This window comes from Burkholderia sp. Bp8992, from assembly GCF_003853705.1.
In the GTDB taxonomy this organism is placed as follows: domain Bacteria; phylum Pseudomonadota; class Gammaproteobacteria; order Burkholderiales; family Burkholderiaceae; genus Burkholderia.
Genome location: NZ_QTQI01000013.1, coordinates 55,285 through 165,065, shown reverse-complemented (window position 1 = coordinate 165,065; position 109,781 = coordinate 55,285). Strand labels below are relative to the sequence as shown.

Sequence of the window (109,781 nt, the reverse complement as noted above, 5' to 3'; positions counted from 1 at the left end):
ATCGGCGGCCTCGAGCGCGCGGGCTACGGCACGCGGCTGTTCGTGCGCCTCGTGCTGGAATTCTTCCCGCTGCTGCGCCGGCCGCGGCTGGTCACGAAGCAGATCCACTTCCTCGGCAACTATTCGTTCGTGATCATTGCCGTGTCGGGGCTGTTCGTCGGCTTCGTGCTCGGCCTGCAGGGGTATTACACGCTGAACCGCTACGGTTCCGAGCAGGCGCTCGGCCTGCTGGTCGCGCTGTCGCTCGTGCGCGAGCTGGGGCCGGTCGTCACCGCGCTGCTGTTCGCGGGGCGCGCGGGCACGTCGCTCACGGCCGAGATCGGCCTGATGAAAGCCGGCGAACAGCTCACCGCGCTCGAAATGATGGCGGTCGACCCGATCAAGACGGTGATCGCGCCGCGCCTTTGGGCCGGCATCATCGCGATGCCGCTGCTCGCCGCGATCTTCAACGCGGTCGGCGTGCTCGGCGGCTACTTCGTCGGCGTCGTGCTGATCGGCGTCGATCCGGGCGCGTTCTGGTCGCAGATGCAGGGCGGGGTCCAGGTCTGGGCCGACGTCGGCAACGGCGTGATCAAGAGCATCGTGTTCGGGTTCGCCGTGACTTTCATTGCGCTGTTTCAAGGGTATGAAGCGAAGCCCACGCCCGAAGGCGTGTCGCGCGCGACCACCAAGACGGTCGTGTTCGCGTCGCTCGCCGTACTCGGCCTCGATTTCCTGCTGACCGCGCTGATGTTCAGCTAAGCCTCAGCCAAGCCAAATTTTGGGATGACGATGAAAAAGACTGCTCTCGACTTCTGGGTCGGCCTGTTCGTGGTGGTGGGCTTCCTTGCGGTGCTGTTCCTGGCGCTCAAGGTCGGCAACATGAGTTCGCTGTCGTTTCAGCCGACCTATGCAGTGAGGATGAAATTCGACAATATCGGCGGGTTGAAGCCGCGCGCGGCCGTGAAGAGCGCGGGCGTCGTGGTCGGCCGCGTGAAGTCGATCGGGTTCGACACGAACACGTACCAGGCGCTGGTCACGATCGACGTCGACGGCCAGTACCAGTTCCCGAAGGATTCGTCGGCGAAGATCCTGACGTCGGGCCTGCTCGGCGAGCAATATATCGGCCTCGATCCGGGCGGCGACACCGAAATGCTGAAGGCCGGCGATACGATCACGATGACGCAGTCGGCGATCGTGCTCGAGAACCTGATCGGCCAGTTCCTGTACAGCAAGGCCGCCGATGCGGGCGGCGCGAAGCCGGCAGCAGGCGCATCGGCGGCACCCGCCGCGCCCGCACCGGTGGCGGTGCCGGCGTCCGCGGTGTCCGGCTCGGCAGCCCAATAACCACACGAGAGAAAACAAGAGGGTAATGACCATGCACACGATCCGCATCAGGCACGCCGCGCTGGCGCTGGCGGCAGTCGCCGCGTTGAGCGGCTGCGCGACCGTGCAGACGCCGACCAAGGGCGATCCGCTCGAAGGCTTCAACCGGACGATGTACAAGTTCAACGACACGGTCGACACGTACGCGCTGAAGCCGGTCGCGAAGGGCTACCAGTACGTGGTGCCGCAGCCGGTGCGCGACAGCGTGACGAACTTCTTCTCGAACATCGGCGATGTCTACATCGCGGCGAACAACATCGTGCAGCTGCGGATCGCGGACGGTGTCGGCGACATCATGCGCGTCGTGATCAATACGGTGTTCGGCGTCGGCGGCCTGTTCGACGTCGCGACGATCGCGAAGCTGCCGAAGCACACGGCCGACTTCGGGATCACGATGGGCCGCTACGGCATGCCGTCGGGTCCGTACCTCGTGCTGCCGCTGCTCGGGCCGAGCACGCTGCGCGACACGGCCGGCCTCGGTGTCGACTACGTCGGCAACCCGCTGACCTACGTGAAGCCGGATGGCCTGAGCTGGGGCCTGTTCGGCGTCAACCTCGTCAACACGCGTTCGAACCTGCTCGGCGCCGGCGACGTGCTGGATGCCGCGGCGCTCGACAAATACTCGTTCGTGCGCAATGCGTACCTGCAGCGCCGCCAGATGCTGATCAGCAACGCGCGCGGCGAAGCGGCCGCGACGTCGAGCAACGACGCGCTGCCGAAGTACGACCTGCCGGAAGACGGCGCGGCACCGGCGGCAGCCGGCGCGGCCGGTACGGCGGGTGCGGCAGCGGTGGGCGGGGCGACGGCGCCGGCAGGCGCATCGGGCGCGGCGGTTGCTGCACCGGCGTCGGGCACGGCCGAATCGCCGAATCCGGCCAGCGAAACGAACGTGCCGGCCATGCAGGTGGCGCCGCCGTCGCCGGGCGGGTTCCGCTTCCCGAGCATCCGGCTGCACTGACGGATTTACATTCGTTACAGCCGGAAACGATTCAGTCGGTAGCGTATGCGAACTTGCGCGTAAGCTACCTGCTCCAACCTTTGCATCGACTCATTCATGCAGGTCACTATGATGAAAAAACTGTTCCTGATCCCTGTTTTCGCGGCGCTGTTCTCGTTCGGCAGCGCAGCTCACGCGCAAGTCGACCAATCGAACCCGCAGGCGCTGATCAAGACTGCGACGCAGCAGGTGCTCGACGAAGTCAAGCAGCAGACGATCAAGCAAGGTGATACCAACCGCATCATCACGATCGTCAACAAGGACATCCTGCCGTACACCGATTTCCGCCGCACCACGCAGCTCGCGATGGGCCGCAACTGGCGCACGGCAACGGCCGAGCAGCAGCAGCAGGTTCAGGAGCAGTTCAAGCTGCTGCTGATCCGCACGTACTCGGGCGCGCTGGCGCAGCTGAAGCCGGACCAGCAGATCCAGTACCCGCCGTTCCGCGCCGATCCGGCCGATACCGATGTCGTGGTCAAGACGGTCGCGATGAACAACGGCCAGCCGGTCCAGATCGATTACCGCCTGTACAAGACGGCGAACGGCTGGAAAGTGTATGACCTGAACGTGCTCGGCGCGTGGCTGATCCAGACGTACCAGCAGCAGTTCAACGAGAAGATCCAGCAAAGCGGCGTCGACGGCCTGATCCAGTTCCTGACGCAGCGCAACCAGCAGCTTGCCGCCGGCAAGCAAGCGTCGTGAGCGGCTTCGAAGCCGGTTCCTCGCTGACCGTCGCGAGCGCGAAGTCCGCGCTCGCGGACGGTCTTGCGCGCATCGGCGCCGGCGCGACCGCCGTCGATTGCGCGGCGCTGACGCAGTTCGACTCGTCCGCGCTCGCCGTGCTGCTCGCATGGCAACGTGCCGCCAAGTCGCGCGGCGCGACCCTCGACATCCTCAATCTCCCTCCGAAGCTCGCCAGCCTCGCGCGCGCCTACGGCGTCGACGCGCTCATCGACGGCACCGGGCGACATTGACGCTCTCCGACCGGAGCCTGCCGCGCCAGCCGGCGCGCGCAAGCTTCAGGCCGCGCGTCTCCGGCGCCGGCTCCACCTGCCGGTTTGCCCTATAATCAAGCGTTTTGCGGGGCAGCCAATCGGCGTCCGGCCCCCATTTTCATTCGCAGCAAGCACAGAATAGGCGTCGCGGCCCTGGCGTCGCGCACAGTCATGTCAGCCATAGAAATCCGTCACGTCAAGAAGCGCTACAAGTCGCTTCAGGCGCTCAAGGGCGTCAGCCTGTCGGTCGAGGAAGGCGAGTTTTTCGGTCTGCTCGGCCCCAACGGCGCAGGCAAGACCACGCTCATCAGTATTCTCGCCGGGCTCGCCCGGGCCGACGAAGGCAGTATCTCGGTGCGCGGCCACGACGTCGTCAAGGACTTCCGTGGTGCGCGCCGGGCGCTCGGCGTCGTGCCGCAGGAACTCGTCTTCGACCCGTTCTTCACCGTGCGCGAGACGCTGCGGATCCAGTCCGGTTATTTCGGGCTGCGCCGCAACGACGACTGGATCGACGAAGTGATGGCCAATCTCGATCTCACCGAGAAGGCCGACGCGAACATGCGCGCGCTGTCGGGCGGGATGAAGCGCCGCGTGCTTGTCGCGCAGGCGCTGGTGCACCGGCCGCCCGTGATCGTGCTCGACGAGCCGACCGCCGGCGTCGACGTCGAATTGCGCCAGACGCTGTGGAAATTCATCTCGCGCCTGAACCGCGAGGGTCACACGATCGTGCTGACCACCCATTACCTCGAGGAAGCCGAGTCGCTGTGCGACCGCATCGCGATGCTGCGCCGCGGCGAAGTGGTCGCGCTCGAGCGCACCGACGCGCTGCTGCGCCGCTTCGCGGGGCTGCAGCTGTACCTGCGCTTCGCGACGGGCGCGCTGCCGGCCGAGCTGCGCGGGCTGGAGTCCGACCCGGCCGCGCGTGCGCCGGGCGAGCACCTGCTGCGCCTCGCGAACTACGACGATGTCGAACGCATCCTCGCGCAATGCCGCGCGGCGGGCTGCACGTTCGACGAGATCGAGGTCCGCAAGGCCGACCTCGAGGATGTGTTCGTCCAGGTGATGAACGGGGCAGAAGTCGTCGAGGGGCTGGCATGAGCGGTTTCCAAACACTGTTCTACAAGGAACTGCTGCGTTTCTGGAAGGTGTCGTTCCAGACGGTGCTCGCACCGATCGTCACGGCGCTGCTTTACCTGACGATCTTCGGCCATGCGCTGTCGGGCCGCGTCGAGGTATATCCGGGCGTCGAGTACGTGAGCTTTCTCGTGCCGGGCCTCGTGATGATGAGCGTGCTGCAGAACGCGTTCGCGAACAGCTCGTCGTCGCTGATCCAGTCGAAGATCACCGGCAACCTCGTGTTCATGCTGCTGCCGCCGCTGTCGTACCGCGACATCTTCGGCGCGTACGTGTTCGCATCGGTCGTGCGCGGGCTCGCGGTCGGCACCGGCGTGTTCGTCGTGACGATCTGGTTTATCCCGATGCATTTCGCGGCGCCGCTGTTCATCATTGCGTTCGCGCTGCTCGGCTCGGCGATCCTCGGTACGCTCGGCCTGATCGCCGGGATCTGGGCCGAGAAGTTCGACCAGCTCGCCGCGTTCCAGAACTTCCTGATCATGCCGCTGACGTTCCTGTCCGGCGTGTTCTATTCGACGCACTCGCTGCCGCCCGTGTGGCGCGAGATTTCGCGTCTCAATCCGTTTTTCTACATGATCGACGGCTTCCGTTTCGGGTTCTTCGGCGCGTCCGACATCAACCCGCTCGCGAGCCTCGCGATCGTCACCGGTTTCTTCGTGCTGCTCGCGCTGATCGCGATGCGGCTGCTCGCGACCGGCTACAAACTGCGTCATTGATATCGACAGGCTGCGGCCGCCCCCGGGGCGGTGCGCGCCGACAGGAGCCTTACACCATGTTGCCGACTCCCGAACAGGTCAAGCAATACATCGCCGGCGGTCTCGCCTGCACGCATCTGGAAGTCGAAGGCGACGGCCAGCATTTCTTCGCGACGATCGTGTCGGCGGCCTTCGAAGGCAAGCGGCCGATCCAGCGGCACCAGCTCGTCTATGCGGCGCTCGGCGATCGCATGAAGCAGGAAATTCACGCGCTCAGCATGAAGACGCTGACGCCCGCCGAATGGCAGAACGCATAACCGGAAATCACTGAGTGCAAGTCACCGTCAACGAGCGCGACGCCGTCAAGAGCGTCGCCACGGCACACCCGGCCGCCAACGGGGAATCGCAGGGACAGGGGATGGACAAGCTCGTGATCGAAGGCGGCAAGCGCCTGTCCGGCGAGATCGTCGTGTCGGGCGCGAAGAACGCCGCACTGCCGATCCTGTGCGCGGGGCTGCTCACCGCCGACCCGGTCGACCTCGACAACGTGCCGAACCTGAAGGACGTGCGCACCACGCTGAAGGTGCTGAACCAGATGGGCGTGAAGAGCGAGACCGACGGCTGCCGCGTGCAGCTCGACGCGTCGCGCGTCGACAACCTCGTCGCGCCGTACGAGCTCGTGAAGACGATGCGCGCGTCGATCCTCGTGCTCGGGCCGCTGCTCGCGCGCTTCGGCGAAGCGAAGGTGTCGCTGCCGGGCGGCTGCGCGATCGGCGCGCGTCCGGTCGACCAGCACATCAAGGGCCTGCAGGCGATGGGCGCCGAGATCAGCATCGAGCACGGCTTCATCGAAGCGCGCGCGAAGCGCCTGAAGGGCGCACGCATCGTGACCGACATGATTACGGTGACGGGCACGGAAAACCTGCTGATGGCCGCGACGCTGGCGGACGGCGAGACGGTGATCGAAAACGCCGCGCGTGAACCGGAAGTGAGCGATCTCGCGCACCTGCTGGTCGCGATGGGCGCGAAAATCGACGGTATCGGCACCGATCGCCTCGTGATCCAGGGCGTCGAGCGGCTGCACGGCGCGCGCCATTCGGTGATCCCCGACCGCATCGAGGCCGGCACGTTCCTGTGCGCGGTCGCGGCGGCCGGCGGCGACGTGATGCTGACGGGCGTGCGCCCGCACATCCTCGACGCGGTGATCGACAAGCTGCGCGAAGCCGGCGTGTCGATCGAGGAAGGCGACAGCTGGCTGCGCGTGAAGATGGACCGCCGGCCGTCCGCGGTGACGATCCGCACGTCGGAATACCCGGCGTTCCCGACCGACATGCAGGCGCAGTTCATGGCCCTCAATACGGTCGCGACGGGCACCGCGCAGGTCGTCGAAACCATTTTCGAGAACCGCTTCATGCACGTGCAGGAGCTGAACCGGCTCGGCGCGAACATCACGATCGATGGCAATACCGCGCTCGTGACGGGCGTCGAGAAGCTGTCGGGCGCGAACGTGATGGCGACCGACCTGCGTGCGTCCGCGAGCCTCGTGATCGCCGGGCTGCGCGCCGACGGCGAAACGCTCGTCGACCGCATCTATCACCTGGACCGCGGCTACGACCGCATGGAAGCCAAACTGACCGCCGTCGGCGCGAACGTGCGTCGCCTTTCCGGGAGCCAAGCATGACCGCGCCGCTGACCCTCGCCCTGTCGAAGGGCCGGATTTTCGAGGAAACCCTGCCGTTGCTGGCCGCGGCCGGCGTGCAGGTCACCGAGGATCCGGAAACATCGCGCAAGCTGATCCTGCCGACGACGAACCCCGACCTGCGCGTGATCATCGTGCGCGCGAGCGACGTGCCGACCTACGTCGAATACGGCGCGGCCGATTTCGGCGTGGCCGGCAAGGACGTGCTGGTCGAGCACGGCGGCTCGGGCCTGTACCAGCCGATCGATCTGAACATTGCGCGCTGCCGGATGTCGGTGGCCGTCTCGGCCGGTTTCGACTATGCGAGCGCCGTGCGCCAGGGCGCGCGGCTGCGCGTCGCGACGAAGTACGTCGAAACGGCACGCGAACACTTTGCCGCGAAGGGCGTGCACGTCGACCTGATCAAGCTGTACGGTTCGATGGAGCTCGCGCCGCTGGTCGGGCTGGCCGACGCGATCGTCGACCTCGTCAGCTCGGGCGGCACGCTGAAGGCGAACAATCTGGTCGAGGTCGAGGAGATCATGGCGATCTCGTCGCGCCTCGTCGTGAACCAGGCCGCGCTGAAGTTGAAGCGCGCGGCGCTCAAGCCGATCCTCGACGCGTTCGAACGCGCGTCGCAGAATGGCGGTTGAGCGCATCACCGTAACGGAACTCCCATGTCCATCACCATCCGCAAGCTCGATTCGACGAACGAAGGCTTCGGCGCCGCGCTGCGCGCGCTGCTCGCGTTCGAGGCGAGCGAAGACGCAGCGATCGAGCAATCGGTCGCGCAGATCCTCGCCGACGTGAAGTCGCGCGGCGACGCCGCGGTGCTCGAGTACACCAACCGCTTCGACCGGCTGAGCGCGGACAGCGTCGCCGCGCTCGAACTGCCGCAGGACGCGCTGCAGACGGCGCTCGACGGTCTCGCGCCGAAGGCGCGCGCGGCGCTGGAAGCGGCCGCGGCGCGGGTCCGCGCGTACCACGAGAAGCAGAAGATCGAGTGCGGCACGCATAGCTGGCAGTACACGGAGGCGGACGGCACGGTGCTCGGCCAGAAGGTCACGCCGCTCGACCGCGTCGGCCTGTACGTGCCGGGCGGCAAGGCCGCGTATCCGTCGTCGGTGCTGATGAACGCGATTCCCGCGCGTGTCGCGGGGGTCGGCGAGATCGTGATGGTCGTGCCGACGCCGGACGGCGTGAAGAACGACCTCGTGCTGGCTGCGGCCCTGCTCGGCGGCGTCGATCGCGTGTTCACGATCGGCGGTGCGCAGGCGGTCGGTGCGCTCGCGTACGGCACCGCGACGGTGCCGGCCGTCGACAAGATCTGCGGCCCGGGCAATGCGTACGTCGCATCGGCGAAGCGCCGCGTGTTCGGCACGGTCGGCATCGACATGATCGCCGGCCCGTCGGAAATCCTCGTACTGTGCGACGGCACGACCGATCCGAACTGGGTCGCGATGGACCTGTTCTCGCAGGCCGAGCACGACGAGCTTGCGCAGTCGATCCTGCTGTGCCCGGACGGCGCGTTCCTCGACCGCGTCGAGAAGGCGATCGCCGAGCTGCTGCCGTCGATGCCGCGCCAGGACGTGATCCGCGCATCGCTCGAAGGGCGTGGTGCGCTGATCAAGGTGCGCGACATGGCCGAAGCGTGCCGGATCGCGAACGACATCGCGCCCGAGCACCTCGAAATCTCGGCGCTGGAACCGCAGCAATGGGGCCAGCAGATCCGCCACGCAGGCGCGATCTTCCTCGGCCGCTACACGAGCGAAAGCCTCGGCGACTACTGCGCGGGCCCGAACCACGTGCTGCCGACGTCGCGCACCGCGCGCTTCTCGTCGCCGCTCGGCGTGTACGACTTCATCAAGCGTTCGAGCCTGATCGAAGTCAGCGCGGAAGGTGCCCAGACGCTCGGCGAGATCGCGTCCGAGCTCGCGTACGGCGAAGGGCTGCAGGCGCATGCGAAGAGCGCCGAGTTCCGGATGAAGGGCTGACCACGCACTGCGCGGGGCCGGGGGCGGGCGCGGATGCGCCGGCGCCGGCCGGTACCGCGAACCGGGGCTGGAGACGAGTGCAGGGCGGCAGCCGCCGCCTTGCCGACCTATTTGATGCCGGCGCGACGCACGCCGGCTTGAGACCATGACGACGCCACAAGACATCATCCGCCGCGACGTGCTCGCGATGACGAGCTACCCGGTGCCCGACGCGAGCGGGTTCGTGAAGCTCGACGCGATGGAGAATCCGTACCCGCTGCCCGAGCCGCTCGCCGCGGCGCTGGGCGAGCGTCTCGCGCAGGTCGCGCTGAACCGCTATCCTGCGCCGCGCCCGGCCGCACTGCTCGACAAGCTGCGCCACGCGATGGGCGTGCCGGCCGGTTGCGACGTGCTGCTCGGCAACGGCTCCGACGAAATCATCAGCATGATCTCGGTCGCGTGCGCGCAGCCGGGCGCGAAGGTGCTCGCGCCGGTGCCGGGCTTCGTGATGTACGAGCTGTCGGCGAAGCTCGCGCAGCTCGAATTCGTCGGCGTGCCGCTGCAGGCCGACCTGACGCTCGACGTCGACGCGATGCTCGCGGCGATCGCCGAGCACCGGCCCGCGATCGTCTATCTCGCGTACCCGAACAACCCGACCGGCACGCTGTACGACGATGCCGACGTCGAACGGATCATTGCCGCCGCGCGGCACAGCCTGATCGTGATCGACGAGGCGTACCAGCCGTTCGCCGAGCGTTCGTGGCTGCCGCGCGCCGCCGAGTTCGACAACGTCGTCGTGATGCGTACGGTGTCGAAGCTCGGCCTTGCCGGCATCCGCCTCGGCTATCTCGTCGGGCGGCACGCGTGGCTGACCGAATTCGACAAGGTGCGCCCGCCGTACAACATCAACGTGCTGACCCAGGCGACCGCCGATTTCCTGCTCGACCACCTCGACGTGCTCGATGCGCAGGCGGCCGAGCTGCGCGCGGAACGCGCGCGCCTCGCGCAGGCCGTGGCCGCGCTGCCGGGCGCGATGGTGTTCCCGAGCGCCGGCAATTTCCTGCTGGTGCGCGTGCCGGACGCGGCTGCCGTGTTCGATGCGCTGCTCACTGAGCGGGTGCTGGTCAAAAACGTGAGTAAAATGCATCCATTACTGGCCGAATGCGTGCGGCTGACCGTCGGTTCTCCCGACGAAAACGCCCGCCTGCTGGCCGCCTTGAAACTCGCGCTGCCCGGTTGAGCCCAGGGCGCGGCGGCGCGCGACGATCAATCCCCATTTACTACAGACTCAATCAAGGAATTGCCATGCGTGTGGCGGAAGTCGTTCGCAATACCAGCGAAACGCAGATCCGTGTGAAGCTCGATCTCGACGGCACCGGCCAGCAGAAGCTGGCCACCGGCGTGCCGTTTCTCGACCATATGCTCGACCAGATCGCGCGGCACGGTCTGTTCGATCTCGAGGTCGAAGCGCACGGCGACACGCATATCGACGACCACCACACGGTCGAGGATGTCGGCATCACGCTCGGTCAGGCCGTCGCGAAGGCGATCGGCGACCGCAAGGGCATCCGCCGCTACGGCCATTCGTACGTGCCGCTCGACGAGGCGCTGTCGCGCGTCGTGATCGACTTCTCGGGCCGGCCGGGCCTCGAATTCCACGTGCCGTTCACGCGTGCGCGGATCGGCACGTTCGACGTCGACCTGTCGATCGAGTTCTTCCGCGGTTTCGTGAACCACGCGGGCGTCACGCTGCACATCGACAACCTGCGCGGGATCAACGCGCACCATCAGCTCGAAACCGTGTTCAAGGCCTTCGGCCGTGCGCTGCGCGCGGCCGTGGAGTTCGACGAGCGGGCGGCGGGGCAGATTCCGTCGACGAAAGGCAGCCTCTGATCGTCCGGATGGACGGACGCCAAGGACAAACCTCACGGCTTCGGCGCGCGGCGCCGGCTTGCGATGGATCTGCTCAAATCGTTCATTTCGCTGCTGGCGCTGATCAATCCGGTCGGCGCGGTGCCGTTCTTCCTGAGCCTGACGGCGCAGCAGACGGACGACGAGCGGCGGCGCACGATCCGGATCGCATCGGTGTCCGTGTTCTGCGTGATGACGGTGACCGCGCTGCTCGGGCAGCAGATCATCAACTTCTTCGGCATTTCGGTCGGGTCGCTCGAAGTGGGCGGCGGGATCATCATGCTGCTGATGGCGATCAACATGCTGAACGCGCAGATCGGCAACACGCGATCGACGCCGGAGGAGCGCCACGAGGCCGAGCTGAAGGACAACATCGCGGTCGTGCCGCTGGCGATTCCGCTGCTCACGGGCCCCGGCTCGATCAGCACGGTGATCATCTACGCGGCGAACGCGCATCACTGGTATGAACGGGTCGGGCTGGTCGCGATCGGCGCGGCCCTGGCTTTTCTGTGTTTCGTCGCGATGCGGCTCGCCGAGCCGATCGCGAACTGGATCGGCCGCACGGGCATCAACATCGCCACGCGGCTGATGGGTCTGATGCTGTCGGCGCTGGCGGTGGAATTCATCGTCAATGGACTGAGGGCGCTACTGCCTGCACTGAGATGAAAACTTCGATTGCGATTGTGGATTATGGGATGGGCAACCTGCGCTCGGTCGCGCAGGCGCTCAAGAAGGCCGAACCGGCCGCCGACGTGGCGATCGTCGACACGCCGGCCGCGATTCGCGCGGCCGACCGCGTCGTGCTGCCCGGCCAGGGCGCGATGCCCGACTGCATGCGCTGCCTCGGCGAATCCGGCCTGCAGGAGGCCGTGATCGAGGCGTCGCGCACGAAGCCGCTGCTCGGCGTATGCGTCGGCGAGCAGATGCTGTTCGACTGGAGCGCGGAAGGCGACACGAAGGGCCTCGGCCTGTTGCCCGGCAAGGTCGTGCGTTTCGAGCTCGGCGGCCGCGTGCAGGACGACGGCTCGCGCTTCAAGGTGCCGCAAATGGGCTGGAACCGCGTGCGCCAGTCGCAGCCGCACCCGCTGTGGGACGGCGTGCCCGACGATGCGTATTTCTACTTCGTGCACAGCTATTACGTGACGCCGGACAACCCGGCGCATACGGTTGGCGAAACGGCATACGGCGCGCCGTTTACGTCCGCGGTCGCGCGGGATAATCTCTTCGCGACCCAATTCCACCCCGAGAAAAGCGCGGAAGTCGGGTTGCGTCTGTATCGCAACTTCGTACACTGGAAACCGTGAACGTGGTGCGCGAGCCACAGTCGGCGGCCCGGAAAGGCCTGTCGCACGGGGTTCGCAAGCGAAAGCGCCGAAAGAGTTGTACTAAACTAGCGAGACGGCGCGGTACCGGATTGGCCGGTACGCGCCGGATTCTTTTCTTTTTCCACGACGACACCCGATTGCTATGTTGCTGATTCCGGCCATCGACCTCAAAGACGGTCAGTGTGTGCGCCTCAAACAGGGCGATATGGACCAGGCCACGATTTTTTCCGAGGACCCGGCGGCGATGGCCCGCAAGTGGGTCGATCTCGGCGCCCGGCGGCTCCATCTCGTCGACCTGAACGGCGCATTCGCCGGCAAGCCGAAGAATCTCGAGGCGATCGAAGCGATCCTCGACGAAGTCGGCGATGAAATCCCCGTCCAGCTCGGCGGCGGCATCCGCAGCCTCGAGACGATCGAGAAGTATCTCGACGCCGGCCTGTCCTACGTGATCATCGGTACCGCCGCCGTGAAGAACCCGGGCTTCCTGCAGGACGCGTGCACCGCGTTCGCGGGCAGCATCATCGTCGGCCTCGACGCGAAGGACGGCAAGGTCGCGACCGACGGCTGGAGCAAGCTGACCGGCCACGAAGTGATCGACCTCGCGAAGAAGTTCGAGGACTACGGCGTCGAATCGATCGTCTACACGGACATCGGCCGCGACGGGATGCTGCAGGGCATCAACATCGAGGCGACCGTGAAGCTCGCGCAGGCGGTCGGCATCCCGGTGATCGCCAGCGGCGGCCTGTCGAACCTCACGGACATCGAGAACCTGTGCGAAGCGGAAGAGCACGGCGTCGAAGGCGTGATCTGCGGCCGTGCGATCTACTCCGGCGATCTCGATTTCGCGGCCGCGCAAAAGCGCGCGGACGAACTGAACGGCGAACTCGACAACGCGTAACGCGGCTGTCGCGTTCGCCGGGGCTGCCCGCAGGCGGCCCCGACCGGAAGCCTCGCGCGAGGCTTCCGCAACCGGCCGTCCCAGCGCGGCATTTGGCGCAACATCATGGCTCTAGCTAAACGCATCATCCCCTGCCTGGACGTGACTGCCGGGCGTGTCGTCAAGGGCGTCAACTTCGTCGAGCTGCGCGACGCCGGCGATCCCGTCGAAATCGCCCGCCGCTACGACGACCAGGGCGCCGACGAACTGACGTTCCTCGACATCACCGCGACGTCCGACCAGCGCGACCTGATCCTGCCGATCATCGAAGCCGTCGCGTCGCAGGTGTTCATTCCGCTGACCGTCGGCGGCGGCGTGCGTGCCGTCGAGGACGTGCGGCGCCTGCTGAACGCGGGCGCGGACAAGGTCAGCATGAATTCGTCGGCGGTCGCGAACCCGCAACTCGTGCGCGACGCGGCCGACAAGTACGGCTCGCAGTGCATCGTGGTCGCGATCGACGCGAAGCGCGTGTCGGCCGACGGCGAGACGCCGCGCTGGGAAGTCTTCACGCACGGCGGCCGCAAGAACACGGGCCTCGATGCGATCGAATGGGCGCGCAAGATGGCCGAGCTCGGCGCGGGCGAGATCCTGCTCACGAGCATGGACCGCGACGGCACGAAGTCGGGCTTCGACCTCGCGCTCACGCGCGGCGTGTCGGACGCGGTGCCGGTGCCGGTGATCGCATCGGGCGGCGTCGGTTCGCTGCAGCATCTGGCAGACGGCATCAAGGACGGCCGCGCCGACGCGGTGCTGGCCGCGAGCATCTTCCACTATGGCGAGCACACGGTCGGCGAGGCGAAGCGCTTCATGGCCGACCAGGGCATCCCGGTGAGGCTGTGATGAATACGGAAACGAAATCCCTGCCCGCGTGGCTCGACAAGGTCCGCTGGGACGACAACGGCCTCGTGCCGGTGATCGCGCAGGAAGCGTCGACGAACGACGTGCTGATGTTCGCGTGGATGAATCGCGAGGCGCTGGCGAAGACGATCGAGACGCAGCGCGCGGTCTACTATTCGCGCTCGCGCAAGCGCCTGTGGTTCAAGGGCGAGGAGTCGGGCCACGTGCAGCACGTGCACGAGGTGCGGCTCGACTGCGACGAGGACGTCGTGCTGCTGAAGGTCGAGCAGGTGTCGGGCATCGCGTGCCACACCGGCCGGCATTCGTGCTTCTTCCAGAAATTCGAAGGTACGGTGGACAGCGGCGACTGGGTCGCGGTCGAGCCGGTGCTGAAAGATCCCGAACACATCTACAAATGACGCAATCGACCGAAGACACGCTGCTGCGCCTCGCGGCCGTGATCGATAGCCGCAAGGGCGGCGATCCCGATCAATCGTACGTATCGCGCCTGTTTCACAAGGGCGACGACGCGGTGCTGAAGAAGATCGGCGAAGAGGCGACGGAAGTCGTGCTGGCCGCGAAGGACGTGCGCCAGGGCGGCGCGCCGACCGCACTCGTCGGCGAAGTGGCCGACCTGTGGTTCCACTGCCTCGTGATGCTGTCGCATTTCGACCTGAGCCCGGCCGACGTGATCGCCGAACTCGAGCGCCGCGAAGGACTGTCGGGCATCGAGGAAAAGGCGCTGCGCAAGCGTCGCGAGCGCGAGGAAAACGGCGGCTGACGCGCATCGTCCCGCCGCGGTGGCAGCAGTGCGGTAAGCTGTAAGAATTGTCATCTGACGGGGGTAGCATCATGAACGATACGCCGAACCAGTTTCCGACGCCTGCAGTGCCGGGGGCAGCGGATGCCGAACGCCTGAACGGGTTGCGCACGCTGACTCACGTGCTCTACGGCCTTTATGCATTTCACTGGCTGACGGGCGGCGTCACGGGCATCATCGCGATCATCATCAACTACGTGAAGCGCGGCGATGTGGCCGGCACGCCGTACGCTGATCACTTCGAGTGGCAGATCCGCACGTTCTGGCGCGCGTTGATCGCGTACGTGATCGGGTTCGCGCTGGCATTCGTCGTGATCGGATTCGCAGTGATGTTTGTCACATGGATCTGGACGCTGTACCGTATCATCAAGGGCTGGCTGTACCTGAACGACAACAAGACGCTCGATCCGCAGGCGTGGTTCTGACCGGCCACGCGCGGGCGTTTGCAGGAGCAACATGAGTCACGATCCGAATTGCCTGTTCTGCAAGATCGCGGCAGGCGAGATCCCGAGCACGAAGGTGCACGAGGACGATGAATTCGTCGCGTTCCGCGACATCCGCCCGGCGGCCGAGACGCACGTGCTCGTGATTCCGCGTCAGCACCTGCCGACGCTGTCGGCGGCGAGTGCGGCCGATGCGCCGATGCTCGGCCGGCTGATGCTGCTCGTCGCGCGCCTGGCCGACCAGCTCGGCGTCGCGTACACGGGCGGCGAAACCGGTTTCCGCACGGTGATCAATACGGGCCCGGGCGGCGGGCAGGAGGTCTACCACCTGCACGCGCATATCCTGGCCGGTCCGCGCCCCTGGCAGCGGATGGGTTGACGGCGCGGGGCGTTTCCCCGCATCGATAGTCGAAGCCGGCGCGTCGCCGGCGATTTGCGCCGCACGGCGGCGTGGTTGAGGAGAGGTTTCATCATGGGTGGATTGAGCATTTGGCACTGGCTGATCGTGCTGCTGATCGTCGCGCTGGTTTTCGGTACGAAGAAACTGCGCAACATCGGTAACGATCTCGGCAGCGCCGTGAAGGGTTTCAAGGACGGCATGAAGGAAGGTGAAACGCCGGCCGATGCGCAGCAACTGCCGCGCACGGGCTCGGTCGACGTCAACGCGAAGGAAACGACGCGTTCCGATTCGAACAAGGCGTAACGCCGGCACGCTGACAGGCATTCGCGATGCTGGATCTCGGTCTTTCCAAGATGGCGCTGATCGGCGTCGTCGCGCTCGTGGTGCTCGGCCCCGAGCGCCTGCCGCGCGTCGCGCGTACGGCAGGCGCGCTGTTCGGCCGTGCGCAGCGGTACATCAACGACGTGAAGGCCGAGGTCTCGCGCGAAATCGAACTCGACGCGTTGCGGACGATGAAAACCGATTTCGAATCGGCCGCACGCAACGTCGAGACGACGATTCACGACAACCTGCGCGAGCACGAGAAGGACCTGAACGACACGTGGCATTCCGCGGTCGGCGGTCTTGACGGCGCTTCCGGCGATGCCGGTTCGTACGGTTCCGATGCGCCCGCGGCGCCGTCGTGGCGCGGCAGTTCGGCCGCGCTTGCGCCGAAGCGCCGCAACTGGCGCGTGAAGCAGGCGGCGACGCCTGTCTGGTACAAGCGCGCGACCACCCGCCGCACGCACGTGCAGTCGGGCGCCGCGCGTGTCGCGCGCCACCAGCCGGCCAGCCTGCGCCGGCCGACGCGCTTCTTCTGAGCCGAGCGCATGCTCGCTCGTCAATCCTACCGAGGGCCGGTGTGAGCGACCCCCAGCAGAACCCGGGCGACGCCCCGGAAGAAACTTTCATTTCCCATCTCGTCGAGCTTCGCGATCGCATCATTCGCGCGGGCCTGGCCGTGATCGTCGTGTTCCTCGGGCTCGTCTACTGGGCGCCCGACATCTTCCGGCTGCTCGCGCGGCCGCTGATGGAGAACCTGCCGAAGGACGGCAAGATGATCGTCACCGACGTCACCGGCTCGTTCTTCGTGCCGATGAAGGTCACGATGCTCGTCGCGCTCGTGATCGCGCTGCCGATCGTGCTGTACCAGATCTGGGCGTTCGTCGCGCCGGGGCTGTACCAGCACGAGAAGAAGCTCGTCACGCCGCTCGTCGGCAGCAGCTACGTGCTGTTCCTGTGCGGGATGGCATTCGCATACTTCCTCGTGTTTCCGACGATCTTCCGCGTGATGGCGCACTACAACGCGCCGCTCGGGGCCGAGATGACGACCGACATCGACAATTACCTGAGCTTCGTGCTCGGGATGTTCATCGCATTCGGCGTGACGTTCGAGGTGCCGATCGTCGTCGTGCTGCTCGTGCGGATGGGCGTGCTGTCCCTGAAGAAACTGAAGGAGATGCGGCCCTACGTGATCGTCGGCGCATTCGTGGTCGCGGCGGTCGTCACGCCGCCGGACGTGTTCTCGCAACTGATGCTCGCGCTGCCGCTGATCGTGCTGTTCGAGATCGGGCTGCTGGCCGCTCGATTCTTCGTGCCGAAGAAGCCGGCCGAAGAGAACGAAGCGGGGAACGGCGAAGCCGCGAGCTGACGGCGGTGCGCCAGGTGATGGGCCGGCCTTCCGGCCAGATCTGAGCAGCCCGGTGGCGCAGCTGTCCGGCAAGCGTGCGGCGAGGCCGCCTTCCCGGCAAGACGGGATCGATCGAAGCAAAGCAAAAGGGCAGCCGACCGGCTGCCCTTTATCGTTTCCGCCGGCGGCGCGGCGCGTGGTGTCGCGCCGCCAGCCCGCCGAACCTCATTCGGTATCGCCGTCCTGCTCGTCGAGCGCCTGCTTCGGCGGCGGCGGGCGCTTGCCGATCACGACGTTCACGTCGAACTCCTTGCCCTTGCGCACGACGTGCACCTTGGTCGGCGTGCCCGGCTTGATCTGCGCGACGACGTTCAGCAGCTTCGTCGTGTCGGTGATGTCCTCGCCATTGACCGTGACCAGGATATCGCCCGGCTTGATGCCGGCCTTGTCGGCCGGGCCGCCCTGCAGCACGCCCGCGACGATCGCGCCCGATTTCTGCTGGAGCCCGAACGACTCGGCGATCTCCGGTGTGACGTCCTGCGGCTCGACGCCGATCCAGCCGCGCGTGACCGAGCCCGTCGTGATGATGCTTTCGAGCACCGTGCGCGCGGTCGACACGGGAATCGCGAAGCCGATGCCGAGCGAGCCGCCCGAGCGCGAGTAGATCGCCGTGTTGATGCCGAGCAGGTTGCCGTTCACGTCGACCAGTGCGCCGCCCGAGTTGCCGGGGTTGATCGGCGCGTCGGTCTGGATGAAGTTCTCGAACGTGTTGATGCCGAGGTGATTGCGGCCGAGCGCGCTGATGATCCCCATCGTGACCGTCTGGCCGACGCCGAACGGGTTGCCGATCGCGAGCACGACGTCGCCGACCCGCGACTGGTCGGAGCGGCCGAGCGTGATCGTCGGCAGGTTCGTCATGTTGATCTTCAGCACGGCCAGGTCGGTCTCGGGATCGCTGCCGATCACCTTTGCGGTGGCCGTGCGGCCGTCGGCGAGCGCGACTTCGATCTGGTCGGCGCCGTCCACGACGTGCTGGTTCGTTAGAATGTAACCTTCAGGGCTCACGATAACGCCCGAGCCAAGGTTGGCTGCCGGTTCGTCCTGCTGCTTGCGGGCGTTGCGGTCGCCGAAGAAGTAGCGGAACAGCGGATCTTTCGCGCGCGGGTCGGGCGGCAGCGAGCCGTCCTTGCTGGAGAACACGTTGACGACGGCCGGCATCGCCTTCTGCGCGGCTTCGGCGTACGACGTGGTCGCCGGTGCGCCGCCGATGCCGGGCGCGACTTCCCGCAGCGCAACGATCGGCGTGGCGAGCTGCTTGCCGAGCTGTCCTTGCCGTTGCAGCCATTGCGGCTTGAGCGTCACGACGATGAACATCAGCGCGAGCAGCACGGTAACCGCCTGCGCGAAGAACAGCCAGAAGCGTCTAAGCATCTGAATGGATTAGAGGTTTATATGGATCGGATCGAACTTGAATTGTACTTGAACAATACCCTTGAAACCGCGCGCTTCAAGGACTATTGCCCGAACGGCCTCCAGGTCGAGGGGCGTCGCAAGATCGAGAAGATCGCCACCGGCGTGACGGCGTCGGTCGCGTTCCTCGAAGCCGCGCTCGAATGGGGGGCGGATGCCGTGCTCGTTCATCACGGCTATTTCTGGCGCAACGAGACGCCGCAGATCACGGGCCGCAAGTACCAGCGCCTGAAGCTGCTGCTCGCGAACGACCTGAACCTGTTTGCATTCCACCTGCCGCTCGACGCGCATCCCGAGTTCGGCAACAACGCGCAGCTCGGCGAGAAGCTCGGGCTCATCGGCGAGCAGCGCTTCGGCGAAGGCGACCTCGGCTGGATGGCGACGCTGCCGATGCCCGTCACGCTCGAACACTTCGTCGCGAAGGTCGAGCGCACGCTCGGCCGCACGCCGCTCGTACTCGGTGAGCCGGAGATGCAGCTGCGCCGCATCGCATGGTGCACGGGCGCCGCGCAGAGCTATTTCGACGCGGCGATCGATGCCGGCGCGGACGTGTTCCTCACCGGCGAGGTGTCCGAGTCGACCACGCACACGGCGGCCGAGAGCGGCGTCGCGTTCGTTGCGGCGGGGCACCATGCGACCGAGCGCTACGGAATCCAGGCACTTGGGCGCCACTTGTCCGAAGAATTCGATATCGAACACCTTTTTATCGATATTCATAATCCGGTCTGACGCGCGGATTTGCGGCGGCGCATCGAAATTCCGCAATGTAGCGGACGCTTAAAAGAGAAATGATTTAATCGCTCCGATAGTGGGGGATAACCCTTAACTATCAATCACTTCGAAGGGATTTTCATCTCCGGGCCTTGTAAATGGCGACTCCATTCGAGCAAACTAGCGGCGGAATGGAAAGTCGTGACGGAAAATCCAACTCAGAAGTGGGGCGTGTGATGCGAGACAAGGAAGAGAAACGCGTCGACAGCGGCCGCCGTACCTGGCTGATTGCGACATCCGTAGCAGGTGGCGTGGGAGGCGTAGCCACCGTCATACCTTTCGCGGCGTCGCTGGCGCCGTCCGCGAAAGCGAAAGCGGCCGGTGCACCGGTCGAGGTCGATATCAGCAGCCTGAAGCCTGGCGAAATGGTCACCGTGCCGTGGCGCGGCAAGCCTGTCTGGATCCTGAACCGCACCGATTCGATGCTGGCCGACGTGGTCAAGGCCGACAAGGAAGTGGCCGATCCGACCTCGAAATCGCCGTATTCGATGCCGTTGCCCGCGTATTGCGCCAACGAATATCGCGCGCGGGCCGACCGCAAGAACATTCTCGTCGTGATGGCCGTGTGTACGCACCTCGGCTGCACGCCTAGCCAACGCTTCACGCCGGGTCCGCAGCCGAACCTGCCGGATGACTGGCCGGGTGGTTTCCTGTGCCCGTGCCACGGTTCGACCTACGACCTCGCCGGCCGTGTGTTCAAGAACAAGCCGGCGCCTCAGAATCTCGACATCCCGCCCTACATGTTCACGTCGGCGACGACCCTCGTGATCGGCAAGGACGAGAAAGGAGAAGCGTGATGGCCGCCGACAACAAAGAAGTCTCCACGACAGGTCTCACCGGCTGGATCGACCAGCGCTTCCCGCTCACGTCCACCTGGAAGAAGCACGTTTCCGAGTACTACGCACCGAAGAACTTCAACTTCTGGTACTTCTTCGGCTCCCTCGCGCTGCTGGTGCTGGTCAACCAGATCGTCACGGGCATCTTCCTGACGATGAACTACAAGCCCGACTCGGTGCTCGCGTTCGCGTCGGTCGAGTACATCATGCGCGAGGTGCCGTGGGGCTGGCTGATCCGCTACATGCACTCGACCGGTGCATCGATGTTCTTCGTGGTCGTGTACCTCCACATGTTCCGCGGGCTGCTGTACGGGTCGTACCGCAAGCCGCGCGAGCTCGTGTGGATCTTCGGCTGCGCGATTTTCCTGTGCCTGATGGCCGAGGCGTTCTTCGGCTACCTGCTGCCGTGGGGCCAGATGTCGTTCTGGGGCGCGCAGGTGATCGTGAACCTGTTCTCGGCGATTCCGTTCGTCGGCCCGGACCTGTCGCTGTGGATTCGCGGCGACTACGTCGTGTCCGACGTCACGCTGAACCGCTTCTTCGCGTTCCACGTGATCGCGATTCCGCTCGTGCTGGTCGGCCTCGTCGTCGCGCACCTCGTCGCGCTGCACGAAGTGGGGTCAAATAATCCGGACGGGATCGAGATCAAGGCGAAGAAGGACGAGAACGGCATCCCGCTCGACGGCATCCCGTTCCACCCGTACTACTCGGTGCACGATTTCCTCGGCGTGTGCGTGTTCCTGATGGTGTTCGCGCTGATCGTGTTCTTCTCGCCGGAGATGGGCGGCTATTTCCTCGAGGCGAACAACTTCGTCCCGGCGAACCCGCTGCAGACGCCGCCCGAGATCGCGCCGGTCTGGTACTTCACCGCGTTCTACGCGATGCTGCGTGCAACCACCGACCCGTTCAAGATCGTGCTGATGATCGTGATCGCGCTGCTTGGCGTGCTCGCGCTGATCCGTGCGCGCGGCAAGTGGAAGGCCGGGCTGCCGGTGCTGGCCGCGGCGATCGTCGTGTTCATGTACCTGACGGAGTCGAAGTTCTGGGGTGTCGTCGTGATGGGTTCGGCGGTGATCACGCTGTTCTTCCTGCCGTGGCTCGACCGCAGCCCGGTGAAGTCGATCCGCTACCGGCCGCTGTTCCACAAGGTGTTTCTCGGGATCTTCGTCGCGGCGTTCCTGACCCTCGCGTTCCTCGGCACGCGGCCGCCATCGCCGGCGGCGACACTGATCGCGCAGGCCTGCGCGCTGATCTACTTCGCGTTCTTCCTCGGCATGCCCGTCTGGACGCCGCTTGGCACGTTCAAGCAGCCGCCGGAGCGGGTGCGCTTCAAGCCCCATTAATGTGAGCGAGGAGAGAACGACATGAAGAAACTGCTTTCGACACTCGCGCTGATCGGGGCGACCGCCTGTGCGCTGCTGGCGGCGCCGGCCGTGCGGGCGGAAGGTAATTTTCCGCTCGACCGGGCGCCCGATAACACGGAAAATCTCGTTTCGCTTCAGCACGGCGCGCAATTATTTGTAAACTATTGCCTGAACTGCCACAGCGCGAACCTGATGCGCTACAACCGTCTGACGGATCTGGGCATATCCCAGAAGGAGATCGAAACGAATCTCCTGTTCACGACCGACAAGGTCGGGAACACGATGTCCGTCGCGATGCGGCCCGAAGACGCGAAGAACTGGCTCGGCACCACGCCGCCCGACCTGTCGGTGGAGGAACGCGCGCGCGGCCGCGACTGGCTGTATACGTACCTGCGGAGTTTCTACCGCGACGATACGCGGCCGACCGGCTGGAACAACGCGGTGTTCGAGAACGTCGGCATGCCCCATGTGTTGTGGCAGCTGCAGGGGCAGCGCATTGCCAAATTCGAAGACAAGACGGACGAGGAGACGGGCGAGAAGGTCCACACGCTCGTCGGCTTCCAGCAGGTCACGCCGGGCACGTTGTCGTCGCCCGACTATGATGCTGCGGTCGCCGACCTGGTGGCCTATATGACATGGATGTCCGAGCCGGCCCAGCAGACCCGCAAACGCCTCGGCGTGTGGGTGCTGATCTTTCTCGGTGTCCTGACTTTCCTGGCCTGGCGGCTCAATGCCGCGTACTGGAAAGATATCAAGTAAACACGCCTGACCGGCGTGGGGCCGGCGCAAGGAGGAACCCGTGAAAGGGGTTCCGCCGCGTGCCGGCCCTCGGCTTTTTTGAGGAAACGCAAATATGATGGTTCTGTATTCCGGCACAACTTGCCCGTTCTCCCAGCGTTGCCGGCTGGTGCTGTTCGAGAAGGGCATGGACTTCGAAATCCGCGACGTCGACCTGTTCAACAAGCCGGAAGACATTTCGGTGATGAACCCGTACGGTCAGGTGCCGATCCTGGTCGAGCGCGATCTGATCCTGTACGAATCGAACATCATCAACGAGTACATCGACGAGCGCTTCCCGCATCCGCAGCTGATGCCGGCCGACCCGGTGCAACGCGCACGTGCGCGCCTGTTCCTGCTCAACTTCGAGAAGGAGCTGTTCGTCCACGTCAGCACGCTCGAGAACGAGAAGGGCAAGGCAGCGGAAAAGAATCACGAGAAGGCACGCCTCGCGATCCGCGATCGCCTGACGCAGCTCGCGCCGATCTTCGTGAAGAACAAGTACATGCTCGGCGAAGAGTTCTCGATGCTCGACGTCGCGATCGCTCCGCTGCTGTGGCGCCTGGATCACTACGGCATCGAGCTGTCGAAGAACGCCGCGCCGCTGATGAAGTACGCCGAACGGATCTTCAGCCGTCCGGCCTACATCGAAGCACTGACGCCGTCCGAAAAGGTCATGCGTCGTTAATGTCGCAATGAAGGCATGACGGAGCGGGTGGCGCGGCGTGCCGCACGCCTGCTCCGGGTTCGAGGATTGTGATGCAAGAGATTTCAACGAAGCCTTATCTGCTGCGCGCGTTGTACGAGTGGTGCACCGATAACGGTTACACGCCGCATATCGCGGTGAGAGTCGACAACTCGACGCGCGTGCCGCGTCAGTTCGTGCGTGACGGCGAGATCGTGCTCAACATCAGCTTCGAGGCGACGAGCCAGTTGCAGATGGGCAACGAGTGGATCGAGTTCACGGCCCGGTTCTCCGGGAAGGCGCACAAGATCGAGATTCCGGTGGCCAACGTTCTCGCGATCTACGCGCGCGAGAACGGGCAGGGCATGGCGTTCCAGGTCGATGCGGTCGCTGGCGAAGGCACGGATTCGGGTGCGTTCGACGACGACGCTGCGCAAGCGGAAGACGTGCAGCGCGACGAGCCTTCGACGACGTTGACGCCGGTCGCCGACAGCGGCGCGAACGAGGAACCGTCCGAAGGTGCCGACGAACCGCCGAAAACCGACGGTGATGGCACGAAAGGCGGCAGCAGACCTCGCCTCAAGATCGTGAAATGAGGTAGAATCTCGCGCTTACGCCGGCTTAGCTCATCTGGTAGAGCAGTTGATTTGTAATCATCAGGTGGCGGGTTCGAGTCCTGCAGCCGGCACCATATCCAGCAAGGGGTTACGCGATGTTTGCGTAGCCCCTTCGCGTTTCCAATACCCCCCTCACGTTTCCAATGCGCGTCAGCGAGACGGTTTAACCGGCCGTGCGCCTCGCACGTAACGCGCTGTCATGCCCGGTCCACTGTGACCCGCCAGGCGCTGTCCGGCCTCCAATCCTTCGTCGATCGTCTTGTGCGTCACGCCGCGCGCGCGGAGATCGCGGAACTGAAACTTCGCTTTGTCGATACCGGCCCGCTCGCGTGCCTTGTCGAAGCGCGACCGCAGCTTGCCCTTGGTGAGCGGATAGCCTTCCTCGTCGCGCAGCAGGTAGGGAGAGACGTCGACCTTCGAACCACGCCAGGCCAGCAAGCGTTCGATCAGTGCCGCGAGCTCGCCGGTGATTTGTACCGTAACGAATGCGCCCGTCTTCTGCGTGCGGAAGATGAGGTTGCCGCGCACGATGTTGGAGCGCTGCACGCGCAGGACGTCCGAAGGGCGTTGTGCGCAGAGATCGGCCAGGTCCATCGCGTTGCGTAGCGGCTGGTCGGCCACCGTGTAGACGGCTGCATATAGCTCGTCATCGATGAGGATGGCCTGGCGCCCTGTCTCTTTCTTGCCGCGCACGCCGGCGCATGGGTTCGCGATCGTCATCATGCCCCACAGCCGCCCGCAGTTCAGGACCAGCGACAGCACGGCCTTCGTGCGGTTCGCTGTCACGACGCCGCGTTTCTCTGCCGTTGCTCGCCAGATCGCGGCGACGTCGGCCGGCGTGAGTGTGTCGAGCTCGCGATCGCCGATGACGCCAGCGAGCCTGGAGAGGAACAGGTCGTACATGCGTTGCGTCGCCGCAGACTTCTGCGGCAGCTCGCGGGTGCGGTAAGCCTGCTCGAGCAAGGCGAACGTGTGCCGCGTCGTTTCCGACGACGGCGCACGGGCACCTTCTAACTCGGCCCACCGTTGGAGTGCGACGACGCGATCAGTGCCGAGCGGCTCAAGAATGCGCCGCCCGTCCACCTCGCCGTGATCGTAGTAGTAGCGCAGCGAGCCGTCCGCGTTCTTGCGCGAACGGAAGCGCGGAATTGCACCTGGAGTTTGTGCTTTGCCAGCCATCACACTGCGCCGAGATTCAGCGCCGTGAGACCGGCGGCCTGCGGTGCGCGCACTTGTTTAGATTCGACGATTCCCATTTGCTTGTCGTGGTAAGCGCGTGCGACCAGCACGCGGCCGTGCACGTCGACGACATGCGGCCAACCCTGTCGAGCGAGCCACAGGATTTGGCGCGCGCGTTGCGGCGTGCCGGTCAGTTCGCGCAGTTCTTGTCGGCCGAGATACGCACCGGTGCCGCGCTGCGAGCCGCGACGTGAATATTCTTGCATGGTGATTTTCATTACGGAAGAGGACCACACGCAGCGCAATTGAGGGATTGGGGGATTGCGCGAAATGTGACTCTAACTATCTGATTTTTTTGACTATTTTGTGCCCCTAATTGCCCTCAAATATACGGGGCGCCCCTTCCCAATTGGGGGCCTAAAAAATAGGCAGTGTCCGCAATTGAGGGCAAAACGGGCGCGACTAGGGGCAACGCATTCGTGTCGATTCCTTGCCTCTCTTCGTATTCTTTCTTCTTCTTTTTCAATGAATTAGAGAGAGAAGAGAAAGGGGCGACGGCGGCCGACGCCAAAATCGGACTAGGGGCAAAACCGGCATGAATGGGGGCAAAAGCTATGCGACATGGGGCGGGTGTCTTCTCAACAATCAATGACTTACGATCGAAGAGGCCCGGAATCCCCGAGTTTTCTGCGCTGCATGCCCGTTCCCTGTGGAAAAACCGGTCCGTGCGGCCCCCGTCCCTCAAGGCCAGCGCAGTTGCCCGGCCGTTTCGACTTGCGGGGGGGACGGGGGGCAGCGGAAAGAGCGACGGCCGGGCATTCGCGTGCGCCGATTGCTGCGCGCATCGACGCACGCACCGGAAACCCGAATACAGGGCCGCTACGCGGCCGGAATGAATGAGGGAAGGGGTACGGCCGCACGGCGGCCGCATCGGCCGAGAGCGTGTCACGCTGCGGCCCCTTGCAGTGCATCGGTGGCCAGGTCTTCCCGGATGGATACGTGCAGGCCGAACGCGGCCAGGCGTTCGAGCGAGATCGGCGTGAGGTAGCGCACGCGGCGCGTGTAGATCCGGCGCTCGACCTCCTTGTCGCCGACGATGACGCCGGCGTGCTTGAGCTGCGCCTTGAACACGCGGTCGGATTTCACGGGCAGGCCATTCCACTTGTCGCGCAGCGCGCTCGTGTGGGCGATGTGGTCCATCACGTGGCCGGTGTTGATGAGCAGGCAGAACTCGCCGTCGACGGTATCGAAGGTGTACGGGTGCTTGTAGTTGCCGCAGTCCATTTCGGACAGCGCGGTTTCCATGATCCAGACCCACGGCTCGCGATCGGCGCTCGTCTCGGCGATGTGACCGTTCATTTCGGCGAGTAGGTCGCGCGGGAAGTCTCCTTCGCTCGGGTCCATGCCGGCGAACTCGCACAGGTAGCGCCAGGCGAGCGCGACGGCCGCATAGTTGCCCGCCATCCGCTTCGCGCCGTCGTCCTCGCCGCTCGCGCGGCAATTGGCCAGCGCCTTGTCGCGCAGCGTCGCGTACTGGTCGGACACGGCGCGCTTGTCCAGGCCGGCGAGGAATTCGAGCCACTGTCGAACCGGGAAGCGCGGCAGGTCGTCGGGCATCAGCGGGCCGCGCTTGCCGGTCAGCGTCGTGCGCACGAGCTTGCCGAGCAGGCTGCGCACGGGCACGTCTTCGCCGGCCAGCATCACGGGCGCGCACAACAGGTATTCGGTCATGTCGGTGCCGCGACGTGTCACGGTGTACTGGTAGTTCTCCTGCAGCAGGCCGACCGCCTTGTCGATCACGTCCTGCCGGCGTGCGGACAGCTCTTCCCATCCGACCGGGTGGCTCGTGTGGCTGATGCTGGTCAGCAGGCGGAACTCGGTCTGCAGCGACTGCCCGGAAAACATCGTGAACGCGAGCGAGCGCTCGAGGCGCTTGATGAGCGTCGACTTGCCGGCGCCTTTGTTCGCCTGGATCGTGATGTGCGGCCAGAAACCGAGCAACGCCTTCAGGTGGCCACCGAGCGCCCACACGAGCGGAATCGTCGCGGCGTTCTGCTTGAACGTCGCCTGGTACGCGGCGATCACGCGGCGCGCATCGCTGGCCGGGCCGGTCGGGAAGGTCAGGTTGTGATACGGGCACTGCTTGTCGGCTTCGGTGAAATAGCAGTCCGGCCCCTCGTTGACGATCAGCCGGCCGTCGCGCCAGGCGAGCCCGACGAAGTTTGCCGCTTGGCGCGCGCCCAGGTCGGCGCCGCGCTCGAGGATGTTGACCATCCGCTTGAACGGCGCCGGCGCCCAGATCGGGCCGAACTTGCCCCACTGGTCGACGTTGTGGAGCTGGTCGTCGAGCATGACGCGGCGCACGAGCTGCGCGCCGTGGCGCGGCGCCTGCACTGACACGGCGAAATAGACGGTCGGCGCCTGGTCGGCGTCGCCCGTCATCGTCGACGTCGCGCTCGCCACGGACACGCGGCTGATGCCGGCGATGCGGAAGCCGCACAGATCGATCATGACGGGCGTCTCGACGCCGCTTTCCTCGTTCTTGTCCATCTTCGAGATGTAGCTGGTGAAGTCGGGCCGCACTCGGAACTTGTAGTACTGCGCGAAGTCGTGCGACGGCAGGAAGATGCGCGGCCGGCCGCGACGCGTGGTGTCGCCGGCGAGGCCGGCGATGAGCCACGGCTCGAGCTGGTCGAGTGCGCGCTGCAGATCGGCCGGGCCGCGCAGTTGCAGGTAGTCGTTTACGTCGTTGATCGGCTTGACGGCCTTCTCTCCGTCCGCGAGGTCTGCGAACCAATTCGCTTGGTCGACGAGGACGGCGCTGATGTTCAGCGCCGTGAGCCGTTCGTAGAGCGCCCAGGCAGCTTCCGGTCCAGGGCGGCGGCCGGCGCGCGGGTGGCCGTCCGCGAACGGCTCGTCGTTGTCCAGGCAGATCACGACCTGCTTGCCGCGCAGGAACGTGAAGTCGATGCCGTCGACGTTCGCCAGGCCGCGCAGCGCGAGCGCGGCGGCACCAGGCATCGCGCAGGTGTCGATCGACAGCGCGTTGATCGCGCTTTCGACGATGAACACGCGCTTCGCCTTGTCGAGCCGGCGAGGATCGGCGGTCCAGCCGTAGCCGGCCTTGTCGCCCTGGGTCTGCGTCTTGACGCCGCCGTTGAGCGTCGGATCGACATAGCGCATGTCGACGGCAACGACGCGGCCGTCGCCCGGCGCGCGCGCGATGAACGCAGCGGCCGGGCCGGCGTGACCTACTTCGCCGGCCGCGACCTTCGAGCTGGTCCACGTGTTGAAGCCGAGCGTGCGGGCGGCGATCGCCGCGTCGATCGCGCCGGCGGAAATGCCACGGCCGCCGAGGTATTCGCGTACCTGGTCGCGCTCGGCGAAGCACCGATCGGCGATGTACTCGACGGTCGTTTTTTCGCGGCGCTCGGCCGGCGCCTGCCGATCGAGCGGAATGCCGTACGCGTCGTGGAGGTAGCGCACCGCGTCGGCGACCGTGCCGCCGCGCGCGTGGATGACCAGGTCGATACACGAGCCGCCGACATCGGCGCTATGGTCGCGCCAGCCGGTGCCGTGCTTCGGGTGGTTCACGTAGATCGACAGGGACGGGCTCTTGTCGTCGTGCTGCGGCGAGTGGTACAGCGCGCGGTCGCCGCCGCGGCCGCGCTTCAAGCCGAGGCGATCGGCGAGGTCGTGCAGGTCGATGCGTTGTTTCAGTTCGTCGATCGAAGCCATCGTTATTGCTGTTGCTGTTGGTGCAGGGAGAGGGCGGCAGGGTTGCCGGGTGTCGCAGGGCTGTCGACGAGCGCGCGGAGCGCGCCGGCCGAAGCGGGGAAGGCAAGGGCCAGTCGATCGCCGAGGACGCTGACGAACAGCGCGAGCACCGCGACGCGTTGCAGCCCGCCCGGCTCGTGGTCGAACCGAAGAACGTCGGCGGCCGCCGCGATGGAGGCCGCGAGCGCGGCGTCGTGAGGGGTAGTCGTGTGCGTCATGCTGCGGCGCCTCCGAGGATGTCGTGATGGTTCTGTTGCAGGCGTTGAACGGCGTGCTGCAGCTCATAGCGCGAGGTGATCGCTTGGTCGAGCATGGTGCGCAGGCGCTTGCGGTTGCGTTCGAGATTCGACGTCGCGTTCGCGAGGGCAGCGGTGCGCGTCGCGCCGTGGCCGATGCGGATGCCCGATATCAGGTGCGTGACGACGCATTTTTCGGGGTGGCCGTCGTGCAGGTGCGACTCGGTGTGAATGCCGAACGTGGCGCCGGCATCGTTCGGGATGACGACGTGATCGCCGGCGACGGTGCGCAGGCCGGCCGACGTCAGCAGCTCGTAACGGATGGTGGGTTCATGCATCATGTTCACCACTCCCCTGCGACGCCGCCGAGCGAGTTGAGCACGGCGCAGATTTCCATCTTCAGCAGAACGTGTGCCCAAGTACCGAGTTCGGCCATTCGGACCTCGTCGACCATTTCGAGCAGCCATTTCCGCCTGCCAAGTTTCAGTTCGATCTCCATCGCGTCACCCCCGTGCCGGAACGGACCAGGCCAGCGCCGCGACCAGGACGCACATCGCGGCGGCGCCGATCACGAACGCGATGGGCCGCGCGTGTCGAACGTCGAACAGGCGCAGCACGTCGGCGGCCAGGCAATAGATGCCCGTGAGGGAAAGGGAAAGCATCAGCAGCACGCCGATGCTGAAAACGTAGGGCTTCATGGTGTGGTTCCAAGTGAGTGCGCCGGCGGCCGGCGCGGATGGGTCAGTCGAAGTCGTTCGCGGCGCAGCGTTTCGCGTCGAACGCGGGACGGGGGCGAAGGCGGACCTGTTTGCGCTCCTGCAGTGCGAACGCCGCACACTCGACGACGAGCCGAACCCATGGGGGAGCCAAGTCGGGGTCGCCGACCATGCACAGGTCATTCCAGGCTTTGCGCCAGGCGGCGTCGGAGAGGGGCGTGCGCATCGCTTCAGTGCATCCAGGCGAGCACCGGCGTACCGCGTGCGAGGTCCCACGACACGACGAAACCCAGGGCACGGGCAGAGGCGACGAACACGTCGGCGCGCACATCGGCGGCGGAGATCTTCGTGAGGTACGCGACGCGTTCGTCGTAGGACAGCGAATCAGCGAGTGCGGCGATCGGAGCGGGGATCAGCATTTGCATACGGCCTCCAAGAAATTTCAGGCAAAAGGAGTCCCTCACGCCCGCGGAGCGGGCGCGATGGGTGTTCAGCGAAAAAGCGGGCTAGGGTTTAGGCGTCGATCAGCGAGAGCTGTCGAGGGTCTTGTGGCAGGCGCTTGACCTTGCCGACAGGCAGGTACACCTTCGGGTTCGGACGAAGGCTAGGGGCTACCGTGTGGGTGACGGACATCAGAGCGCGATACGTGTGCGAACACTCGATGTTTTCGCACTGGCAGTAGTACTCACGCGACAGCAGCGAAAGCATGCGGCTGGTACGAATTACGGCGCGGCTGCCGCAGTGGTGGCACTTCAATTTCATCGTGACTTCCTGTCGGAAACTGCCGCGTTAGCTACGGCTGGTGGTTACGGCGTAAAGAGCCCGGTTTCGTCCGGTGAGGCGACGCGCACCGTTGCGCAGTCGTCGCTTCACGAGCCATTCGGCCGCCTGCTGGATCGTCGCAAGACCTTCCTGCAGTCGGACGCGTTCGAGTAGTTCGGCTTCTTGCTCGGTGAATGTGAGTTCGAGTTCGGGCATTGGATCGGCTGCTCTAGGGCTGCTGCTTTCAGCCGTGCTCGTGGGCTACATTGCACGCTGGAATCAGAGCTTCAGCGGCTTCGCGCAAAACCATCTGGCGAATCAGCGTTGCAGCGGCTTCGCCCTGGTAGTTGGCGAGGGCGGTGATGAGGGCGAATTCGTAGTCATCGAAACGCACCATCAGGCGGTTGTCGCGGACACGTTTTGGATCCGGATACATGGTGATCACCTCGGGTTCAGCTTGCGGAAACGTTGCCCGTGGTGTCCTCAAACGAGGACATCTTGGCGAGGTAGAGGGAGAGCCCTTCGAGATAGACGAGACGCGCGAGGCTCGACAGGGAGCGTCGTTCTTGGCGGCCGAGCTGCTCGAGCTGGGCACGCTCTGCGGGAAGCAGGCGCAGCGAAACGGTCTTGCTGGACATGACGCCCGGCGGCGCACGCCGCGGGCCTTTGTGGGTAGTCATGGCGGGTATACTCAATTTCGATAGTGCTTCACTAGGGATAGGTGAAGTATAAGTTCCAATTATTTGGAATTCAACATGTTTGTGGGAAATAAATGGGTATTGGAGCGCGACTGAAGGAGGAGCGCATGCGTATCGGCTTGAGCCAAGCCGAGATCGCTGCGCTCGGTGGGCTATCGAACAAGACCCAACTCGGCTACGAATCAGACGTGCGTTCGCCCGACGCGAACTACCTGGCAGCGCTCGCCAAGGTCGGCGTCGACGTGCTGTACGTCATCACCGGCGAGCGTTCCGTTCAATCAGCGTTGCCGCAGGACGTCGCGGACATCGTCGACAGCGTTCTGCAACTGAACGATATCGGCCGTACCGCCATACAGGGCGCCATCAACGGCTATTTGCATGTTGGCGAAATGACCTTGTCTGGCGAACCCTCGAAGCGGATTCCGCGCGTCGCGGCGAATCGCATGGCGAAGCTGGATGCCTTCGTCGAAGATGAGGTGAAAGCCGCGCAGGCCGACGTTGAGCGGACCAAACGGCAACGCGCGTCGCGCAAGCGCAGCGAATCCGGTCAGGACTGACGCAGGGATTCTGCGGCGCGTTTGAGCGCCTCCATTGCGGTTTCTACATCAGCCAGGACGTCGACCGCATCGAACGCGGTCGGCGCATTTCCTGGGTTCCCGTGCAGTGCCGTGAGATCACGATCGAAGCGGGCCACGAGCGCGCATAGTCGCTCGCCGAATGCGGTGAGGCGAAACCCATCCTTCCCTGCACGTCGCTCCATCAGTGGCTGGCCTAGCACCCGCTCGAGCTCCGCGATCTTCTGGCTCAGCGTCGAGCGGTGCACGCCGATCGCACGGGCCGCTTCCGTGATGCTGCGGTATTGAGCGGCGCCGACGAAAGCTTTCAGTAGATTCCAGTTGAATTGTGGCGGCTGGGGTGAGGCTTTCATAGGAGTGCGCAGGGATCAGCATTGCGCAATCTATCAGTGTGTGGCCGCTCTTGCTCGGCGGGCACATGGATGCTGGCAAACGTGGGCTTTTACCCACCTTGCGACGGGCTTTTTCCCACGTTTTCAAACTGTAAAAAAAGGTCGAAAATAGGGCACGTTACTTGATGCGTGAATGCCGTTTCACGTTGTAACGTCTCCGACAATAGCCGAAGAGGTAGCAGTAGTGCGTAACACGAAGCAAGACCAACAGGACACAATTGAAACCACGATCGACGGGGCCATCGATCGCTGCACGGAAGCAACGCTCGTCGCGCAATGTGCGCGTTTCCGTGAACCGGGCGAGACGAAGCGCAAGGGAGTACCTGGGCGAACCCTGTCGCCGGCCGAACATGCTGACCTCGTGCAGCTCGTTACCAGCTCGCTGGCAAGTCTGTCGGTCATCCGCCGCATGTTGATCCAGTAGCTTCACGTCCCATCCGAGGTGTCGATCTCCGGCACCTCGCTCGCCTTGACCTCTAGATCGAGGTCCGATGTAAATCCGCCGTTACCATCGATCGAATGTGTAGCGCGCGCAATGATCCAGTTGCAATCATCAATGACACGTTTGTAACCGCGCACGGTTACAGGTAATTCAGTCATCAGCTCGGGGCGGCCGAGCGCCAGCACAATGCTGAACTCTGCAACGCCGCGCTGCAACTTCTCCCATTCCGCTTTCGCCGCGCGCGTCGCGTTCGCCTTGTTCGCGTACGTATGCCGCAGCGTCTTCACGTTCTCGGCCGTGCCGAACAGCACATCGCCGCTCTTGTCGATCGGCTTCTTCTTCGCTGTCGTGCGACGCCGGCGCCGCTTCACGGTGGTCGACTGTTTCTTCGCGGTGCGCGTGTTCAGGTAGAACGCCTGCACGCCGGAATACGTGTCCCGATCGGCGACGCCGAACTCGTGGCGATCGCCGACGTCGCGCGTGATCGTGACGGCGGGCAGCGGCTTGCCGCTCGCGGTCGTCGCCTCGCCGGCCTTGATGAACAGCAGCAGCCCGTTTTTCACGGTGGCGATCGCGTCGAACATCTTCGCCAGGCGCGACAGCAGATTGGCATCCGACTCGGCCGTCTGGTCGATGTGGTCGACGAGCTGCCCGTCGAGCGCCTTGCTGATACGCGCCTCGACCTTGTTCTGACTGGCGATCGCGCGCACGATCGCGCCGACCGTCTGCCGGTGCCAGGACCGTTCCTTCTTGATCGACAGGCCCGCGCGCAGATCCACGCTGCGCGCACGGATGGTCAGCACGTCCGGCGTGCCGGAGTGCCGCACCTCGTCGACCATGAATTCGCCCTTGTCGATCAGGCCGTTCGCCGCGCCCGCCCAGCCGATCGACAGCTTCAGCGTGACGCCGCGACTCGGGATCTCGAGCGCGCCGTCTGAGTCGTCGAGGCTGATATCGAGCTGGTCCGCTTCGAAGCCGCGGTTGTCCTGCAGCGTCAGCGAGATCAGCCGGCCGTCGAACTTCTTCGTGATGTTCTTGCCGTTGAGCGTGATCGAGTAGATCGCACGCGGTACGCGATCGTCGGCGATCACGACCTTCTGCACCAGGTCGGCGCCAGGGATGTCCGACAGGTTCATAGCGAGATTGCCCCCTTGATGGCGTCGGTCACGATGCCGAGCATGTCGAGATCGTCGTTGCGCGTCAGGGCAATGGTGAACTCGACGCGCCGCGCGGTGCCGTCGTCGAAAAACAGCGTGCGCGTCGTGTCGATGTTGTCGATCGTGAACATGCCATAGATGTGGCCGGTGCCCTCGATCAGCGGCCAGGCGGTGTGCTGGTCGGCCATCGCCTCGATGACGGCAAGCGAAAGGTCGCCGCCCGTCAGCTCGGGCAGCAGCACGCCGGAGAGGCTGATGGTTTCGTCGTCCTCGCCGACGTACTGTCGCGCGGGCTTTTTGCCGACACGGTTGTTGCTCGCGAAGCGCCAGCCGCGCCGGCGCTTCAGCTCCTGGTAGGGCAGGGTCGACAGGCTGAACACGAACAGCCCGAGCGCCATCATCATGAGAATCTCTCCTTCAATCCCGATCGCGCAGACGCGAGCGCTCGCGCGCGGCCTGCGCGGCCTGTTCCTGGCGCATCACATTGCGGACCTCTTGCGCGAGCGCCTGTACGTCCATGCCTGGCGCCGCGTATACCTGGATCGTGATCGGCGCCGGCGCGACCGGCGCGCGGGCAGCGGCCGACGCGACCGTGAGCGGCGGCCGGTTGTCGACGGTGAGCGGTGCGCCGCCGGCGATCGCCGCGCCCGTGATGCCGATGCCGGCGCCGGCGGCGACGATCCGCTTGCCAACCTCGAGCACGGTCGACAGCGGTCCGTCCTGGCCCTCGCGCAGACCCTGATCCAGGCCGGCCATCGTGAAGCCGCCAAGCGCGGCGAACACGCGGCTGGGTGAATGGATGCCGAGCTTTTCCTTGAACCAGCCGATCACGCTGCCGCCGGCCGACTCGATCGCATCCTTCACCGAGCCCAGGCCGCTTTTGATGCCGTTGACCAGGCCAGACATCATGTTGGCGCCGAATTCGACGAAGCGGGCAGCGGCCTGCGCAGCCACGACGACGATGTCGGCGAGCCATGCGCCGAACCCCTTGCCGGCGTTGGTCGCCGCGTCGAGGCTTTTCTTGCTGGCGTCGACCGGCCCCAACAGACGCGAGATCCAGTCCCACGCGCTCTTCACGGCGTCGACCAACCAGTCGAACACGGGCTTCAACGGCTCGAACGCCGCGCCGAGCGTCGCGAGCACGCCGCTGAAAATCGGCGCGAGCGGCCGCAGGCCCTCAGTCAGCCCCTGCCAGAAGCCCGAGAAAAACGCCTTGATCGGCTCCCAATACTTCCAGATCAGCTGCGCGGCGAGCGCGATCGCAGTGATCGCGAGGCCAACCGGGTTCATCAGCGCAACGCGGCCGACGAAGAGGAACATCTGGGCCAGGCCGCCGAGGGCAGCACGCACGCCGTTGATCGCGCCCATCGTGCCGCCCTTGACCAGATTGAGGCCGCCGCGCGCTGCGTCGACGGCCATGCCGGACGCGCCGCGCCTGGCGACATACTGGCGGGCCGTCGTCCAGCGCGACGCCGCAGCCGCGCGCGTCGCGGCCGCCTGCGCGGCGACAGCGCGCCACACTTGGACGGTGTATTGCCGCGCGGCGCCGGCGCCGTCCTTCATCGCGGTCACGGCTGACACGCCCCATTGCCGAACCGCCGCCTTCGCGGCCTGGCACGCGGCCGGCACGCGCTGGGCGAGCGACGCGACGTAGGCGCGCAGCGACGACGCCGCAGCGCGAGGCGATGACGCCTGCCAGGCGCCCGACAGCGCTGTGCGAATGCGGCTAGCGGCGGATTGCGTGCTTCTGCCAGCGGCGGTGACGCCGGATGCGGCGCCGGACGCCGCGCGAGAAATGCCGCGCAGCGCACCGGCGCTGGCGCCGAGCGCACGCACGAAGACGCCGCCCTGAATGCCAAGCATCGACATGCTGAAGCGCACGATCGCCAGCGGCCCGAGAATGCCCGCGAGCGCGATTGTCAGCGTGCCGAGCACGGCGAGCAGTACGCCGAGGCCGGCCGCGCCGACCGCGACAGCGCGCGTGAAATTCGGGTATTCCTTCGCGAAGCCGAGCAGCCGCTCGAGCACGCTCGTCGTCAGCTCGAGCGCGCGGTTGTACACGGGCAGCACCTGCTCGCCGATGACGGTGCGCAGGTTGCGCACCTTCTCGAGCGCGATCAGCTCTTTCCCTTCCGTTTGCTTCTGGCCCAGCTCGTGCAGCTTGTCGATGCCGTACGCGCCACGGTTCAGTTTTTCGTTCTTGTGAATCTGCTCGCGCTGCATATACATCGTGGCGAACAGGTTCGCGCCGTTGCCGTTCGTCATGATCGTGGAGAATTCCTCCAGGATCTTCGCGTCGGACGTGATGCCCTTGGCCTTCAGCTTCGGCAGCAGGACTTTCTCCATCCACTCGAACGGCGACGCGTTGAAGAGATCGCCCTGCATCAGCGCGCCGGGCTTGATGCGCTTGACGGTGCCGGTCGTCGTGTACTCGACGTCCTTCTTGTCGACGAGCCCCAGTTCGACCAGGCGCTTCGACGCACGCACGGTGGTCTTGCCCTGCATCAGGTTGCTGTACGCGGCCTGCACGCCGGTACCGGCAGCATGCCCGCCCATTTCCTGAATCAGCGGCTCCATCTGGTAATAGAACGCGTCCTGGCGCATCTGCTTCGCGGCGACCTTGCCGGTCTGGATGAAGTTGCGCCACTCGTCGCCGCCGACGCGACCGCCGGTAGCGGACAGCACCTGCTGGACCATGTTCGCTTCGCTCTTGAACTTCGCTTCGCTTTTCGTGCCGCCGCGCAGCTCGATCACCTTCAGCATGTTCATGAACTTCTCTTCGTTCTCGTGCCCTTGGCCGGCACCGAACATCGCCTCGTTCGCGAACTTCATCTTCGCGAGCGTCGGCATGACCATCTGCGCGTGATGTTCGTCCGCGAAGATCGACATCGCGTCGCGCATCAGCGTCATGTTCTCGGACGTCGACACGCCGACCGATTTCATCGAGCGCACGTAGCGCTCGGCGTCCTGCGTCGCCTGGTCGCCCAGGCCTAGCGCCTGGATGCGGCCGCGCTCGTTCTGTACCTTCTTCGCCTCGGCCAGCGGCTCGCGCAGATCGTTGAGGATGTGCGAGCCGGTTTCGCGCGCGGCATATCCGCCGATCGCCATCTCGGCCGCTGCGCCGCGCGTCGCGCCCATCTTGGCGCGCGCGTCCGCGATGCGCTTCTGGCGGGTGTTCAGTGCGTCGAGGCGACGTGATTGCGCGTCGATCGCGCCGGTCGTCGCGGCGATGTCAGTGCGCAGTGTGCGCTCGTGCTGGGAAAGATTGCGCGTGTCGACGCCGGCGCGGCCAAGCCGGTTGCGCAGCTCGTCGACGCTGGCCGATTGCTTCTTGAACGCGGCGCCGAGCTTCGACGAGGCTTGCCGCGCCTTCGCCAGCTCGGCAATCATCTGCTGCGACGGCGGCCCAGCCTCACGCAACGACTTCGCGAGTTCCTTGACCTTCTTCTGCGCGTCGGCGAGCTTCGTCGCGGTGTTGGCGAGCCCCGTGCGCATCTCGCGGAACTCGCCGATGCGACGCTGCGTATCGTTGAGTTCCTTGAGGCGCGCGCGGGAGTCGCGCAGCTCCTTCACGAGCGTACGGTTCTTGGTGGCGATCTCGCGGATCGGCCGGCTCGCCTGGTCGAGCGCCTTGAGGACGACCTCGAGGCGCAAGGAACGGTCACTCATTCATCGCCCCGTTCGTGGCGGACGCGCGCGTGCTCGCGCCAGGTCATCAATTCGTCGAGAGACATGGCGTTCATCACGTCGGGCGTCCAGTGGAAAACGAGGGCGATGTCGGCCATCACTTCGTCGACGGCTCGAGGGATGCGTCCTGCTTCACGGAGTTCGGTACCAAAAAACCGGCAAGCTCCGTGCCGAGCTTGACCAGGTCGGCCGGGTCCATGCGCAGCACGTCCTGCTCCGTCAGCATCGGATTGCTGATGCGCGGGAGCACCTTCGACAGAGCGATGACGTCGAGCTGCAGGACATCGGTGAGCGTGACGCCGCGCAGCGCACCGCTACCCGACATGGTCAGCGTGACGGCATCGATTTTTTGCTCGCCGCGCGCGATCGGGGTATCGAGGGGCAGCGGGTCGGTTCGTTTCAGGGACATGGTCATTCCTTAGAGGGTGCGGGTGATGAGTTACAGGCCGAGTGCGCGGCGCTGCTGGGCGAGGCGATCGACGCCGCCGACGATCTCGACGAAGTTGGGGATGTCGATCTCGATCAGGGTTTCGCCGTTGACGACGAGGCGGTAATACGCGAGCGACATGGTTCCGGTCTGGTCGGCGTTGTCGCCGGCCTTGGCCTTGCCGGGGTCGATTTCCTTGTAGCGGCCGCGCACGTACACCTCGACCGCGTCGGTTTCTTCGGTGTCGTCGCGTTGATAGGAGCCGGCGAAGCGTACGGAGACGCCGTCGATCTTCGACGTGCCCCACGTCTTGAACATCTCCTTCATGAAGCCGCCCATCGTGAGGCCCAGCTCGAGCTTCTCCATGCCGAGGTCGATGTCGACCTCGGCGTTCATGCCGCCGCCGCGATACGCCTCCATCTTGCGCGAGAGCTTCGGCAACTGGATCTCGGGCACTTCGCCGACGAACGAGACGCCGTCCTCGAACACGTTGAAATTCTTCAGTTTGGATGGCAGAGCCATTGCGTTTTCCTATGGTGAGTGGCGGGCCGTCAAACGGCGATGCTTTCCGCGAACTTGAGCAGGTAGCGATCCGTGATGCGCTGGCGGAACGTCAGGTTTTCGAGCGGCGGGGTCGGGCAGAAGTCGTAGTCGAGGAAGCCCTGACCGGCCTTGAGCGAATCCTTCTCGTTGGCGGCCGGGTCGAACCAGCACTCGCCGTCGATCAGGTAACCGGCGGTTTTCCACGCGCGGAACTTCGCGTTCACGCCGTCGACGATGTCGCGGATCAGCGTGCGGCTCATCGGCTGGTCGACCGCCCACAGGTGCGCCTCGGCCATCGTGTCGGCGATCACCTGGGCACTGCGCACGTAGTTCTCGAACGCCCACAGCTTGTCCTCGGAACAGGTGCGCGATCCCCACAGACGGTAACCATTCGCGTTCACGATCGTGGTGACGTCGTGGCTGTTCAGGTAGCCGGCGTCGGTGTTCGGGTCTTGCAGGTCCCAGAACACGTCGCGGCTGATGCCGGTAACGCCGTTGACGACGACGTTCGAGATCGTCTTGTGCCAGCCCGTCTCTTCGTCGATCTTTGCGCGCATGCCGAGCGCGCGTGCCGTTGCCCAGGTGATGTCGTCGGCGTTGGTCGAGGTGTTCCAGTTCACGAAGTCCGGCCAGATCGTCATCAGCTCGCGCTGACCGAAATTCGCGCGGTAGGCGACGGCCTCTTCTTTCGTTTTCGCACCGAAAGCGTTGACGTATGCGAAGCCGCGCAGATTTTGAGCGACCGTCGCCAGCTCGGTCGCGACCGGCAATGTGTCGAGGCCCGGACAGCCGAGCACGCGCGGTTTGACGCCGAGCCGAGTATGCGCAGCGAGCAGCGCCTTGATGCCCGTGTACTGGCCGTCCGCGGTCGTCGTGCCGATCACGTTGCTGGTCGTTGCGTCCGCGTCCTTGCCGGTCGGTACGCGCACGGCGACGATCAGCGGCGAGGTCTGCGCCGCGATCGCGTCGAGCGAACGCGCGAGCGTGCCCTTCGTGCCAGCGCGGCCGATTGCGGAGCGCACGTCCGTGATGAGGACGGGACGGTTTTCGGGGAAGGTGGCGGCATCGGCGTCGTCGCCGGTGCTGACCAGGCCGATCACGGCCGTGCTGACCGTGCGGATGGGGCGCGTACCGTCATTGATTTCAATGACGCGTACGCCGTGGTGGTAATCAGAAGGCAAGCTTTTCTCCCGGAAGTGAGCCTTCCGAAAGATTGCCTTCCGCGCGCGCGGAGATCACGCGCGGGAGGTTGTACAGCTGCAAGGCACAACCAAAGCCGCTGCGGGGTGTGGCTACGCAGCGACGGGCAACTGGTCCAGCTCGGCCAGGCGCGCGGTCGCGACCTGGTGATAGCTCGGCTCGAGTTCGCAACCGATCCAGTTCAAGCCGGCTTCCTTCGCTGCGGCGAGGAACGTGCCGGACCCGGTGAACGGGTCCAGAACGACGCCGCCGGCCGGTGCCAGGCGCACGACGTCGCGCGCGAGCTGCGCCGGCTTCTCGGTCATATGGCGCTTCGGATGCGCGAGGCGCTCGGAGAACACGCCGGGCAGATACACGTCGGCGCGGCGCACGGCGCCCTTGGTCGCCCAGACCAGGAATTCGGTCTGCTGCGCGAAGCCGCCCATGCGCGGCCGCGTGCGGCCGCTGGTCTTGTCCCATACGGCGACGCCGCGCCAGGTGAAACCGGCGGCTTGGATCGCATCGGTGAGGCTCGGCAACTGGCGCCAGTCGACGAAACAGGCCAGGTGTGCTTCGTTGCGGCAGACGCGATAGGCTTCCGCGAGCCAGGTCATGCACCAGAAGGTCCACGACCGCTGGTCTTTGCTGTCGTGCTGGAATTCAGGATAGACGGTCTTCACGTCGCCGCCGATGTACTTGCTCGACGGCGCCTGGCTGCGCGAAGCGCTCGTGGTGCCGCCCGACGAATAGGGCGGGTCGGTGAAGACCAGGTCGACGCAGGCATCGGGCAGCGCACGCATGACGCTCAGGGCGTCTGCCTGGTGCACGCGGTTGATCAGATCAGCGGTGAGAGTGTGTTGCATGGGGCGAATCCCTTGTATCGGAGGCTCGATGGCCTGCGGGTAAGGGGCTCGCGGCCCTCAGAATATTCAATGCGCCGCAACGCGGGCATTTGATGTTGAGCCGGACGTATTCGCCGGCGCCGAGTTTGCGGTTACAGCTTCCGCATCGGATGTCCTGCATGGGGTGATTCCTGCCTGTGCTAGGATGCCGGCGCCTCTCGAGAGGTGTCGCGGCCCTGGCCAATCCTGCAGGTATGCTCTGCTGGTGCGGGGCGTGCACGATGTTCCCGCATCGCGCACGTCGCCGCGTCCTTTTCTTTCTATGGCGCGTTACGCAACGTATTCGCCGCCGGCCAGCATGTAGCGGTCGGTCGAGCCGTACATCATCGATCCGTCCGCATTCCCGGCATCACCATCGGGCTTCGGTTCCACGAGTCGCCGCTGGATGTATGCGAACGCACCCTCGTCGGCTTCCGGCATGCCCGACACGAAAATCGTGACGCCGCCCTGCAGCGGCTGTTTCCCTGCCTTGAACGTTGCTTCCGATACGTAGCTCTGGATCGTCCCGCTCGTGAACTTCGACGCCGCGTCGATCGCGACGTTGCTGACAACGTGATAGGACGCCTGCGCGCCGGTCGATTCGAGAACGAGTGCTTTCTTGATTGCCATGTTCGATTCCTGGAAATAAAAAATGAAACGGGACTGCGGTTTGTGGTGATGCGCGACTACGCGGGCAACTGCGGCCAGACGACGTCGAGCGGAAAGCCTGCCTGCTGCGGTACGTCCCGCAACGCAGAGCGATAGCGCCGAAGGGCGGCTTCGCGATCGGCGTCGCCGGCGTCCGCCGCGCGCTCGACCAAACGATCGGCTTCGACGAGCAGCGCGTCGCGCTCTTTGCGCACGCGCTCGGGCGCGTCGATCGTCCGTTCGTATTCCGCTTCGAATTCCGGCCACCAGTTCAACAGGTCTACCGGTGTCGGCTGCGGAATGTCGCGCGGATACCAGATCGGCACCCATGCCGATTTCGTTTGATTCAGTGTTTTCTCATCAACCGGGTGCGAGACCCAGTAATCGATGCAGCGGGCAAGCTGCGGAAATTTCTTCGCCAGAATGAAAGCCGCTTGCTCGACGTGGAGCATGGTGTTGGAGTTCGTCATTGGTTCCTCAAAACTACGCCGTAGACAGTGATCGCGTTGGCCGTGCCGTTGCCCGGACCGCTCAGGCCGCAGACGACCCACGGCGCAGGCAGTGCACCGTTGAGCCGGTCAATCGTGCCAAAATTGTTCACGCCGGAATCCCACTGCACGCGCGCACCGGCGTTGGCCTTCGTGTTGTCGCGGTTGTACAGATCGTCGAGGATGGCGTTCATCCACGCGCCGCGATACGAGCAGAAGAGGTTCCCGTCCGTGTTGAGAATCTGCTGGCCGCGCATGTACATCGTGCCCCAGTCGTCTACCGACCATGTGACTGCGTTGTACGCGTTGTTGATGAGTTCAATGCCGCCAGCGCGCCGCGCGCGCAGGTACGTCTGTGCGCCATCGGCGGCACGTAGGCCAAGGTCCGCATCCCATCCATCCCGCGCGAGCGTCAGGCGGCCCCACATCGTGCTGCCGGCGCGGCTGACGTAATTGCTCGGTAGGTGGTTCGATAGCCATCCGCCCCACAGGCTCCCGTACAGGTTTCCATCCGTCGTAACGCGGACTGCGCCGTCGGCAGCCTGCAACTCGCCGTGCGCGATGACCGTCCCCGCTTCGGTGACTGTCAAGTTAGCAACGGTATTCGCGCCGTTTGTAACCATCCACTTCGCTGCCGACGCCTGCACCTGAATTCGCGGCGTGTACCCGTTCGAGTTGAAGACGAGCTGCGACCCGTAGTCGCCGGCTCCGTACAGCGTCACGTTCGCATTGACTTGGCCCCCGGCGTTCTTGTCGAGAGGCGTGACGTTCATGCTGTCCCAAGGAATTGCGCCGGCCCATGTCGGACGCTTCACGAAACTGGCCACCTGCGAGGCGCGCGGAATATCCAGTACGCGACGCTGCGTGACACCGTCGTCGTCAAATGCGCTGAGTGCGAAATCGTCTGTATCGGATTTGCCGATCGTCCAGCGGTTTTTCCCGCCGTTCTTCAGGTAGATCGTGCTCCAACCAGCTCCGCTGTCGATGACCGCAGCGGCCGAATACAAGGCACCTGCGAGCTTCGCCGCGCCGGCGATTTGCAGCTTGTTCGCGCCGTCATCAGCTGTTGTCCCGATCAAGAGGTTTCCGGCCGCGCTGATGCGCGCTCGCTCGGTTCCTCCCGTGCTGAACGTGACGGCACCTGCGCCAACTGTCGCGCTGCCGTAGAAACCGATGTTCGGCCCGTTGGCCCCGTTGTAGATCCCAATCAGGCCAGAATCACCGACACCCTGGCCGTTGATGAAGTAGTTCAATGCCCGCACGCTTCCACCTACCTGCGCCGCGTTGACACCGTCATCATCCGTCCGGCCGATCGTCATCCGACCGCCGGGAACCAGTAATGCGGCTTGGGCATTGCCGGCGACGAGTTGCAGCATGCCGGTCGAACCTTCGCTGCCGACCGAGACGTTGCCGTTCGAGCGAAAGTACCCCCATTCACCGCCGCTGTTGGCCCATGCGGTCGTTTTGCCGTTGCCGAACCGATGCAGCCCACGCGTGACCGCGTTGCCGCTGACCTGCAACATGCTGCCGTCGTCGGCCGGCGGTCCGATGAGGACGCGATTGGTATCGCCGGCGAGAAACCGCATCGTTTCGCGTCCGTTGTTCGTGACCGCGAACACGCCGTCGGCAATATGGAAGAAGCCAGTATCCGGCGCGCCGTCGTTCACAAACGAGATGCCGGGCTTCTCGACACTTCCCTCGGCGGCCAATATCTGACCGGACATGGTGAAACCCGTGGTCTGGGCCGGCTTCGGCAGATTGCCTGCGTTCCACACCTCATTCCCGACGACGAGCAGATTCTTCTTCGCGAAGTCGAACGCGAACATCGCGCCCGTCGACGGGAGGTAGAAGCCGGCCGCATTCGCGGTGCCGAAGAAGTATCCGCCGCTCGGGCCGAGCAGCATGCGAGCCTCATTGGGGCCATTGCTGACGTTGAGCATGCCCTTGACGGCCAGCTGGCCGCCGACATACGTCCCGGCGCCGGTATCGTCCAGCATCACGGCGCCCGTGACGACGTTGACGGTCAGCGGCCGAAGACCGTTCCACGATGCGCCGGGGTCGCTGTTGTTGGTCAGCAGAAGGTAGAAGTTCGAGCCATCGTTGCGCAGCAGGACATCGCGGCCGTTGCGCAGTCGGATGTTTGCACCGCCGGCATCAAGGCCCGAACTGGTGATGCCGCCGGAGAACGTGCCGTTCCCTGCGACCTGAAACACGTTCGTGCCGTCATCGTCGCGGTTGCCGACAAGAAGGCGGCCGCCGTACGTGATCCGCATGGCGCGAACCTGATTCGCGTCGCTGTTGGAGTCGTTGGGCGCACGGTTGATCCAGAAGTCGAGGTACTCCCGGCCCCACGTGCCGCCATCGTAGCCGGCGCGGATCGATGCGATGAGGCGAGCGTTGGTGTCCGCCGTGCCGGCAGCGAAAGTACCGTGAAAGCGGATCTTCGCCGCACGGTTGAGAGCGCCCGACGTCGCCGCGACGGCGAGCTGCGCGTCCTGGTCCGTCGCCGTCGACGTGACGCTGACCGGGCCAGTGAGCTGCGGCCGCACGAGCGGCGCGTATCGCGCGGCTGCGGTCTTCGGTGTCACGGCGCGCGTGTCGTCCGCACCGTCGTCGACCTCGGCCTGCGTCGCCAGCTCGACGACGCCCTTGCGCTCGGTGGTCGCCGGCGGATTGAGGAACGACGTCGGCCCGAACACCAGTTTCGTCACGTCGATCGACGCGAACACGGTATCGGCGGCCAGCAGCAGCATCGAGGTCGCCGCTTTTTCGAGGATCGGATCGTTCTGCACATAGACGCCGAACAGCACGCCGTTGTCCAGGTACAGCCCGAATCCGTACAGCTTGTACTGGTCCGCGCTGTCGTCCTGGATCACGATGTGGATCGTGTCTTTCGCGACGGTATCACCGCCGAACGTCGTGATGCGCTTCAGCTCGCTCGGCAGCGCGGTCATGTCCGGCTTGAAGACGAAAGCCGCCGTGGCGAGGCCAATCTGCGTCACCTGGCGCGCGGTGGTCCCGGTGTTGCCCGGCGCCACCAGTGCGGCGCGGCCGGCGTCCGTGATGTAGATGAGGTTTCCAGCCATGTTCGTTAATCCGTGAGAGAGAGGCGGCGATAAACAGCCGCGCGCACGCCACATGCGACGCCGATCGAGCCGTGCATGCTGAATCCCTGCGTGAAGGTGTAGTGGGCGGTGCCGCGCTTCGCGCGATCGACCTCGGCGCGGATGTCGTTGACGTATTGCGCGGTGGCCGGCACGCCGTCACGCGCGCCGACCGTCATCACGATCTCGAACGTGCCCGGCACGCCTCGCGGCGTTTTCTCGAACCACTCACGCATCACGACGTTCGCACCGAACGACGCGCACACGTCGCGCACGGCATCGGCCGTGCCCTTTTTGCGGGCGATCCGGATCGCGGATTTCACGCGTGCGCGCTTTATCTGCTCGGGCCATTCGTCGCGCCAGGTATCGACGCCCATGTGCCAGGCGAGCCAGGGCAGGAAGCGCAGCGGGATTCGATCCGGGTCCATCAGCGTGTCGATCTCGACCGGGATGTCCAGCACGTCCGAGTTGGCTTCGGCCAGGCGCCGCTCGAGCACGGTCGCGTTCGGCGGCAGCAGGGAGACGGCCGGCTTAGTCATCGGCCACCCCACCGTCCGTCAGCTCGATACCCGTGCAGTACGGCGCCTGGTCGATCGCGATCGGCACGCCTTCGGCCGGCGTGTCGAGCAGGACCTTCTGGACGCCGGCGACGCGCATCGACGCGTACAGTCCGTCCAACGTGACCTCGGAACCCGGCCGGTGCATCGATTCGGTGAACTGCAGCGTCTTCTTCTTCGCTTCCGCGAGCGCGACGGCGCGGTCCGGGCCATTGAAGAAGCGCAGCGTCGCGCGGATCGCGTACGGCACGATCTTCGCGCTCTGCACGATGACCTCATCCGCCTGCGGCCGCTTCTTCTCGAGCGCCTTCTTGACGATGTCGATCAGTTCCTGGCTCGCCGTGCCGTCGCCTTCGCGCGACAGAACCGTGACGATCATCACGCACGGCGACGGGCTATACGCGGTCGCCGCCTTCACGCGCCCGTCAGCGGCGCGCGCATGAAACACGTACGCGTCGTCGGGGCCAGCGACTGAGAAACCGCGCGGCGCGAGCTGGATGCGCTCGCGCAGGCTGTCGTCGTCCTCGTAGACAGGATCGATGCCCTGGTCGGGATCGCCCGGCGAGATCAGCAGGCGGTCGACGTCGAACAGGGCGCCGATGTGCTCGAGCGTGCTGCGCTTCGCGTACGCGAGCAGGATGCCGCGCGCCTTCTCGTTCATGAGCGCGAGCAGCAGCATTTTTTCGTATGCGCCTTCCTGCAGCAGCTTCACCATCGGCTCCGATTCGAGCTCGAGCGTGGCCGCGATCTCGTCCTGCTGTTCCTTCGGGTACAGGGAGACCAAGCGGGCTTTCTTCTCGGCCAGGATCGTTTCATAGTCGAGTTCGTCGACGATGTCCGGTGCCGGGAGCTGCGACAGATCTATCGGCGTCGTTCTCATGCAGCACCTCGCCCGTTCGTCGCCGGCAGGCGCATGGAGAAGGCAGTGCCCGCGCGCGGGCCGTCCGTGCGCTCGCCTTGCAGCTCGAGCACGGCGCCGCCGTCGATGCCGGTGCTGCCGAAATCCACCTGGTTGACCTGGATGCGCGGCTCCCATCGGGCCAGCGCCATCACGGACGCCGCCATGACGCGCATGCGCATCAGGGGATTGACCGGGCCGTCGATCAGCTCGGGCAGCAGCGAACCGTACTCACGGCGCATCACGCGCGTGCCGAGCGGCGTAAACAGGATGTCCGCGACGGACTGCTCGATGTGGACCTGGCCGGCGATCGCGCGGCCGGTGCGTGCGTTCATGCCGTTCATGCGCCACCTGCGATCGGCTTCGAAGTCTTGGCGAATTCGCCCTGCGCCTGGTGCGGATGCTCTACAAGGCTGACGCCTCGCGACTTCACGTCGCCATCAGCCGTCACGGTGCCCGTGAAGTGCGCGCTGCCCTGAATCTCGATCACGGGGCCGCCACCGCCGGCACCGCCCCCGCCCCCGCCCTTGCCGGTCGCGCCCGATTCGAACGTGAGCGGTCCCTTCACGAGCAGCGAGCCCGTCACGGTCGTATCGTCGGCGTCGAGCGTGACGGATTTCGCCTTGACGGTTGCGGTTTTGGTTTCGACCGTGACGCTGCCAGGCGCGATGACCTGGACGGTGGCGCCGGCCGGAAGCGTGGCGGTGAGTGCGTGCGCGGCGAAGTCGTACTGGACGCGTGCGCCGTCGCGGTAGACGCGCACGTGTTGCGTCGGGCTCGAGCTGGGCGAGTCGTGGCCGTCGCAGTACACGCCAGGGAGAAAGAGGCCCGTCGTCGGTTCGCCGGACGGACAGAACAGCAGCCCCGGCTCGCCCTCGGACGGCGGGTCCCACGTGACGCTGTCGCCGGTGCGCTGCGCGAGCCAGCGAATCCAGTCGGTTTGCAGGCCACCGGATTCCACGCGTACGCGGCGGGCACCGTGATCGACTTCGATCACGGTGCCCTCGCGCAGGAGGCTTTCGAGGCGGCGGTTCAGGTCAGCAAAATCATCCATGCGGCAAGGATGCCGCGCGCGCGAGAGAGAGGCACGCTAGAAAGGTTGTACGCGGCCGGGCGACAACGAAATATTGGTCGCTCGCTCAGTAAACCGATAGCCGCTCGGGATCGAATCCAAGTCGGTCACAAAGGCCGAAGAAACAGCATTCCACCGGGCGCTCGAAGGATTGAATGGGCCGGTCAGGATTGGGTAGCCACAGACTTAGGGCGGCCACCATCGAGCGGGTGTAGGCGGGCACGATAGTCATCTTTTCACTGTCGCCGAATCGCGCCAGTAGAACCGGTTTGCCATCTCGGTCCTGCTCGAGAAGCGGTTCACGGAATCCCACGTGCGGCGCGATGTATCCGTCGAGATCCAGGGAGCCGTCGAGATGAGCGCGATAACTCCCATTGCCGGTGACAGCCCCCTTAATTCTGCGGATCATGTCGCGTTCACGTTTGCGCCAGTATCGCTCCGCCCCGCTGTCGAGGAGCCGCTCTGTCCATGCGCGGGCGCTCTGCTTCGCGAGCTCGTACGTCCAGGTCAGTTCGTGTCCGAGAAGCGAGGCCAGCGCATCCCTCGCTTCGCGCGTTCCTTCGAACCATTCGTATGCGATGAGATGATCGGCCATTTGGATATGTATCCACTCCTCGAAATGGCCGGCTTCAGGAAAAGTGGCGATCAGGGCGACCGAACAACGAGCGCTCTTTTGGACCTCGGACACTCGACGGTGCGGGTCATCGCTACGCCCGATCTTGATGAGGCCGTGTTCATTCTGCATGACGTAAAGGAACAGGCAGCTCGTTGCGGGATTGCGCAACGAAGGCAGAGCGGCGCTAGCAGTCAGTTCAATCAAACGCTTCATACGCTGTTGACATCCAATGACTCTGGGACGGCGGTAGCCCAATCGTACTCGGACTAGCTCGACAGGAAGTCAAGAACGACGTCGGCGATCCGGTCGACGTCGGCATCGGCCAGGCCGAGCAGCTGGCGCACAGGATACTGGACGACCGGCCCGTTGCGCTCAACGCGATCGCGCAGGCCCTCCTGGTGCACGCGTGCGATGCGTTCGACCTGGCGCGTGAAATGCAGGACCGACGCGTCGGCGGTCGACGCGGTTTTGAGGAAGCGCGCAGTGCGCAGCTTCGCGAACATCGCGCGCCGGATGTGGCCCTTCTTGCGCCGAGCCTGCGGCTTGCGCGGCGCGTACCGGCTGCCGTCCGGGTTGCGGGCTTCGGCGATGCGCCGTGAATGGCGTCGGCGCAGCTCGGCGGCCAGTCCTTTCGCCAGCACCACGCGCTGCGCGGCCGTGAGCTGGCCGAGCAGGCCGGACGCCCAGTCTTCGGCGCGGGATAGGCGATCAACCATCAGGTCCCCGCGATCGGTGGCTCGCCGAAGTGGCGAATCTCATAGCCGCCCGGCTGCTCGACAACGCCGACGCGCTCGGTCAGCTTCAGCAGGATCTCGACGTCCGATTTGCCGTTGTCGAGCAGCTCGGCCTGGAACTTGAACCCGTCGCGGCAGAGGTCGCGGTTGAGCAGCAGCTCGGGCTGGTGGATCTTCAGCCAGGCGATGATCGGCACCATCAGGTGATCTGCATCGCCGGCGTAATCCGTCACGACGATGTCGAGCGTGTAGGCATATTCGAACGACAGCGACTTCGCAGCGGTGACGGCGATCGACCCGTGTTCGATGAAGACGTGCAGCCGGTCGGGATCGCGCGCGAACTCGGGCAGAGCGGCAGTGAGGGCCGCGCGCAAGCTATCGGGCTTCTTCACGGCGCCGATTCCTCCGTGTCGCGTACTCGGGTCTGCAGCGCGATCAGTTGCTCGGCGTTTTCGTGACAGGTGGTGTAGTTGCCTGCGACGGTTGAGCCGACGGCAGAGAGTGCAATGCCCGAGGGGGCCGCATCAGCGCTTCCGGGATCGCCCACCGGCACGTTGGCGGCGGCGCCGTCGTGCACGCGCACAAACCCAACAGGAACAACGCAGGCGCGATCCGCTTCGCGATCCACATAGACGGGAACCTCCTTGATGATGGTGTCGCCCTTCTCGCGGACGACCTGGACACGGTCGACGTACTGCGTGACGACCTTCACGTCGCGGCGTGCCGCGTCGCGCTCGGCCGTCCGATCGCGCACGTCGCGCGCGAGATCGTCGACGCGCTGGCCGGCGTCGACCAGGCGCGCATGCTGGATCGCGATGACGACACCTGCAATGGCGAGCGCAATCACGCTAGCGACGAAGATACGGGCGCCGGTCGTCACGCGGCCGCCCGGCTGTAGCGATCGAACGCCCGTTCGAGCTTCACGTCGTACAGGTTCTCCGCGTACGCCTTGCCGTTGTACAGCTCGGCGAACTTCGCCCACTTCTTACCGCGCAGCGCGGCGAGCATTACCTTGTCAGCCAGGACGAAGCGGACGAACGCCTCGAGCTGCTCGGCCTCGCTGACCTTCATCGCGTCGACGAACGCGAACACGTCCGGATAGCCGAGCGCCTTCCAGTGGAAGCCCATGATTTGAAACGCGCCCCAGCTCGTCGCCTCGAGCGCGCAGGCGGCCGAAATTTGCGACGCGCTCGCCAGGCGCGCATATTCCGCCGCGTCGCCGGCGTAGCCGCCGCGCTTCGGGTTGATCAGGGCCGGATATTTCGCCGCCAGCGCGTCCGCGTCCAGGCCGGCCGCCGCGAGCTGGCGATACATGATGTGCCGCTCGTACAGGATCACGGGCCGGCCGTCAGGCAGGAACCCGGCGCCTTTCGATTCCACCTCATTGACGGCACGCACGGCCGCGATATCGACCTGCAGCCGATCGGACGCGCGCTGCAGGTCAGCGTCGGTGAGGTGGCGCGGATCGCGCCGGCCGGCCGAGAGCGTCGACCAGGTCTTCGGGCCGGCGATGCCGTCTGCGACCAGCCCATGCGTGGCCTGGAACGCCACCACGGCGTTACGGGTTGCGCTGCCGTAGATTGCGTCGGTGTCGAGGCGCGCGCCGGCTGCGATGAGCTGGCGCTGCAGGTAGCTGACGTCGGCGCCGCGGTCGCCGAGGCGCAGGGTCTTATACATGGCGCCCCCATACCTTGAATTGCAGCACGCGCGCGATTACTGAGTCGCGCGGGTTGCCACGGTGGAACAGCTCGACGACGTTGCCGCGAACACCGTACACGGCGAGGCACAGGACGCCGACCAGCACCGTGTCGGCAAGATTCGCCGGCGGCAGCATGCCGAACGCAGCGCGGATCGGCGCGGCGCCGGCGGCGACCGCGATCGTGTACGCCAGGCATGCCGCGAGCGGCCGGTGGGCGCTCGTGCCACGGCGGAAGGTCACGAGGCGCAGCGCGAGCGCCGCGCACAGCAGCACGTAGACGGTCGTGAGCATTACTTTTCCCTCCCCTTGAACACGTTCAGCAGCCGATCGGGCGCGTCGGCCTGGGCGATCAGCCACAGCAGCAGTTTCACGACGAGCGCGGATGCGATCAGCGCGCCGATGCCGGCATGTACCTCGACGCGCGCCGGCAGCACCGCGTCGAGCGCGGCGGCGAACAGCTCGGCCGTGAGGCACCCGGCGACGAACGAGATCACGAAGAACGCGATGCGCTTCGGAATCGACGGATCGGCGGCCGTCATCACAAACAGCAGCGAGCCGGCGAACGCGCCCATGACGACGTTGGCGTCGACGCCGGGAAACAGCGACAGCGTGGCGACGCCGAGCGCCGCGACCGTCGCGGACGACGTGGAAATAGGTTCAGCCATCTTCATTCCCATAACTGGAGCCGCTCGGCGCCGGATTGCGCCGCTTGCGGTACTTCGTCGGGCAGCTCGACGAGCAGCCCGTGAGGCAGGATCGGGCCGTACTGCGCCAGGTCCCGGTTGAGGTCGAGCACCGCTTCGACGACGCCGCGAGTGCGGCCGAGCACGCGCCAGCACAGCGCGTCGATGGTTTCCCCCTGGAGCGCCCGCACTTCCATCAGATCAGCTCCACCGTCACGCGAGGGCGGCCGATGATGTCGCTGATGGCCCAGCGGGCATCACGGCGCAGCTCGTCGCCCTGGGGCTCGAGCTCGTCTGCGCGGCGTGCGCCGTCGCCTGTCGTGTCGTAGTCGCGGTACCGCTCGATGAGCGTCGCCTTCGCCAGGCAATACACCGCGCGCCGGTAGTGCTGCAGCCGTACGCTTTCGCCGTCGAGCTGGTCGGCCGGCGCGTCGGCCAGGCAGGTGATGCCGGCATCGCGCCACGCCGCGCGTGCGCTGCGCAGCTCGTCGTTGACCTCGGCGATCGCAGCGAGCAGCTCGTGCCGCAGACGGGCGTCGGTGATCGACCCGTCGAGGCGCATCGTGTCGCGCGCGTGGTCGAGCGACACATCCGGATAGAACGGGTCGTTCTTGATCGGCTTGGCGGGTTCCGCCTCCGCCGGCGCGCGTGGCAGCGGCGGGGTCGAGACAAAGGACATGGTTGGGTTCGTCAGGTTGAGAGGGTGAGGCGGTGGACGGGGCTTTCGCGCGGACAGTGCCGGCTACGGCCCCGTGCCGCCTGGTGCGCGGGGTACGCTCGGTGTCAGCCACCGGGGCCGGACTGGCCCCCGTTGGCGGAATTCTTCAGCTCGCGCTCGAGCCGCTCGATGTCCTTCTTCACGCCCACGTTCGCGAAGAGCTGCAACGCGCGGCGCAGGTGGTCGAGTGCCTTCGCCGGGTCGGACGCCGCCAGGCCGTAGCCGATGGCCTTGTGCAGCTTCGCGCGCACTTCATCGGGCATGTCGCATACGACGGTCAGCCATTCGATCTCGAGCAGCGGCTCGACCTGGATCGGATCGCCCGCCCGGTTCGCACGCAGCGCGGCTTCGGCGAATTCCTCGACCAGCAGGCACGGTGTGCTGCGCTTGTACTGGTCGGGCAGCGCGAGCTCGTGGCGTACCGCGTACGCGCCGATCTCGAGCGCGCCCCGGAAGTCGCCGACGTCGATGCGCCAAACCATGATCGTCATCAGCACGTCGTCCTGGGCGCCTGCCGCGCCGTCCAGCACGCCGGCGACCCACGCGTCGTATGCGGGCAGAAACTGCCGCTTCAGGTCGGCCTTGCGCTCGAGCGACTCGACGGCCTTCAGCGCGCGGCGGTGTTCGTCGAGCTGCGCGAGCATCAGCGTGTACGCCGAGTCGTCGCGCAGCCCGCCGACACTCGTCGGCGTACCGCGCGCAGCCGTGGCCGCGACGGTGCGCTGGAAGTGTTCGCGGAACGGGTTCGTCATGCGCCACCCTGCGGAGCAGCCGGGGCAGCGTCGACGAGCTGGATGTCCTCGACCACGCAGCCTGCGCCGTACTGCTCGATCACGTACGCGTCGTTCGAGCTTTCATAGTTCTCGATGCGATCGCGCTCGGGCACTTCCTTCAGCGAGCGCCGGCGCGCACTGATTTGCCAGTAGATCGACAGGTTGTCCAGGCGCGTGACCATCAGCGCATGAGCTGGGAAGTACGGAACGCTGACAGCCGGCAGGTTGCCGATACGCTTCTGCGAGACGACGATGTCGGTTGCGAGCGTTTCGGTCGACGGCTGCGCCTGGTTGATGAGCGGGAAATACTTGTCCTGGAGCAACTCGCGGCCGCAGATCACGACGAGATTCGGGTCTTCGGCGTACCACGGGTCGAGGAACTCGTTGCGCGCGAGCGAAACGACCGCGTCGAGATTCTTGAATTCCTCGCCCTTGCCGATCTTCACGCCCGAGAACACGCGTTGTTTCGCGTTGTTGCGGTACTGCTGCAGCCAGCCGATGTTCACGTCCTGCAGCAGCGGGTTCGCGTTGAGATCGGTGTCGGCCGCAACCTTGACGCCGTTCCAGCCGATCATGATGCGATCGAGCGCTTGGCGCACGATGATGGAATCGCGCACGCGCGCCTGAAAATCCGGGAACTTCGCCCACGCGTCGAGCTGCTGGTAGCGAATATGGGTGTCGTAGTCCGTCTTCTCGCAGCGATATTTCTGGTTGTCGAGTGCCGAGACGTCGCGAGTCTCACGCGCGCGCTTGGTCGTATCGGTTCGGCTTGCGATCGGCCCGGACACGCCGAGGCCGATCTTCTCGCCTTCCATTTCCTCGACGCCGTGGATGTTGATGCGGCCGAGGAAGCTGCTCGATTCCTGAATTTTGGTTTCGAGCGTTTGCTGCACGCTCGGCACGACCGAAAACTTCTTCGTCGCATCGCCGACGCCGTTCAGTTCCTGGATGCGGGCCAGGTACCGGTTGTACTGCTCGCGGGTAGTGTTCCGCATGGGTTCTCCGTCTTTAGAAAATGGGATGAGGGTCGGTTAGCAGTCGGTCTGCGCCCCGCTGTCGCTGCCCGTCGACATCGGCCGCTGTTGCTCGCTGCTGTCGGTACGCGACAGCTTCTGGACCAGGTCGCTGTGGCGTTTGTCGCCGTCCTTCTGCGCCCGCTTCAGTTCATCGAAATTCGTGTTGAACTTCTCGAGCTGCTCGAGCACCTGGCTCTGGCTTTCGGCGAGCGCGACGACCGATTGCGACAGGTCGGAAAAACGCTGGTCGTCGGAGGCTTCCTTTCGGTTCAGCAGGCCGCGCACTTTCGAGAACAACGACTTGCCTGCGTCGTTGGTGCGCGGTGCGTCGTCCTCGATCTCGATGTCGGCTTCGACGGCAGCGCTGAACAGGTTTTCCGGGCGTTGCTTGCGCGTGTCGAATGTCTTGTGCTTCGCGCTGAAGGCGAGCATGTCGGTGCCGAGACTCGCCGGGTTGTCGGTGACGGCCAGGCCGACCAGGTACGCCGCGCCGGTGTCGGCGAAGTCCGGGTCGACCTCCATCGACGTGTAGACCTTCTGGCGTTGCTCCGTGGTCATTGCGACCAGGTCTTTCGTCGGGGAGAGCTGCGCGAGCAAACGCATCTTGCCGTCTTGCTCTTCGGCCTTGAGTGCGATCACGTCGCCATACGCGCGGAACGTGCCATCCGGGGTGTAGCCGCGAATGTGTTCCATGTTGATGCGTGCGCCGTACGTCTTCGGGTCGTAGCTGCTCGCCATCTGTTCGAGCATCGCGCGATCGATCGTGCGGCCGTCCGTCGTCGCGCCTTCGGTCGCGATCCGGAAAAACTTCGTCTTCTTTGCGTCCTGTGCCATGTGCGAATCCGCTGAGAGGGGGCTGTGTTCAGGGATTCCAGTTTCGGCAGTTCGATCCGGCGTCGCAACGCATGTTGGTTGTGCACGCAACCGATACAACCGTATGCAGTAGGGCCTACGCGCGCGCGTCGGTAGCCTTGCTGCATGACTGCACTTCCCATCGATTCAACCGACGTTGATCCACGCCGACGCGCACGCGACCTGTACTGGCAGGGGTATCGCATCGCGCGCATCGCCGAGCTGCTCGGCGCGAAGCCGGCCACCCTCTATAGCTGGAAAAAGCGTGATGGATGGGACGAAACAGAGCCGGTCGATCGCGTCAACATGACGATCGAAGCGCAGTTGATCAAGCTGGTGACGAAGGAGGCGAAGGAAGGGCGCGACTTCAAGGAGATCGACCTGCTGACACGTCAGCTCGACCGGTTGCGCTCGAGACCAGCGAACGATGCAAAGGTGAGCGAATCCGGGGGCGGTGGCGGCACGCGCCGGTCACGCAGCTCGGACGATCGCAACGCCTTCAGCGATGAGCAGGTCGAGAAGCTGAACGACGCGTTTCTCGAATCGATCTTCGACTATCAACGCACCTGGTATCGCGCGGGCTTCAAAGAGCGGATTCGCAACATCCTGAAGAGCCGCCAGATTGGCGCGACCTGGTACTTTGCGCGCGAAGCGCTGCTCGATGCGCTGAACACCGGCCGCAATCAGATTTTTCTGTCGGCCAGTAAGGCGCAGGCGCACGTGTTCCGCCAGTACATCGTCCAGTTCGCGAAGGATGCGGTCGGCGTTGAGCTGCGCGGCGATCCGATGGTGTTGCCGAATGGCGCGACGCTGTACTTCCTCGGCACGAACGCGCGCACCGCGCAGAGCTATCACGGCAACCTGTATTTCGACGAGTATTTCTGGGTGCCGCGCTTCCAGGACCTGCGCAAGGTTGCGTCGGGCATGGCGATCCATTCGCAGTGGCGGCAGACGTATTTCTCGACGCCGTCGAGCCTCGCGCACGATGCGTATCCGTTCTGGTCCGGGGCACTGTTCAACCGCGGCCGTCCGAAGGATCAGCGCGTTTCGATCGATATCTCGAACGCGGCGCTCGCGGCCGGGCGCACGTGTGCAGACGGCCAGTATCGGCAGATCGTGACCGTCGAGGATGCCGTGCGCGGAGGCTGCAACCTGTTCGACCTCGAGCGCCTGAAGCTCGAATACAGCGCGGACGAATACGCGAACCTGCTGCTGTGCCAGTTCATCGACGATTCGCTGTCGGTCTTCCCTCTGGCGACGCTGCAGACGTGCATGGTCGACACCTGGGAAGTGTGGGACGACTTCAAGCCGCTGTACATGCGCCCGTTCGGCGACGAAGAAGTGTGGATCGGTTACGACCCGTCGCACACGGGCGACAGCGCGGGCTGCGTCGTGTTGGCGCCGCCGAAGTATCCCGGCGGGAAATTCCGCGTGCTTGAGCGGTTCCAGTGGCACGGCCTGGACTTCGAAGCGCAGGCCGCGAAGATCGAGGCGCTGACCAGGCGCTACCGCGTGACCTACATCGGCATCGATACGACCGGGATCGGGCAGGGCGTCTATCAGCTCGTCACGAAATTTTTCCCGGCCGCGACGGCGTTCCACTACTCGGTCGAGATCAAGACAGCGCTCGTGATGAAGGCGCAGAACGTGATTCGCAAGGGCCGGCTCGAATTCGACACGGGTTGGAAGGACCTCGCCGCATCGTTCATGGCGATCAAGAAAACCATCACGCCGAGCGGCCTGCAGGTCACGTACAAGGCAAGCCGATCCGAAGAGGCGAGCCACGGGGACCTGGCCTGGGCGTGCATGCACGCGCTCGCCAATGAGCCGCTCGAGGGCGCCACGGGCACCAATACCGGATTCATGGAGATTTTTGATGGCAGGTAAGTATCGACGCGGCGCCGGGCGCCGCACGCATAGCCGCGCCGAGCCGGCAGCCGATTTGACGTCGGCGCCGGCGCCGGCGCCGCGCGCAGAGGCTTTTTCGTTTGGCGATCCGATCGAAGTGATGGATCGGCGCGAGCTGCTCGACTACGTCGAGTGCATGCGGATGGGAAACTGGTATGAGCCACCGCTGCCGCTCGACGGGCTCGCGCGCTCGTTCCGGGCCGCGCCGCATCACAGCTCGGCCATCTACGTGAAGCGTAACATCCTTGTGCAGTCGTACATCGAGCATCCGCTGCTGTCGCGGGCCGACTTCAGTCGATTCGTGCTCGAGTACCTGGTCTTCGCGAACAGCTACCTCGAGCTGCGCACGAACCAGCTCGGCAAACCGATGGCGCTGAAGTCGTCGCTTGCGAAGTACACGCGGGTCGGCGTCGAGCCGGATCAATACTGGTTCGTGACGAACGTGCGCGAGCCGTATGCGTTCCCGAAGGGCGCGGTCTATCACCTGTACGAGCCAGACCTGAACCAGGAGATCTACGGGCTACCCGAATACCTGTCGGCGCTGAACTCGACCTGGCTGAACGAAAGCGCGACGCTGTTCCGCCGGCGCTACTACAAGAACGGCAGCCACGCCGGCTTCATCATGTATATGACCGATGCGGCCGAGCGTCAGGAGGACGTCGACAATCTGCGTACGGCGCTGAAGAACGCGAAGGGGCCGGGCAACTTCCGGAACCTGTTCATGTACGCGCCGAAAGGGAAGAAGGACGGCATCCAGCTCCTGCCGATCGGTGAGGTCGCGGCGAAGGACGAGTTCTGGAACATCAAAAAGGTGACTGTCGAGGATCAGCTCGCGGCGCACCGCGTGCCGCCACAACTGATGGGGATCATCCCGTCGAACGCGGGCGGCTTCGGTGACGTGGAGAAGGCGGCCGGGGTATTCAATGGCCTCGAGATCGAGCCGCTGAAGGCGCGGCTCCGGGAGCTGAACGACTGGATCGGGACCGAGGTCGTGCGGTTTAGAGACTTCGAGATGCCGAAGGGCTGACGCCCGAGCGCACACCAGGCAAAGCAAGCCGCCGGGCACTTCGGTGCCGGCGGCTTTTTTTGCGTCTGTCGATCGTGCAAGGTCGGGGCGGATTAGGGCGCCTCAGAGCGGCTGCCGCCTGGATGCACCCTAAGGGTCGGGCGAGCCCGCCGCAGGGCCGTGGCGGGCCGCTTGACGCGTCGGAGGCACCGTTCCAAGGGCCGGACCCTGCCCCGGAGGTGACGATCTAGACCCGGCGCGCGCAGTTGTGACCCCGCCCCACCTGCCCGCCAAAACGAACGGTTTTTATGCACTCATGCACCCGGCGTTCGGGGCCGCCTGGCGTGGGTGACACGGGAGGCGGCGGGCCGATTCTTCTATGCAAATTTATGCGCCTTGGTTACGCAGTCTCGCCTTCATCTTAGTCTGACGAGGATAGTGGCGAGTCCGCATCACCTGCTCGCAGAAATGAACAGTTTTTACGCACTCGTGCGCGAGTCCCTCTAGGCCGTCCAGCGAGTGCCGCGCCGGGCTGGGGTCATGCAGTCGTCTAGTTGGTCTGTTGCGGTGCCGCGTATCGTGGTCCTGTCTATACAGAGTTGTTGGAGCCGCCGTGGTGCTCAGCTGCGATTCACCCCTGCCTAACTAGGGCGGTGGGAATCCCAGTTAAAGACACTATTCGATCGTGGAAGTCCTGAAAGTCATCTCCGCTTGCTTTTGCCAAATCTGAGATTTTATAAAAGCGATTTGTGCTAGGGGATTCGCGGCGCGCCATTTGGAGATCCATTTTGTCGACGTTTACGACGGTCCAGCATTCGGCAAATCCGCTTGCTTTTGCTTTTTGGTGGCTTTTCTCTGCCTCACCTACGCGATTGTGAATATTCGAAAAATCGGACCCGGCCTTGACTTCGATTGCGATGAGCTGCCTAAAGCTGCTGGCTCGCATTTCCTCCCGAATAATAATGTCGGGGTCGGCGGCAAACTCGATTAAAACCCTTCTGCCGGCCGCATTTTTAACTTCGATACTCGTATTGCTGATATTGACAACCGATTTTTCGACTATCTCGTGAATTGCGTTGAATACTGTTCTGATGCCGGCGGTTCCTTTACGAACGTTTGCACCGCCGCGCAATTGCGGACCCAGCGTGAGCAGTGTCAGGTCGTCGAGCAAGGCGGCATTCACGCTTGCCGTGCCAATGCCCGTCAGTAGTAACGCCCCGGCATCGCAGAGAGCTGAGCATGCGTCGGGCAGCGCCTCTGCGCTCGCCGCGCTAAGGGTGCCACGCTCTTCCATAAGTTTCAGCCGTGAATATCCGGTAGCAGAAGTGTAAAACTCCTTCTGACTATAGCCATACAGCAGGCGATAATATCCCAATAACCGCGGTGTGGTCGAAAGCACGATTGGAACTGGAAAAACCATCTCTCCCCGCAACCCTTGGCTAGCCAATTGCGCCAATGCATGTTTCGGTACGAAGCGCGCAAGCTCGTTGTCGATGTCAGGGATCGACAGGGAGCGTACAGTTTCGCGTAGTGCCTCTTGTAACGTATGCTCGCGTATTTCCCGCAATGACGCGGCGAAAGCAATTTGCAAATCAGGTTCCGGCGCTGAAAACGTGATTTTTGAATCGCGCTCACTGATTGACGAGGTATCGGCGCCTGAATCTTCTGCTTTTTTTGTCATGCGGCCACCCGAACCACTGAAGATTCGTCAGCGGAAAGCCGCTCGACCGCGAGAGAAACGTACTCGGGGTTTAGTTCGATCCCGACATAGCGTCTCCCGGCCTGTTGAGCAACTAGGCCCACGGTGCCGGCCCCGAAAAATGGATCCAAAACGAGATCGCCTGGACGGGTCGATGCACGAATGCAGGGCTCGACCAATTTGGGAGGGAACGTAGCAAAGTGCGCCCCAGCGAACGCTTGAGTATTTATGTTCCACACCGAGCGACAGTTCCGACCGTTGGGTTCCAATACAGCCTCGCGATCGTAAAGATATCGTTCACTCTTGCTGAACATGAAGACATACTCGTGAGCGCGCGTTGGCCGGTCTTTTACGCTCTCAGGCATAGCGTTCGGTTTGTTCCAAACGATGTCAGCCCGGAGATACCAGCCATCATCCTGAAGTGCAAAAGCGAGCCGCCACGGAATCCCCATGAGATCCTTTGGCTTCAAACCTTCGGGTGTGTCTGGACGAACCGCCATGGCTCTCGCGGGGTTCTTCTTATCGGGAGCGCGCCAGCCGCGATTCCCGCTGGTGTATCCATCGCCGATATTCAGCCATAGAACGCCATCGTCTTTCAGAACACGTCGAACTTCGGCAAAAACTGCCTGCAGTCTATGTATGAACTGCGGTAGGGTTTGCTCTAGACCGATCTGGTCGGCAATGTTGTAGTCGCGTAAGCCCCAGTACGGTGGCGAGGTCACGACGCACTGAACACTAGAGGAGGGTAGGCGTTGAAGGACGTTGAGTGCGCTGCCTTCAAATATAACGGAGTCGTCGAGCCGAAGCGGCTCCGGGTTGCGAATTTTTGCCGTGCGCATCGAGAATTTTGGGCAGAGTTGATCCAGCGATGCCGAATCATACAACGCACGGTCCGCGTCGGGCCTCTCAACTAATTCGGAGTGTTTTCTCTCGACGGCTTCGCGCGAGCGCGAGTTGCCTCCGAGCGTTAGTTGATGGCTCAGGGGCATGAGGATCGGCGCTTACCGGTGCAACGAGCAACTCAGGGGCGGACGCAATGAGGCTGCCTTACTCGTCCGGGTCACGCAGTTTGGGTGTTTTGTGCAGATCGGCCCAGTAGTCGGGGAGTTCGTCTTCGGGCACGTTGAAGCGATTGAGCCACGCTTCGCTCGCGATCGTCGTACTGAGGAGGGGCGCGGTGCTACTGACCGTGCCGTCCTGCAGGCTGTCGATCGTATCGGCGACGATGGGGCGCAGAGCCCGGTTCAGCAGCACATATGCAGCCGGCGGCTCCGGCGGATGCCCCGCGCCAACCGACACGCCGGCTTGAGGTTCTACCCCTGCCTGAATCAGCAGGTCGCCATCGCCGAATACGGATTTTCGATACCAGTCAGGGGGGAGCAGCATTTTGTCTGCTCCACCGGCGCGGCGGACGAGATCGGCGTCGATCACTGTCAGCCAGTCGACCGTCTTGAGCTTGTCGGTCAGGTCACGCACGCATGTGCGCCGTGGGCTCCCGACGTCGACCCCGGCCCCGTACTGCCGCGCCCAAAAATACTCGCTCGCTTCGTTTGGCTCCCGCCCCATCGGCGGTAGGTTGACCGCGTAACCGCCATGTCCGTGTACTGGCCGCAACCATTCCGCGAACTCGGCTAACAGCCGCTCGAACGCGCCAGGCGCGAGCTGCAGAAAGCTGCGCGGCACCGTGAACGACATCGCGTCGAGGCTGCGCTCAAACTTCGCTTCCCAGTCTTCGAGGCAGAACACGGCGAAATCGTAGAAGCCGGCCGCGAGCTTGTGATCCGCGCTGGTCGTAGTCGACACCAGGGCCGCATTGCTCGGAACGTGCTTCGCCAGGTCGGGAAAGCCAGGGGATTTGTCGAATGCGACGGGCGCCGCGCCTTCGGCGTAGAACCATCGCATCGGGCCGGCCTTCGGTGGATCGCGGCCTTCAGCCTCTGCCAGCGCCGTCTCGTACCTGGTGATGACGTCGAGATAGCGGTCGTAACATCGCACGAGCGACTTGCGCGTCGCCTCCGTGTAGCCGTTCCGGAAGTACAGGACGCCGCGCACGACAAACGCCGCGCCTACGATGCCTTTCTGATAGGGCGGCTCGAACAGTCCATACGGCAGGGTATCGCGGCGCTTCGGGTCATTGGCCCACGCAGCCAGTTCGTCTTTCGTCATGGTATTCAGGGGAACGCGAAACCGGGGACGCCCGGCGGAAGATGCGGAATCGGGGCAGGCATTGAGCGGTTCGGCCCGGCCGGACTGACGCCAAAAATCGACTCGACGTCAGATTGCGTTTGCGTCGATCGTGCGGGTTTTTCGTCCGGCTTGTCGTCGCCACATCCGCAGTCGGCTGGGCGCAGCGTTGCCACCTTTTTGTCGCTACCGGCGATTCGCACGTATGCCTCCCGTTGACGATCGCCGTACGAATCCTCGAACTTCATTTCGACGACGGTCTTGATATTCGACTGCTCGGGCGGCAGAGCAGGATTGCGCACGATCACGACGTCGGGTCGACGCGTTTGATCCAGGCCCGTTTTCTTCCCGTCGCGGTAGCCCTTCATGCCGCCCGGCCAATTATCCCGTATCCAGTCGACGACGGAATCAGGGCGCAGCGGCCGATCCTCTTCGGTCATGATCGGGACCGGAGGCGCTGGCGGTGTCGGGCTCATGTCGTAGCTGACCTCCGGCAGGTACTCGGTCGGCCCGCCGAACGTCGCTCGCGACGATTCGTTCATGGCGTCCAGGCGTTGAGCGACGCATGCTTGTCGGAGCGTCCGCGACCTCCCACGCTTGTCCACTCTTGTCTGGACGCCGATGCGCGCGCACGGGCACATCACCCCGCAGAGCACTTCCTTATCCTTTCCCGACAGGCGGCCGTCGAGCCCGACGAGGGTCGTGTTGCCGTCGCCCTTGCTCGCGCCGGCGGCCGAGCTGCGCGAATAGTCGGTCATGCCTTCGTGTCCGCGGTGCCTGTCGTGCCCGGCTGGCTGAACGACAGCGACGCGGCCTGTTGTGTATTCAGCCAATCCGTATGGCCGTTCGCATCCGTCATGCCGTGAATCGTCTGGCCGTCCGTCGACGTCACGGTGTACGGATGGTTTGCGATGGGCCGGCGCGTGTTGTCGTCGACAACCTGGAAGCGGCCGCGATTCGGGCCGTCGTTCTGCGGCACTACGCTCTTGCCGCCGCCGACCGGCGCGCCTGCGCCCGATGTCGGGGAGGCTGTTGCGCTGCTTTGCGACGCGATCAGCGTCGCACCACACGCAGTTACGTCGCCCTCGGACGCGACCGGCCGACCGTGGAACGTCATGTTCAAACCAGTCTTGATCTTGACGATCGGATAGAGGCCGCCGCAGCGTGGACATGAAACCATGTCGCCGAGCAGCGCGAGCGCCTTTCCGTCGACAGTGTTGGTCGTGTCGCTGGCAATTACGCGCCCACCGTGCGAGGTCGTGTCGCCATCCCGAATGAATGCGAAGCCCATGCTGAATCCTATGAAGAAACGTGCCGCCGAATGTAGCACGCGACGCGTGAGCCGTTCCCCTGTTGGGATTGACAGGTTTTTGAGATTGTCAAGTGATAGGAAGGGCTGCGGTCGAGCGGGGCGGATTGCTTCCGATCGGTGCAGTTCATCGCGACGATAGGCCGGACGGATGTCTCCGAAATGAGGAGTCGCGGCACGGTTGCGGTGAGCGGCGCGATGTGACGCGTTGCTCCAAGAAGAACGGCGCTCAATGAGCGCCGTTCTTGTTTCCACTGATGGAAGTGGATCGTTAGATCTGCTGCGTTACGGTTTGCGCCATTGGTCCGGCTTGCCTTGAGAGGTGTGCCGGACGCGCTCGACGAGTGGATCTTTCCCTTGATTCAACTCGCGCGCGCGTTCAATAGCTTCCTTCTGCGTGGGCAGCACGTCGCTAGCACGCTGCGAATTGGCACGCCGTACTGCGTAATCGCCTTGCGCCCGGCGCTCGACGAACAGTTTGTCTTTCGACATATAAAGCTCCTTGAGCATGTGCTCACAATTTCAGAGAGGCCCCCGGAAGGACAGGTGCCCTATTTATCCGGGAGCGTTGATGCAGCCCTTATTCCTTCGCTTTACGCACCTTAATCGGCCACGCTGCGATGCCGAACTTCCTGGCATCCAGCATTGCGCCCGACTTGGTGCGGCGGAAGCGGCGGAAGATGATGACGTAATCGTCGTCGTCTTTGCTGGTCATTTCCGTACCTATCAGAAATGCCTCTCCGAAATGGAACTTTTGCGCTTGCAGCAATCGAATTGGGTAACTACAATTCGCGTGCCTTCGACCGAAGCGCAGAAGAGGAAGCCGGAGGCTTTTTCGTCTTCCTTTTCACCCGAACGTCATTCGTGCGCCAACACGGATGACGTTTTTTTTACACCACGCCAGTGCGACGGAGCCGGTTCAGGCGGATACGGGCTGCCTCCATGGACACCCCGAACCGATTCAACAGCAGCGCCTCCGTCGTAAGGCTGTAGCGCACGATCTCGTCAAGCGGCATCAGGAACTCCGCCGCAAACTGGTTCGCTTGCCATTCTGAATCTTCATACGTCTTGATTTCTTGGCCAGGCACCTCGCGGTTGAGCGTTCTGCGATGCCCGAGGAGCGCATGACCCATCTCGTGGAAGACGGTGAAGACCGCGCGCGCGTCGCCTGCACACGCGCCCTTGTAAATCCGCTCCGTCAGATAAAGGGTCAGGCTTTCGGGAACCCAACACGCAAGCACGCCCCGCGGCAAAACCCCAGTGTCCTCGACCACATCGACCGTAATCGAGTAGCTGATCAATTGCTCGAGGAAGCGCCCCATGTTGGCAGGCCAACGAAAGCCGAGTGCCGCCCGCGAACGCGTCGCCACATCACGAATGTCTGCGATGCTTCGGGGCGACACCCGAAAGCCTTGTAACGGACCATGGCCGAACATTATTTCCCTCCGATCTTCATGAGCAGGGATTTAAGTTGTTCAATATCCACGGGGTCCACATCGCTCAACGAAGCGCGCGCGAAGCCCGCGACCATCATTTGATGTTCGTGCGTGAGGCCTTCCAACGAGACGGTCGCGTTCGAAACGTCCGCCAGCGGTTGCAAGGGCTCCAGCCGGACACCCCTTTCTTCAAAGTACTGCTCCGTTTTTGCGACTACCTCGGACGGAATCTTCTTCCGGCCCGTTTCCATAGCACTCAAATATGCTGCCGTGAACCCCAAAGTGGTCGCCATTTCGGAAAGCGTGACATCTGCATCCAGCCGAGCCTTCCTTACGGCTTTGCCGAACGGTGTGATCGCCATATCTTTCTCCGGTTTCGGTAACGACGTTATCCTTATTGTGGAGAAAGCTTAACCGATTTGGTTAAGCTTCGCAACCTGTAGTGAAGAAACAACGGGCCAATGCGGTTGAACGGCCGGCGCGCGGAGTGCCTAGGTAGCGAGGTAATGGATGGAGGCGTGTCGGGCCGGTGCAGCCAAATTGCAGCTTGGCCGGCGTGGATTGGCCTTGATTGGCCTTGTGCAGCCTAGGAGAAATAGCATGAGTGATCTACACGACAACTCGCTGGAACGTCCGGAGCGCCTGCTGCGCTTCGCAGAGGTTCGCGCCCGCATTGGTTTGTCCAGGAGTGAAATCTATCGGAGGATCGGCGCGGGAACATTTCCGGCTGGTGTCAAGCTAGGTGCTCGAGCCGTGGCGTGGCGCGAATCCGCCATCGAAGATTGGATTCGTGCTCTCAGGTAGATTTGCTGCGTGTAAGTCGTAAGTGTCGAGGCGTTTCCAATATGAATTCGATCCTTGCCAGACAAGGCGGGGAAGGGAGCGAATGCGAGTATTTTGGAAACGCGTAAGTGCGCTAGTCCATTGTAATTGTTGAGAATTTCGACTGCTTTGTAATCATCAGGTGGCGGGTTCGAGTCCTGCAGCCGGCACCATATTGAATGAAGGGCCGGGAGATTCTGTCTCCCGGCCCTTTGTTTTTTCTGCTCCGCTGGGCGACATATGTGATGCGGGCCGCATGCTTGCTTCGTGAGCCGCCGCGCATCCGCCCGATTGCCGCCGCGCATCGCTAAGCGATGCCGTTGCGCTGCAGCCAGTCTTGAAGGCTGTGCCTGCATACCGATGTCCCGCTTTCGAGCAGGTCGAGGCTGCGGTCGTCCGACTCCATTCGGTAGATGCCACCGGAAAGATCGGCATCTTCACCGAGCGAGCGGCGAAGGAATGCTTCGTCGAACCAGAATTCGTTTTCGGCTTTCGGTGAAACAACGACCACCTTGATGATTGGCTGACCGTGCGGCAGCGCGTCATGCCGATCGATCAACGCTGCCATAGCTGGTGATGTGCACGAACCGAAACCAATCCCGTGGATGTCACACTTGACGAACGAGCCGTCCACCGTCGCATTGTCGGCGACGATCGCCGTGTCGAACGCGCGTGACACGGGCGTCGGCGAGTGCGGTCGTTCGCCTGAACGGACGAGCAGCTCGTCCAGGCAATCCGGGCAAACGTACTCGCACGCCCGATCGAGCAACGCGAACTTACGCAGTTCGGTGACATGCGCGACGCCGTCGACATGATTGGCCACGACCGCGTGCTCGTCCAGATCCGCGCGAGTCATCCACGCAGTACGGCTGCGTTTGGGCCGATCCAGCGATAGCCGCACCAATTCATCGGGCTCGAATTGTCCACGTTCGCGAATCCGGTCGCCAATGCGTTTCGCTGCCGAGATGAAGGGCCGGACGCCGTGCCTCGCGCTCAATGTTGGAGATCTCACCTGTCGTTACCTCGTCATTGGTTGTCTTATGCGCGACCGAGCGCCAACGCCGATCACATCTGCCTGAAGTTGACGCACGCGAACGCGGGCAGCGCGGCCGGGTCGCGCAGCAGCCGCGGCGCGGCGCTGGCAGGCGGCTGAGGGACTGGTGAAGGATCGGACGTGGCTCGCATGGTGGGTGAAGGTGGGGGCGCGATGCGTATGGCGTGACCTTAGCCCTGGGCAGGCCGGTTGCGCTCACGGTGCGACGAGCGGCGCGCAGCTTCGACGAAGCGCATCGGCTACCGACGGCTGGCCGGTTTCCGTCACGAGTGTAGTGGAACGTCAGACGGAAAGACACCGGCTGGTGCCGGCTTCGCTTCGTGCGGGATTTACCCGGCAGTCATCGCCGCGACGTGCAACTCGTTCGCGAATTCCGGCCGCCCGTCTCAAGCCGCATCGCGTGTCGGGGCTGCGCGGTATGGTGTCGGCGTGCCCACTCCGATCAGGCGACTTCGCCCATATCCGCGCTCCTTCATCTGAAGCCTTACGTGTACGTGATGTTCTGCGTGCTGCCCTACATCAGCATCAAGCGCTGTTTCCCGCGCGCCTGCCGTGGGCGACGACGAGCGGCTTCGCGATGCTGTCGTTCGCGGGATGGGGCGTGCTCGTCGGGATGACGCTCGGGCGCGCGCTGAACGTGGTCGTGCGCTGCATGCGCCATGCGAGCGGATCGAGTCGCGGCGGGTTCCCGTATTCGGTCGATTCGTGATGCCGTTCGCCGTCGCCAACCGGATCTGCATCGACCGCAAACGGCACGTGACGCGCGCAGTTTTGCCCCCGTTTTGCTGTCACGGCCGCGTCACGGCGCGCACATAAGGTTGCACGTTCCCGTCGCGGCGGCATCGCCGGACGAAAGCCGTGCGCAACCTGCCCGTGACGACGTGCCCGCGTCGCAGGCCGGACAACCGGGATCTCGCTCCCGGCCGCGCAGCGGTCATGCATCGCGCCATTTCATTCGAAAACACGATCGACGCCGGTTCGAACCGGATCGCGGACGATCAGGAGACAAGGACCATGCTGAGTCCGCATGAATTCTCGATGCTGTTGCGCATTGCGCGTGCGCCGGACAGCGTCGATCAATCGAATCCGGCCTTCGCCGTGCTGGTCGAGAAGCGTCTGGTCGACGATACGCAGGCGCGCATGAGCGCCGTGGCGGCGCGTCCGGCGCTGACGCCGATCGGCCAGATGCTGCTGGCGCGCTTCGACGAAGCGGCTTGAGGAGGCGCGTCACGCGTTCATCGAAATGAACGGCGTGACGCGTTGAAACGCCGGGCCGCTTATTGCGCGACCGGCACCGTCACGTCGCTGCCGAACCAGTGCATCGAGATCTTCTTCAACGTGCCGTCCTTGTGCAGCGAATCGAGCGCGTCGTTGATCGCCTTCTCGAACTTCGGATTGCCCTTGCGGAACGGGATCGCCATTTCCTGCTTGCCGCCATTCAGCACCGCACCTGCGCGCAGCGGCAGGCTCGACGTCTTGATCATGTACGGCAGCATCAGGCGGTCGTCGAGCGTCGCCTCGATCCGGCCCGCGGCGAGGTCGCGCAGCTTCTCCGGTGCGCCCGGATAGGTCTGCACCTCGATGCCCGGCACGGTGCGCGCCATCTGGTCGTAGTTCGTGCCGAGCGTCACGCCGAGCTTCTTGCCCTTGAAGTCCTCGAGCGACTTGAAGTTGCGCGTGTCGTCCTTGCGCTGGATCAGCTGCGCGGCCGAGTACGTGTACGGCTGGCTGAAGTCGAGCACTTCCTTGCGCTGCGGCGTGATCGTGACCTGGTTGACGATCACGTCGAACTTGCCGGCCTGCAGGCCGGCGATGATGCCGCTCCATTCGGTCGGGATGAACTGCGTCTTCACGCCGAGCTTGCCGGCAACCGCGTTCGCCACGTCGACGTCGAAACCCTCGAGCTGGCCGGACGTGCCGCGCGAGTTGAACGGCGGATACGTGCCTTCGAGGCCGACGCGCAGCACGCCGGCTTTCTTCACGGAATCGAGCAGGTCCTCCGCGTGCGCGGCGACGGCCGTGAAGCCGAGGGCCGACGCGAGCAGCAGGCCCGACAGCAGGAACTTCGAACGTTTCATCGCAGATCTCCAGTGTTCAGTGTCGTGTGGTGAGCGCCGGGTATCGGTCGGACCCGGGTGAGGCCGGAATACGGGCACGTAGACACTACTCGCAACCGCGCCGCGCCGGAAGTCGAATTGGCCCTGATTGCAATCGATTTCATCGGGCGGCGAGGGCTTTTTACGGCGAGCGGTCGGTCGTCGAGGTCCATGCATGAGGCTTCCGGCGCGTTCAAAAATGTGCTTTTGAATCAGGCTGCTTTTTGGGTTCGTGCAAAGTTTTGTCTGTAAAATCGCGCAAGCTGAATTTAATGCGGCGCCATCCGAGGGCGCGTCAAAAGAAGAAAAGGCCGTAGCCATGAACATGCAGAACACGATCGCCGCATTGCGCGGCGGGTTGCTTCAGCAGGACCGGTTGCTGAAGCTCGATACGCCCTTGGGGGCCAACGTCCTGACCGTGCAGCGGGCAGTCGGCCGCTCGCGGATCGGGCGCGCGTACGAATTCACGCTCGACGTGCTGTCGACCGATAGCGATCTGGAACTCAAAAAGCTGATCGCGCAGCCCGTCACGTTGTGGATCGAGCAGGGCGACCGCAGCTATCGGCCGATCAACGGATACGTGCATACCGCGCGCCGGTTGGGCGCCGACGGCGGGCTCACCACATATCAGCTCACGTTCGCCGATTTCACCCATTTCCTGAAGTTCCGTCGCGACCAGCGTCTCTGGAACGACACGACCGTCGACCAGATCATCAGCGACGTGCTGAACCAGCATCCGCAGGCGCAGGGCCATTTCCGCTTCGCGCTGTCGAAGCCGCTGCCGAACCGCTCGTACACGCGCCAGCACGACACCGACTGGCATTTCGTGCATCGGCTGATGGAGCACGAAGGGCTCTACTGTGCGTGGCAGCAGGCCGACGACGGCAAGTCGCACACGCTCGTGATCACCGACAATCTGCAGGCGTTTGCGCCGCTGTCGCCGGAGACGGTGAGTTTCTATCGTGGCGGTGCGACGAGCGCGGCCGACGCGTTTACGCAGTGGTCGGGCACGCGCACGCTGCAGAGCGTCACGCGATCGACGCGCACGTTCGACTACAAGAATCCGTCGCAACCATCGAACCCGAAGGGCACGTCGCTGCCGACGATGGCCGGCCAGGGCGAACTGCCCGATCAGCTCGAGGTGTACGAGTACACGGGCGCCTATACGTATCTCGACCAGTCGCGCGGCGACCACCTGACGAAGGTCAAGATGGAGGAATGGGAGTCGCAGGCGAAGCGCTTTCATGGCGCGGGCGGCGTGCGTGCGATCGATGCCGGCCGGCGCTTCACGCTGGCCGATCACCCCGAGCACGATCGCGATTCCGCCGATCAGCGCGAGTTTGCGGCGATCGAGGTGGCGTGGTGGATCGAGAACAACCTGCCGGTCGCGAGCGACAGCGCGGATTTTCCGTACAGCCTGCGCGAGGCGTTGATACAGGCACAGGACGGCTACGGCGCCGATCCCGCGTTTCGCGTGCCGCACCATGATGGATCGACCGGCTTCTATCTCGTCGAAGTCGAAGCGCAGCGTGTGAGCGTGCCGTATCGCAGCCCGTTCGAGCATAAGAAGCCGGAGATGCATCTCGAGACGGCGATCGTCGTCGGGCCGCAGGGCGAGGAAGTCTATACGGACGAGTTGAACCGGATCCGCGTGCAGTTCGTGTGGGACCGCCTGAACCCGGGTAACGAGAATGCATCGTGCTGGGTGCGCGTGGTGCAGTCCGATACCGGCGGCGGCTACGGCGGCGTGCACGTGCCGCGTATCGGCGAGGAAGTGCTGATCGATTATGTGGGCGGCGATTGTGACCGGCCCTTGGCCGTCGGACGCGTATACAACGGCGCGAACCAGCCGCAATGGCATAGCGACGGGATCCTGTCCGGCTACCGGTCGAAGGAGTATTCGGGCGGCGGCTACAACCAGCTCGTGATGGACGACGCAACCGGGCAGAACCGCGTGCAGCTGATGAGCAGCAGCGCGAACAGCCTGCTGCACCTCGGCTACATCATCGACCAGAGCGGCAATTCGCGCGGGTCGTATCTCGGCAGCGGGTTCGACCTGCGATCGGATGCGTATGGCGCGGTGCGGGCGAGCCAGGGCCTGTACGTGACTACGCACCCGAAGGCGCCGAACAGCCAGCCGCTCGACGTGAAGGAAGCGCAACAGCAGCTCGTGACGGGCGAGAGCCTCGTCGAAGCGATGTCGGGCGTGAGCGAGCAGCATGAGGCGGAAAGCCTGAAGGACGCGCAGGACACGATGCGCGCGTTCACCGATGCGACGCAGGACAGCAAGTCGGGCAGCGCGTCGGGCGGGCGCACGGCAGGCGGCGGCACGGGTAACGCGAACGCGTTCAAGGAACCGGTGATGCTGTTCGGCAGCCCGTCGGGGATCGGGATGTCGACGCAGCAGTCGGTGCACGTGGTCGCGAACGATCACGTGAACGTGGCGAGCGGGCAGAGCGTGCATGTGGCCGCAGGCAAGTCGCTGATCGGGAGCATCGGGCAGAAGCTGAGCCTGTTCGTGCAGAACGCGGGGATGAAGCTGTTCGCGGGCAAGGGCAAGGTGGAGATCCAGGCGCAGTCGGACAACATCGAGGTAACCGCGCAGAAGGCGGTGAAGGTGGTGTCGGCGACGGATCGGATCGAGATCGCGGCCGATCAGGGGATCCTGCTGACGAGCGGTGGCGGGTACATCCGCATTCAAGGCGGGAACATCGAGATTCATACGCCGGGTGCGGTCGATGTGAAGGGGGCGTCGCATACGTTCGCGGGTCCGGCGAGCATGGGGTATCCGTTGCCGAGTCCTAGGCCGGATCAGCCGGGGCAGTTGGAGCTGTTGCATACGTACGGGAACGGCCAGCCGGTGAAGGGTGGCTTGTTTTCGGTGTTCGATGCGAATGGCGGATTGCTGAAGAAAGGGGCGCTCGACAATAACGGGCACATGATCGTGAGCGGCCTGCCGCCGGGGGCGGTGCAGGTGAAGTTCGGGGAGGATCCCCGCTCGCAGGATCAGATGTCGAGCCGGTTCGATGTGGCGCCGTGGCCGGCCAATCCGGCACCGGCGACGGGGGCTGCGGAAACCGCGCAGGCACAGCTCGGGTCGTTCTTGCCTTCGGCGTGCGGCGCGGCCGGCACGTTGACGAGTTTGGCTGGCGCCGCGTCGCAAGGTGGTGCGGCGCTTGCGAAGGCTGCTATCGGCCAAGGCATGGGCATGGCTCAGCAAGCACTGGGAGGCATGTTGCCGGCGGGGGCATCGAATGCGCTCGGTGCTGCGAAAACGCTTGCGGGGCTGGCAAGCTCCGCGTCGCAGGGCGGTGCTGCCCTCGCGAAGGCAGTGGCTGGCCAGGGGCTCGGAATCGTGCAGCAAGCGGCGGGCAATGTGCTGCCGGCGGGCGCGCAGGCGGCCCTGTCGCAAGCCGGCCAGTTGAGTGCCGCTGCGCAGCAGGTTGGCGGTCTCGCGCAGACGGCGCGTGGCGCCGCAGCCGCGCTGAAAATGAGCTGAGCGTCGCCCCTTTCAAATACTCGAGAACAGAAAAATCATGACAGCTGCGGGCGTCCTTCAACCCAAACCTACCGATGTGTTCGTGTCTCCGATCATGAAGATCACGGAGGCCGACGTACAAGCCGGTATCGATTCATTCGACAAGTGGCTGATCAAGGTCAGCGGTGGCGTCGTCAACGTTGGCCGTCTGAAGACGGTCGCGGAGAACGTGCCGGTTCTGGCCAATATCTTTGCGGCAGTCGATGCGGTGCTCGATATCAAGGCAATGATCGAGCATGGCGACAAACCGATCGACATGTTCGACTGGGTCAACCTCGGTCTCGATCTGATCGGTGTCGTGCCGTTGCCGCCGGCCACGGCCGAGCTTAGGCTCGGCGCGCGCCCGGTGTTGAAGCTGATTCGACAGAAGGTCGTCGAGAGCGGCAAGGCGGTGGGCGAGGCCGCGTTCCTGGCGCTGCGCGATTCGATCATCTCGGCGATGGTGGCGAATGTGCAGGAGCGTTACGCGGGCGAGATCGAGAAATTCCTGAAGGTGATACGCGACGGGCTGAAGGAACTGCTCGAGCACTGCGCCAAGTTCATCGGCGATCTGATGAAGGCGATCGCCGATGTGTTCGCGCACGCAGCGGGGAAGAAGTACGAAGTCGGGCACAACGTGAAGTCGGCCGGGACGCATCTGAAGGGTGTCGGGGCGGCTATCGTTGCGTATGACGGCCGGAAGATTCTCGACAATATCGGTGGATTCCTCTCGGACGTTCGCAAGGTCGAGGGGAAGGTTGTTATCAACGCGGCGACGTCGGCCGCTGATCTGATCACCCCGGATTCGACGAAGAAGCTGCAGCTTTTCGCTGACGATATCTACAAGCGCATTCCGACGGTCCAGAAGTGCATTCGCGAGCTCGACGGGAACGATGCGGGCAAGATCGGGTGGATCATCACGATCGGTGAAGACGGCATGCGGAGCTGGCGCAAGCGCAATCCGAAGCCGCAGACGACGGGGATTCAAGAACACAAGACGGCGAAGGTCACGGAGCAGCGCGCGGAGCATCGAACAGAAGTGCTTCAAAAAACCACTGAAGCGCATCATCCGGGGCCGAATTGTTGCCTTACACATAGCCCGGTGAAGACGCCACCTGTCGCCACCCCGCGTTCGATCGGATTCGCACTCGGCGACGAGCAAATCAATCACGAGGATTTCACGATCGACGGGCCATTGCCTATTGTCTGGCAACGTACCTATCGATCGTTCTTCGACGCGAACGACGAGCATGGCGAATTGGGCGCGCGCTGGATTACGCCGTATACGACTCGTTTTGATATTGCCGCGGAAAAGCTCGTCTATCACGATGCCGCCGGACGAAGTATCGAATACCCGCTGCTCGGCCTCGGAAGTGCGCATGATGATCTTTCGGAGGGGCAGACGTTATTGAGGCTGGACGAGCAGTGGCTGACGGTGACGCGCGGGCATACTCTGCTCGAAGCGTACGAGCGGCACGGCAACATGTGCCGCCTCGCATTCGTCAAGGACCGCGCCGGCAATCAGGTGACGCTCGACTACGATGCGGAAGGGCGATTGCATCGCCTGATTGCATCGCACGTTCAGGTTGCGTTCCGACATGATTCGCGAGGGCGGATCGTTGGCGTCACTCATCATGACGCACAAGGCGAATACGTCGGCACGCTTGCGAACTACGAGTACGACGACCAGAACGATCTGATCGGGGCGACGGATCGCTATGGCAATCGTCGCGAATACCGTTATCGGCACCACCTCGTGACGCGATATACCGATCGCACCGGCCGAGGTGTGAACCTCGAGTGGAACGGCGACGGGCCGAAGGCAAAATGCTTCCGCGAATACGCCGATGACGGCAGCGATGAAGTCCGGCTCGCGTGGCATCCGGACTTCCGCATGGTCAGCGTGACTGACGCACTCGGCAATGTCACGCACCACTACTACGACAGCAAGGGTTATTCGTTCCGTGTGATTCACCCGGATGGTAGTGAAGAGTGGATGTATCGGGACGCCAACGACAAACTTGTTCAGTACATCCATCGCGACGGTACCGTCGAGCACATGGAATACGATGTGCGCGGCAACTTCGTGCGCCATCAACGTACCGACGGCAGCGTGGTCGAGATGGCGTATGACGAGAAGGACCAGCTCGTTCGTTTTACCGATCCGCTTGGGCACCCGTGGCTGCGTGAATATGACGATGCGGGGAACATGGTTGCGGAGGTCGACCCGCTCGATCACAAGACCGAGTATGCGTACGACGGGCGAGGCCTGCTTACCCGGATCAAGGATGCGAAGGGGGGCGTGAAAACCCTGAAGTACGACGACGTCGGCCAGTTGACCAGCTATACCGACTGCTCGGGCAAGACGTCGCATTGGGCGTATGACCCCCAGGGTCGCCTCTCGGAAGCGAAGGATGCATCGGGTGGGGTAACTGCCTACCGTTATGGTGCGAATGGCCAGCTAGTCGAAGTCGTGTCGCCGGCGGGGCGCGAACAGCTGAGCTACGACGCGGAAGGGCGTCTGCTGACCCATATCGATCCGCTGAACCGCAACACGCGTTACGGCTACGATGCGAGCGGGCGTATCAATATCCGTACCGATGCGTTGGGACAATCGCTGTCGTATCGCTATGACCGGCTCGGGCGGATCGTCGGGCTGACTAACCAGAATCACGCGAGTTACACGTTCCGCTATGACGCTACAGGTCGATTGATCGAGGAGATCGATTTCGACGGGAAGGCCACGCGCTATTCGTATGACGAGGCGAGCAGCCGTCTCGAGTCGGTCGACGAGGCGGGGCAGGTCATGACGATGTCCCACGATCGCGGTGGACGGCTTGATGGCCGGGCGGTCGGCGAGGAAGCGGAGCGTTTCTCTTACGATCCGCTGGGACGATTGATCGAGGCCAGCAATCGATATAGCCGCGTTCAACGGTTCTTCGACCCGGTCGGCAATCTGGTGCGCGAGCATCATGCTTACGACCTGTTCGGTTCGAGCCGGAGTTTCGTGTGGCATCACCAGTACGACGAAATCGGCAACCGCATCAGAACAGTCCGGCCCGACGGCCATGCTGTCGACTGGCTCACGTACGGCTCCGGGCACGTCCACGGGATGATGCTGGACGGCAAGGAACTCGTTCAGATCGAGCGTGACGATCTGCATCGTGAGACGTTGCGTACCTTGCCGAGCAAGATCGATCAACGCACGGCATACGATCGTGCGGGGAGGTTGGCGCAGCGGACCGTACAGCGTGCGAATGCACCCGCACCGCTTGCGGAGCGTCGGTATCGTTACGACGCGGCCGGCCAACTCGTGCAGATTGAAGACAATCGCAGAGGATTGACGGACTATCGTTACGATCCGGTCGGACGGTTGCTCGAATCGATCGGACCGGCTGGCAAGGAGCGGTTCGCGTTCGATCCGGCGAGCAATATCATCGACCCGGCGCGTATCGAATCACCTCGCACGGAGAGTCGGCCGAGTCCGGTACGTGCGGAGAGTACGTTGCCTGCGGAAGTGCCCAAGGTATTGGGCAACTTGTTGAAGCAATATGCAGGGGAGCATTTCGCGTACGACGCGCGGGGCAATCTCGTTCATCGGAGATCACCGGCGGGTGAGCAACGGTACGAGTGGAACGCGTTCAATCGGCTGACTGCAGCGACGGTTGACGAGGTCGCTCGCCGGAGCGAGTCGCGTTACTACTACGATGCGCTGGGCCGTCGCATTGCGAAAGAAGTGAACGGCGAGCGCACGGTGTTCGGGTGGGATGGCGATACGCTGGCGTATGAGAGTGGGGAGCAAGGCAGCACGCATTACCTCTACGAAGCGGGTTCGTTCGTGCCGATGGTGCAGTACGTGAGTGCGTCGGTAGAAGGGTTAGAGACGCCGTCACGGAGTGGGACCGATCGCTATGTGCCGGAAGACGATCCGTTGCAGCGGTTGCCGGAACGGGTTGGTGATGCGCATGCGTTCTATTACCACTGCGACCAGATCGGTACGCCGCAGTTGCTAACGGACGACGAAGGCGATGTGGTGTGGGAGGCGTCGTACAAGGCGTGGGGGGAAGCGCGGGAGGTAATTGCTCGTGCATCGAAGGCGGTGGGGATTACGCCGAGGAACTCGCTGCGGTTCCAGGGGCAGCAGGTTGATGAAGAAACGGGGCTGCACTATAACCGGTATCGGTACTACGATCCGAACAGTGGGCGGTTCGTGTCGAAAGATCCGATCGGACTGGCTGGTGGCATCAACGTGTTCCACTATGCACCAAATCCGATTGTGTGGATTGATCCGCTCGGTTTGCAAAAGAAGCCATCGGTTCCGCCGCATATATCACGGCAGAAGCAAGCAGGCCATGTGCTGGGCGAGCCCCAGTACGACAATCGAGTTAAGCAAGGGAAGCCAACTTCGTGTTTTTGTGATTGGGACGATGCAGTGCAGTATACAGATGAGGCTTGGAGCAAGGGTAGTCCCGTCCCGGGGCGCCCCAATGTACGAGACCACGATTTCAAGACGCCCATAGGTTTTGGCCCCAACGGAGGCACTCAAACTTCAGTGCGCGTTCACCAAGACAATGGAGGAAAAATACATGGACATCCCAAAGGCCCAGAAACCCCATGATTCCCATTTTGATTGGGAGAAATTCTCGCGTTCCGTGATCGAGTCGTACGGGAGTTTTGAGTCGCCGGACTACTCTTTCGCTAAAGTTTATTTTTCTAAGGAAAAATACCCTGACGTGATTCGATTTCTTGCGAAGAATTATGATTTTTCGGAGGATACGGAGCCTAATACCGACGTGAGTTACGGATATTTTGTGAGGGGTGATGCTGCGGATTTCATATTCCGGGTGTCAATTGTTGGTCCGTACTATTATTTATCGGAATTGTCGTCTGACGGAAGTCAAAAATCGCCGAGCATCGATTTGCCATCAACTGATTCTATGTGCCAGTTGATAAGTCGTATGAAGGAGATTGGTATGATTTTTACTCCAGTTGACGTGTTGAATAGAAGATTGATTTTTGGTGATCAATCGTCAAGCGTCTATTCGATTCTTTACTGTTACGAGGACGAGCCATCCTGGATAGGAGGTTAGAAGGAGGGGCGTCGCTTGTGAGCGCTTGATGCAGCAGGTCAACCTTGAAGAGACTCCTCACAGTCCTACTGCTGTAAGAGTGTCGCCAAACGGGCAGGGCTACGATGCGACTATGACGAGGGCTACGTTTTGTGCCACTGTCATAGCTCGCCGCCATTTTGGAAGGATGCAGGAGCGCGACGCCTAGACAGGGCCGAACTATAACCGCAACCGCTACTATGATCCGCAGGCGAGCAGGTTCGCATCGAAAGTCACGGAAGGGAACGCATACGGCCCAAGTTCTTGTCCGCAGCGCAGGCGATTACGGTGGTTCGGCGCAACGGAAATATCGTGACTGCATATCCACAGCTATGACAAAACTGATTAACTTCAATTATCTTCGTCCGTTGTATTATTTTCTTCTGTCTATGACGGATGATGAGTTGGACGATTTTTATATCAATACCGACGAAGGGGTAAAGAGGATCTATGAAGAGGCGAAGGCCGAATTCAGTCGCTTTGGTCCGGTCTCACGGGAGCGTGTTATTGACGTGTTGGAATACGTTCTGGCTTCAAATTCTTGGCTCGAAAACTGGAAGAAGATTATTCCTCAGGAGGTTCCGCTGGACGACGTCGATGATAAAAGGAAATATGTTTACGATCTCTTCGTCTCATTGGCAGGTCGTGAGCCAAGCCTTGACTTCGATGTAAGCGACGTTGAAGTAACGGATGCTGTCGGGCCAGAGGGATTAGCCATCAAGAAGTAGCGCAGTACAAGGGCTTTACAACCGGCGCCGGTACAATGACCCGGATAGTGGGCGATTCATCTCGGAAAATTCCACCGGACTGATCGATGGGGCCAACGTCTATCAATACGCGCCGAACCCGGTACGGTGGATTGATCTATTCAAATGGGGGGCGGGACCCCGGCTGGAAAGGAAAGTTAGACCCTGCTACGGGATGCCCATTATGAGTAGCTTCAATGTGAATGCGTTTTACGAGATCGAGGAAGTGATCGATCTCGTGAAAAGCAAGAAAGATCGGGCCGCGATCTACATGATTTACGTGCCGGAAGACACGGACGATTTGCGACCCGGTATGGACGTGTATGTGGGCGATGTGCCGGACTTCGATGACGACGATAACGAGGTGCTGCCTAAATCTGTACTCGCGTTGGGGCTTGAGATAGGTTATGGGCGCGAGCACTTCCAGAATGTTGTCGATTTAGCGTACAAGCAGAAGCCAACCGCTTCATCTGAGGAGGTTATTCGATGCCTGAACCACTACGCTACATATGATGATTTCTTAGACTTGCATTGACGGCCCAACGGAAAAATATGCTGGGGCCGCGTAAGCGGCCCCGGTTGTTTTCGGTACTTGAAAAGGTTGAGTAACTTCAGTTGCACCATTCGCGTCAACAATCGATAGGTCCGCTATTTGAGGTAACGACTAGCACGCATAGAGCGGCAAGCGGCGCCGGTCGGGAGGCGCTGCATCCGTTCGGGAGTCAAAAGAATCCCTATTTCCCAGTGGACCGGAGCGCGTTCGACATAGACAGAAATCAATATTGGAAAGATCGCGCTGCTGCTGCCAATGAGTCTAGGAATGGAGGGTGTAAGTGATGATTCCATCGAAGGTTGAATCGCATCTGGCTACGGCCACCGGCGACGTGACTCGAACTGATCCGAAATCGACAGAGCAAGTGCTCCGCAGTTTGGGCATAGACTCGGGTTCCGAATTTGGTGAGTTCTATCTGAAATATCAAGGGAGCTTTGTAAGCCCACGCCCTGTAGCGGAGCTTCTTGATATCGAAGGACCGGCGATACCTGCGATACCCGATCAGACAGACTATGTCCGCGATCGATACCATGTTCCCGCGCGATACCTTGCGCTTACCTCAGATGAGAGCGAGGGGATGTATCTGTACTGCAAGAACGATGAGGCCGTCTACGACCTCGACATTGGGGCGCTAGATGACTTCTTGGATGGGAATGTGCCAGCGCGCTGGGCGACCTTCAATGACTTCTTAGTTTGGTACTTTGATGTAGCGCCGTAACAACTGAGGGCCGCGTAAGCGGTCCTTGTTGTTTTAGGGCGGGAAACTCCGTGTAATCCGGTAGATTCGGCCCGTGTGCCTATCCTGCACTGGATCAAAAAGGTTCAACGTTGACCTTGATTGGCCCCAGCCGCCAAAATCGGTCAACATGTACTTACTCGTTTCTCCCCGATCGGGGAGAAACGTAGCGTCGGCCGTCAGAGTGGGGACGGCTAAGACAACGCGCTGGCTGAAACGATCAACGGCCTGTACAAGACGGAACTGATTCATCGGCGTGCCCCGTGGAAAACGAGGGAATTCGTCGAACTTGTAACGCTGGAATGGGTGGCCTGGTACAACCATCATCGACTGATGGAACCGCTGGGCTATATCTCGTCCGCCGAGGCTGAGGCAAACTACTACGGGAAACTCAGAGCTACCGCTGACGTACCCGAATTAACTTAAACCAACCGGCCTCCACGATTCCCGGTGCGGATCATGGCTCATTATTACTTTTGCGCCCAACACCGGGTCTGGCACGACAACTCCATCGAAACGAATGAGGCGGAGATGAACCTATCACTGAGTGATCGAGCGTACAAGGTGATTTCTGAATTCCTTGATGCACTCAACTCGATGGACAAAAGGGCACTAGAGTCCAAGTTCGGAGTGACCGAACCGATTCGCGCCGAGATATGCGAGACCCTCGAAGATTACTTCGGAACAAAACCGAGTATCAGCCTCGCGCCGATCGAAGTCGCGTTCTCCGGCAAGAGCGAATCGAGGCTATACATTGATCTCTTTGAGATGGACGACGGTCAGTCCTGGGGCGCGGAATGCGTGCTTTGGGTGGACGGCAAGGCTGAGGAGCCGATTTTACACGTCGAACTCGGCGGACCTAGCGACGGGCTGAGTTTGAAGTACAAGTACATCGGCTCGTAGGAAAAGTGCGGTAACGGGAACATCAGGGGCGCTGGTGTTACGGCAAGACGCCGATGCGCACTTTTCTCGATTCACTCGATCTCGCCAAGGAGAAACTCATCCCCCATTGATGGATCGTTCTTTGTGGACCCGACTACCTGTCAGATCGAGTCCCGGCCAATACATATGATTCGAGTAGCGGGCAGTTCGTATCGAACGATCCGATCGGGCTCGGTGGCGGGATCAACCTCTATTAATACGCATCGAACCCGGTCGAATGGGGCGATCCGTTGGGGGGCGCCCCGCCGTCCGGCCCTTGAAGCCGGCATTCGGCGAAAGGTCGACGGCCTCAAGTCGCAGGGGTTCCAAGAACACCACATTGTCAGCGGCAAGAATTCGCAGACGAAGAACCACCCTCTAATTGCGCTTGCAGGCTTTGACCTTCAATCTCAAGCCAACAAAATCTATCTTCCAGATGACGAAAGCCTTCATCCAACTCGCTCGATCCACAACGGGCGTCATCCGAACATTGTCAGCACAAACTTGTCCAGACAAATGAATGACGCTGTGGCAATAGGAAAGCAGCAGGGCTGGGGCCAGAAGCAGTATGACGAGGCTCTGCGAGGAATCATTGCGCGAGAGCGGGTCGAACTGAAGGCAGGGAGCCGGATGCTCAACAAGAACCATCGACCATGGGCGTGTCCAAACTAAGCGAGGAAATATGACGAAAATCTGGACCACAGAGGCGGACTATCCGGAAAGTCGGATGGCACTCTACGATGAGGCAGCAAATGGGGTGGATCGCTTCGAGTTGCAGGCGGCAAAGCGCCTCGTAAGATCAGATCCATTGGTATTTGAGCTTCCCAAAAAAGGGCTGTCAAAAATTCAAGACTATGGCGTCATCTGGTCGAACATCTTGATTCCTCTCGTAAGTGAAGCGGTGCGTGCTGCGATTGAAGGTCTGGCGGATGACAATGACGTCCAGTTCATCCCGGTAGTTATTAGATCGAACGGAGAGGCTATTGATGGCTCGTACTTTCTTCTCAATCCGATAAGGAAAGTTGACGTGGTTGATCACGATGCTTCTGAGCCGATTGTGGTGAAAGTGTCGGGATTTCCTGATGCCAAGGTCGGCTTCAAAAAAATGGTTTTACGCCCCGATTTCTCTGAAAACGGCATTGGTCGGCAATTCGACTCCCCGACATACATTGTCGTTGGGGATCGACTAGCCGACGCCGTATTGTGCGCCACGAAGAAGGGAGTCAGATTCATTACTGGAATCCCGCCGGTCGGTTGATTTCGAACTGACTGGCAATATCCCAGTAGGGGGTAGGACGATGTCACCCATGGACCGACTTAAAACGTTCATTCATCAGATGTTGGGGGAAAGCGAACTTCCACGCTGGGAAGAGGGGGGCGTGCAAGCAAGACTCGAATTGACGGGAAAAATGAATCGAGATGCAAAACGCATCATGGTGATCCCTCTGCGGCCGTTCAGTTGATGATGAGGTGGAGCGCCTTTCTTGTGATCCAATGGGACGATTGATCGAAGTGACCAATCGAGATAGTGGCGCTCAGCTTTTTGTCGATCCGATCGATAATCTGGTGCAAGAACGTCATGCGTATAACATTTTTGGCGCTAGCCCAGGATCCGTGTGGCATCACAAATACGATGAGATTGGCAACCTGATTAAAACAATAAGACCGGACGGCCGTGCGGTCGGTCGACCCCTGTATGGCTCCGGGTATATCCGCGGAATGATGCTGGATGGCTAGAAACTTGTTCAGATTGGGTGTGATGATCTGCAACGGGAATGTGAAGCGCAAAGCATACGCCGACGGGGGAGCAGGAGTCCGAGTGGGACGAGTTCAATCGCTTGCTGTCTGCGAGAATTGTCGAGACGTCGCGACAGAGTCATTCACGGTACTTCTATGACGGCCACATTGCGAATGAGGTGAACGGCGCGCGCACGGTGTTCGGGTGGGATGGTGACACACTGGCGTATGAGAGCGACGGCGAGTGCGGTTCGCACTATATCTACGAACCGAGGACGTTGGTGCCGCTGGCGCAGTATGTGTCTGAGCCAGTCTTGGGAATCGAGACACCGGGGTGGGAGAATACCGACCGCTATGTGCCAGAGGAAGATCCGCTGCAAAAGATGCCGGAGCGGCGAGGCGGCGCGGCACTGTTCTATTACCACTGCGACCAGATCGGGACACCTCAGTTGCTGACAGATGATGACGGTGACGTCGTGTGGGAGGGGACATATAAGGCGTGGGGAGAGGCGCGAGAGATTGTTGCGCGTGTATCGAAAGCGGCAGGAATTGCGCCGAGAAATCCGCTGCGGTTTCAGGGGCAGCAGATTGATGAGGAGACGGGGCTTCACTATAACCGGCACCGATACTATGATCCGAGTAGCGGACGGCTCATTAGTAAAGATCCGATTGGCCTCATCGGCGGCATTAATGTCTATCAATACGCACCCAACCCGATAGGCTGGATCGACCCACTAGGGTTAAAGAAATGTCGCCCTTGTCCGGAGGATTGCGAGAAAATTCTTTCGGAGTCAGGCCGTAAATTCGGACCGTATAACAATGTTCCGGCAGATTCGCATCACGTAATACAAAACGCGGCCATGAAAGGCGTCCCAGGATACGATGATGCTGCTGCGAACGCTGCACCTTCGGTGCAATTGGCGGGGCCGTCACACGAAATTGGGTCGGAGCATTATGTTGCGACACAATCGCAGCGTCAGAGAGGTGTCGGCGGTACATATGCAGCGGAGCGTCGGGTTGCATATCGGGCGCTACGCCGAGCTGGTTTTTCTGCAGATGAAACTCGCTGCCATGTAATGCGAGCTGACAATTATTTCTCCAATATGGGCGTTACGGCTGATACACCGACTCGTGTGCCAGGGAATAGAAATAGTTCAACTAGGAGGTGGTAGTGTGAGCAAATGGATTACAGAGGATATGATTTTGGAGATATCCAAGATATGTGAATGCTTTTCGAAAGATATTTTCGAAAAATTGGTTTCGGATGGAAATTTTGACGCCAAAGAGTCGGAGGGGATTAAGAGGAATATTTTGGAATATCTGTGCGGGGATGTTCTGGATGAGAGTGCGCTGAAAAGGATTGGAGTCCCTGATCGAGGCTACATCGTTAGTCACGTGAAGTTGTATGAAATTGATCCGGGGGCGCCATCGGAGTCCAGTAAGAGGATGCAATTCGATCTAATAATAGATGGTGTTGAAAGTGATCTTACTCTTGTTATGCATGCATATAAAATGGCTGAAGAGGATAGGATTTTGATTTACGATGCTCTAACTTTGTAGGGTCGGTTTGCTGCTGAATGAGAGTGGAAGCTTCGCGTTTCCGGGTTATTCTTTTTCGATGGGACGTGCAATCGTTCAGTTGAGGCGAAATGATGAGGATACGTGTCGATTGGCGTGAATTGTATGTTGGTGAGTAAAAATTTCCGACATTGATGCAAGGTGGGTCATCTTCGCTTCTTTTATTGGATTGGTTCGGGAAGGGGGAGATGATTACGTACGATTTCGATTCGGACCTGACCGCCATATTATGTCTATTTGGCTAGGGAGTCTGATGAAGAAGATGGTGAGTTCGTAGGTGTGGCGATCACGGAAGTCGTAGTATCTTGCCCAAAGTTCAATCGGCAAAAAGTATAGATGAGGGATGCAGGTTTCAAGTGGTGTTTAGGAGGAGCGCGCTCTATGCACACCGTTTTCGTGCCTTTCGTTCTTCTCTCGCTCGCGACGACATCATATGCCGACGATTTCCGGCCGAGAGCCGCCGCAGCCCCTGATCTGGCTCATCCAAAGCTCTTCAAATCCAACGGTTTGAGCTTCCAACTCCCGGGGGACTGGAGGATTACGGCAAACGATCGGCTCCAGGACACCGACGGCCGAGGAGTCAGTATCCAAGCCGACAAATCGGCATTCGAAGTACTGAATCTGGACGTGGTCGTTCAGGTGTTGCGAACCAAGGTCGCACCTTCGTTCGAAGGTACTGCGCAGTACCTGTACCAGAGCCAGGTGGATGACAAGCCCACCCAGTACACGAAGCCGGACTTCATGCCGTTCATGTTGAGCGGTAAATATCCGGCACTTGCTTCACGCTATACGCACACGATCTTCAACCAAGACGAGCTCTACGCGCACCGTCTCGATCTCGTCACCAGCAAGGTCTGTGGCAAGGGCTGGACCTGCGTAGTCCTCTCGTCCGGATTGGCTGCGAACGAGGGTGCCGCCAAGCAGGGCATGGCCAAGATCTATGAAACGATCCGCTACCAACCCTGAAGGGCAATCCGACGAAGGAAATCAGACTCGATCTCGAATGATGGTATCCCGTCCGCTAACTGACCGGCAGCAACCACCGAGTCCACTGCGCGCATACGGAATTGGCATAATCACGGCTCGCTGACATGAGCGCCGCGACGCAGGCCCTTTCGTGCACCTGCCACATCGGCGCTCCTGCGCATTGACTCCAGCCCCGTTACCACCGCAATACCCATGTCGACCACCACCACGACCGAAGTGTCGTTGCAACACATCCTCGAACACCCTGGCGATTTCTCCGGCTGGCTCTGCCTGCCGCCGACGCCGTGGACGCTCGATACAGAAGGTGCATTCACCGAAGACGCCGGCGACTCCGAGACCGACACACCGCCCACCGTCGCACCGCACCCCGACTGGCGCGTCACGCTGAACAGCGCGACGATCGAGGACATCGTGATCAACGCGCATGACCAGGTCGATGAACCGACCGTCGCGCAATTGTTCGACGCGTTCGTGTTCTACGTCGACAACGACGAGTTCATTCTGCTCTGACGAGGCACGCGCCCCACGCCACAGCAAAAAAGGACCGCCGGAGCGGTCCTTTTTCATGAGGCGTCAACGTCCGAACGAAGCGCAGCCGTCAAGGCAACGAAATCGTCAAATTAGCTGACTCCGGGCCCACCTTAATGACTTGCGAATAAGGCGCCAACGCCTGCAGCGTCTTGTCCTTGAGATAAGTATTGAGCCCGAGATACCCGAGCAGTGCCACGAGTGCAAACACCGCCCCGATCGCCCAAACCGGCACCTCACGCTTCAACCGATGCGCGATCTGATCCGGCAACGGCCAATGCGGCGCGAACGGCGCCCGCTTGCCTTTCATATGCGCGATTTCATCGCCCAGCCGTGCGGTGAGGTACGCGAGCTTCTCCGGCCCCTCGAGCAGATACTTGCCCTGGAACCCGAGCAGCAGGCACATGTGAAACACCTCGAGCGACTGCAGCCGCGCCGCGCCCTGCGCGCGGCACTCCTCGAGATACTGATAGAACTTCTCCCCCGCGAGCTGCTCGCCGAACAGCACGAGCTGCAGCGGCCGGCGTTCCCAGTCCGCGCGGATCTTGAACTGCGACGACAGCACCATTTCGTCGATGGCCGCGCAGAACGCGAACTTCGCGCCGTACACATCCTCTGCAGCGATATTCAGCTTCTTCGCGCCGCGCTCGAAATCCGACAGGAATTCCTGGATCCGCGTGCTGAACTCGCCGGCGCTGTCCGGTTCCCGCCCGTTCTTGAGCAGGAACAGCATGAAGAAGCCGTCGTACAGCAGATCGAGCAGCGAACGCGCCTGGAACGCGGAGTCCGTCGACGCCGGGGTATGCATGGGTGCCGGCGCGTTGTCGCCGAACAGGGAAGGCGCGTAGCTCATGATGTGACCGCGATCAGTTCGAATTTCAGGTCATTGATGCCAGTCGGCGCATAGATCATCGCGGACTGGGCCTGCAGCATGCGCTCGTACAGCGGGCTGCGCGAATCGAGCGCGAAGTAGCACGCGCCGGGTCGCACCGGAATCGCGGGCGGCACCTGCGGCGTGTACGACAGCCGCACGCCGGGCATCGCCGACAGCACGAGCTTGTCGACGTCGTCGGGCGCACCGACCTTGAAGCGGGCCGGCACCGCATCGACGAGCTCGACGCTCGGCATGTCCGCGGATACGGCCAGGTAGAACTCGGTCTTGTCGTCGATCTTGCCGGAGTCGAGGCGCCCGAGGTGGAACGACGGACGCACCTCGTCGAGCGTGATCGCGAAGTAGCGCGTCGAGATCACGGTATCGAGCAGCTCGCGCAGCATCAGGTCGAGACGCGCAAAACTCGGTCCCGGATCGTCGTGGCGGTAGACGGGCAGGTCGGCGAGCGTATAGCCCTTCGAGAACGTCATCAACTGGCCCGCGAGGCGCAGCAGCTCCTGGAACAACCGCTCCGGATGCAGCGCCGCGTGCTGGTGCAGGTGCGCAAGCGTCGCGAAAGCGGCGTTCGCGGTGTGCAGCAGCCAGAACGACGCGATGTCGCCCGAGCGGAACTCGATGATGTTCTTCGACGGCTCGCGGTGGAAACCGTACAGCGCGTTCACCTTCGCCTGCAGCGCGTCGACGAGCTGGCGCAGCCGCTGGTGCAGGATCGGTGACGCCTCGATCGCGAGGCACGGCGGCACGAAGCTGTCGTCGATCTCGAAACCGGACGTCGCGGTGCGGCGCACGCGCACGAGCGGCACCGACAGCAGCTGGTCGCGCGGTTCGCTGTGCGCGATCAGCTTGACCTGCGTCTTCAGGAACGTGATGTCGGCTTCCGCCGCATCGGTGAAGTTGTCGGCGACGCTCGTCTGCTCGCTGACGAAGCGCGTCATGAAGCCGGCGGCCGGATCGTCGCTGTAATTCGTGCCGTTCTCGCGCAGTGGGTGCAGCGCGAGATAGAACACGAATTCGTTGATGCCGTCGGGCAGCGTGTCCAGCGCGATCGGCGGCGGCAGGTCGTCGGCCTGCGGCGCGGCATACAGCGCGCCGTCCGGGAACACGAGCGCGAGTTCCGCCACCCGCAGCACGTTGCTGCCGAGCGCGTCGCGGTCGATGCGCACCGAGCGCACGCCCCAGTTGTAAGGCTGGATCGCCTGGATGGACTCGAACAGGCGCGCCTCGTGGTACGCGTCCTGTCGCTGAAAGTGTTGAGGCCGGAGGAACAGCCCTTCCCCCCACAGCACCTTGGCCGAATAACTCATGTCAAATCCGGTTAATGTGGCGTTGCGATGTCATCGATTGTTCGTGCCCGAATAAATCGCCAATTGTTAACTCTTGTTAATTGACATTCGTGCGACATGTTTAACCGCAGGACACCGAAGAAAGCATATTCAGCGGTTGTGAAGGCGCACCCTGCTGCGGTGCAATGACAGTGCCATCGGTGACCGTCATCGCGCAATTATGCAGGCCGATGATTATGCCGGATTTCTCCGACTTCGCCGGATCGAACGTCAGTTTCCATCGCTGGAGTGCGGGATCACGGAACAGCGCGACGATGCCGAACGCCTGCGCTTCGCGTGAAACCTTCTCGGTCGCCGTATAGCGCTGGCCCGGAATCAGCGTGATTTCACGCACGTTCAACAGGTCGGCGCCGAGTGCGGCTTTTTCCTTGGTCGGATCGGTAAAGGCGTCGAACGGCGCCTGCTGGAACGACGTCGGGTCCTTCAGCGCGTAGAGTCGGACGACGAGCGCGAGCGGCTTGTGGTCGGTCGCGGCATTCAGGTTCGGCGCGGCGGCCAGCGTGAGTCCGATATTGCGCGGCGGCTTCTGCGCGTCCGGCACCTCGGGCTTGCCGATACCGGCCGCGGACATCACGGCGCTCGCGGCCGAGCCGAGCAGCGGAGCGGCCGCGCATCCGGCCAGGAGGGCGCACACAACCAGCGGCAGCGCATAGCGAATCATGGACGATCTCATCGTGTTTCCGGCGTGCCGCCTTTATCCCTGTCAATTCTGCCGGGTATTTCCGCGTTCGCTGCGTATCCCCGGCGTTGCACTGTTCAACTATTAAGCGCGCCTGCGTCTCGGCAGACGTTCGGAAATTTTTTCCGCCATCGCGGCGGTGCGTCGTGCGGCCAGTAAAACTTGCGCGTCCCGACCGAAAGAAAAAACCGCCGCGAACCCGCAGCGATAGGCCATTCGAGGGGGTAGCGCCCGGTTTTAAAAGGAATTACTCTTCACACGACGATTGAATTATGAAAAATTGATCGGTACTATACCCGCGCGCTTCTTGCAAAGCAAAAGAACCAGATTCTCAACGATTTAAAACTCACGCGCCGGTGGATATAACGATGAAAGACCGTCTCTTCGCAAAACTGTCTGGGGTAGTAGTGGCTTGCGGCGTGATCGCCGGTTGTGCGAGCCAGCCGTCCGCGCCGCCGACCGCCGAGGTGTTCAACAAGTCGCTGGCCGATGCAGACGCCGTTGCGAAGGCAGGGGACCAGGACAAGGCGCTCGGCCTCTACCAGCAGCTCGCGAAGTCGGATCCGACGCGCGAGGAGCCGTGGTCGCGCATCGCGCAGATCCAGTTCGCGCAGAACCACTACGGCCAGGCGATCGTCGCCGCCCAGGAAGCGCTGCAGCGCGACGCGACCGACCGCCAGGCGAAGAGCGTGCTGGCCGTCGCCGGCCTGCGGATCGCGACGCAATCGCTCGGCGAGCTGCGCCAGGATTCGTCGCTCGCGGGCGACGCGAAGTCCGATGCACAGGCGCTGGCGAAGCAGCTGCGCGACACGCTGGGCGAATCGGCGCTGTTCCCGCCGGAAACGACGTCGACCCGTGCGTACGGCAAGGGCAAGAAGGGCCGCACCGTGGTGCACACCAAGAAGGCCGGCACGACGCAGAACACCGAAGCCACCGTCACGCCGCCGACCAATACGGCGGCAGGCGGCGGGGCGAAGGGCGGCGATCCGTTCGGCGCACTGCGCAACTGAAACCGCAACTGACGCGATAACCACAACTAACCTGGGAGCCGTCGAGATGGCCAAGAAAGAAAGCATTCAGAAAAGCTTGCAGAAAATACGGCCGCCGCGCGTCCAGCTCACCTACGAGGTCGAGAAGGGCGATGCGATCGAGGTGAAGGAACTGCCGTTCGTCGTCGGGGTCGTCGGCGATCTGGCGGGCCAGTCCGAAATCGAGCAGCCGAAGCTGCGCGATCGTAAATTCGTCAACATCGACCGCGACAATTTCGACGACGTGATGAAGGCGATCGAGCCGCGCGCCGCGTTCCAGGTGGAAAACCGCCTGAGCCCGGAAGGCGGCAAGTTCGCGGTCGACCTGAAGTTCCGCTCGCTGTCGGATTTCAGCCCGGACGAAGTCGTCGAACAGGTCGAGCCGCTGCGCCGCCTGCTCGAGGCGCGCTCGAAGCTCGCCGACCTGCGCAACAAGCTCGCCGGCAACGACAAGCTCGAGGATCTGCTGTCCGAGGTGCTGAAGAACACGCAGCAGCTGCAGGAGCTCGCGAAGGGCACCGGCGGCGACAAAGACGGCGAATGACGACGGAGTGTTGAGATGAACCAGCAAACGGCTGCGGCCCAAGCGAGCGGCGCGGAATACGCCGCCGGGACTTCGCTGCTCGACGACATCGTCGAGAAGAGCAAGGTCGCGAAATCCGATTCCGAGCACGCACGCGCGAAGGACCTGATCGGCGAACTCGTGCACCAGGTGCTCGACGGCACGGTGATCGTGTCGGACAACCTGTCGGCCACGATCGACGCGCGTGTCGCGGAGCTCGACCGCCTGATCTCCACGCAGCTTTCCGCGGTGATGCACGCGCCGGAATTCCAGCGCCTCGAGAGCACGTGGCGCGGGATGGACTACTTGGTCAAGGAAAGCAACACGGGCCAGACGATCAAGATCAAGGCGCTGCACGCACCGAAGCGCGACCTCGTGCGCGACTTCAAGGGCGCGAGCGAGTTCGACCAGAGCGCGCTGTTCAAGAAGGTCTACGAAGAAGAATTCGGCACGTTCGGCGGCTCGCCGTTCGGCGCGCTGGTCGGCGATTACGAGATCTCGCGCCAGCCGGAAGACCTGTACTTCATCGAGCAGATGTCGCGCGTCGCGGCAGCCGCCCATGCGCCGTTCATCGCATCGGCGTCGCCGGAGCTGCTGGGCCTGGAGTCGTTCGCCGACCTCGGCAAGCCGCGCGATCTCGCGAAGGTGTTCGACACGGTCGAATACGCGAAGTGGAAGTCGTTCCGCGATTCGGAAGATTCGCGCTACGTCGGCCTGACGCTGCCGCGCTTCCTCGGCCGCCTGCCGTTCAATCCGAAGGATGGCCAGACCGCCGAACGCTTCAACTTCGTCGAGGACGTCGACGGCACCGACCACGACAAGTACCTGTGGTGCAACGCGTCGTGGGCCTTCGCAGCCCGCCTGACGGCCGCGTTCGACGACTTCGGCTGGTGCGCGGCGATCCGCGGCGTCGAAGGCGGCGGCCTCGTCGAGGACCTGCCGACCCACACGTTCAAGACCGACGACGGTGAAGTCGCGCTGAAGTGCCCGACCGAGATCGCGATCACCGATCGCCGCGAGAAGGAGCTGAGCGACCTCGGCTTCATCCCGCTCGTCCATTGCAAGAATTCCGATTACGCCGCGTTCTTCGCCGCGCAGTCGGTGCAGAAAGCGAAGAAATACAGCACCGACAGCGCCAACGCGAACGCCGTTCTGTCCGCGCAGCTTCAATACATCTTCTCGGTATCGCGCGTCGCGCACTACCTGAAGGCGATGATGCGCGACAAGATCGGCAGCTTCGCATCGGCGCAGAACGTGGAGACATTCCTCAACCGGTGGATTTCGCAGTACGTCCTGCTCGACGACAACGCGTCGCAGGAGCAGAAGGCGCAATTCCCGCTGCGCGAGGCTTCCATACAAGTGTCGGAGATTCCGGGGAAGCCGGGCTCGTATCGTTCGGTCGCGTTCCTGCGCCCGCACTTTCAGCTCGACGAACTCTCGATTTCTCTGCGACTTGTCGCTGATCTGCCCAAATCGGCAAATTCATAAGCGAGCAAAATCGCCCGGGCGGGCCGCCTGGGTAGGACGTTAAAACCACCTCTTTGGGGAGTAGAAGGGCCATGTTACACATTCACTTGCAATTTGGTAGCCCGGCAGTCAAGGGCGAGTCGGCTGACAAGGATCATCAGGGCTGGCTCGAGCTGAAGTCGTGGGATCACTCGATCCTGCAACCGCGTTCGGCAACGGCGTCGTCGGCCGGCGGCCTGACGCAAACGCGTTGCGAACACGGCGACATGGTGTTCTCGAAGGAAATCGATTCTTCGAGCCCGCTGCTGTACCAGCACGCGTCGGGCGGCACGACGTTCGACGAAGTGACGATCCATTTCTCGCGCGCTGACGGTGAAGGCAAGCGCGTGCAGTATCTGGAAGTCAAGCTCAAGTACGTGATCATCTCGAGCATCGCGCCGAGCGTCCGCGAAGAAGGTCTGCCGATCGAGACGTTCTCGCTGAAGTACGCAGCCGTGCAGTGGAAGCAGACCCAGCAGAAGATCGGCGGCAACCAGGGCGGCAACACGCAAGGCGCCTGGAGCCTGACGAAGAACGACAAGACCTACGCGGTCTAAGGTCGGTTGCGGCAACGGGGCGCACGGCGTCCCGTTGCCGTTTTCGCTGTGCATGCCGGCCGATGAAACGATTCGAACCCAGTTTTCTCGACAAGCTGTTCGACGACGAACCGCACCTGCCGGCCTCGGCAGCGATGCGGCAATTGTCGCTGGACGAGCTGAAGAACACGGTCGCCCGCGACGTCGAGGCGATCCTCAACACGCGCATCGCGCACACCGAGAGCGAGCTGGCGACGCTACCCGAATGCCAGAAATCGGTGCTGACCTATGGGCTGAACGATTTTGCGGGGCTGAGCCTCGCGAGCCACTACGATCGCGCATTCATCTGCAAGTCGATCCAGCAGGCCATCGCGCGCCATGAGCCGCGCCTGCAGCAGGTGCAGGTGACGTTCGAGCTGAACGAGCAGGCCACCAACGCGCTCTACTTCGCGATCCAGGCGCTGCTCGTCGTGCATCCGGCCGAGGAGCCGGTGAGTTTCGACGCGATGCTGCAACCGTCGACGCTGCAGTATTCGGTCACGCGCGCACGCGCTGCAAGAATGCAGTAAATCATGCCGCCGAGCGGGCCGGACCGCCCGGTGGTGGATCAGGGTCCGGCAGGAAATATTGAGGTTCGGGGTCGTCGATGGAAGAATTGCTGCCGTATTACGAGCGCGAATTATCGTTTTTGCGGCGCTATTCGCGAGATTTCGCCGAACGCTATCCGAAGATCGCGGCGCGGCTCGCGCTGTCCGGCGAGCATTGCGAGGATCCGCACGTCGAACGGATGATCGAGTCGTTCGCGCTGCTCGGCGCGCGCATCAACAAGAAACTCGACGACGACTACCCCGAATTCACCGAAGCGCTGCTGGAAGTGCTGTATCCGCACTACCTGCGGCCGTTTCCGTCATGTTCGATCGCGCAGTTCACGCCGGCTTCGCCCGGCCAGCAGACCGAACCGGTCGTGATCGATCGCAGCACCGAACTGAAGAGCCGCCCGATCCGCGGCGTGCAGTGCCGGTTCCGCACCGCCTACGACGTGACGCTCGCGCCGATCCGCATTTCGGAAGCCCGTTACACGCCGGTCGCGCTCGCGCCGAGCGCGACGGTGCTGCCGTCGAACGCGACGGGCGTGATCTCGATCACGTTCGAATCGCTTGCCGCGCAGCTCGATCTCGGCGCGCTGAAGCTGTCGACGCTGCGCGCGCACCTGCACGGCGAGCAGTCGTTCGTCGCCGCGCTCACCGACTGCCTGTTCGTCAACGTGCTCGGTGCGTATGTCGAGCCGGAACGCAATGGCCGCTGGACCGCGCTGCGCAAGCTGCCGATCGCGCAGGCCGGCTTCGACGAAGACGACGCGCTGATCGACTATCCGGCGAAATCGCATCCCGCGTATCGCCTGCTCACCGAATACTTCGCGTTCCCCGACAAGTTCGATTTCGTCGATTTCGACCTCGCGGCGATCACGCGAGCGTCGGGCCGCTGCCAGCGCGCGACGCTGCACCTCGTGCTGCAGGATGTACGCAGCGATTCGCACGTCGCGCGGCTGCTCGAGCTGCTGACGCCGAGCCATTTCCGCCTGTTCTGCACGCCGATCGTCAACCTGTTCCGCCAGCACGGCGAACCGATCCGCATCACGCACCGCGCGGTGTCGTACCCGGTGATCGCCGAGGCGCGGCGCGCGTTCGCGTACGAGGTGTACTCGATCGACTCGGTGAAGCTCGTCAGGCAGCAGGCGCACGAAGAGTCGGTGATCGAGTTCCGGCCGTTCTACTCGCTGCATCACGGCGAGTCGGCGCGGATCGGCCACTACTGGTTCGCGCGCCGCAACGACTGGGTCGCGCAGAAGAGCCCCGGCTACGAAACCGAGATCTCGATCGTCGACATCGACTTCGAGCCGACGTCGCCGCAAACCGACACGCTGAGCCTCGACCTCACCTGCACGAACCGCGACCTGCCGGCGATGCTCGCGTTCGGCCTCGAAGGCGGCGACCTGTTCCAGGAAGGCGGTGCGCAGACGAGCGGCATCTCGCTGCTGCGTCGCCCGACGCAGAGCGTGCGCTTCGAGCGCGGCCGCGCCGCGCACTGGCGGCTCGTGTCGCATCTCGCGCTCAATCACGTGTCGCTGGTCGCGCACGGCCTCGCGCCGCTGAAGGAAATGCTGACGCTGTACGACCTGCGGCGCACGGCCGTGTCGATGCGCCAGATCGACGGCCTCGCCGGCATCGAGCAGCGCGGCGCCGTGCAGTGGCTGCCCGGCAAGCCGTTCGCGACCTTCGTGCGCGGCATCGAGATCCGGTTGACGATCGACGAGGAGCACTTCGTCGGAGCGAGCCTCGCGTCGTTCGTGCGCGTGCTCGACAGCTTCTTCGGGCTGTACGTCCACCTCAACAGTTTCGTTCAATTGGTCGTCGTGTCGAAGCGCACCGGCGAGGAGATCATCCGATGCAAGCCCCGAACCGGCGAATCGATCCTGGCGTAGTCGACGCGCTGCTCGACGAGCCGCACCGCTTCGAGTTCTTCCAGGCGGTGCGCGTGCTCGAAGGGCTGTTCGCGCGGCAGGCGTCGGACGCGCCCGGCGCGTGGCGGCAGGGCGACGTGGTCGCGCAGCGCATCGAATTCCGCAACACGCTGTCGCTCGGCTTTCCGCCGAGCGAGATCGAACGCGTGCGTTCGTTCGACGACGACGGCACGCTGCTCGATTCGGACGAGCAGCGCGGCGCCGCGCTCGCGGCCGGCGAGCTCGGCCACGTCGAGCTGACGCCAGCGTTCTTCGGGCTGCTCGGCGGGCAGGGCGCGCTGCCGCTGCATTACACCGAGCAGATCGTCGCGCGCGAGCACCTGCGGCGTGATCACGCGGCGCGTGCGTTCTTCGACGTGTTCTCGAACCGTGCGACCGCGCTGTTCTACGCGGCGTGGAAGAAATACCGGCTGCCGTTCCATTACGAACTCGACCGCGACGAGCGCTATCTGCCACTGCTGCTCGCGATCGCGGGGGTGCCGAGCGACGAGGTGCGCGACAGCCTTGCCGCCGGCTCGGGCGGCGTGCTCGACGAGGCCGTCGCCGGCTACGCGCTGGCCGCGCGGCACCGGCCGATGTCGGCCGCGTACCTGCAGCGCGCGCTGTCCGACTACTTCCGCGTGCCGGTGAAGATCGACCAGTTCGTCGGCAAGTGGTACGACGTGCCGCCCGACCAGCTGAGCGTGCTCGGCGAAGTCAACGCGGTGCTCGGCGCGACGGCGCTCGTCGGCGAACGCGTCTGGCAGCGCGACATGCGTGCACGGATCGTCGTCGGCCCGCTGTCCAAGCGCGACTACGAGGCATTCCTGCCCGGCGGCGCGCAGGCCATCGCGCTCGAGCGGATGCTGACGCTGCTCGCGGGCGTCACGCTCGAGTACGAGGTGAAGCTCGTGCTGAAGCGCACCGAGGTCGGCGCCAGCGTGCTCGGCGCGGGCTCGCGGCTCGGCTGGGATGCGTTCCTCTGCACGCGCGACGCGCCCGAGGACCGCTCCGACGCACGCTACGAACTGCACGTGATTCACTGATTCCGAACGACAACAACACGCAATCGAACCTGAGATCGACGCCATGAGCACGCCTCTGAAGACCCTGATCACCAAACTGAACCCGCTGTGCCGGCACGCGACCGAGCGTGCGGCAAGCGCGTGCCTGGCGCGCGGCCATTACGAGGTCGATCTGGAGCACCTGTTCCTCGCGCTGCTCGAGGAGCCGGCCGGCGACCTGCCGCTCGCGCTGCGCGCGAGCCGTGTCGATCCGCACGCGCTGCGTGCCGATCTCGAGCGCGAGCTCACGCGCCTGAAGACCGGCAACACGCGTACGCCGGTGTTCTCCGTGCACCTGATCGCGCTGTTCGAGCAGGCGTGGCTGATCGCATCGCTCGATTCGCAGCTCGGCCGCATCCGTTCGGGGCACCTGCTGCTCGCGCTGTTGACCGCGCCGGATCTCGCGCAGTTCGCGCAGCGGATGTCGTCGCAGTTCGCGGAAGTGAACGTGACGGACCTGAAGCACAAGTTCGACGAGGTCATGGCCGGGTCGAGCGAGGCCGAGCCGCGCCAGTCCAATGCGGACGACGGCGGTGCGGCGCCGGCCGCCGACGGTGCGGCACCCGCGGCCGGCCCGTCGAAGACGCCCGCGCTCGATACGTACACGACCAACCTCACGCAGCGCGCGCGCGACGGCAAGATCGATCCGGTGATCGGCCGCGAAGCGGAGATCCGCCAGGCGATCGACATCCTGATGCGCCGCCGCCAGAACAACCCGATCATGACCGGCGAGGCCGGCGTCGGCAAAACCGCGGTCGTCGAAGGGCTCGCGCTGCGGATCGCGGCCGACGATGTCCCGCCGCCGCTGCGCGGTGTGGCGCTGCACGTGCTCGACATGGGGCTGCTGCAGGCCGGCGCGAGCGTGAAGGGCGAGTTCGAGAACCGCCTGAAGAGCGTGATCGACGAAGTGAAGAAGAGTGCGCATCCGATCATCCTGTTCATCGACGAGGCGCATACGATCATCGGCGCGGGCGGCCAGGCCGGCCAGAACGACGCGGCGAACCTGCTGAAGCCGGCGCTGGCGCGCGGCGAGCTGCGCACGATCGCCGCGACGACGTGGAGCGAATACAAGAAGTACTTCGAGAAGGACGCGGCGCTCGCGCGGCGCTTCCAGGTCGTGAAGGTCGAGGAGCCGAGCGAGCCGCTCGCGGCCGCGATGCTGCGCGGGATGTCGGGCCTGATGGAGAAGCACTTCAACGTGCGGATCCTCGACGATGCGATCACCGAGGCCGTGCGCCTGTCGCACCGCTACATCAGCGGCCGCCAGCTGCCCGACAAGGCGATCAGCGTGCTCGACACCGCGTGCGCGAAGGTCGCGCTCGCGCACAGCGCGACGCCGGCCGCGATCGACGACACGAAGAAGCGGATCGAGCGGATCGATGCGGAAATCGCGTCGCTGGAGCGCGAGGCAGCGGGCGGCGCGCCGCACGACGAGCGGCTCGGCGAGCTGCGCGGTGCGCGCGACACGGCGCTCGAACAACTGGCGAAGGATGAAGAACGCTACGAAGCCGAGCGTGCGATCGTCGCCGAGATCACCGAACTGCGCGACACGCTCGACAAGGCGCGCGGCCCGTCGGAAGACGGCCAGTCGGTCGACGTGCAGGCCACCCGCGACAAGCTTTCCAAACGCGTGGCGGCGCTGCATGCGCTGCAGGGCGGCGAGCCGATGGTGCCGCTGCAGGTCGACGGCCACGTCGTCGCCGAGATCGTCGCCGCGTGGACGGGCATTCCGCTCGGCCGGATGGTGAAGGACGAAATCGACACCGTGCTGAACCTGCAGCCGCTGCTCGCCGCGCGCGTGATCGGCCAGGACCATGCGCTGGAGGCGATCGCGCAGCGCGTGCGCACCGCGACCGCGAACCTCGAGGATCCGAACAAGCCGCGCGGCGTGTTCATGTTCGTCGGGCCGTCGGGCGTCGGCAAGACCGAAACGGCGCTGGCGCTGGCCGACATCCTTTACGGCGGCGAGCGCAAGATGGTCACGATCAACATGAGCGAGTACCAGGAAGCGCACAGCGTGTCGGGCCTGAAAGGCTCGCCCCCCGGCTACGTCGGCTACGGCGAAGGCGGCGTGCTGACCGAGGCCGTGCGCCGCAACCCGTATTCGGTCGTGCTGCTCGACGAGGTCGAGAAGGCGCACCCCGACGTGCTCGAGATGTTCTTCCAGGTGTTCGACAAGGGCGCGATGGACGACGCGGAAGGGCGCGAGATCGACTTCCGCAACACGCTGATCATCCTGACGTCGAACGTCGGGTCGGCCGCGGTGATGCAGGCCTGCCTGAACAAGCCGGCCGACGAGCTGCCCGATCCGGACACGCTCGCCGAGACGCTGCGTCCGCAGCTGTACAAGACGTTCAAGCCTGCGTTCCTCGGGCGCATGAAGGTCGTGCCCTACTACCCGATTTCCGACGACGTGCTGGTCGAGATCATCGAGTTGAAGCTCGAGCGCATCCGCCGCCGGATCGAGGCGAACCACAAGGCCGCGTTCGAATGGGACGAGTCGCTCGTCGAGGCGGTGCTCGCGCGCTGCACCGAGGTCGACTCGGGCGCCCGCAACGTCGACCATATCCTGAACGGCACGCTGCTGCCGGAGATCGCGGGCCACGTGCTCGGCCGGATCGCCGACGGCGAAGCCATCGCGCGCATCGCGGTGCGTGCGGACGAGGCCGGCGAATTCGCCTATACGGTCGAATGAGCCCCCGCACGCGACATCTCATGCATCAACGGATTCACTGAACCATGCCGATCAATCTCCCCGAGCTGCTGACGCCGATCAGCGACGCGTCGCCCAGCGGCGACGACCTGCTGTTTTCGAACGAATTCGACGCGATCCAGGACGCGCGGCGCTACGACGATCCGACGCTCGACCAGGGCGAATGGGTGACCGAGATCAAGGAGGCCGACTGGGGCTTCGTCGTCGACCAGGCGGGCGAGCTGCTGCGCACGCGCACGAAGGACTTGCGGCTCGGCGTGTGGCTGACCGAGGCGCTCGCGCTCGAGGACGGCATCACCGGCCTCACCGAAGGCTATGCGCTGCTCGAGGGCCTGTGCCGCGAGTTCTGGGACACCGTGCACCCGCTGCCCGAAGGCGAGGACACCGAATACCGGCTCGGCAACGTCGCGTGGCTCTCCGGTCGCACGGCCGAGCTGCTGCGCGCGGTGCCGATGACGGACGGTGCGTCGAACGCGTTCAGCACGCTCGACTGGGAAGTGGCGCAGCACGTCGCGCAGTCGATCAAGCGCGACCCCGATCACGCGGACGAGATCGCGCGCGGCAAGCCGTCGCTCGACCAGATCGATTCGTCGCGGCGCGTGACGCCGATCGCGTTCTACACGACGCTGCTGGCGAACCTGAAGGCGTTCGAATTCGCGCTCGATGCGTTCGAGGAGCGGCTCGTCGAGCGCGCGGGCGATTCGGCGCCGAGCTTCCGGCAGGCGCGCGACGCGTTCGAGACCGTGTACCGGCTCGCCGAGCGCTTTGCGCGCGAGCAGGGCTATACGGGCAGCGCACCGCACACGCAAGCGGCGCCGCAGGCGCAGTCCGAGCGCATCGAGCCGGTTTTCGGCAATCCGATCCAGACCGAGGAGACTCATGTGCAGCAGCAGACCGCTTCGCGTCCCCCGGTGACGCAGATGATCGCCGGCATCCAGAACCGCGCGCAGGCCGTCGACCAGTTGCGTGCGGTCGCACGTTATTTCCGCCAGACCGAGCCGCACAGCCCGGTCGCGTATCTCGCCGACAAGGCGGCCGAATGGGCAGACATGCCGCTGCACAAGTGGCTGGAGAGCGTCGTGAAGGACGACGGCTCGCTGTCGCATATTCGCGAACTGCTGGGCGTGCGGCCGGACGAGCAGTCGTAAGCGCAAAACGGGTGGCGCATTGCTGCCGCCACCCGTCGGGTGCCGCGCCGCCACGGAACGGCCGGCCGATCTGCTGTTACTGCCCCACCCGAAACTCGATCCGCCGGTTCCTCGCCCGCCCATCGGCCGTATCATTCGGCGCAATAGGCTGATCCGGGCCCACTCCCGTCGTCGTCATCTGCTGCGGCGGAATGCTCTTCGTGATCAGGTAACCCTTCACCGCGTCCGCGCGCGCCTGGCTCAGCGCGATGTTCGACGTCCGGTTCCCCGAGTTGTCGGTGTGGCCGATGATGTCGACCGTGCGGTTCTGCATCTTCGCGAGCGCGGCCGCCATCTGGTCGAGGATCAGCCGGCCCTGCGGCGTCAGCGTCGCGCTGCCGGTCTCGAACTCGATCGTCCGGTTCGCGAGCGTCTGGTCGAGCACGCCCTGCTCGGATGCCGACACGCGCAGCCCGTTCTTGATCGTATACGTCGGGTTCAGCGTGTTCGCCATGTCGCTCGCGAGCTGTTGGCGCTGCGCCTCGTTGTGCACCTCGCCCTTCATCTCGATCTGCGTGCCGTTGATCTTCAACTGGCCCTTGCTGATCTGCTTGAGCTGCGCGCCGAGCAGCTTCTGCACGTTGGCGCTCCAGTTCGGCGGCGTCGCGACGTCGCCGACCTCGATCTGGTCGACGACGTTCGTCGCGCCGTAGGTATCGCGCAGCTTCTGCAGCACGGCGGCCTTGGTCGCCTCGTCGGGCACCTTGCCGCCGGCGACGACCTGGCCGGGCGTCGCGTTCGCGGGCGGCGGCGTGATCGTGCCGGCGGTGCCGTGCACCACCGTGCCGGATGCGGCGCCGGCGTTCGGGTTCGACGACGGCAGCGCGGTCGTCGCGACCGTGCCGTTGCCGACCGGCGTGACGGTCGCGCCGGTGTTCTGCGCGAAAGCCGCGCTGCTGGCGACGAGGCCGGCGGCGAAGAGCGCGGCGAGGGCGGGCGAGAGGGCGACCGAAAAGCGGGTGCGCCGGGCGTGAATCGTGCGATGCATCCCGTCAGCCTCCGATGAACGCTTCGCGGAACGCGTCGATGGCGACGCGCAGCGAGAGTTGCGGTTGGTCGAGGTAGCTGACGAGCTTGCTGATCTGCTGATCGTTTTGCGCATGGGCGTCGATCCACTCGGGATCGTCGATGTCGATGTTGTGGGCGGCGTAGGTCTGCGGGTCGACCACGCTCAGCAGCGTCTTGGCCGACGCGCCGTTGAAGCCGATGATGAGCCGTTCGCGCTCGGCGATCGTGCCGATGAAGATCGCGAGCTCGAAGTCGGCCTGCGCAACGAACGGCGCGATCAATTCGAGCCAGAACGCGGCGACGAGGCTGCGGTAGAACGGATCGACCGGCAGCGGCAGCGTGAGGCCGCGTTCGATGTGCGACGAGCCGCTCTGCATCACCGGCCGCAGCAGCGAGCCGAGCGCGAGCATCGCGCCGCGCAGCCGCACAGGATGGCCGCTTTCGAGCAGCATCTGCTGGAGGCCGTACAGCGACTGATGTTCGACGAAATCGTTGAAGGTGCCGTCATGTGACGTGCCGGGGCCGCCGACGTCGATCGGCACCTGCGTGTCGCCGAGCGCCTGCAGCGCGCCGGGCGGTTCGTCCTTGCCGAGCAGCGGCGGGATCTGCGTGGCGACGCGCGACCACAGCCGTGCGAACGCGAGCGGGCTGCGCGCGAGGAACGCGATCGGCCGGTCTACCTCGAGCGCGGTTGCTCCGAGAAACGGGAAGCGGCGCATCGACACGTCGTGGCTCGCGACCATGTGGCCCGCGATCGCGAGCTTGCTGCGCGAGCCGAGGAACGCGAAATGCATCGGCTTCGCATCCTCGTAGACGATCTTCCAGCGCGGATCTTCCGCGAGCAGCTCCAGCGCCTGCGCGATCCAGTGGTCGAGCGTCTGCAGCAGCTGCGGATTGTGTGCGCTCTTGACGAAGTCGCCGCGCGACGGAATCTTGCCGAAGTAGGCGATTTGCGCCTGAACGGTTTGCGTCATTGCGCCCCCTGTGCATTCGTTGCGTTGGCGGCCGCGACGGCCGGCGCCGCGGCCGGCGTGCCCGTGCCGGCGGACTGGGTTGCATTCTGCGCGGCGCCGGTGCTCGCGTCGGCGACCGACGACGGCAGCTGCAGGCCGCGCAGGCTCTGCTGCTGCGGCTGGTCACCGCCGCCGCTGGACGGTTGCGACGTGCTGATGATGCGCATCGTCACCGACACGTTTACGCTGCCCTGCGCCCACGTGAGGTCGAAGGTGCCGTCCGGGCGGCGCTTGCGCTGCGCCGAGTTGATCAGCTTCTCGAGACCGTAGCGGCCCGGCTCGTTGACGAGCTGCACCGTGCGGCCGTCGAAGGTCGTCGCGGACAGCGTCGCGCCCGGCGAGCCCTGCGGGTTCGGCCACACGAAGTTGGTCCACTGCGGCGGCGTGTTGCGGTAGCGCAGTTGCTGGCCGTCGATCGCGATCGTGTATTCCGTCGTACCCGTGCTCGGCTGCGGCAGGATCTGGAACACGGTCTGCGGCTCGGACGACGCGGCCGCGCTGCCGGCGGCACCGCCCGCGAGCGGTGCGACCCAGCGTGCGAAGCCGTTCGTGAAGTCCGGCGTGAGGCCGATGCCCATGTCGCCCCACGTGCGGGCGGCGAGCGTGTCGCCGCGGCGCACCGCGAGCGGCCCGAGCGTCGTGCCGACGAACTTCGCGATCGAGCCGTCCGGACCGAACACCTGGGCGATCTCGCCGGCGCCAGCCTCGACCTTCGCGCTCGCCGCGAACGGGTACTTCGTCGCGAGCGAGTTCTGGAACGGCTGGTAGACCTGCGCGTTCCACACCTTGTTGACTTCGGCGCTGGCCGGCTGGATCACGACCGCGAACGCCTGCATCAGCGGCCGCACGAGCAGCGGACGCAGCGACTTGCGTTGCGAGTCGGTGAGGCCCGTCAGCATCTGCTCGTCGACGAGCTTCAGCGAATCGGCGAGTTCCGAACCGTTGCCGTCGAGCGTCTGCTGCATCAGCTGGCGCGCGCCCGGGCCCGGGTCGCCCTGGTTCTTGATCACGTTGAAGCGGGTACGGACCTTCGACAGCGAATCCATGTAGCCCTTGAGCATCGACGTGCCGTCATGCGTCGCGACGATCCGCGCGAGCCCGATGAACTCCTGGCCGATCGGACCCATCGGCACCTCGGCCGGATTGCCGTTGATGTCGATGTTGGCGGCCGCCACCTGGCCGGCCTGCGAGCGCGTGAACAGCTGCTTGACCCAGTTCACGACGCCCGTCTGCGCCTTCTTGATCGCCACGTTCGCGAGCGACGGGTTGTCCCACGAGGTCTGGTCGTACGCGGTCTCGAGGATCTTGCGGATCGGCGAATCCTGCGGGTCGCCGAGGCGGTTCATCCCGTCGACGGCCTGGCCGAAGCTGCTGAAGCCCTGCACCGCGATGCCCTGCATGAACTTCTGCCAGTGCTGCGCGTACTCGGTCTTGTACATGCCGACGAGCGTCTTCTGGATCTGCTCGGGGCTGCCCTCGAGCGTCAGGTCGTCCTGCGTCGACGTGTTCAGCACCCAGTCCTTCGCCTGCAGCTCCTTGGTCGCCGCGTCGCGGATCGCCGGCTGCACGTAGTCGAACCACGCTTCGCGCGTGAACGTGCCCGGAATCGCATAGCTGCCGGCCACGAGCGACTGGTTGCCGTCGCCGACGATGCGCGCGATGGTCATCGGCGCGAAGCGGGTCGACGCGCGTGCCTTGATTTCCTCGTAGACGCGCTGGCGGGCCGGCATGCCGCGCACGACGCGGCGCAGGTTCTCGCGGGTCTGGTCGACGAGCGCGAGGTTCGCGTCGATCATCGGCCAGTCGTTGTCGTTCACGCGGGACAGGTAGAACGAGATCATGCGCTCGGCGCTCTTGATCATCTCGTCACGCGGCATGTTGCCGCGATTCGTCTCGAGCCAGCCGCGCCAGAAGCGGGCGAGCTGGTCGGTCAGGTGCGCCTGCTCGACGTGACGCTTGTCGGACAGCATCAGGTACGTCTTCAGCGCGTTGTACGCGTCCTGGACGTTGGTCGGCGACGCGTCGCTGTAGAGGCCGCCCTGCGGTGCGGCAGCCTGTTGCGGGGCGGCGGCCGGCGCCGTGCCGGACGCGGCCAGTGCGGCGCCGGCCTGCGGCGCGGCGCCTGCCGCGTTGGTCGAGACCGGAATCGCGCCACCCTGCACGGCGCCTGATTCGGGCGGGCGCGTCATCGGCACGAGCTGCTCGGGGTGCGCGTTCACGTCCTTCATGAACGACGCGAGGTTCTGCGACACGGGGGCCAGCAGGATCTGGCGCACGCCGTTGTAGTACTCGGTCAGCAGGTGCTGCTCGAGACGGTCGCCCTGGTACAGGCCGAGCGACACCGACAGCGGCTTGTCGCGGCGGAACTGCTCGAGCTGTTCGATCCGGTCCTCGAGGATGTCCATCGCCTGCAGGCGCGACTGCAGGTCGTTGCGGCCCTGCTGCAGGCGCGTGACGTTGTCGAGGTCGGCCTGCACGTTCGACACGAGCTGCTGGTTGCCGATCGTCGACCAGGTCCAGCCGCCGAGCGCGAGCGCGAGCGCCGCGACGAAGCCGAAGAAGGTCGCGTAGCGCAGCCGCGTCTTGGTCGGGCTCGCGAACTGGCGCACCGTCTGGCGGTCGGCGAAGATCACCTTCGAGAACAGGTCGCGCAGGAAGAAGCCGTTCTTCGAGAACGCGCTGTGCGGCTTCGGCAGTGCGTTTCCGTCAAGGCCGAAGCGGTGCGCGATGCGCTGCGCGGCCGCGCTGTTGGTTTCGCCTTCCTGCAGTGCGCTGGTGAAGTAGAAGCCGCGGAAGATCGGCTTGTACTGGAACGGGTTGTTCTCGAACAGCGTCGCGAGGAACGCGCGCAGCGACGGCTTGATCGTCGAGAATTCGAGCGGAAAGCTCAACTGGCCCGGCGACAGCTGGTTGCCGCGCGACAGCGACAGCTGCGCGACGCTGATTTCCTTCAGCCCTTCGTACAGCTCCTCGAAGTGCGTGTCGAACTGTGCGACGACGTCACGCTTGTCGTCGGGCTCGTAGGGCAGGGTGGCGCCCCACACGCGGTCGTACTCGTGCTTGTCGCTGCTGCTGAAGAACTCGGTGAAGCCGGTGATCAGGTCGGCCTTCGTGAACATCACGTAGACCGGCGCGAACACTTCCAGCTTTTCGGTCAGCTCCTGAACGCGCTGACGGAGGTTTTTCGCGAGGTTGATCGCGAACTCGGGGCGGTTGCCGGTGAGTTCGGCGATGCTCGCGGTGACGATGATGCCGTTGATCGGTGCCTTCGGGCGATAGCGCTTGAGCAGGCCGAGGAAGCCGAGCCACTCGCTGCGGTCTTCCTCGTGCACCGAGTAGCGGCCGGCCGTGTCGAGCAGGATGCCTTCGGTCGTGAAGAACCAGTCGCAGTTACGCGTGCCGCCGATGCCGTGGATCACGGCGCTGTTCTTGTCCGCGAACGGAAATTGCAGGCCGGAGTTGAGCACGGCGCTGCTCTTGCCCGCGGCCGGGTTGCCGATCACGATGTACCACGGCAGTTCGTACAGCGCGGAGCCGCCCGACACCTGGCCGATCTTCGAGGTCTTGATCGTCTTCACCGCATCCGACAGGCGCGTGCGGAGCACGTCGAGGTCGGCGGTCTTCGAATCGGGCGCGAGCGCGGCGGCGGCGGGCGCGGTGATCTTGCCGGTTTCCGCCTGCTCTTCGAGCACCTGGCCGAGCTGCTGGTTCGCGCGCTTCACGCGCCAGCGGCGCCACAGCGCGACGACGAGCCACAGCGCGAGGATCGCCGCGAACGCGATCGCCGCCCACAGGAGCGGCAGCTGCAGCATGTCGGCGACGATGAAGAGGATCGCCGCTAGCGCGACGATCCCGACAATCGAGAGCGTACGCGGATGAGTCAGCACGTTGAGGATGCGTTGCATAGGACGTTCAGGTTCCGGTGCGATTCGGTGAGGCGACGCAGGCGCGCCGAGCGGCAAGGGTGGCGCCGCGATGTGTCGCCATGCTGTCAAACGGGATGAAGGGGGCTGGCATCAATGCGCCCGCGGCATCGGAGAAGGCGCGCGCATTAATGAAAGGACGCTGTGAGATTTAAAACGGAAGCGGCGGCCGGAAAAAATCGCGCACCGGAATGCCCGATGTTTTGTGTCGCCCATATCGTTTCCTGCCGCGATATTAAGAAGCCCCATGCCGCCCTCATTATTTCCTGTCCGGCAGCCCTGGCTAGCTGCCGCGTCCCAGTTTAAAACCGGGTTTATGGTATTCCACGTGCCCGAGATCCATCATTTTCCATCGGCCGCCCCAGGTCAGTCCGACTTCTTCGGCGACCTGGCCGTACAACTGGTAGCCGCGCATCGCCCAGGGATCTTTCTCGGAAATGACCAGCTTGCCGTCGCGCAGGAATGCGTTGTCGGCCGCCAACCCGAATTGGTGATAACTCTGGAAGGCTGCCGCGTTGGTCACGTTGCCGCCCATTTGCGCCAGCCGGTTCTGCCGTTCCGGGCTTCGGTACCCTTCCAGCAGCGCCATTTCATAACCGTGCTGTTCGTGCATGATCTTGTAGACCAGCAGCAAACGCGTACGGAAATCCGGGTCCAGCAGGTTCCAGTCGCGGCTCGCATCCTTCAGCGCCGGGCGTATCTGCTCGACTTCCTTGGTGGCGAAGACTTCCGGCGGCAGCGGCGGCGGCGGCACGAGCTGCTCGCCCTGCAGCAGCGCGGCGATCTTCTCGTCGGGCACGCGCGCCGTGTCGTCGTACTGGAACAATTGCCGGCCGCGTAATGCAATGGCGACCAATGGCGGCGTCGCAAGAATACCTGCCGATACCATAATCATCAAGCGCCGGCGAACCAGTAAATTTTGCACATCGTTTAATGCGCCGCGCGTCGCGCTTGCCGATTTAACAATCTGACTCCGCGTACGCGCGGCGCGATCGTTCGCACGGCGCGTAAGACGGCCGTGAAACTGGGCGACGGATTCGAAAACGGTCGCGCGGATACCCGGTAAAAGCAACAGTGCCGCGACCGCTACGGCAAGGGCGAAATAGGCGACGAGTGCGACGGCAATCAAAGAAATCCCCGGAAATTGGAATTGATTGTGTTTTGCAATGCTTGCTCTTAGAATCAGGCTGCTTCGAGAGGCCGGGCTATATTATCGCGGTGAATTAAACCAGGATTCAATGAGACGCTGAATGAGTGCGCCGGAAAATTCAAATTCGAAAACTCCGCCCAGCCTGCTGTCCGATACGAAACCGGCAGGCGAGGGAGGACCTCAGCAGTCGCGCATTCTCGCGAATCTGGAAGGCCGTGTCACGCCGCCCGCCGAACCGCCGCGCCGTTCGCTGAAGGCGCCGATCGCCGCTGTCGTCGCACTGGTGGTCGCCGTCGGCGGCTGGGGCGCGTGGCGCATGCAGCAGCACTCGGGCGAGCAGGTCGTCGCCGCGACGGCCGCCGCCGAGCCCGCCGCAGCCGCGCCGGCCAAGGCCGTACCGGCCAGCAGCGCCGCCGCGCAGGTCGCGCAGAATGGTGCATCCGCGGCGCCCGCCGTCCAACCGGCCACGATCGTCAACGACGATTCGGCTTCCCAGACCGTTGCATCCGCACCGGCCGCGTCCGCCGCGGACGGCAGCCGCCTGTCGCGCGCACTGGCCAACGGCGCCGCCGACGCATCGGGCGCAGCCACCGCCGGTGCAGCCGCAGCCGCCACGGCCGCCGCCGTCGCGACGACCAAGGCTGCGAAGGCCGATGCCGCGAAGAACACGAAGGTCGCGGCGCACGGCAAGGCCGACACGAAGGCCGAATCAAAGGCCGAGGCCCGCAAGCATCGGAAGGAACAAGAGGCGGAGCTCGCGCAGGCGAAGAAGCGCCGCGACGCGACGTCGACCCGTACCGCGAAAGCGGCCAAGGACGATCCGGATGCCGATCTGCTCGCGGCGCTCGTCGCGCGCACGAAGCCGGCCGACAAGAAACTCGCCGCGCAGAAGGGGCAGGTCGTGCCGACCAAGACGGCGGCGACGACCGGCTCGCTGTCGTCGCGCGTGAAGGAATGTTCGGAACGCGGTTTCTTCGAAGACCAGCTGTGCCGCTGGCGCGTGTGTGACGGCCACTGGGGCAAGGACCCCGCGTGCCCGAGCGCCGCGCAGTCGGAGACGCGGCAGTAACGCGTCTTGCACCTGCCGCCATGCATGGTCCGCGCCGCCCGTTGGGCGGCGCGTTGCTTTGGGGGCGAGGAGGCTGCCGGTATGATGCGGCACGATGCTGTCATGCGCGCGTCACGCGCGTCGGGCATACGTCTCCTTTCTTTTCCCGGCGCGGGCCCGCGACCTGCGATGTGCGGCGCGTCGCGCGCCGCACGACCTTCGACACGATGGACCTGATCGTACAGACTTACGGCGCCGATACGTCCGGCATGGTGTGCGGCTTCCGCTTCGTTCCGGACGGCTCCGGCGCGACGCTCGATGCCGACGCGGCCGCCGCGTGGCTGCGCACGTGCCGTGCGCACGATGCGGGCGCGTCGGGCGATTTCGTCTGGCTGCACTTCAATCTCGCACATGGCGCGAGCGAGCGCTGGATGCGCACCCATCTCGGGCTGCCCGACAGTTTCTTCGAGTTTCTCCACGAAGGGTCGCGTTCGACCCGCATCGAGCAGGAAGACGGCGCGCTGCGCGCGATCGTCAACGACGTGATGTTCAATCTCGAGCTGACGCCGTCGGAAATCGCGACGCTGTTCGTCCACGTCGAGCAGCGCATCATGGTGACCGCGCGGCTCAAGCCGCTGCGCTCGGTCGACACGCTGCGCGCGTGCGTGCGCGACGGCGAGCAGTTCAGGTCGCCCGCGGAACTGCTCGTGCACCTGCTGCGCGACCAGGCCGACCTGCTGATCCAGATCATGCGGCGCACGAGCGTCGACGTCGACCGCATCGAGGATCGCTTCCTGTCGCAGCGGCTCACGTCGAGCCGCATCGAGCTCGGGGCGATGCGCCGCACGCTGACGCGCCTGCAGCGCATGCTCGCGCCGGAACCCGGTTCGATCTTCCGGCTGCTCGCGAAGCCGCCCGCGTGGCTGCACCTGGAAGACGTGCAGGAGCTGCGCGAATCGACCGAGGAGTTCTCGCTGGTGCTCGCCGACCTGGCGGGGCTCAACGAGCGGATCAAGCTGTTGCAGGAAGAGATCGGCTCGCGCCTCGACGAACAGAACAACCGGACGCTGTTCACGCTGACGCTCGTGACCGTGATCGCATTGCCGATCAACATCGTCGCGGGCTTCTTTGGGATGAACGTCGGCGGCGTGCCGTTTTCCGAAAACAAGCACGGCTTCTGGCTGATGGTGCTGCTCGTCGCGGGCTTCACCGCGCTCGCCGCATGGTGGGCGTTCCGCCGTCGCGACGACCGCTAGCGCGGCCGCGGCAGCCGCGGCGGCCCGTCAACGCAGGAGCGCGATCGCGCGCTCGCCGATCACCATCCCGAGCAGGCCGACGAGCGCGACGAGCGGCGGGGCCGGCGAGCGCACGTGCAGCAGCGCATACAGCACGCCGACGCCGAGGCCCACTGCGAGCGAAGTCACGTAATCCATCATGGCGGTCTCCCGTGTGGTCCGGCGTCAGGGCTTGAGGATCACGCGCTCGCGCGCACCGGCCAGCACCGCGCGGTACGCGTCGTGCGCGCGCTCGAGCGGGTACACGTAGTCGTCGCCGATCGGGAACGGGCGCAGCGTGCCGTTGCCGAAGCCGGGCGCGAGCGTGTCGAGGATCTGCGCGACCGCCGCGCCGCCGAGCTGCAGCGAATCGATGCCCACGAACGTATGCTGGCCGCGATAGAACGCGAAGATGTCGAACGGCACGCTGCGGTCGATCGTCGAGATGAAGATCTGCCGCGCGCCGATCGCCATCGACGCGTTCGCGGCTTCGAAATACGGGCTGCCCACCGTGTTGTAGACGATGTCCGCGCCGTGGCCGCCGGTCGCCGCGCGCACTGCGTCAGCCACCGGTTCCTTCGACGCGTCGATCATGTGCACTTCGCCCGACGCGTGGCCGCGATAGCCGCCGGCGCTGCGCTCGACGCCGATCACGGTCGCGCCGTGCGCACTCGCGAGCTGGATCGCGGCCTGGCCGACCTTGCCGTTCGCGCCGAACACGAGCACGACGTCGCCGGCCGCCGGCATGCCGGCCCGGCGCAAGCCTTCGTACGCGGTGACGAACGGCACGCCGACGCCGGCCGCTTCGTCGAGCGTCAGCACGGCCGGCTTGCGGCGCACCTGTGCCGCATCGAGCACGAGCCATTGCGCGTGCGAGCCGTTGCGCCCGACGCCGAGATCGCCGCCCGAGCCCCACACCGGCGCGCCGATCCAGCCGTCCGGGCCGCTGCGCACGATGCCGGCCCAGTCGCGCCCGGGCGTGCGCGGCCACACCGCGTGCGGCATGCGGCCGAGCGCGGCCTTCACGTCGCTCGGGTTCACGCCGGCCGCGCGCACCTCGACCAGCATCTGGCCGTCGGCCGGGACGGGCGTGTCGATTTCCCGGACGCGCGCGTCGAGCGACTCGATGTCGGCGGCGGGGGCGTCGAAGCGGATGCTGCGCATGATGATCTCCGTGACGGATGGCTGCCGTGCGGCCCGGCGGGCCGGCGCGTGCAGCGGATGAAAAGGATGCGTGCAGTCTAGTCGGCGCGATTTGACGCGGAAACATGCAAAGGCGGATGATTGTTTTGCGATAAACGCATAGCCAAATCCGAAGGCCCCGCATGGACGACTTCCTTTCCCCGCATCTCGCGCTGTTCGTCGACGTGGTCGATCAACAGAGCTTCTCGGCGGCCGCGCGCCGGCTCGGCGTCGCCGCGTCGTCGGTCACGCGGCGCGTCGACCGCCTGGAGGCGCAGCTCGGCATCCGCCTCCTGCATCGCACCACGCACGCGCTGCGGCCGACCGAGGCCGGGCAGCTGCTGTACGGGCGCGCGACGCGGATGCTGGCCGAACTGCGCGGCCTGCAGGAAGACCTGCACAGCCAGCACGACGAGCCGAGCGGGCTGCTGCGCGTCGACTGTCCGGCGCCGTTCGGCCGGCGGCACCTGATGGCCGCGCTGGCCGCGTTCATGCAGCGTCATCCGGCGCTGCAGGTCGACCTGGTGCTGACCGACAGCATGGTCGACCTGCAGGGCGCGCGGCTCGGTTCCGACGCCGACCTCGCGGTACGCATCGGTCCGCTCGAGGACACGCGCCTGGTCGCGACCGTGCTGGCGCCGCAGCGGCGCGTGCTGTGCGCGAGCGAGGCCTATCTCGCGCGGCGCGGCGAGCCCGCATCGCCGGATGCGCTCGCCGCCCACGACTGTCTCGCGTGGCACGGCGCGCCGCCGCCGGGCGCGTGGCGCTTCGGCGAGCGTCGCCACGTGCCGGCGCAGCCGCGGTTTCGCAGCAATCATTCGGAGGCGTTGCTCGAGGCGGCGCTCGACGGGCTCGGTCTCGCGCACCTGCCGACCTGGCTCGCGGGGGACGCGCTGCGCGACGGCCGGTTGCGCGCGGTGCTGCCGCAGTATGCGGCAGCACCCGAACCGGCGACGATTCACGTGCTGCGCCAGCAGGCGCGCGGCAGCGCCCGGACGTCGAAACTCGTCGCGTTCCTCGCGACGTGGTTCGCGCAGCCG

Annotated in this window: 126 protein-coding genes, 1 tRNA gene and 3 pseudogenes (2 of these 130 only partly in view); 67 read left to right on the top strand and 63 right to left on the bottom strand. The window is 63.9% G+C overall.

Annotated features, from left to right (window positions below):
* The 24 genes from mlaE to tatC all read left to right on the top strand — a co-directional run.
* Positions 1–741: the 3' portion of a lipid asymmetry maintenance ABC transporter permease subunit MlaE gene (mlaE, locus tag DIE03_RS20440; RefSeq protein ID WP_011655796.1), read on the top strand. The gene continues 27 nt to the left of window position 1, outside the view; 741 of the gene's 768 nt are visible here — the last part of the coding sequence; its start codon lies off the left edge, out of view; it ends in the stop codon at positions 739–741.
* Between the two features lie 24 nt (positions 742–765).
* Positions 766–1,326, top strand: a complete 561-nt coding sequence (gene mlaD / locus DIE03_RS20435) for an outer membrane lipid asymmetry maintenance protein MlaD (protein WP_124453425.1) — start codon at positions 766–768, stop codon at positions 1,324–1,326.
* Positions 1,327–1,357: 31 nt separating this feature from the next.
* Entirely contained in the window at positions 1,358–2,323 is a 966-nt protein-coding gene (locus DIE03_RS20430) for a VacJ family lipoprotein (protein ID WP_124453491.1), read from the top strand.
* A gap of 111 nt (positions 2,324–2,434) precedes the next feature.
* On the top strand, positions 2,435–3,064 hold the full coding sequence (locus DIE03_RS20425; RefSeq protein WP_059522369.1) for a phospholipid-binding protein MlaC: 630 nt from the start codon (positions 2,435–2,437) through the stop codon (positions 3,062–3,064).
* Positions 3,061–3,336 (top strand): lipid asymmetry maintenance protein MlaB, encoded by a 276-nt coding sequence (locus DIE03_RS20420; protein WP_124453423.1) that lies wholly within the window; start codon positions 3,061–3,063, stop codon positions 3,334–3,336. Before DIE03_RS20425 ends, DIE03_RS20420 begins: the two co-directional genes overlap by 4 nt.
* A gap of 192 nt (positions 3,337–3,528) precedes the next feature.
* Positions 3,529–4,455 carry an ABC transporter ATP-binding protein gene (locus DIE03_RS20415; RefSeq protein ID WP_124453421.1) on the top strand — a complete coding sequence of 309 codons (927 nt, stop codon included), beginning with the start codon at positions 3,529–3,531 and terminating at the stop codon, positions 4,453–4,455.
* On the top strand, positions 4,452–5,207 hold the full coding sequence (locus tag DIE03_RS20410) for an ABC transporter permease (protein ID WP_124453419.1): 756 nt from the start codon (positions 4,452–4,454) through the stop codon (positions 5,205–5,207). The genes DIE03_RS20415 and DIE03_RS20410 overlap by 4 nt, the downstream gene beginning before the upstream one ends.
* Before the next feature lie 56 nt (positions 5,208–5,263).
* Positions 5,264–5,503, top strand: coding sequence for a BolA family protein (locus tag DIE03_RS20405; RefSeq protein ID WP_006477131.1), 240 nt, complete (start codon positions 5,264–5,266; stop codon positions 5,501–5,503).
* 14 nt (positions 5,504–5,517) lie between these two features.
* On the top strand, positions 5,518–6,867 hold the full coding sequence (gene murA, locus DIE03_RS20400) for a UDP-N-acetylglucosamine 1-carboxyvinyltransferase (protein ID WP_059232573.1): 1,350 nt from the start codon (positions 5,518–5,520) through the stop codon (positions 6,865–6,867).
* Positions 6,864–7,517 (top strand): ATP phosphoribosyltransferase, encoded by a 654-nt coding sequence (gene hisG / locus DIE03_RS20395; protein ID WP_012327780.1) that lies wholly within the window; start codon positions 6,864–6,866, stop codon positions 7,515–7,517. Before murA ends, hisG begins: the two co-directional genes overlap by 4 nt.
* 24 nt (positions 7,518–7,541) lie before the next feature.
* The gene (gene hisD, locus DIE03_RS20390) at positions 7,542–8,858 is read left to right on the top strand and encodes a histidinol dehydrogenase (protein ID WP_124453417.1); all 1,317 of its coding nucleotides are present in this window, start codon (positions 7,542–7,544) and stop codon (positions 8,856–8,858) included.
* Positions 8,859–9,003: 145 nt separating this feature from the next.
* Positions 9,004–10,077 (top strand): histidinol-phosphate transaminase, encoded by a 1,074-nt coding sequence (hisC, locus tag DIE03_RS20385; RefSeq protein WP_124453415.1) that lies wholly within the window; start codon positions 9,004–9,006, stop codon positions 10,075–10,077.
* Positions 10,078–10,142: 65 nt separating this feature from the next.
* Positions 10,143–10,730 carry an imidazoleglycerol-phosphate dehydratase HisB gene (gene hisB / locus DIE03_RS20380; RefSeq protein ID WP_124453413.1) on the top strand — a complete coding sequence of 196 codons (588 nt, stop codon included), beginning with the start codon at positions 10,143–10,145 and terminating at the stop codon, positions 10,728–10,730.
* 63 nt (positions 10,731–10,793) lie between these two features.
* On the top strand, positions 10,794–11,414 hold the full coding sequence (locus DIE03_RS20375) for a YchE family NAAT transporter (protein ID WP_124453411.1): 621 nt from the start codon (positions 10,794–10,796) through the stop codon (positions 11,412–11,414).
* On the top strand, positions 11,411–12,052 hold the full coding sequence (hisH, locus tag DIE03_RS20370) for an imidazole glycerol phosphate synthase subunit HisH (RefSeq protein ID WP_124453409.1): 642 nt from the start codon (positions 11,411–11,413) through the stop codon (positions 12,050–12,052). Before DIE03_RS20375 ends, hisH begins: the two co-directional genes overlap by 4 nt.
* Before the next feature lie 163 nt (positions 12,053–12,215).
* Positions 12,216–12,971, top strand: a complete 756-nt coding sequence (gene hisA, locus DIE03_RS20365; protein ID WP_124453407.1) for a 1-(5-phosphoribosyl)-5-[(5-phosphoribosylamino)methylideneamino]imidazole-4-carboxamide isomerase — start codon at positions 12,216–12,218, stop codon at positions 12,969–12,971.
* Positions 12,972–13,076: 105 nt separating this feature from the next.
* Entirely contained in the window at positions 13,077–13,850 is a 774-nt protein-coding gene (gene hisF, locus DIE03_RS20360; RefSeq protein ID WP_011350732.1) for an imidazole glycerol phosphate synthase subunit HisF, read from the top strand.
* The gene (gene hisI / locus DIE03_RS20355; RefSeq protein ID WP_027783357.1) at positions 13,850–14,266 is read left to right on the top strand and encodes a phosphoribosyl-AMP cyclohydrolase; all 417 of its coding nucleotides are present in this window, start codon (positions 13,850–13,852) and stop codon (positions 14,264–14,266) included. The genes hisF and hisI overlap by 1 nt, the downstream gene beginning before the upstream one ends.
* A complete protein-coding gene (locus tag DIE03_RS20350) occupies positions 14,263–14,628 on the top strand; it encodes a phosphoribosyl-ATP diphosphatase (protein WP_006485344.1) in 366 nt (121 codons plus the stop codon). Before hisI ends, DIE03_RS20350 begins: the two co-directional genes overlap by 4 nt.
* Positions 14,629–14,699: 71 nt before the next feature.
* The gene (locus DIE03_RS20345) at positions 14,700–15,092 is read left to right on the top strand and encodes a hypothetical protein (RefSeq protein WP_124453405.1); all 393 of its coding nucleotides are present in this window, start codon (positions 14,700–14,702) and stop codon (positions 15,090–15,092) included.
* A gap of 31 nt (positions 15,093–15,123) precedes the next feature.
* Positions 15,124–15,489 (top strand): histidine triad nucleotide-binding protein, encoded by a 366-nt coding sequence (locus DIE03_RS20340; protein WP_124453403.1) that lies wholly within the window; start codon positions 15,124–15,126, stop codon positions 15,487–15,489.
* A gap of 93 nt (positions 15,490–15,582) precedes the next feature.
* Positions 15,583–15,813 (top strand): Sec-independent protein translocase subunit TatA, encoded by a 231-nt coding sequence (gene tatA, locus DIE03_RS20335; RefSeq protein WP_059232563.1) that lies wholly within the window; start codon positions 15,583–15,585, stop codon positions 15,811–15,813.
* 26 nt (positions 15,814–15,839) lie between these two features.
* Positions 15,840–16,370 carry a Sec-independent protein translocase protein TatB gene (tatB, locus tag DIE03_RS20330; protein ID WP_124453401.1) on the top strand — a complete coding sequence of 177 codons (531 nt, stop codon included), beginning with the start codon at positions 15,840–15,842 and terminating at the stop codon, positions 16,368–16,370.
* Positions 16,371–16,411: 41 nt separating this feature from the next.
* Positions 16,412–17,200, top strand: a complete 789-nt coding sequence (gene tatC, locus DIE03_RS20325) for a twin-arginine translocase subunit TatC (protein ID WP_124453399.1) — start codon at positions 16,412–16,414, stop codon at positions 17,198–17,200.
* A 204-nt stretch (positions 17,201–17,404) separates the two neighbouring features.
* Here tatC and DIE03_RS20320 read toward each other — a convergent pair whose 3' ends face one another.
* A complete protein-coding gene (locus DIE03_RS20320) occupies positions 17,405–18,610 on the bottom strand; it encodes a Do family serine endopeptidase (RefSeq protein ID WP_124453397.1) in 1,206 nt (401 codons plus the stop codon).
* 21 nt (positions 18,611–18,631) lie between these two features.
* Between DIE03_RS20320 and DIE03_RS20315 the strand changes: the two genes are divergently transcribed.
* From DIE03_RS20315 to DIE03_RS20285, 7 genes are all read left to right on the top strand, one after another.
* Positions 18,632–19,378 carry a Nif3-like dinuclear metal center hexameric protein gene (locus DIE03_RS20315; RefSeq protein ID WP_124453395.1) on the top strand — a complete coding sequence of 249 codons (747 nt, stop codon included), beginning with the start codon at positions 18,632–18,634 and terminating at the stop codon, positions 19,376–19,378.
* A 218-nt stretch (positions 19,379–19,596) separates the two neighbouring features.
* Positions 19,597–20,217 (top strand): ubiquinol-cytochrome c reductase iron-sulfur subunit, encoded by a 621-nt coding sequence (gene petA / locus DIE03_RS20310; protein ID WP_124453489.1) that lies wholly within the window; start codon positions 19,597–19,599, stop codon positions 20,215–20,217.
* On the top strand, positions 20,217–21,599 hold the full coding sequence (locus DIE03_RS20305) for a cytochrome bc complex cytochrome b subunit (RefSeq protein ID WP_124453393.1): 1,383 nt from the start codon (positions 20,217–20,219) through the stop codon (positions 21,597–21,599). Before petA ends, DIE03_RS20305 begins: the two co-directional genes overlap by 1 nt.
* A 21-nt stretch (positions 21,600–21,620) precedes the next feature.
* Entirely contained in the window at positions 21,621–22,379 is a 759-nt protein-coding gene (locus DIE03_RS20300) for a cytochrome c1 (RefSeq protein WP_124453391.1), read from the top strand.
* Positions 22,380–22,473: 94 nt separating this feature from the next.
* On the top strand, positions 22,474–23,085 hold the full coding sequence (locus tag DIE03_RS20295; RefSeq protein WP_006400565.1) for a glutathione S-transferase N-terminal domain-containing protein: 612 nt from the start codon (positions 22,474–22,476) through the stop codon (positions 23,083–23,085).
* A gap of 71 nt (positions 23,086–23,156) precedes the next feature.
* Entirely contained in the window at positions 23,157–23,678 is a 522-nt protein-coding gene (locus tag DIE03_RS20290) for a ClpXP protease specificity-enhancing factor (RefSeq protein WP_124453389.1), read from the top strand.
* Between the two features lie 19 nt (positions 23,679–23,697).
* Positions 23,698–23,773 (top strand) — tRNA-Thr (locus DIE03_RS20285).
* A 76-nt stretch (positions 23,774–23,849) separates the two neighbouring features.
* On the opposite strand, the gene DIE03_RS20280 is transcribed toward DIE03_RS20285, so the two are convergent.
* The 13 genes from DIE03_RS20280 to DIE03_RS20220 form a co-directional block, all read right to left on the bottom strand.
* Positions 23,850–24,878: a tyrosine-type recombinase/integrase gene (locus DIE03_RS20280; RefSeq protein ID WP_124453387.1), complete on the bottom strand. Its 1,029-nt coding sequence runs from the start codon at positions 24,876–24,878 to the stop codon at positions 23,850–23,852.
* Positions 24,878–25,144 carry a DUF4224 domain-containing protein gene (locus DIE03_RS20275; protein ID WP_027809265.1) on the bottom strand — a complete coding sequence of 89 codons (267 nt, stop codon included), beginning with the start codon at positions 25,142–25,144 and terminating at the stop codon, positions 24,878–24,880. Before DIE03_RS20275 ends, DIE03_RS20280 begins: the two co-directional genes overlap by 1 nt.
* Before the next feature lie 679 nt (positions 25,145–25,823).
* The gene (locus DIE03_RS20265; protein ID WP_124453385.1) at positions 25,824–28,616 is read right to left on the bottom strand and encodes a toprim domain-containing protein; all 2,793 of its coding nucleotides are present in this window, start codon (positions 28,614–28,616) and stop codon (positions 25,824–25,826) included.
* A gap of 2 nt (positions 28,617–28,618) precedes the next feature.
* Positions 28,619–28,873, bottom strand: coding sequence for a hypothetical protein (locus DIE03_RS20260; protein ID WP_124453383.1), 255 nt, complete (start codon positions 28,871–28,873; stop codon positions 28,619–28,621).
* Entirely contained in the window at positions 28,870–29,232 is a 363-nt protein-coding gene (locus DIE03_RS20255) for a hypothetical protein (RefSeq protein ID WP_124453381.1), read from the bottom strand. Before DIE03_RS20255 ends, DIE03_RS20260 begins: the two co-directional genes overlap by 4 nt.
* 2 nt (positions 29,233–29,234) lie before the next feature.
* Positions 29,235–29,390: a hypothetical protein gene (locus DIE03_RS38345; RefSeq protein ID WP_185658187.1), complete on the bottom strand. Its 156-nt coding sequence runs from the start codon at positions 29,388–29,390 to the stop codon at positions 29,235–29,237.
* A gap of 4 nt (positions 29,391–29,394) precedes the next feature.
* Positions 29,395–29,589, bottom strand: coding sequence for a hypothetical protein (locus DIE03_RS20250; RefSeq protein ID WP_124453379.1), 195 nt, complete (start codon positions 29,587–29,589; stop codon positions 29,395–29,397).
* A gap of 43 nt (positions 29,590–29,632) precedes the next feature.
* Positions 29,633–29,833 carry a hypothetical protein gene (locus DIE03_RS20245; RefSeq protein WP_124453377.1) on the bottom strand — a complete coding sequence of 67 codons (201 nt, stop codon included), beginning with the start codon at positions 29,831–29,833 and terminating at the stop codon, positions 29,633–29,635.
* Positions 29,834–29,837: 4 nt separating this feature from the next.
* Positions 29,838–30,032, bottom strand: coding sequence for a hypothetical protein (locus tag DIE03_RS20240; RefSeq protein WP_124453375.1), 195 nt, complete (start codon positions 30,030–30,032; stop codon positions 29,838–29,840).
* 88 nt (positions 30,033–30,120) lie between these two features.
* On the bottom strand, positions 30,121–30,369 hold the full coding sequence (locus DIE03_RS20235) for an ogr/Delta-like zinc finger family protein (protein ID WP_124453373.1): 249 nt from the start codon (positions 30,367–30,369) through the stop codon (positions 30,121–30,123).
* 27 nt (positions 30,370–30,396) lie between these two features.
* Positions 30,397–30,585 (bottom strand): hypothetical protein, encoded by a 189-nt coding sequence (locus tag DIE03_RS20230; protein WP_124453371.1) that lies wholly within the window; start codon positions 30,583–30,585, stop codon positions 30,397–30,399.
* Between the two features lie 28 nt (positions 30,586–30,613).
* On the bottom strand, positions 30,614–30,805 hold the full coding sequence (locus DIE03_RS20225; RefSeq protein ID WP_124453369.1) for a hypothetical protein: 192 nt from the start codon (positions 30,803–30,805) through the stop codon (positions 30,614–30,616).
* A 16-nt stretch (positions 30,806–30,821) separates the two neighbouring features.
* Complete coding sequence (locus DIE03_RS20220) at positions 30,822–31,049, bottom strand: hypothetical protein (RefSeq protein ID WP_260434924.1); 228 nt, start codon at positions 31,047–31,049, stop codon at positions 30,822–30,824.
* A gap of 92 nt (positions 31,050–31,141) precedes the next feature.
* On the opposite strand from DIE03_RS20220, the gene DIE03_RS20215 reads away from it, so the two are divergent.
* Entirely contained in the window at positions 31,142–31,624 is a 483-nt protein-coding gene (locus DIE03_RS20215) for a helix-turn-helix domain-containing protein (protein ID WP_124453367.1), read from the top strand.
* On the opposite strand, the gene DIE03_RS20210 is transcribed toward DIE03_RS20215, so the two are convergent.
* Entirely contained in the window at positions 31,615–31,995 is a 381-nt protein-coding gene (locus tag DIE03_RS20210) for a LysR family transcriptional regulator (RefSeq protein WP_124453365.1), read from the bottom strand. The genes DIE03_RS20215 and DIE03_RS20210 overlap by 10 nt on opposite strands.
* Positions 31,996–32,218: 223 nt before the next feature.
* On the opposite strand from DIE03_RS20210, the gene DIE03_RS20205 reads away from it, so the two are divergent.
* Positions 32,219–32,458 (top strand): hypothetical protein, encoded by a 240-nt coding sequence (locus DIE03_RS20205; RefSeq protein WP_124453363.1) that lies wholly within the window; start codon positions 32,219–32,221, stop codon positions 32,456–32,458.
* 2 nt (positions 32,459–32,460) lie between these two features.
* Here the strand turns inward: DIE03_RS20205 and DIE03_RS20200 are convergent, their stop codons facing one another.
* From DIE03_RS20200 to DIE03_RS20065, 28 genes are all read right to left on the bottom strand, one after another.
* A complete protein-coding gene (locus tag DIE03_RS20200) occupies positions 32,461–33,612 on the bottom strand; it encodes a phage late control D family protein (protein ID WP_124453361.1) in 1,152 nt (383 codons plus the stop codon).
* A complete protein-coding gene (locus tag DIE03_RS20195) occupies positions 33,609–34,037 on the bottom strand; it encodes a phage tail protein (protein WP_124453359.1) in 429 nt (142 codons plus the stop codon). The genes DIE03_RS20200 and DIE03_RS20195 overlap by 4 nt, the downstream gene beginning before the upstream one ends.
* 13 nt (positions 34,038–34,050) lie before the next feature.
* Positions 34,051–37,302: a hypothetical protein gene (locus DIE03_RS20190; RefSeq protein ID WP_124453357.1), complete on the bottom strand. Its 3,252-nt coding sequence runs from the start codon at positions 37,300–37,302 to the stop codon at positions 34,051–34,053.
* Complete coding sequence (locus DIE03_RS20185) at positions 37,299–37,418, bottom strand: GpE family phage tail protein (RefSeq protein WP_012327657.1); 120 nt, start codon at positions 37,416–37,418, stop codon at positions 37,299–37,301. The genes DIE03_RS20190 and DIE03_RS20185 overlap by 4 nt, the downstream gene beginning before the upstream one ends.
* The gene (locus DIE03_RS20180) at positions 37,418–37,729 is read right to left on the bottom strand and encodes a phage tail assembly protein (protein WP_124453355.1); all 312 of its coding nucleotides are present in this window, start codon (positions 37,727–37,729) and stop codon (positions 37,418–37,420) included. The genes DIE03_RS20185 and DIE03_RS20180 overlap by 1 nt, the downstream gene beginning before the upstream one ends.
* Positions 37,730–37,759: 30 nt before the next feature.
* Positions 37,760–38,269: a phage major tail tube protein gene (locus DIE03_RS20175; protein ID WP_124453352.1), complete on the bottom strand. Its 510-nt coding sequence runs from the start codon at positions 38,267–38,269 to the stop codon at positions 37,760–37,762.
* A 29-nt stretch (positions 38,270–38,298) separates the two neighbouring features.
* Positions 38,299–39,471 carry a phage tail sheath protein gene (locus DIE03_RS20170; RefSeq protein WP_124453350.1) on the bottom strand — a complete coding sequence of 391 codons (1,173 nt, stop codon included), beginning with the start codon at positions 39,469–39,471 and terminating at the stop codon, positions 38,299–38,301.
* A 111-nt stretch (positions 39,472–39,582) separates the two neighbouring features.
* Entirely contained in the window at positions 39,583–40,332 is a 750-nt protein-coding gene (locus tag DIE03_RS20165; protein WP_124453348.1) for a site-specific DNA-methyltransferase, read from the bottom strand.
* Positions 40,310–40,492 (bottom strand): Com family DNA-binding transcriptional regulator, encoded by a 183-nt coding sequence (locus DIE03_RS20160; protein ID WP_124453346.1) that lies wholly within the window; start codon positions 40,490–40,492, stop codon positions 40,310–40,312. Before DIE03_RS20160 ends, DIE03_RS20165 begins: the two co-directional genes overlap by 23 nt.
* A gap of 149 nt (positions 40,493–40,641) precedes the next feature.
* Complete coding sequence (locus DIE03_RS20155; protein WP_124453344.1) at positions 40,642–40,980, bottom strand: hypothetical protein; 339 nt, start codon at positions 40,978–40,980, stop codon at positions 40,642–40,644.
* 56 nt (positions 40,981–41,036) lie between these two features.
* On the bottom strand, positions 41,037–41,468 hold the full coding sequence (locus DIE03_RS20150; RefSeq protein WP_124453342.1) for a tail fiber assembly protein: 432 nt from the start codon (positions 41,466–41,468) through the stop codon (positions 41,037–41,039).
* Positions 41,465–44,572: a phage tail protein gene (locus DIE03_RS20145; RefSeq protein ID WP_124453340.1), complete on the bottom strand. Its 3,108-nt coding sequence runs from the start codon at positions 44,570–44,572 to the stop codon at positions 41,465–41,467. The genes DIE03_RS20150 and DIE03_RS20145 overlap by 4 nt, the downstream gene beginning before the upstream one ends.
* A 5-nt stretch (positions 44,573–44,577) precedes the next feature.
* Positions 44,578–45,129: a phage tail protein I gene (locus DIE03_RS20140; protein WP_124453338.1), complete on the bottom strand. Its 552-nt coding sequence runs from the start codon at positions 45,127–45,129 to the stop codon at positions 44,578–44,580.
* Entirely contained in the window at positions 45,122–46,027 is a 906-nt protein-coding gene (locus tag DIE03_RS20135) for a baseplate J/gp47 family protein (protein WP_124453336.1), read from the bottom strand. The genes DIE03_RS20140 and DIE03_RS20135 overlap by 8 nt, the downstream gene beginning before the upstream one ends.
* Positions 46,024–46,389 carry a GPW/gp25 family protein gene (locus DIE03_RS20130; protein ID WP_017432112.1) on the bottom strand — a complete coding sequence of 122 codons (366 nt, stop codon included), beginning with the start codon at positions 46,387–46,389 and terminating at the stop codon, positions 46,024–46,026. The genes DIE03_RS20135 and DIE03_RS20130 overlap by 4 nt, the downstream gene beginning before the upstream one ends.
* Positions 46,386–47,099: a phage baseplate assembly protein V gene (locus tag DIE03_RS20125; RefSeq protein ID WP_124453334.1), complete on the bottom strand. Its 714-nt coding sequence runs from the start codon at positions 47,097–47,099 to the stop codon at positions 46,386–46,388. Before DIE03_RS20125 ends, DIE03_RS20130 begins: the two co-directional genes overlap by 4 nt.
* An 85-nt stretch (positions 47,100–47,184) precedes the next feature.
* The gene (locus tag DIE03_RS20120) at positions 47,185–47,946 is read right to left on the bottom strand and encodes a GIY-YIG nuclease family protein (RefSeq protein ID WP_124453332.1); all 762 of its coding nucleotides are present in this window, start codon (positions 47,944–47,946) and stop codon (positions 47,185–47,187) included.
* A gap of 53 nt (positions 47,947–47,999) precedes the next feature.
* Positions 48,000–48,449 (bottom strand): phage virion morphogenesis protein, encoded by a 450-nt coding sequence (locus tag DIE03_RS20115; RefSeq protein ID WP_124453330.1) that lies wholly within the window; start codon positions 48,447–48,449, stop codon positions 48,000–48,002.
* Entirely contained in the window at positions 48,449–48,859 is a 411-nt protein-coding gene (locus tag DIE03_RS20110; protein WP_124453328.1) for a phage tail protein, read from the bottom strand. Before DIE03_RS20110 ends, DIE03_RS20115 begins: the two co-directional genes overlap by 1 nt.
* Complete coding sequence (locus DIE03_RS20105) at positions 48,856–49,347, bottom strand: hypothetical protein (RefSeq protein WP_124453326.1); 492 nt, start codon at positions 49,345–49,347, stop codon at positions 48,856–48,858. The genes DIE03_RS20110 and DIE03_RS20105 overlap by 4 nt, the downstream gene beginning before the upstream one ends.
* Positions 49,344–50,144, bottom strand: a complete 801-nt coding sequence (locus DIE03_RS20100) for an N-acetylmuramidase domain-containing protein (protein WP_124453324.1) — start codon at positions 50,142–50,144, stop codon at positions 49,344–49,346. The genes DIE03_RS20105 and DIE03_RS20100 overlap by 4 nt, the downstream gene beginning before the upstream one ends.
* The gene (locus DIE03_RS20095) at positions 50,137–50,457 is read right to left on the bottom strand and encodes a phage holin family protein (RefSeq protein ID WP_014724682.1); all 321 of its coding nucleotides are present in this window, start codon (positions 50,455–50,457) and stop codon (positions 50,137–50,139) included. Before DIE03_RS20095 ends, DIE03_RS20100 begins: the two co-directional genes overlap by 8 nt.
* On the bottom strand, positions 50,457–50,831 hold the full coding sequence (locus DIE03_RS20090) for a putative holin (RefSeq protein ID WP_012327676.1): 375 nt from the start codon (positions 50,829–50,831) through the stop codon (positions 50,457–50,459). Before DIE03_RS20090 ends, DIE03_RS20095 begins: the two co-directional genes overlap by 1 nt.
* Positions 50,832–50,833: 2 nt before the next feature.
* Positions 50,834–51,046: a tail protein X gene (locus tag DIE03_RS20085; protein ID WP_124453322.1), complete on the bottom strand. Its 213-nt coding sequence runs from the start codon at positions 51,044–51,046 to the stop codon at positions 50,834–50,836.
* Positions 51,046–51,528, bottom strand: a complete 483-nt coding sequence (locus DIE03_RS20080) for a head completion/stabilization protein (RefSeq protein WP_124453320.1) — start codon at positions 51,526–51,528, stop codon at positions 51,046–51,048. Before DIE03_RS20080 ends, DIE03_RS20085 begins: the two co-directional genes overlap by 1 nt.
* Before the next feature lie 104 nt (positions 51,529–51,632).
* Positions 51,633–52,319 carry a terminase endonuclease subunit gene (locus DIE03_RS20075; protein ID WP_124453317.1) on the bottom strand — a complete coding sequence of 229 codons (687 nt, stop codon included), beginning with the start codon at positions 52,317–52,319 and terminating at the stop codon, positions 51,633–51,635.
* Entirely contained in the window at positions 52,316–53,335 is a 1,020-nt protein-coding gene (locus tag DIE03_RS20070; RefSeq protein WP_124453315.1) for a phage major capsid protein, P2 family, read from the bottom strand. Before DIE03_RS20070 ends, DIE03_RS20075 begins: the two co-directional genes overlap by 4 nt.
* Before the next feature lie 36 nt (positions 53,336–53,371).
* The gene (locus tag DIE03_RS20065; protein WP_124453313.1) at positions 53,372–54,190 is read right to left on the bottom strand and encodes a GPO family capsid scaffolding protein; all 819 of its coding nucleotides are present in this window, start codon (positions 54,188–54,190) and stop codon (positions 53,372–53,374) included.
* 144 nt (positions 54,191–54,334) lie between these two features.
* Between DIE03_RS20065 and DIE03_RS20060 the strand changes: the two genes are divergently transcribed.
* Both DIE03_RS20060 and DIE03_RS20055 read left to right on the top strand, forming a co-directional pair.
* Positions 54,335–56,095: a terminase ATPase subunit family protein gene (locus DIE03_RS20060; protein ID WP_124453311.1), complete on the top strand. Its 1,761-nt coding sequence runs from the start codon at positions 54,335–54,337 to the stop codon at positions 56,093–56,095.
* Positions 56,085–57,143 (top strand): phage portal protein, encoded by a 1,059-nt coding sequence (locus tag DIE03_RS20055; RefSeq protein ID WP_124453309.1) that lies wholly within the window; start codon positions 56,085–56,087, stop codon positions 57,141–57,143. Before DIE03_RS20060 ends, DIE03_RS20055 begins: the two co-directional genes overlap by 11 nt.
* Positions 57,144–57,753: 610 nt before the next feature.
* Here DIE03_RS20055 and DIE03_RS20050 read toward each other — a convergent pair.
* The 9 genes from DIE03_RS20050 to DIE03_RS20015 form a co-directional block, all read right to left on the bottom strand.
* A complete protein-coding gene (locus DIE03_RS20050; protein ID WP_124453307.1) occupies positions 57,754–58,803 on the bottom strand; it encodes an XcyI family restriction endonuclease in 1,050 nt (349 codons plus the stop codon).
* On the bottom strand, positions 58,800–59,660 hold the full coding sequence (locus tag DIE03_RS20045) for a site-specific DNA-methyltransferase (protein ID WP_100556631.1): 861 nt from the start codon (positions 59,658–59,660) through the stop codon (positions 58,800–58,802). Before DIE03_RS20045 ends, DIE03_RS20050 begins: the two co-directional genes overlap by 4 nt.
* A 208-nt stretch (positions 59,661–59,868) precedes the next feature.
* The gene (locus tag DIE03_RS20040) at positions 59,869–60,987 is read right to left on the bottom strand and encodes a type VI immunity family protein (RefSeq protein WP_124453305.1); all 1,119 of its coding nucleotides are present in this window, start codon (positions 60,985–60,987) and stop codon (positions 59,869–59,871) included.
* A gap of 5 nt (positions 60,988–60,992) precedes the next feature.
* Positions 60,993–61,763, bottom strand: coding sequence for a VRR-NUC domain-containing protein (locus DIE03_RS20035; RefSeq protein WP_124453303.1), 771 nt, complete (start codon positions 61,761–61,763; stop codon positions 60,993–60,995).
* Complete coding sequence (locus tag DIE03_RS20030; protein ID WP_124453484.1) at positions 61,760–62,296, bottom strand: PAAR domain-containing protein; 537 nt, start codon at positions 62,294–62,296, stop codon at positions 61,760–61,762. Before DIE03_RS20030 ends, DIE03_RS20035 begins: the two co-directional genes overlap by 4 nt.
* Before the next feature lie 303 nt (positions 62,297–62,599).
* The gene (locus DIE03_RS20025) at positions 62,600–62,824 is read right to left on the bottom strand and encodes a DUF2188 domain-containing protein (RefSeq protein WP_260434922.1); all 225 of its coding nucleotides are present in this window, start codon (positions 62,822–62,824) and stop codon (positions 62,600–62,602) included.
* Positions 62,825–62,894: 70 nt separating this feature from the next.
* Entirely contained in the window at positions 62,895–63,029 is a 135-nt protein-coding gene (locus DIE03_RS38800) for a hypothetical protein (RefSeq protein ID WP_260434921.1), read from the bottom strand.
* A gap of 175 nt (positions 63,030–63,204) precedes the next feature.
* On the bottom strand, positions 63,205–63,750 hold the full coding sequence (locus DIE03_RS20020; RefSeq protein WP_260434920.1) for an ImmA/IrrE family metallo-endopeptidase: 546 nt from the start codon (positions 63,748–63,750) through the stop codon (positions 63,205–63,207).
* Positions 63,750–64,112 (bottom strand): helix-turn-helix transcriptional regulator, encoded by a 363-nt coding sequence (locus DIE03_RS20015; protein WP_124453297.1) that lies wholly within the window; start codon positions 64,110–64,112, stop codon positions 63,750–63,752. Before DIE03_RS20015 ends, DIE03_RS20020 begins: the two co-directional genes overlap by 1 nt.
* 238 nt (positions 64,113–64,350) lie before the next feature.
* Here DIE03_RS20015 and DIE03_RS20010 point away from each other — a divergent pair, with 238 nt between their 5' ends.
* Positions 64,351–64,554 carry an AlpA family transcriptional regulator gene (locus DIE03_RS20010; protein WP_124453295.1) on the top strand — a complete coding sequence of 68 codons (204 nt, stop codon included), beginning with the start codon at positions 64,351–64,353 and terminating at the stop codon, positions 64,552–64,554.
* A gap of 325 nt (positions 64,555–64,879) precedes the next feature.
* Here DIE03_RS20010 and DIE03_RS20005 read toward each other — a convergent pair whose 3' ends face one another.
* The gene (locus DIE03_RS20005) at positions 64,880–65,569 is read right to left on the bottom strand and encodes a hypothetical protein (RefSeq protein WP_124453293.1); all 690 of its coding nucleotides are present in this window, start codon (positions 65,567–65,569) and stop codon (positions 64,880–64,882) included.
* Positions 65,570–66,203: 634 nt separating this feature from the next.
* Here DIE03_RS20005 and DIE03_RS38795 point away from each other — a divergent pair.
* Together DIE03_RS38795 and DIE03_RS19995 are read left to right on the top strand one after the other, a co-directional pair.
* On the top strand, positions 66,204–66,335 hold the full coding sequence (locus tag DIE03_RS38795; RefSeq protein ID WP_260434919.1) for a hypothetical protein: 132 nt from the start codon (positions 66,204–66,206) through the stop codon (positions 66,333–66,335).
* 305 nt (positions 66,336–66,640) lie between these two features.
* Positions 66,641–66,844, top strand: a complete 204-nt coding sequence (locus tag DIE03_RS19995) for a hypothetical protein (protein WP_034189859.1) — start codon at positions 66,641–66,643, stop codon at positions 66,842–66,844.
* Between the two features lie 59 nt (positions 66,845–66,903).
* On the opposite strand, the gene DIE03_RS19990 is transcribed toward DIE03_RS19995, so the two are convergent.
* Positions 66,904–67,704 (bottom strand): transporter substrate-binding domain-containing protein, encoded by an 801-nt coding sequence (locus DIE03_RS19990; RefSeq protein WP_124453289.1) that lies wholly within the window; start codon positions 67,702–67,704, stop codon positions 66,904–66,906.
* A gap of 337 nt (positions 67,705–68,041) precedes the next feature.
* Between DIE03_RS19990 and tssI the strand changes: the two genes are divergently transcribed.
* The 17 genes and pseudogenes from tssI to DIE03_RS19910 all read left to right on the top strand — a co-directional run bounded on the left by tssI (position 68,042) and on the right by DIE03_RS19910 (position 84,115).
* Positions 68,042–71,221 (top strand): type VI secretion system Vgr family protein, encoded by a 3,180-nt coding sequence (gene tssI / locus DIE03_RS19985; RefSeq protein ID WP_124453288.1) that lies wholly within the window; start codon positions 68,042–68,044, stop codon positions 71,219–71,221.
* Positions 71,222–71,258: 37 nt separating this feature from the next.
* Positions 71,259–75,857 carry an RHS repeat-associated core domain-containing protein gene (locus DIE03_RS19980; protein ID WP_260434918.1) on the top strand — a complete coding sequence of 1,533 codons (4,599 nt, stop codon included), beginning with the start codon at positions 71,259–71,261 and terminating at the stop codon, positions 75,855–75,857.
* On the top strand, positions 75,826–76,329 hold the full coding sequence (locus DIE03_RS19975; RefSeq protein ID WP_124453286.1) for a hypothetical protein: 504 nt from the start codon (positions 75,826–75,828) through the stop codon (positions 76,327–76,329). The genes DIE03_RS19980 and DIE03_RS19975 overlap by 32 nt, the downstream gene beginning before the upstream one ends.
* Positions 76,330–76,679: 350 nt before the next feature.
* Positions 76,680–77,075, top strand: coding sequence for a hypothetical protein (locus DIE03_RS19970; protein ID WP_124453284.1), 396 nt, complete (start codon positions 76,680–76,682; stop codon positions 77,073–77,075).
* Positions 77,076–77,097: 22 nt separating this feature from the next.
* Positions 77,098–77,199, top strand: a pseudogene (locus DIE03_RS19965) (hypothetical protein); the annotation flags it as partial.
* A gap of 78 nt (positions 77,200–77,277) precedes the next feature.
* Entirely contained in the window at positions 77,278–77,628 is a 351-nt protein-coding gene (locus DIE03_RS19960; RefSeq protein WP_124453282.1) for a hypothetical protein, read from the top strand.
* Positions 77,629–77,708: 80 nt separating this feature from the next.
* Positions 77,709–77,930 (top strand): HNH/ENDO VII family nuclease, encoded by a 222-nt coding sequence (locus DIE03_RS39070; RefSeq protein ID WP_124453280.1) that lies wholly within the window; start codon positions 77,709–77,711, stop codon positions 77,928–77,930.
* Positions 77,927–78,364, top strand: a complete 438-nt coding sequence (locus DIE03_RS19950; protein WP_148092903.1) for an SMI1/KNR4 family protein — start codon at positions 77,927–77,929, stop codon at positions 78,362–78,364. The genes DIE03_RS39070 and DIE03_RS19950 overlap by 4 nt, the downstream gene beginning before the upstream one ends.
* A gap of 216 nt (positions 78,365–78,580) precedes the next feature.
* Positions 78,581–78,808, top strand: a pseudogene (locus DIE03_RS19945) (integrase core domain-containing protein); the annotation flags it as partial.
* A 33-nt stretch (positions 78,809–78,841) separates the two neighbouring features.
* Entirely contained in the window at positions 78,842–79,285 is a 444-nt protein-coding gene (locus DIE03_RS19940) for a hypothetical protein (protein WP_124453276.1), read from the top strand.
* Positions 79,286–79,498: 213 nt separating this feature from the next.
* On the top strand, positions 79,499–79,975 hold the full coding sequence (locus tag DIE03_RS19935; protein WP_260434917.1) for an AHH domain-containing protein: 477 nt from the start codon (positions 79,499–79,501) through the stop codon (positions 79,973–79,975).
* Between the two features lie 55 nt (positions 79,976–80,030).
* Positions 80,031–80,561 (top strand): imm11 family protein, encoded by a 531-nt coding sequence (locus DIE03_RS19930; protein WP_260434916.1) that lies wholly within the window; start codon positions 80,031–80,033, stop codon positions 80,559–80,561.
* A gap of 49 nt (positions 80,562–80,610) precedes the next feature.
* A complete protein-coding gene (locus DIE03_RS38340) occupies positions 80,611–80,766 on the top strand; it encodes a hypothetical protein (protein WP_185658185.1) in 156 nt (51 codons plus the stop codon).
* Positions 80,747–82,212: pseudogene (locus DIE03_RS39005) on the top strand (RHS repeat domain-containing protein); the annotation flags it as partial. The gene DIE03_RS38340 and the pseudogene DIE03_RS39005, both read left to right, overlap by 20 nt.
* Position 82,213: 1 nt before the next feature.
* The gene (locus tag DIE03_RS19920) at positions 82,214–82,600 is read left to right on the top strand and encodes a hypothetical protein (RefSeq protein WP_124453272.1); all 387 of its coding nucleotides are present in this window, start codon (positions 82,214–82,216) and stop codon (positions 82,598–82,600) included.
* A gap of 399 nt (positions 82,601–82,999) precedes the next feature.
* Entirely contained in the window at positions 83,000–83,584 is a 585-nt protein-coding gene (locus DIE03_RS19915; RefSeq protein WP_124453270.1) for a hypothetical protein, read from the top strand.
* Between the two features lie 213 nt (positions 83,585–83,797).
* On the top strand, positions 83,798–84,115 hold the full coding sequence (locus tag DIE03_RS19910) for a hypothetical protein (RefSeq protein WP_124453268.1): 318 nt from the start codon (positions 83,798–83,800) through the stop codon (positions 84,113–84,115).
* An 88-nt stretch (positions 84,116–84,203) separates the two neighbouring features.
* On the opposite strand, the gene icmH is transcribed toward DIE03_RS19910, so the two are convergent.
* The 3 genes from icmH to tssJ all read right to left on the bottom strand — a co-directional run bounded on the left by icmH (position 84,204) and on the right by tssJ (position 87,041).
* Entirely contained in the window at positions 84,204–84,986 is a 783-nt protein-coding gene (gene icmH, locus DIE03_RS19905) for a type IVB secretion system protein IcmH/DotU (protein WP_124453266.1), read from the bottom strand.
* Positions 84,983–86,329 (bottom strand): type VI secretion system baseplate subunit TssK, encoded by a 1,347-nt coding sequence (tssK, locus tag DIE03_RS19900; protein ID WP_006477098.1) that lies wholly within the window; start codon positions 86,327–86,329, stop codon positions 84,983–84,985. The genes icmH and tssK overlap by 4 nt, the downstream gene beginning before the upstream one ends.
* Positions 86,330–86,429: 100 nt before the next feature.
* Entirely contained in the window at positions 86,430–87,041 is a 612-nt protein-coding gene (gene tssJ, locus DIE03_RS19895; RefSeq protein ID WP_124453264.1) for a type VI secretion system lipoprotein TssJ, read from the bottom strand.
* 374 nt (positions 87,042–87,415) lie between these two features.
* On the opposite strand from tssJ, the gene DIE03_RS19890 reads away from it, so the two are divergent.
* From DIE03_RS19890 to tssA, 9 genes are all read left to right on the top strand, one after another.
* Complete coding sequence (locus DIE03_RS19890) at positions 87,416–88,057, top strand: M48 family metallopeptidase (protein WP_124453262.1); 642 nt, start codon at positions 87,416–87,418, stop codon at positions 88,055–88,057.
* Positions 88,058–88,103: 46 nt separating this feature from the next.
* On the top strand, positions 88,104–88,619 hold the full coding sequence (tssB, locus tag DIE03_RS19885; protein ID WP_006484395.1) for a type VI secretion system contractile sheath small subunit: 516 nt from the start codon (positions 88,104–88,106) through the stop codon (positions 88,617–88,619).
* 15 nt (positions 88,620–88,634) lie between these two features.
* Complete coding sequence (gene tssC / locus DIE03_RS19880) at positions 88,635–90,125, top strand: type VI secretion system contractile sheath large subunit (protein WP_124453260.1); 1,491 nt, start codon at positions 88,635–88,637, stop codon at positions 90,123–90,125.
* A gap of 71 nt (positions 90,126–90,196) precedes the next feature.
* Complete coding sequence (locus DIE03_RS19875; RefSeq protein ID WP_124453258.1) at positions 90,197–90,700, top strand: type VI secretion system tube protein Hcp; 504 nt, start codon at positions 90,197–90,199, stop codon at positions 90,698–90,700.
* A 62-nt stretch (positions 90,701–90,762) separates the two neighbouring features.
* The gene (gene tssE / locus DIE03_RS19870) at positions 90,763–91,248 is read left to right on the top strand and encodes a type VI secretion system baseplate subunit TssE (protein WP_124453256.1); all 486 of its coding nucleotides are present in this window, start codon (positions 90,763–90,765) and stop codon (positions 91,246–91,248) included.
* 77 nt (positions 91,249–91,325) lie between these two features.
* On the top strand, positions 91,326–93,161 hold the full coding sequence (gene tssF, locus DIE03_RS19865; protein ID WP_124453253.1) for a type VI secretion system baseplate subunit TssF: 1,836 nt from the start codon (positions 91,326–91,328) through the stop codon (positions 93,159–93,161).
* On the top strand, positions 93,125–94,225 hold the full coding sequence (gene tssG, locus DIE03_RS19860; RefSeq protein WP_124453252.1) for a type VI secretion system baseplate subunit TssG: 1,101 nt from the start codon (positions 93,125–93,127) through the stop codon (positions 94,223–94,225). The genes tssF and tssG overlap by 37 nt, the downstream gene beginning before the upstream one ends.
* Before the next feature lie 43 nt (positions 94,226–94,268).
* Positions 94,269–96,938, top strand: coding sequence for a type VI secretion system ATPase TssH (tssH, locus tag DIE03_RS19855; RefSeq protein ID WP_124453250.1), 2,670 nt, complete (start codon positions 94,269–94,271; stop codon positions 96,936–96,938).
* A 44-nt stretch (positions 96,939–96,982) separates the two neighbouring features.
* Positions 96,983–98,104, top strand: coding sequence for a type VI secretion system protein TssA (gene tssA / locus DIE03_RS19850; RefSeq protein ID WP_124453248.1), 1,122 nt, complete (start codon positions 96,983–96,985; stop codon positions 98,102–98,104).
* Between the two features lie 76 nt (positions 98,105–98,180).
* Here tssA and DIE03_RS19845 read toward each other — a convergent pair whose 3' ends face one another.
* From DIE03_RS19845 to DIE03_RS19830, 4 genes are all read right to left on the bottom strand, one after another.
* Positions 98,181–99,131, bottom strand: a complete 951-nt coding sequence (locus DIE03_RS19845; RefSeq protein WP_124453246.1) for an OmpA family protein — start codon at positions 99,129–99,131, stop codon at positions 98,181–98,183.
* A 4-nt stretch (positions 99,132–99,135) separates the two neighbouring features.
* Positions 99,136–100,125, bottom strand: coding sequence for a type VI secretion system-associated protein TagF (gene tagF, locus DIE03_RS19840; RefSeq protein ID WP_124453244.1), 990 nt, complete (start codon positions 100,123–100,125; stop codon positions 99,136–99,138).
* Positions 100,122–104,069 carry a type VI secretion system membrane subunit TssM gene (gene tssM / locus DIE03_RS19835; RefSeq protein WP_124453242.1) on the bottom strand — a complete coding sequence of 1,316 codons (3,948 nt, stop codon included), beginning with the start codon at positions 104,067–104,069 and terminating at the stop codon, positions 100,122–100,124. The genes tagF and tssM overlap by 4 nt, the downstream gene beginning before the upstream one ends.
* A gap of 301 nt (positions 104,070–104,370) precedes the next feature.
* Entirely contained in the window at positions 104,371–105,216 is an 846-nt protein-coding gene (locus DIE03_RS19830) for a M15 family metallopeptidase (RefSeq protein WP_124453240.1), read from the bottom strand.
* 121 nt (positions 105,217–105,337) lie between these two features.
* Here DIE03_RS19830 and DIE03_RS19825 point away from each other — a divergent pair, with 121 nt between their 5' ends.
* On the top strand, positions 105,338–106,306 hold the full coding sequence (locus tag DIE03_RS19825; RefSeq protein ID WP_124453238.1) for a phage tail protein: 969 nt from the start codon (positions 105,338–105,340) through the stop codon (positions 106,304–106,306).
* A gap of 206 nt (positions 106,307–106,512) precedes the next feature.
* Positions 106,513–107,541 (top strand): transporter, encoded by a 1,029-nt coding sequence (locus DIE03_RS19820; RefSeq protein ID WP_124453236.1) that lies wholly within the window; start codon positions 106,513–106,515, stop codon positions 107,539–107,541.
* Between the two features lie 27 nt (positions 107,542–107,568).
* On the opposite strand, the gene DIE03_RS19815 is transcribed toward DIE03_RS19820, so the two are convergent.
* Entirely contained in the window at positions 107,569–107,721 is a 153-nt protein-coding gene (locus tag DIE03_RS19815) for a DUF1427 family protein (RefSeq protein WP_081051886.1), read from the bottom strand.
* A 24-nt stretch (positions 107,722–107,745) separates the two neighbouring features.
* Positions 107,746–108,723 carry a zinc-binding alcohol dehydrogenase family protein gene (locus tag DIE03_RS19810; RefSeq protein WP_124453234.1) on the bottom strand — a complete coding sequence of 326 codons (978 nt, stop codon included), beginning with the start codon at positions 108,721–108,723 and terminating at the stop codon, positions 107,746–107,748.
* Positions 108,724–108,884: 161 nt separating this feature from the next.
* On the opposite strand from DIE03_RS19810, the gene DIE03_RS19805 reads away from it, so the two are divergent.
* Positions 108,885–109,781: the 5' portion of a LysR family transcriptional regulator gene (locus DIE03_RS19805; protein ID WP_124453232.1), read on the top strand. Its footprint extends 24 nt past the window's final position; only the first 897 of its 921 coding nucleotides appear in the window; it begins with the start codon at positions 108,885–108,887; its stop codon lies off the right edge, out of view.

Bases quoted from the DNA above. Each gene is read 5' to 3' on its own strand.
- DIE03_RS20295 (WP_006400565.1), top strand. From the start codon at position 22,474: ATGATGGTTCTGTATTCCGGCACAACTTGCCCGTTCTCCCAGCGTTGC.
- DIE03_RS20315 (WP_124453395.1), top strand. From the start codon at position 18,632: ATGGATCGGATCGAACTTGAATTGTACTTGAACAATACCCTTGAAACC.
- DIE03_RS20300 (WP_124453391.1), top strand. From the start codon at position 21,621: ATGAAGAAACTGCTTTCGACACTCGCGCTGATCGGGGCGACCGCCTGT.
- tatA (WP_059232563.1), top strand. From the start codon at position 15,583: ATGGGTGGATTGAGCATTTGGCACTGGCTGATCGTGCTGCTGATCGTC.
- DIE03_RS20245 (WP_124453377.1), bottom strand. From the start codon at position 29,833: ATGCGCACGCCCCTCTCCGACGCCGCCTGGCGCAAAGCCTGGAATGAC.
- DIE03_RS19810 (WP_124453234.1), bottom strand. From the start codon at position 108,723: ATGCGCAGCATCCGCTTCGACGCCCCCGCCGCCGACATCGAGTCGCTC.
- DIE03_RS20425 (WP_059522369.1), top strand. From the start codon at position 2,435: ATGAAAAAACTGTTCCTGATCCCTGTTTTCGCGGCGCTGTTCTCGTTC.
- DIE03_RS20025 (WP_260434922.1), bottom strand. From the start codon at position 62,824: ATGCTCAAGGAGCTTTATATGTCGAAAGACAAACTGTTCGTCGAGCGC.
- tssH (WP_124453250.1), top strand. From the start codon at position 94,269: ATGAGCACGCCTCTGAAGACCCTGATCACCAAACTGAACCCGCTGTGC.
- DIE03_RS20415 (WP_124453421.1), top strand. From the start codon at position 3,529: ATGTCAGCCATAGAAATCCGTCACGTCAAGAAGCGCTACAAGTCGCTT.
- DIE03_RS19960 (WP_124453282.1), top strand. From the start codon at position 77,278: ATGAGTAGCTTCAATGTGAATGCGTTTTACGAGATCGAGGAAGTGATC.
- DIE03_RS19875 (WP_124453258.1), top strand. From the start codon at position 90,197: ATGTTACACATTCACTTGCAATTTGGTAGCCCGGCAGTCAAGGGCGAG.
- DIE03_RS20060 (WP_124453311.1), top strand. From the start codon at position 54,335: ATGACTGCACTTCCCATCGATTCAACCGACGTTGATCCACGCCGACGC.
- DIE03_RS20260 (WP_124453383.1), bottom strand. From the start codon at position 28,873: ATGACGCACACGACTACCCCTCACGACGCCGCGCTCGCGGCCTCCATC.
- DIE03_RS20075 (WP_124453317.1), bottom strand. From the start codon at position 52,319: ATGACGAACCCGTTCCGCGAACACTTCCAGCGCACCGTCGCGGCCACG.
- DIE03_RS20050 (WP_124453307.1), bottom strand. From the start codon at position 58,803: ATGACAAAAAAAGCAGAAGATTCAGGCGCCGATACCTCGTCAATCAGT.
- DIE03_RS19940 (WP_124453276.1), top strand. From the start codon at position 78,842: ATGGCTCATTATTACTTTTGCGCCCAACACCGGGTCTGGCACGACAAC.
- DIE03_RS20235 (WP_124453373.1), bottom strand. From the start codon at position 30,369: ATGAAATTGAAGTGCCACCACTGCGGCAGCCGCGCCGTAATTCGTACC.
- tssG (WP_124453252.1), top strand. From the start codon at position 93,125: ATGCAAGCCCCGAACCGGCGAATCGATCCTGGCGTAGTCGACGCGCTG.
- DIE03_RS20120 (WP_124453332.1), bottom strand. From the start codon at position 47,946: ATGAAGCGTTTGATTGAACTGACTGCTAGCGCCGCTCTGCCTTCGTTG.
- DIE03_RS19990 (WP_124453289.1), bottom strand. From the start codon at position 67,704: ATGAAACGTTCGAAGTTCCTGCTGTCGGGCCTGCTGCTCGCGTCGGCC.
- DIE03_RS20150 (WP_124453342.1), bottom strand. From the start codon at position 41,468: ATGACGAACTCCAACACCATGCTCCACGTCGAGCAAGCGGCTTTCATT.
- DIE03_RS20265 (WP_124453385.1), bottom strand. From the start codon at position 28,616: ATGGCTTCGATCGACGAACTGAAACAACGCATCGACCTGCACGACCTC.
- icmH (WP_124453266.1), bottom strand. From the start codon at position 84,986: ATGAGCTACGCGCCTTCCCTGTTCGGCGACAACGCGCCGGCACCCATG.
- hisI (WP_027783357.1), top strand. From the start codon at position 13,850: ATGAATACGGAAACGAAATCCCTGCCCGCGTGGCTCGACAAGGTCCGC.
- tatB (WP_124453401.1), top strand. From the start codon at position 15,840: ATGCTGGATCTCGGTCTTTCCAAGATGGCGCTGATCGGCGTCGTCGCG.
- DIE03_RS20200 (WP_124453361.1), bottom strand. From the start codon at position 33,612: ATGAACCTGTCGGACATCCCTGGCGCCGACCTGGTGCAGAAGGTCGTG.
- petA (WP_124453489.1), top strand. From the start codon at position 19,597: ATGCGAGACAAGGAAGAGAAACGCGTCGACAGCGGCCGCCGTACCTGG.
- DIE03_RS19825 (WP_124453238.1), top strand. From the start codon at position 105,338: ATGAGTGCGCCGGAAAATTCAAATTCGAAAACTCCGCCCAGCCTGCTG.
- mlaD (WP_124453425.1), top strand. From the start codon at position 766: ATGACGATGAAAAAGACTGCTCTCGACTTCTGGGTCGGCCTGTTCGTG.
- DIE03_RS20165 (WP_124453348.1), bottom strand. From the start codon at position 40,332: ATGCAACACACTCTCACCGCTGATCTGATCAACCGCGTGCACCAGGCA.
- DIE03_RS20230 (WP_124453371.1), bottom strand. From the start codon at position 30,585: ATGCCCGAACTCGAACTCACATTCACCGAGCAAGAAGCCGAACTACTC.
- DIE03_RS20345 (WP_124453405.1), top strand. From the start codon at position 14,700: ATGAACGATACGCCGAACCAGTTTCCGACGCCTGCAGTGCCGGGGGCA.
- DIE03_RS20030 (WP_124453484.1), bottom strand. From the start codon at position 62,296: ATGGGCTTCGCATTCATTCGGGATGGCGACACGACCTCGCACGGTGGG.
- DIE03_RS19980 (WP_260434918.1), top strand. From the start codon at position 71,259: ATGACAGCTGCGGGCGTCCTTCAACCCAAACCTACCGATGTGTTCGTG.
- DIE03_RS20255 (WP_124453381.1), bottom strand. From the start codon at position 29,232: ATGATGCATGAACCCACCATCCGTTACGAGCTGCTGACGTCGGCCGGC.
- DIE03_RS20320 (WP_124453397.1), bottom strand. From the start codon at position 18,610: ATGCTTAGACGCTTCTGGCTGTTCTTCGCGCAGGCGGTTACCGTGCTG.
- DIE03_RS19915 (WP_124453270.1), top strand. From the start codon at position 83,000: ATGCACACCGTTTTCGTGCCTTTCGTTCTTCTCTCGCTCGCGACGACA.
- hisB (WP_124453413.1), top strand. From the start codon at position 10,143: ATGCGTGTGGCGGAAGTCGTTCGCAATACCAGCGAAACGCAGATCCGT.
- DIE03_RS20090 (WP_012327676.1), bottom strand. From the start codon at position 50,831: ATGGCTGAACCTATTTCCACGTCGTCCGCGACGGTCGCGGCGCTCGGC.
- DIE03_RS20095 (WP_014724682.1), bottom strand. From the start codon at position 50,457: ATGCTCACGACCGTCTACGTGCTGCTGTGCGCGGCGCTCGCGCTGCGC.
- DIE03_RS20175 (WP_124453352.1), bottom strand. From the start codon at position 38,269: ATGGCTCTGCCATCCAAACTGAAGAATTTCAACGTGTTCGAGGACGGC.
- tssJ (WP_124453264.1), bottom strand. From the start codon at position 87,041: ATGAGATCGTCCATGATTCGCTATGCGCTGCCGCTGGTTGTGTGCGCC.
- DIE03_RS20040 (WP_124453305.1), bottom strand. From the start codon at position 60,987: ATGACGAAAGACGAACTGGCTGCGTGGGCCAATGACCCGAAGCGCCGC.
- DIE03_RS38800 (WP_260434921.1), bottom strand. From the start codon at position 63,029: ATGACCAGCAAAGACGACGACGATTACGTCATCATCTTCCGCCGCTTC.
- DIE03_RS20340 (WP_124453403.1), top strand. From the start codon at position 15,124: ATGAGTCACGATCCGAATTGCCTGTTCTGCAAGATCGCGGCAGGCGAG.
- DIE03_RS20240 (WP_124453375.1), bottom strand. From the start codon at position 30,032: ATGCAAATGCTGATCCCCGCTCCGATCGCCGCACTCGCTGATTCGCTG.
- DIE03_RS20180 (WP_124453355.1), bottom strand. From the start codon at position 37,729: ATGTCCCTGAAACGAACCGACCCGCTGCCCCTCGATACCCCGATCGCG.
- DIE03_RS20115 (WP_124453330.1), bottom strand. From the start codon at position 48,449: ATGGTTGATCGCCTATCCCGCGCCGAAGACTGGGCGTCCGGCCTGCTC.
- DIE03_RS20085 (WP_124453322.1), bottom strand. From the start codon at position 51,046: ATGGAAGTGCGGGCGCTCCAGGGGGAAACCATCGACGCGCTGTGCTGG.
- hisG (WP_012327780.1), top strand. From the start codon at position 6,864: ATGACCGCGCCGCTGACCCTCGCCCTGTCGAAGGGCCGGATTTTCGAG.
- DIE03_RS20225 (WP_124453369.1), bottom strand. From the start codon at position 30,805: ATGTATCCGGATCCAAAACGTGTCCGCGACAACCGCCTGATGGTGCGT.
- DIE03_RS20375 (WP_124453411.1), top strand. From the start codon at position 10,794: ATGGATCTGCTCAAATCGTTCATTTCGCTGCTGGCGCTGATCAATCCG.
- DIE03_RS20065 (WP_124453313.1), bottom strand. From the start codon at position 54,190: ATGGCACAGGACGCAAAGAAGACGAAGTTTTTCCGGATCGCGACCGAA.
- DIE03_RS20215 (WP_124453367.1), top strand. From the start codon at position 31,142: ATGGGTATTGGAGCGCGACTGAAGGAGGAGCGCATGCGTATCGGCTTG.
- DIE03_RS20195 (WP_124453359.1), bottom strand. From the start codon at position 34,037: ATGATGATGGCGCTCGGGCTGTTCGTGTTCAGCCTGTCGACCCTGCCC.
- DIE03_RS20045 (WP_100556631.1), bottom strand. From the start codon at position 59,660: ATGCGCACGGCAAAAATTCGCAACCCGGAGCCGCTTCGGCTCGACGAC.
- DIE03_RS20100 (WP_124453324.1), bottom strand. From the start codon at position 50,144: ATGTATAAGACCCTGCGCCTCGGCGACCGCGGCGCCGACGTCAGCTAC.
- DIE03_RS20430 (WP_124453491.1), top strand. From the start codon at position 1,358: ATGCACACGATCCGCATCAGGCACGCCGCGCTGGCGCTGGCGGCAGTC.
- tssE (WP_124453256.1), top strand. From the start codon at position 90,763: ATGAAACGATTCGAACCCAGTTTTCTCGACAAGCTGTTCGACGACGAA.
- DIE03_RS19970 (WP_124453284.1), top strand. From the start codon at position 76,680: ATGACAAAACTGATTAACTTCAATTATCTTCGTCCGTTGTATTATTTT.
- hisD (WP_124453417.1), top strand. From the start codon at position 7,542: ATGTCCATCACCATCCGCAAGCTCGATTCGACGAACGAAGGCTTCGGC.
- hisC (WP_124453415.1), top strand. From the start codon at position 9,004: ATGACGACGCCACAAGACATCATCCGCCGCGACGTGCTCGCGATGACG.
- DIE03_RS20125 (WP_124453334.1), bottom strand. From the start codon at position 47,099: ATGGATGATTTTGCTGACCTGAACCGCCGCCTCGAAAGCCTCCTGCGC.
- tagF (WP_124453244.1), bottom strand. From the start codon at position 100,125: ATGACGCAAACCGTTCAGGCGCAAATCGCCTACTTCGGCAAGATTCCG.
- DIE03_RS20410 (WP_124453419.1), top strand. From the start codon at position 4,452: ATGAGCGGTTTCCAAACACTGTTCTACAAGGAACTGCTGCGTTTCTGG.
- DIE03_RS38795 (WP_260434919.1), top strand. From the start codon at position 66,204: ATGCTGTCGTTCGCGGGATGGGGCGTGCTCGTCGGGATGACGCTCGGG.
- tssA (WP_124453248.1), top strand. From the start codon at position 96,983: ATGCCGATCAATCTCCCCGAGCTGCTGACGCCGATCAGCGACGCGTCG.
- tssM (WP_124453242.1), bottom strand. From the start codon at position 104,069: ATGCAACGCATCCTCAACGTGCTGACTCATCCGCGTACGCTCTCGATT.
- DIE03_RS20160 (WP_124453346.1), bottom strand. From the start codon at position 40,492: ATGCAGGACATCCGATGCGGAAGCTGTAACCGCAAACTCGGCGCCGGC.
- DIE03_RS20185 (WP_012327657.1), bottom strand. From the start codon at position 37,418: ATGGCCGACATCGCCCTCGTTTTCCACTGGACGCCCGACGTGATGAAC.
- DIE03_RS19820 (WP_124453236.1), top strand. From the start codon at position 106,513: ATGGACCTGATCGTACAGACTTACGGCGCCGATACGTCCGGCATGGTG.
- DIE03_RS19890 (WP_124453262.1), top strand. From the start codon at position 87,416: ATGAAAGACCGTCTCTTCGCAAAACTGTCTGGGGTAGTAGTGGCTTGC.
- hisF (WP_011350732.1), top strand. From the start codon at position 13,077: ATGGCTCTAGCTAAACGCATCATCCCCTGCCTGGACGTGACTGCCGGG.
- DIE03_RS20010 (WP_124453295.1), top strand. From the start codon at position 64,351: ATGAGTGATCTACACGACAACTCGCTGGAACGTCCGGAGCGCCTGCTG.
- DIE03_RS38340 (WP_185658185.1), top strand. From the start codon at position 80,611: ATGGACCGACTTAAAACGTTCATTCATCAGATGTTGGGGGAAAGCGAA.
- DIE03_RS20155 (WP_124453344.1), bottom strand. From the start codon at position 40,980: ATGGCAATCAAGAAAGCACTCGTTCTCGAATCGACCGGCGCGCAGGCG.
- DIE03_RS20290 (WP_124453389.1), top strand. From the start codon at position 23,157: ATGCAAGAGATTTCAACGAAGCCTTATCTGCTGCGCGCGTTGTACGAG.
- DIE03_RS20190 (WP_124453357.1), bottom strand. From the start codon at position 37,302: ATGAGTGACCGTTCCTTGCGCCTCGAGGTCGTCCTCAAGGCGCTCGAC.
- DIE03_RS19815 (WP_081051886.1), bottom strand. From the start codon at position 107,721: ATGATGGATTACGTGACTTCGCTCGCAGTGGGCCTCGGCGTCGGCGTG.
- DIE03_RS20015 (WP_124453297.1), bottom strand. From the start codon at position 64,112: ATGGCGATCACACCGTTCGGCAAAGCCGTAAGGAAGGCTCGGCTGGAT.
- DIE03_RS20070 (WP_124453315.1), bottom strand. From the start codon at position 53,335: ATGCGGAACACTACCCGCGAGCAGTACAACCGGTACCTGGCCCGCATC.
- DIE03_RS20020 (WP_260434920.1), bottom strand. From the start codon at position 63,750: ATGTTCGGCCATGGTCCGTTACAAGGCTTTCGGGTGTCGCCCCGAAGC.
- DIE03_RS20140 (WP_124453338.1), bottom strand. From the start codon at position 45,129: ATGACTAAGCCGGCCGTCTCCCTGCTGCCGCCGAACGCGACCGTGCTC.
- DIE03_RS20055 (WP_124453309.1), top strand. From the start codon at position 56,085: ATGGCAGGTAAGTATCGACGCGGCGCCGGGCGCCGCACGCATAGCCGC.
- DIE03_RS19930 (WP_260434916.1), top strand. From the start codon at position 80,031: ATGGCACTCTACGATGAGGCAGCAAATGGGGTGGATCGCTTCGAGTTG.
- DIE03_RS20210 (WP_124453365.1), bottom strand. From the start codon at position 31,995: ATGAAAGCCTCACCCCAGCCGCCACAATTCAACTGGAATCTACTGAAA.
- DIE03_RS19995 (WP_034189859.1), top strand. From the start codon at position 66,641: ATGCTGAGTCCGCATGAATTCTCGATGCTGTTGCGCATTGCGCGTGCG.
- tssK (WP_006477098.1), bottom strand. From the start codon at position 86,329: ATGAGTTATTCGGCCAAGGTGCTGTGGGGGGAAGGGCTGTTCCTCCGG.
- hisA (WP_124453407.1), top strand. From the start codon at position 12,216: ATGTTGCTGATTCCGGCCATCGACCTCAAAGACGGTCAGTGTGTGCGC.
- DIE03_RS38345 (WP_185658187.1), bottom strand. From the start codon at position 29,390: ATGGAGATCGAACTGAAACTTGGCAGGCGGAAATGGCTGCTCGAAATG.
- DIE03_RS19910 (WP_124453268.1), top strand. From the start codon at position 83,798: ATGTCGACCACCACCACGACCGAAGTGTCGTTGCAACACATCCTCGAA.
- DIE03_RS20035 (WP_124453303.1), bottom strand. From the start codon at position 61,763: ATGACCGACTATTCGCGCAGCTCGGCCGCCGGCGCGAGCAAGGGCGAC.
- DIE03_RS20250 (WP_124453379.1), bottom strand. From the start codon at position 29,589: ATGAAGCCCTACGTTTTCAGCATCGGCGTGCTGCTGATGCTTTCCCTT.
- DIE03_RS20405 (WP_006477131.1), top strand. From the start codon at position 5,264: ATGTTGCCGACTCCCGAACAGGTCAAGCAATACATCGCCGGCGGTCTC.
- tssI (WP_124453288.1), top strand. From the start codon at position 68,042: ATGAACATGCAGAACACGATCGCCGCATTGCGCGGCGGGTTGCTTCAG.
- hisH (WP_124453409.1), top strand. From the start codon at position 11,411: ATGAAAACTTCGATTGCGATTGTGGATTATGGGATGGGCAACCTGCGC.
- DIE03_RS20305 (WP_124453393.1), top strand. From the start codon at position 20,217: ATGGCCGCCGACAACAAAGAAGTCTCCACGACAGGTCTCACCGGCTGG.
- DIE03_RS20145 (WP_124453340.1), bottom strand. From the start codon at position 44,572: ATGGCTGGAAACCTCATCTACATCACGGACGCCGGCCGCGCCGCACTG.
- tssC (WP_124453260.1), top strand. From the start codon at position 88,635: ATGAACCAGCAAACGGCTGCGGCCCAAGCGAGCGGCGCGGAATACGCC.
- DIE03_RS20280 (WP_124453387.1), bottom strand. From the start codon at position 24,878: ATGGCTGGCAAAGCACAAACTCCAGGTGCAATTCCGCGCTTCCGTTCG.
- DIE03_RS19975 (WP_124453286.1), top strand. From the start codon at position 75,826: ATGGACATCCCAAAGGCCCAGAAACCCCATGATTCCCATTTTGATTGG.
- DIE03_RS20275 (WP_027809265.1), bottom strand. From the start codon at position 25,144: ATGCAAGAATATTCACGTCGCGGCTCGCAGCGCGGCACCGGTGCGTAT.
- DIE03_RS20220 (WP_260434924.1), bottom strand. From the start codon at position 31,049: ATGACTACCCACAAAGGCCCGCGGCGTGCGCCGCCGGGCGTCATGTCC.
- tssF (WP_124453253.1), top strand. From the start codon at position 91,326: ATGGAAGAATTGCTGCCGTATTACGAGCGCGAATTATCGTTTTTGCGG.
- DIE03_RS20350 (WP_006485344.1), top strand. From the start codon at position 14,263: ATGACGCAATCGACCGAAGACACGCTGCTGCGCCTCGCGGCCGTGATC.
- tssB (WP_006484395.1), top strand. From the start codon at position 88,104: ATGGCCAAGAAAGAAAGCATTCAGAAAAGCTTGCAGAAAATACGGCCG.
- DIE03_RS19845 (WP_124453246.1), bottom strand. From the start codon at position 99,131: ATGCATCGCACGATTCACGCCCGGCGCACCCGCTTTTCGGTCGCCCTC.
- DIE03_RS20135 (WP_124453336.1), bottom strand. From the start codon at position 46,027: ATGAGAACGACGCCGATAGATCTGTCGCAGCTCCCGGCACCGGACATC.
- DIE03_RS20080 (WP_124453320.1), bottom strand. From the start codon at position 51,528: ATGTCCTTTGTCTCGACCCCGCCGCTGCCACGCGCGCCGGCGGAGGCG.
- DIE03_RS20130 (WP_017432112.1), bottom strand. From the start codon at position 46,389: ATGAACGGCATGAACGCACGCACCGGCCGCGCGATCGCCGGCCAGGTC.